This is a genomic window from Stenotrophomonas sp. 78350_Sma, from assembly GCF_056482105.1.
Map to the genome: position 1 here is coordinate 1,811,835 of NZ_CM151182.1, position 112,937 is coordinate 1,924,771.

The following is a 112,937-nucleotide window of genomic DNA, read 5'->3' on the forward strand; positions in this document are numbered from 1 at the left end:
CTACAAGGTCACCATCATCCCGCGCGGCCGTGCGCTGGGTGTGACCATGTACCTGCCGGAAGGCGACAAGTACTCGATGAACCGCGTGGCGATCAAGTCGCAGCTGTGCTCGCTGTACGGTGGTCGTGTGGCCGAGGAGCTGATCTTCGGTGCCGACAAGGTCACCACCGGTGCCTCCAACGACATCGAACGCGCTACCAAGATGGCCCGCAACATGGTCACCAAGTGGGGTCTGTCCGACCAGCTCGGCCCGATCGCCTATGGCGAAGAGGACGACGAGGTGTTCCTGGGCCGTTCGGTCACGCAGCACAAGAGCGTGTCCAACGACACCGCGCGCCGCATTGACGAGGAAGTTCGCAACATCCTCGACGAGGCCTATGCGCGTACCACCGAGCTGATGACCGCCAACCTGGACAAGCTGCACGCGATGTCCCAGCTGCTGCTGCAGTACGAGACCATCGACGCGCCGCAGATCGACGCCATCATGGAAGGTCGCGATCCGCCGCCGCCGGCCGGTTGGAACAAGTCGAACAAGGACGGTGGCGACGACAAGGGCGGCGACGCCCGTCCGCTGCCGCCGATCGCAGGCCCGGCCGAATCGCACTGACGGCCCGCTGTACGTGACACCAGACGAGGCCGGGGCAACCCGGCTTCGTCGTTTCCGGGCCACTGGCCCATTCCGAAGAACTGATCTGACGCTGGAGCCCGCATGTCCGCCCCGAAGCCCGAACCGATTTCCCACACCGTCGAAATGGTCATCGCCACCGTGGTCGGCGTGGGTGTAGGCCTGGGAGCCGACAACCTGCTGCTGGGCTGCGTGGTGGGTATCGGTGTCGGCATCGTGCTGAGCATCGCCAAGACCCTGTACGTGGACCGCAAGCGCCGCCGCCGTTGAGGGGTGTCGGCAGGGCTGCGCCCTGCACCCGTGGTAGTGCCGGCCGCTGGCCGGCAACCTCAGCAGCAGCAACAGCAACAGCGACACCGCCCCACCTCTGACAGATTCGTGCTGCTGTTGGTAGGTGTCGACCTTGGTCGACACGGTGGATCCACGCCATGCGTGGATGCATTTCGATTCCAATTCGAAATATTCGATTCCGATGGAGATTCATCCACGCATGGCGTGGATCTACTGCAGATCGCGGAGATCTGTCGAAGGCGGGGTGGGTCCGGTTGCGGGGGCGTGAGCCGCATGGATGCGGCGACCGAGCCTACATGGACGTATTTACGGCGTCCCCCGCAACTGGACCCACCCCGCCATCCCACAGAAAACCCGCTGTTGCTGTTGCTCTGGCCTCTGCGGGTGCAGGGCGCCGCCCTGCCGAACTAAACTACCCGCCGTTGTCCCTGCAGGATTGCCCATGTTCGATACCTCGCCCCAGCTCGATTGCGCCGGCCGCATCCTGCGCCTCGACCGTGCCCGGGTCATGGGCATCGTCAACGTCACCCCGGACTCGTTCTCCGATGGCGGCGCGCACGACACCACCGATGCGGCCGTCGCTCACGGCCTGAAGCTGGTGGAGGAGGGCGCCGACCTGCTCGATATCGGCGGCGAATCCACCCGCCCGGGCGCCGCGCCGGTATCGGTGGAGGATGAGCTGCGCCGGGTGATTCCGGTGATCGAGCAGCTGGCGGCCCGCACCCAGGTGCCGATCAGCATCGACACCTTCAAGCCGGAGGTGATGCGCGCGGCGGTGGACGCTGGCGCCGGCATGATCAACGACATCTTCGGCCTGCGTCAGGACGGGGCGTTGGACGCCGCCGCTGCAACCGGCGTGCCGGTGGTGCTGATGCACATGCAGGGCGAGCCGGGCCATATGCAGGCCGACCCGCACTACGACGACGTGGTTGCCGAGGTGCATGGCTTCCTGGTGCAGCGCCTTTTCGCCGCCGAGATGGCGGGCATTGCGAAGAAGAACCTGCTGATCGATCTCGGTTTCGGCTTCGGCAAGACCACCGCGCACAACATGACCCTGCTGGCGCGCTCCGAGCGCTTCCTGGAACTGGGCGTGCCGGTGCTGGCCGGCCTGTCGCGCAAGCGCAGCCTGGGCGAACTGACCGGCCGCGACACGCCGTCCGAGCGGGTCGCGGCTTCGGTGGCCGCACACCTGATCGCGGTCCAGCGCGGTGCGCGCATCGTGCGCGTGCATGACGTGGCGGCCACCGTCGATGCGCTGAAGATCTGGCAGGCGGTGGAAGCCGTGCCGACGCCGCGTGCCGACGCCACGCCGACGATCCGCTGGCCGGACGAAGACTGATGGGCATCGACCGGCGGCCACTGGCGATCGCCGTGATGGGGCCGACCGCCAGTGGCAAGACTGCCACCGCGATCGCCCTGGCACAGCAGCTGGATGGCGAAATCGTCAGCGTCGATTCCGCGCTGGTCTACCGCCACCTGGATATCGGTTCGGCCAAGCCTGATGCGGCCGAGCGTGCGCAGGCGCCGCACCATCTGCTGGACCTGCGCGATCCCTGGCAGACCTACTCGGCGGCTGAGTTCGCCGCCGATGCCGGCCGGGTCGTGGCGGAGATCGTGGCGCGTGGCAAAACGCCGATCTTCGCAGGTGGCACGGGGCTGTACTTCCGGGCCCTGCTGCAGGGCCTGTCGCCGATGCCGGAGGCCGATCCGGTGATGCGCGAAGCGCTCAGCGCCGAAGCCGCCGAACGCGGTTGGGCAGCACTGCATGCGGAGCTGGCGGAGGTCGATCCGGCTGCCGCGGCGCGGATCCATGCCACCGACCCGCAGCGCATCCAACGGGCCCTGGAGGTCTATCGCCTCACCGGCACCCCCATCTCTGAATGGCAGCGCCGGCCGGGTGTGGCGCCGTTGCCGGTGCGCACCCTGAAGCTGATCCTGGCCCCACGTGACCGCGCGGTGCTGCACCAGCGTATCGAAGCGCGCTTCGACGCCATGCTGGCGCAGGGCTTTCTCGACGAGGTGCGGGCGTTGCGCGCGATGCCGGAAATGGCCGCCGTGACGGCGCCGCTGGACCTGCCGGCGGTGCGCGCGGTCGGCTACCGCCAGGCCTGGGAGTACCTGGACGGGGAGGGCGATGCCGCCCGTTTCCGTGACAAGGCGATCTTCGCCACCCGCCAGCTTGCCAAGCGCCAGCTGACCTGGCTGCGCGGCGAGCTTGATGCGCGCTGGTTCGACCCCCATGTCGATGGGGAGCGCCTGGCCAGCGCGGTGTCGACCTTCGTCGCACGCTGAACCCCCGCCAGCCGTGTAACATCATCGGTCGGCGGGCGGCTCGGGGGCCGTGGCAACCGTCGGCAACCCAATAAGAACAATAATCAGGAGTGTGCAATGTCCAAGGGGCAATCGCTGCAGGATCCTTTCTTGAACGCACTGCGGCGCGAACGCGTGCCGGTTTCGGTGTACCTGGTGAACGGCATCAAGCTGCAGGGCACGATCGAGTCGTTCGACCAGTTCGTGGTCCTGCTGCGCAACACGGTCAGTCAGATGGTCTACAAGCACGCCATTTCCACGGTTGTTCCGGCACGCAACGTGAAGGTCGGTCCGGGCGGTGGTTACGTGCAGTCGGGTGAAGGTGGTCAGGCAGGTGATGAAGCAGACGAGTAAGACCGGAGCGGTGAATGTTTGACCGCTCGAAAAAGGGCGAACACGCCCTGTTGATCCAGCCCCATTTCGGCAAGCTGGAAGACGATGTGCTGGAAGAATTCGGTGATCTGGCCCGCTCGGCTGGGGCCAGCATCGCCGCGACGATCACCGCGCGCCTGGACCGTCCGAATCCGTCGACCCTGATCGGCAGCGGCAAGCTGGACGAGATCAAGGCCGCGGCCGACGCCAGCGGTGCCGACCTGATCCTGGTCAACCATGCGTTGAGCCCGGGCCAGGAGCGCAACCTGGAACGCTTCCTCGAGCGCCGGGTGATCGACCGCACCGGCCTGATCCTGGACATCTTTGCCCAGCGTGCGCACAGCCACGAAGGCAAGCTGCAGGTCGAGCTGGCGCAGCTGCGTCATCTGGCCACGCGGCTGGTGCGCGGCTGGACCCATCTGGAGCGCCAGCGCGGCGGTTCGATCGGCCTGCGCGGCCCGGGTGAAACCCAGCTGGAAACCGACCGCCGCCTGCTGCAGAAGCGCGTGGAGCAGCTGCAGAAACGCCTGGAAAAGGTCGAAGTGCAGCGCACCCAGATGCGCCGTGCGCGTGTGCGCAGCGAGCTGCCGCGCGTGGCCCTGGTGGGCTACACCAACGCTGGCAAGTCGACCCTGTTCAACGCCATGACCGGCGCCGAGGCCTATGCCGCCGACCAGCTGTTCGCAACGCTGGATCCGACCGTGCGCCGCATCGCGGTTCCGGGTGGCAACGTGGTGCTGGCCGATACCGTCGGCTTTGTCCGCGACCTGCCGCATGATCTGGTCGCCGCGTTCCGCTCGACCCTGTCCGAGGCGCGCGAGGCTGATTTCCTGCTGCACGTGGTCGACGCTGCTGATCCGCACCGCGAGGAGCGCATCGCCCAGGTGGACGAGGTGCTGACCGCGGTCGGTGCCGGTGACCTGCCGCAGCTGCTGGTGTTCAACAAGATCGACCGCATCGACGGCGCCGAGGTCCGCCATGATGGCCAGGACGGTATCCCGGACGAGTCGCGTCGCGAGCGGGTGTGGATTTCCGCGCGTGACGGGCAGGGCCTGGAGCTGCTGCAGGCGGTGCTGGGCAAGCGCCTGGGCCTGCAGCATGTCACCGGCGAACTGCGCCTGCCGCCGGATGCCGGCCGCCTGCGTGCGCGCCTGCACCAGCTGGAAGTGATCCGCAGCGAGCAGGCCGACGAAGACGGCTGGCTGCTGCAGGTCGACCTGCCGATTGCCGAAGCCGAAAAGCTGGCTGCCAGTGCTGACGGCGCGCCGATCCGGGCGCTGCTGCCGGAGAAACTGCCGGAGTGGTGAGGTAGCGGCCGATGCCTGGTAGTGCCGGCCGCTGGCCGGCAACGCAACCGCGCCGGAGGCCCGCGACATCCGCCTGTCATCTGCGGTACAACGTGCAGGTTCTTCACCCCACCGTCATGCCGATGTCCATTCCCACCGACGCTGAACTCAATACCCAGTCCGCCGCGCTCGGGCAGCGCCTGCAGCAGGCCTCGCTGCAGCTGGTGACCGCTGAAAGCTGCAGTGGCGGCTGGATTGCCAAATGCATGACCGACATCGCCGGTTCCTCGGCGTTCTTCGACTGCGGCATGGTGGTCTACAGCTACGAAGCCAAGCAGCGCCTGCTGGGCGTGCGTGCGCAGACGCTGGAGCAGTTTGGCGCGGTCAGCCGCGAAACCGTGCTGGAAATGGTGTCCGGTGCGCTGGTCAATTCCGGCGCCGGCATCGCCGTGGCGGTGACTGGGATCGCCGGCCCCGGTGGCGGCAGTCCGGACAAGCCGGTCGGCAGCGTCTGGATCGGCTGGAAGCGCCGTGGCGGCTATGCCCGCGCCGAGCTGTTCCAGTTCGATGGCGACCGCGAAGCCATCCGCCGGCAAACCGTGGCAGCGGCATTGCGCGGTATCGACGCCCAGCTGTGACATGCTGCTCCGGTAATCGTCCGGAGCACGCATGATGTGGGAAACGCTGGGCACGGTCCGTGACCTGGGCCGACTGCAGGAAATCGCCGTCGTGCTGATCCGCTATGGCTTCGGCGACGTGGTGCGGCGCATTGGCCTGGCCAGCACATTGGAGCGGGCAGGGCGCCTGCTGCACTGGAACGAGGAGCGGCAGGAACTGCTGCGGATGACCGCACCGGTGCGTGTGCGCAGCGCGATGCAGGATCTCGGCCCGACCTTCGTCAAGCTCGGCCAGGTGCTGGCGACGCGCGTCGACCTGCTGCCGCCGGAATGGATCGCCGAGCTCTCTGAGCTGCAGAATGCGGTGCCGGCGCTGCCATACGCGGATATCCGCGAGCAGCTCGAGGCCGATCTTGGTGCGTCTCCGCAGGACGTGTTCGCTTTCCTCGATGAAACCCCGATGGCCGCCGCCTCGCTGGCGCAGGCCCATCGCGCGCGCCTGCATGATGGTCGCGAGGTAGTGCTGAAGGTGCGCCGCCCCGGCATCCGCGATGTGGTCGAGGCCGACCTGCGGCTGCTGGCCCGCCTGGCCGAGATCGTCGAGGCCAGGCTGCCAGACCTGCGCCGCTATCGTCCGGCCGAGGTCGTGCAGCAGTTCACCGTATCGCTGCGCCGCGAGCTGGATTTCGCCGCCGAATGCCGCAATGCCGAGCGCATCGCGCGCAACTTCAAAGGCCGCGACGACATCCTGATTCCGAACGTGCACTGGCAGTGGACCTGCGAGAGCCTGAACGTGCAGGACTTCGTCGACGGCATTCCCGGCCGTGACCTCGCCGGCGTCGATGCGGCAGGACTGGACCGGCGCGAACTGGCACGGCGCGGTGCGGACATCGTGTTGAAGATGGTGCTGGAGGACGGCAGCTTCCACGCCGATCCGCATCCGGGCAACATCATCTACCTGCGCGACGGCCGTATCGGCGTGATCGATTTCGGCATGGTCGGCGCGCTGTCGGAAGTGCGCCGCTTCCAGGTCGCGCAACTGCTGCACGGGCTGGTCGAGCAGGACCCGCAGGGCGTGGCCGACGTGCTGCTGGACTGGGCCGGTGGCGTGGAAGTGGACGAGAACCGGCTGCAGCACGACATCAGCCAGTTCGTTGATCAGTATCGTGGCGTGCCGCTGAAGGACCTGCGCATCGGCCTGATGCTGGGCGATATCACCCAGCTGCTGCGCAGCTACAGCCTGACCCTGCCGGCCGACCTGGCGCTGATGATCAAGGCGTTCCTGACCCTGGAAGGCATGGGTCGGCAGCTCGACCCGGATTTCGACATGGCCAGTGCCGCGCGCCCGTTCCTGGAGCGGGTGGTGCTGCAGCGCTATGCGCCCAGGGCGCTGCTCAAGCGAGGTCGCCGCAGCCTGCTGGGCCTGGTCGACTTCGCTGGCGAGTTGCCGCGCGACCTGCGCAAGCTGGTCCAGGCGGCGCGCCGTGGGCGCCTGCAGCTGAAGGTGGAAACCAGCGCATTGCAGGGGTTCGGCGAGCAGGTCAACCGCGCCGCGAACCGGCTGGTGATGGGCATCGTCACCGCCGCGCTGATCATCGGCTCGTCGATCGTGATGCACAGCGTCGGCGGCGTCTCCAGTCGCTGGCTGCTGGCACTGGGCGTGTGCGGCTTCATCGGCGCCGGCTTCTGCGGCGTGTGGATCCTGTTCTCGATATGGAGAAGCGGTAAACACACGTGAGTGTGTTTACCGCAGCGGTTCCCAGCGGGAAGCGCGGAATCGCTCCGCGATTCCTGTAGAGCCGACCGCTGGTCGGCTGCTTTTGCTCCTGGTGCCGGGCCAAGCCCGGCGACGCTTGCCGAGCACGGGCTCGGCACTACAGAACCCGCCCCGGCACTTGCAGTCCCACATGTTAGTAGTAATACTACTAACCATGGACCTGACCGACACCCAGCAGGCGATCCTGCAGTTGATCGCCGAGCGTATCGAGAGCGAAGGCGCACCGCCGTCGCAGACTGAAATCGCACGTGCGTTCGGCTTCAAGGGCGTGCGCGCGGCCCAGTACCACCTGGAAGCCCTGGAGCAGGCCGGTGCGATCCGTCGCATCCCCGGCCAGGCCCGTGGCATCCGCCTGGTGCAGGCGCCGCCAGTGGAAACGCTGGCCGAGCCGGGCCTGCCCGACAGCGTGCTGCGCCTGCCGGTGCTCGGCCGGGTCGCGGCCGGCCTGCCGATCGGCGCCGACATCGGCTCGGACGATTTCGTGGTGCTGGACCGGGTGTTCTTCTCGCCGGCGCCGGACTACCTGCTGAAGGTGCAGGGCGATTCGATGATCGACGAGGGCATCTTCGACGGTGACCTGATCGGCGTGCACCGCACCCGCGACGCCCATTCCGGGCAGATCGTGGTGGCCCGCATCGATGACGAGATCACCGTCAAGCTGCTGAAGATCGCCAAGGATCGTATCCGCCTGCTGCCGCGCAATCCCGATTACAAGCCGATCGAGGTGCTGCCGGACCAGGACTTCGCGATCGAAGGCCTCTATTGCGGCCTGCTGCGGCCCAACCGTTGACCCGTTCCATAGCGCATTACCCCGCGGTCTTTTGTGGCGATTCTCTGGTTCCACTGAGGTTGGTACGGATGTCCGATAATTCTTTTCAGAGCGCCGGGCAGAATCTCAGCCTGTGCGATACGTCCGACTTAAAGTGAACCCATGGCAAAGAAGACCCCCAAAGACAGCACCTCCAACGACACGACCTCTGCAAGGACCAATCCGATGGACGAGAACAAGAAGCGCGCCCTCGCTGCAGCTCTGGGCCAGATCGAAAAGCAGTTCGGCAAGGGCTCGGTGATGCGCATGGGCGACCGCGTGGTCGAGCCCGTCGAAGCCATCCCGACCGGTTCGCTGATGCTCGACATCGCGCTGGGCATTGGTGGTCTGCCGAAGGGCCGTGTCGTTGAAATCTACGGGCCGGAATCCTCGGGCAAGACCACGCTGACCCTGCAGGCCATCGCCGAATGCCAGAAGCTGGGCGGCACCGCAGCCTTCATCGACGCCGAACACGCGCTGGACCCGATCTACGCCGCCAAGCTGGGCGTGAACGTGGACGACCTGCTGCTGTCGCAGCCGGATACCGGCGAGCAGGCGCTGGAAATCGCCGACATGCTGGTCCGTTCGGGTTCGGTCGACATCCTGGTGATCGACTCGGTCGCCGCGCTGACCCCGAAGGCCGAAATCGAAGGCGAGATGGGCGACCAGCTGCCGGGCCTGCAGGCCCGCCTGATGAGCCAGGCGCTGCGCAAGCTGACCGGCAACATCAAGCGCTCCAACACCCTGGTGATCTTCATCAACCAGCTGCGCATGAAGATCGGCGTGATGATGCCGGGCCAGAGCCCGGAAACCACCACCGGTGGCAACGCGCTGAAGTTCTACGCCTCGGTCCGCCTGGACATCCGCCGTATCGGCGCGATCAAGAAGGGTGACGAGATCATCGGTAACCAGACCAAGATCAAGGTCGTCAAGAACAAGCTGGCACCTCCGTTCAAGCAGGTCATCACCGAGATCCTGTATGGCGAAGGCATCAGCCGCGAAGGCGAACTGATCGACATGGGTGTTGATGCCAAGCTGGTCGAGAAGGCTGGCGCCTGGTACAGCTACGGTGAAGAACGCATTGGCCAGGGCAAGGACAACGCCCGCGGCTACCTGCGCGACAACCCGACCGTCGCCGCCAAGCTCGAGGCCGAGCTTCGCGAGAAATTCCAGCCGGCCGAAGCGGCCCGCGAGGAAGGCGACGACGAAGGCGACGACGAGTAAGGCTTGCTGTGGGGCAGGGCGGCGCCGTCAGTGACGTCGCCCTGTCCCGCAGGTTCGAATCGCCCAGGGATGGGCTGGGCGCCACGGATGGCGCCACCCTTGGAGTACCCATGTCCGACGCCGAAGACATTCCGACGGGCCGCAAACGCCGGCCGCGTGAGCAGACCCCCGTGCAACGCGCGCTGGGCCTGCTGGTCCGCCGCGAGCACTCGCGCAAGGAGCTCACCCGCAAGCTGACCGCCCGTGGCATCGAAGACGAAGCCGCGCAGGCCGCTGTCGCCAAGCTGACCGAGGCCGGTTGGCAGGACGACACCCGATTCGCCGAAAACCTGGTGCGGATGCGCGCCAATACCGGTTATGGGCCGATCCATGTCCGCGCCGAGCTGGGGACCCACGGCCTGGACAGTGCCGCGATTGCCGCCGCGATGGACAGCTACGAAGGCGACTGGCAGGAAAACGCCCGTGATCTGGTCCGCAGGCGCTTTGGCGAGGCCGGCCCGCAGGACCTGACCCAGCGGCGCAAGGCCGCCGATCTGCTGGCCCGACGCGGCTTCGACGGCGACAGCATCCGCCGTGCGACCCGCTACGACCCGGATGACTGAGACTGGCGGCGCCGGGCCTGATACCCTTTAGGTTTTCGGCGGTCCCTCGCGACCCTGGCCAATGCGGCCGGTGGTCCGGGCCCGCCGGCCCGCAGACTGCCAGCCCCCAATGAACGCATCCGCCAAATTCACGACTTCCCAGATCCGCAGCGACTTCCTTGAATTCTTCAAGGGCAAAGGCCACACCATCGTGCCGTCGGCGCCGCTGGTGCCGGGCAATGATCCGACCCTGCTGTTCACCAACTCCGGCATGGTGCAGTTCAAGGACGTGTTCCTTGGCGCGGAAAAGCGCAGCTACGTGCGCGCGGCCGACGTCCAGCGCTGCCTGCGCGCGGGCGGCAAGCACAACGACCTCGACCAGGTCGGCTACACCGCACGTCACCACACCTTCTTCGAAATGCTGGGCAACTGGTCGTTCGGCGACTACTTCAAGAAGGACGCGATCGCCTGGGCCTGGGAACTGCTGACCCAGGTCTGGAAGCTGCCGGCCGAGCGCCTGTTGGTCACCGTCTATCAGACCGATGACGAAGCGTACGCGCTGTGGCGGGACATGGTCGGCATCCCGGAAGAGCGCATCGTGCGCATCGGCGACAACAAGGGCGCACCGTTCGCCTCGGACAACTTCTGGCAGATGGCCGACACTGGCCCGTGTGGTCCGTGCACGGAAATCTTCTACGACCACGGTGACCATATCGCGGGCGGCCCCCCGGGCTCCCCGGATGAAGACGGCGACCGCTTCATCGAAATCTGGAACCTGGTGTTCATGCAGTTCGACCGCCAGCCCGACGGCACCCTGGTGCCGCTGCCGGCGCCGTGCGTGGACACCGGCATGGGCCTGGAGCGCCTGGCGGCGATCCTGCAGCACGTGCACACCAACTACGAGATCGACCTGTTCCAGGCACTGATCCGCAAGGCTTCCGAGCTGACCGGCACCGCCGACCTGGAAAACAAGTCGCTGCGCGTGATCGCTGATCACATCCGCGCCTGTTCGTTCCTGATCGTCGATGGCGTGCTGCCGTCCAACGAAGGCCGTGGCTACGTGCTGCGCCGTATCATCCGCCGCGCCCTGCGCCATGGCTGGATGCTGGGTGTGCGCCAGCCGTTCTTCAGCAAGCTGGTACCGACCCTGGTCGAGCAGATGGGCGAGGCCTATCCCGAACTGCCGGCAGCGGTGGACACCGTCACCCGTGCGCTGCAGGCCGAGGAAGAGCGTTTCGCGGAAACCCTCGATGCCGGCATGAAGATCTTCGAGGACGTGGCCGGCAAGGCCAGCAACGGCGTGATCCCGGGTGTTGACGCCTTCCGCCTGTACGACACCTATGGTTTCCCGCTCGACCTGACCCAGGACATCGCCCGCGAGCGCGATCTGACGGTCGACATCGCCGGCTTCGATGCCGCGATGGAGCAGCAGCGTGAGACCGCCCGTGCGGCGGGCAAGTTCGGTGGTGGCGTGACCCTGCCGGCTGAGCTGGTGGCGACCCTGAGCCCGACCCGGTTCCTTGGCTACGACCGCCTGCAGGCCGACGGCCTGACCGTGCTGGCCCTGCTCAAGGACGGACGTCCGGTGCAATCGGCCGATGCCGGTGACGCAGTCATCGTCATCACCAACCAGACCCCGTTCTACGCCGAGTCCGGCGGCCAGGTCGGCGACACCGGTGTGCTCACCAGCAGCGGCGTGCGCCTGGTGGTGGACGACACCCAGAAGTTCGCCGGCCAGTTCCATGGCCACGTCGGCACCTTGTCCGAAGGCGGACTGAAGGTCGGTGATGTGCTGTCAGGCCAGGTCGATGGCGAGCGCCGTGGCGCCACCATCCTCAACCACTCTGCCACCCACCTGCTGCACGCCGCCCTGCGCGAAGTGCTGGGCACCCACGTGCAGCAGAAGGGCTCGCTTGTCGCTCCGGACCGCCTGCGTTTCGACTTCTCGCACTTCCAGCCGATCAGCGCGGAAGAACTGGCCGTGATCGAGCGCAAGGTCAATGAGCAGGTGCGCGCCAACAACGCCGCCGAAGTGCACAACATGGGCATGCAGGAAGCGCTGGACTTCGGCGCGATGGCCCTGTTTGGCGAGAAGTACGGCGAGCACGTGCGCGTGCTGAAGATGGGTGACTACTCCACCGAACTGTGCGGTGGTACCCACGTCAACCGTACCGGCGACATCGGCCTGTTCAAGATCACCTCCGAGGGCGGTGTCTCCGCTGGCGTGCGCCGTATCGAAGCGGTCACCGGCCAGGGCGCCCTGGACTACGTGGACGCCGAAGAGGCCCGCCTGGCCGAGGCCGCTGAACTGCTCGGCGGCAGCGCCGCCGACGTGGTCGAGAAGATCCGTGCACTCGGCCAGCGCCAGAAGCAGCTGGAGCGGGAACTGGAAGCCGTGAAGGCCAAGATCGCCGCCGGTGCCACGGCCGACCTGTCCGGCCAGGCCGTCGAGGTTGCTGGCGTGAAGGTGCTGGCGGCCCGCCTGGAGGGCTTCGATGCCAAGGCCCTGCGTGACGCCATGGACCGCCTGAAGCAGCAGCTGGGCGACGCGGTGATCGTGCTGGCCGGTGCCCAGGACGGCAAGGCCGCCCTGGTCGCGGGTGTGAACGGCAGTGCAATGGGCAAGGTCAAGGCCGGGGAACTGTTGTCCCATATCGCCGGTCAGATCGGGGGCAAGGGCGGCGGACGCCCGGACCTCGCCCAGGGTGGTGGCGAGGACGGGCCCGCCCTTGCCACTGCGCTCGCTGCAGTCGTCGAATGGGTCAGCCCCCGCCTGTGATGAACCTGGCCGTCCCCCTCCTTGTAGGAGCGGGACGGCTGACGGTACCATTGCGAATCTTTTCCCTTTGTCGTGGTAGCGCTTCTTGACGGAGCGTCAAGCCGGTGGGGGATACCCTTCCACACGGTTCCATGGAGACTTACAAAAATGTTGATCCTGACTCGCCGCGTCGGCGAAACCCTGATGATCGGTGACTCGGTGAGCGTCACCGTGCTTGGCGTCAAGGGTAACCAGGTGCGTATCGGCATCACCGCGCCGAAGGACGTCGCTGTGCATCGCGAAGAGATCTATCAGCGCATCCAGCGCGGTGACGAAGCCGGTGGCACCGGTAGCGAAAATTCTGCCGAATAACGCTTTACCTTCGCACTCGATTAACGTTATGATTCACGCCCCGCTGAGGTGCAACGCACCAGACGCGGAGAAAACCCCGGAGTGATGCCCGAGTGGCCGAAGGGGCTCCCCTGCTAAGGGAGTATAGGGTCAAAAGCTCTATCGAGGGTTCGAATCCCTCTCACTCCGCCAGATACAAAGAAGCGCCTGCAGATCCTCGATCTGCAGGCGTTTTTCTTTATGGTGACACTCATTGCCGGTGCGCCATCCACTGATCAGAGATCAATGGATGGCGCTTCGGATGCCCCGGCTCAGAGCCTTACCGTCACACCCAACTGGAAACCACGCCCCGGCAACGGCGCGATGTATTTCAGCGGCGAGTTGTGCGGGCGTGCTTCTTCATTGAGCAGATTGCTGCCGTTGACGAACACCTCCATGCCGGCGATGTAGCTGTTGCGTACCGGCAGCTCACGACTGACCTGCAGGTCCACCAGGTTGAAGGCATCCAGTGGCACTTCCTCGCTGACATTGCGGCCGAGGTACTTCTGCGTGTCGTAGTAGGTGCTGGACAGCTGCGCCTTCCAGCCCTCCCGTTGCCACTGCAGGTTGGCGCCGTAGCGATTGGTCGGCATGTTCGGCAGGTACTCGCCGTCATTGTGGGCACGCAACGAGTCGGGGTGATCGGCCTTGTTCTTCACCAGGTCGGCGAAGGCGGACACGTTCAACGTGCCGTAGCGGCCCAGGTCCAATGCCTGCGAGGCATCGATCTCGAAGCCCTTCACCGTGGTGTCGGTCTGTTTCCAGTACTTCAGCGGCAGGCGGTTGGCGGTCTGCACTCCCGAGTAACCCAGGTATAGATAGTTCTCGTACTTCATCCGGTAGGCGGTGGCCGACAGTTCGAAACCACCGAGGTGGAACAGGCCGGTCAGTTCCAGGTTCTTCGCGCGTTCCGGCTCGAGGTTCTGGTTGCCTTCTTCCTGGGTCATCACCGAATAGTGAGCATTGCTCGCATACAACTCGTTGATCTCCGGTGCGCGCTGCGACGACGAGTAGCTCACCTTTGCGGCGAACAACGGACCGAGCTCGGCATACGATCCCAGGCTGTAGCTGTTGAGCCGGTAGTCGCGGTCCTGCAGTTTCGTGTTGGCGGCATTGCGTGCGGTCTTGAAGCGGCTTGGCTGCAGGTCATGGTCAACGCGCTCGTGGCGCACGCCAGCGTCGAAACTGGCCCAGCCGAAGTCCAGCGTCTCCTTCAGGAACACCGCGTTGCTGCGGGTGTCGACGTCAGGCAGGTAGCGCAGCGAGCCGCTGCCGGTGACATCACGCGACTGATGGCTGAAGCCCAGCAGGCCGCTGAGCGGACCGAGGCGCTGATGGCTGAGCAGCAGCGCGGCCTGGGTGCTCTCGAAATCGTAGTCGTTGGCCCGGGTGGCACCCAGCCGCTCGCCCGAGGTGTTGTCCAGCTTGGAGACTCGCAGTTCGGCGCGCTCGAACCACGGCAGCGGATCGCGCAGCAGGGCTTCCAGGGCGTAGCGTTCCTGCTTGATCACCACACCCACAGGCAGCCCGTTGGCATAGTTGGAACCGAACGACAGGTTCTGCATCGAGAACCCCGGCACGCCGTACTCGCTGTCCTTGGCATCGATGCTGACACCCACGTAACCCCGCTCGAAGAACAGGGTCGACCCGAACGCCACCTGCGAATTGCGCGCGTAGCTGTTGCCCAACCGGTGATGGTAATCGGGCGTCACGTCGTTGTTGATCTGCTTCTGCACGTACGACGGCGTGCCAGCGACATAGGCAGGATTGACCGGATTGATATAGGTACGGCGCTGCCAGACCGAGGTCGGGTTGTTGGTGAAGAACGAGAAATCACCATCGGCCCAGTCCGGATTCTCGGTCATGAACTGGTCGATGTAGGGCTGCGAGGCCTTGTTGTAGATCTGCTGCACGCGCGCTTCCTTCTGGCAGCTGTCGGCCAGCGCCGAGTTGACGCCGCCGGTAGGCGGGAACAGTCGGGTGTTGCAGGCACTGGCCTTGCTGTTGCCGGGGATGTCGTAGTGCGAGATGCGCTGTCGCGAGACCAGCAGGTTGGTCGAGAGGTTGCGCTGGTTGTTGAAGTTCATGCGGAAGCCCTGCGCGTCGGCGGCATTGAAGCCCTTGCGCAGGACCAGTTCCATCGACTGGTCCTTGTCTTCCATGCTGCGCGAGATCAGGCCCGGATCGATCTCCACGCTGCCGCCGATCGCGTTGCCGCCGTAGCGCACGGTGTCGGAAGACTTGTTGACGGTGACACTGCGTACGAACAGCGGATCGAACGGGATGTTGATGTCGCCGCTGATCGCGTTCATGCCGAGGATGGACTGGCCGTCCTGCAGGATCTGCACGCGGTTGCCGCTGAGGCTGCGGATGACCGGCGCGCCGGCATTCGGCCCGAACGCGCTGCTCTGCACGCCGGAGACGTGTTCGAGCAGGTTGCCCAGGGTGCGGTTCTGCGCCTGCGGGTTGTCGACGGTGACCCGGCTGTCGATGCGCGAGGGCTGGGTGGCCTCGACCCGGAGGGCGGGTAGGGTGGGTTCGTCCGCGGCCTGGGCGGAGTGGACGGCGAACAGAATGGCAGCAGTAAGCAGGTGGCGACGCATGGCACGATCCGTGAAAATGATGTGAAATGTTATAACGTAACTATTTGTATCGACAAGGGTGGAATGGGCCTTGCGGCAAGGGCTGGATATGAGAATGGTTCGCATATGAAAATGCAGGACGATCCCGCCTGGTCCCATCATGCTCAACCTCACCCTTGCCGACCTCGATCGCCTGGGCCGCAGCAGCGGCTTCCGCTATCGCCTGCCTGCGCTGGCCGCCGATCTGCCGGGTGAACAGTGCGTGGTGCAGGGCAGGGTGGAGCAGCGTCGCCTGCGCCCGGGCATGACCCTGGCGCTGTCGGACGTGATCGCCCATCAGCCGTTCGAGGCAAACGCGGAGTCGCCGCCGGCCTTCTCGGTGATCGTGATGCTGGAGGGACGTGCAGGGGCGCGGTTGGCCGGGCAGGCGGTGATCGGCATGAGCCCGGGTGCAGGCGCGATGGTGCTGGCCGAGGCGGCGCCGATGACCGCGATTCATCCCGCAGGGCAGCGGATGCGCAGCCTGAATGTCTCGTTGGACGCGCCCGACGGGATTGACGACCCGATGATCAGCGAGCTGCTGTCCACCGCCCACCGCACCGGTCACCCGCGGTTGCGTGGTTGGCAGGTCCCGGGGCACCTCGAGCACGCCGCCGACCAGCTGCTGTCGGGCAGCTGGCACGGGGCGATGCATGCACTGCTGTGCGAGAGTATCGGCCTGCAGATGCTGGCCCTGGCGCTGGGCGCACCTGCGCGGGAGGCATCGCCGGACCTGCGTGTTTCAGCGCGTGATCGCCGCATGCTGCAGCGGGTGATGGATTGCCTGGAGGCGGCTCCGGCCGCCGACCATTGCCTGGAGGATCTGGCGCGCCTGGCCTGCATGAGCCCAAGCAGCCTGCGCCTGAAGTTCCAGCAGGTGTACCAGTGCTCGGTGTTCGGCTGGCTGCGCGAGCACCGCCTGCAACTGGCCTGCGAGCAGCTGCGGCAGGGCTGCAGCGTGCAGCAGGCCGCGCATCTGGTCGGCTACCGGCATGCCACGAATTTCGCGACCGCATTCCGTGCGCGCTACGGCATCGCGCCCAGCCAGCTGCGCTGACCCCGGATCAGCGCCGGCAGCGCGCATACATCTGCTGCGTTAGGGCATACGTGTGCTCACGCTCAAATGACAATAATTCTCATCCAGCCTTTCCCTCCTGCTGGATCTCCCATGCCCGCCTGTATCCGCCCGCGCGCCCTGGCAACCGCCATCGGCACGACCCTGGCGCTGTTCAATACTGCCCACAGCGCCGAGCGCGCCCCTGCTGCGAAGACCTCGCAGCTGCCCACCGTGCAGGTCACGGCCGACCTCGATGGCAGCACCGAAACCTCGCGTTCCTACACCACCGATTCCATGGGCACGGCGACGGGGCTGTCGCTGACCTCGCGGCAGACGCCGCAGTCGGTCAGCGTCATCACCCGCCAGCAGATCGAGGATCGTGGCCTGCTCAGCACCGCCGATGCGCTGGCCACCGCTCCGGGCATTTCGGTCACGCGCAGTGATGCCAACCGTTACTCATTCTCGGCACGCGGCTTCGATATCGACAACTACCAGTTCGATGGCGTGGTGATGCCGGTGCTGTCGCCATGGAACTTCGGCGAGAACAATCTGGACATGGTGGTGTACGACCGCATCGAGATCGTGCGCGGTGCCAATGGCCTGATGACCGGTGCCGGTAATCCGTCGGCTGCGGTGAACCATGTGCGCAAGCGCCCGCTGCGTGATTTTGCTGCCAGTGGCGGCATCAGCCTCGGCAGCTGGGACGCGCGCCGCGCCTGGGTGGATGTGTCCAGCCCGTTGAGCCGGGAAGGGCGCGTGCGTGGTCGTGTGGTCGCCGCGCAGGCAGAGGGCGACAGCTACACCGCTGGCCTGGACAGCACCGCGAAGACGCTCTACGGCGTGGTCAGCGTGGACCTGGGCGAGGACACCGGATTGATCGCCGGTATCTCTTACCAGGCCAACGACAATCGTGGCTTCGGCAGCGGCTTCGCGCTGTTCAACGCCGATGGCACGCGTACCCGCTTCGACCGCTCGGTATCGGCCACCGCGCCGTGGGCACGGATGACCACCGACACCCGCAATGGCTTCTTCGATTTCAACCATCGCTTCGGCAACGACTGGCAGGCGCGCGTGTCCTACAGCCGCTCGCATACCGACATGGAGATGAAGCATCTCTACCGGGGCGGCTATCCCGATCCGGTTACCGGCGCCATGCCTGCAGGCAACAGCTTCACCCGCTACGACGGGCCGGTGCGCCGCGAGGCGGTCAGTGTCAGCCTGACCGGTCCCTTCCAGCTGTTCGGCCGCCATCACACGGCGTCCGTCGGCTGGTCGCGTTCACGCGACGAGATCGCACTGGGGCAGTACCGCGCACTGGCGCCGCTGCCGCCGTTGGCCAGCTACCTGGACTGGCACGGACCCGGTACGCCGGAGCCGGTGTGGGCCAGCAACAAGACCCAGGCCGATGATCTGGACAATCATCAGAGCGGTGCCTATGCGGTGGCGCGGTTGTCGCTGGCCGATCCGCTGCATGTGATCGTCGGTGGCCGCCTGAGCAACTGGGAGACCGACCAGGTCTACTTTGGCAGCAAGCGCAAATACCGCTACCGCAACGAGTTCGTGCCGTATGCCGGTGTGGTCTGGGACCTCAACGGCTACAGCAGCGTCTACGCCAGCTATACCGGTATCTTCAAGCCGCAGAACAACCGGAATGAGTCCGGGCAGATCCTCGACCCGGTCAGCGGCCGCAGCTATGAGCTGGGCCTCAAGGGCAGCTGGCTGCAGGAGCGCTTGAATGCGTCGGCGGCGCTGTTCCGCACCCAGCAGGACAACCTCGCCGAGGCCACCGGTGGCCTGGTCGAAGGCAGCACGCAGGCGGCCTACCGCGCGGTGAAGGGCGCAACCGTGGACGGCCTGGAACTGGAACTGGCCGGCGAACCATTGCCGGGTTGGAGCCTTGGCACCAGCTTCACCACCTTCATCGCGCAGGACGCGCAGGGCAGGGCGATCAACACCGCCAAGCCGCGCAGCCTGTTCAAGCTGTTCACTACCTGGCGGCTGCCGGGTACCTGGGACCGGCTGACCATCGGCGGTGGCGTGGACTGGCAGAACCGCATGTACCAGACCGCCACCGCGCCCGGAAATCGCCGGGTGCCGGTGCAGCAGCCCAGCTACGCACTGGTGAACCTGATGGCGCGCTACCAGTTCAGTTCCAATGTGTCGGCGGCGGTCAACATCAACAACCTGTTTGACCGCCACTACTACTCGCAGATCGGCTTCTACAACCAGGGCTGGTACGGGGCACCGCGAAACGTGATGTTCACGGTGAAGGTTGGCTATTGAGGATGCCGTCGCGCGGGTCAGGGATCCAGCGGATCCATCGGGTCGATGCGCAGCGATTCGGGAGCCGGCACAAACGGGATCGCGTAGGGCGAAACGCGTGAACCGACCTTGCCCGGAACGTAACCCAGTTCATGGCGGTTGCGCTCGCTGAAGGCGCTGCTGGCGACTGAGTCGATATGCGATGGACTGCTGACCACCAGTGCCGGTTGCCGCGGCGGTGCCTGCAGGGCCGTCAGCAACCGGGCTGCATTGCGCAGGTTGGTGGTGGTGTGGCGGGCATACGGCTCGATGATGATGGCATCTGCGGGAATGCCGAAGCGTGCCATCAGCGCCTCGCGCATCTGCACCGCTTCGACGCTGCGGGTGCCGCGCGGATGTACCGCACCACCCGAGACGATGAGGAAGGGCGCATCACCTGCCGCGTAGCGCTGCGCGGCCGCCTTCAGGCGCAGCTTGCTGCCGGCGCTGAGCGGGGTGGTCAGTTCATCCGGTCCCTGGCCAAGAACGATGATCGCGCTGTACGGATAAGCATTCCAATCGAGCTGCCGCGCACGCGCAAACGGCGCGGCGTTCGTCCCGGCGCTGATGGGCTCGAAGCGGATCGCATCGAGGCGGTCATTGGCATCGAGCAGGCCCACCGCCACCGCGATGCTGCGATCGAAGGCGGTGTAGGCCGCGCTGGCGTCCACCTCGCTCATCTGCATGGCAATGGCAACATCGCCGACCAGCCGCGTGCTGCCTGCCGCGCCGACCGGGCCGTCGATGGCGTCGTAGCGGGACGGCTGGCCCTGGCCATAGACGGAGAGAATATTGTTGAGGCCGGCCAGTTCCCGTTCGATGGCCTCGGCGTGCGCGGGAGCCGCGGCGGTCAACAGGCCTGCCTGCGCGGGCGTCCAGCGAGCGGACGCGAGCGTGCAGGTGGCGGTCCGGCAGCGGGCCAGCTGCTGCGTACGTTCGGCCAGGAGGGCGCGCGCATCATCGGGCAGCGTATCGGGCTTCAACTGCATGAGGGTCGGGAACAAGCGTGCGGCAAGCGCGGCGCTGTCGCGGTCGTCGGCCACCGCCGCAAGCGGCAGCGCTGCCGTGGCGAGCAGGACAAGGGACAAGGCAAGTCGTCGATGCATCACCAGCTCCTGCTGACCATCAGGCGGACGTTGCGGCCGAACAGCGGCCGCCCATAGATGGCCTCGGCCGAACCCTGTCCGGCGAGGGCATCGGTGCGGGTGTTGCCTTCGGTGAGTCCCTTTTCATTGGTGAGGTTGTCGCCCACCAGCTGTGCGCCCCAGTTGCCACGCTTCCATGAAATGCCCAGGCCGAGGGTCTGGTAGGCGGGCAGCGCTGTCTGGTTGAACAGATCAACATAGGATTTGCCGACCACGTCATAACGCAGCCAGGTCTCGAACTGGTCCTGGCCATGCTGGAAACTGAAGGTCGGGCGGAGGTTGCCGTAGAGCTTGGGCTCGCGAACGATCTGCTTGCCGTTGACGGCAGCCGGATCGGCGCCGGAATCGTTCTGCAGGCTGTCGTACTGCGGATCGCTGACCGTGATCGAGCCGGCGATGCTGAACCAGTCCAGCGGCCGGAACAGCCCATCCAGTTCGATGCCCTTGGAGACGGCGGTACCGATGAACGGCACCGACTGGTCATTGCGGCCGGTTGTCGGGTTGAAGGCCACGAACGAGGCGTTGAGCGGATCGAACTTCGTGTAGAACGCCGTCAGGTACAGGTAGGACCGGCCGAATCCGGCCTTCAGGCCCAGCTCGTACTGGTCCAGCTGGGTCTGCACGATGGTGGGATCGATCGAGCGTGCCACTGACGAGTTGGGAACGATCTCCATGTGCGAGACGCGGGCGTAAGCACCCACCGAAGGGGTGAAATCGAAGTTCGCACCCACGGTCCAATTGGTCGCGGACGGATCCAGGCGATGGTTCTGGACCACGCCGGTGAACCGGCGCGTGGTGTTGTCGGCCAGTGTGTTGCGGTCGCCGAGGTCGACCTGGGCGGTCTGCTCTGCGTAGCCTTCATAGCGATAGCGTTCATGGCGGATACCAGCGTCGAGCTTGAAGCGGTCCGTCAGTGCCCACGTGTCATTGGCATACACCGCGAACATGCGGGCATCGACCTTGCCGCGATTCAGGGTGGTGGTGTAACGCAGCGTGCCCTTGTCGGTCACATAGCCCAGCGGGGTGCCATCGTTGCCGTAGGCCACCAGATCCAGCAGGCGTGGCTTGCCGCGCATCTCCATCAGCATGTCCTGGTACAGGCTGAAGGCCGTGGTGCCGAAGAAGGCGGTGTACGCGCCGATGTTCAGATCGTGGCTGCCCCAGGCCGTTTCAAACAACCGCGTCGCACTGAAGTCCGCCTGGCCGGAGTAGAAGTCCGAATCTGCGGCCCGGTACTGGGCCGAGATTACCAGGCCGGAGTCGGCATAGGGATCGTAGGCACTCGTTCCGTTGCTGCCGGCCAGGGCGTAGCCCATCCGCGCGACGCCGGCACCGAAGGCGGAACGGGCCGCGCCCAGATAGCCGTTGGCGAAGGTGCGTGCGTCGACCGGGTTGGTGGTCGAGTACAGTGCGTCGAAGGTGTTGCGACCCTTGGTGTAGCCGGCTTTCAGCGAGATCGTCCAGTCGCTGGCGGTATTCTCGTACTGGAAGCCGATGTTGCCGAAGCGCATGTGCCGGCCATCAGCCAGGTCGCGGTTCATGCCCTGCAGGACGCCGCCGCCATCGAGGTACTTCAGGTTCACACTGCGCAGCGACGGCGAGTTCAGCGTACCGTCGAAGTAGTCGATATACGGGTCCAGCGGAACGCTGGGATTGCGCGGATCGGCGACCGGGATCGGCAGGTAGAACGTATTGTGGTCATCGACGAAGGTGCCGCTGACCTTGAACCAGCTGGTGTCATCGAAGTAGTGCTTGATGTTGCCCCTGATCTGCCCGCCCTTGTCGTTCGGGAAGCCATTGTCGCGGTAGCCATCGTGCTGGCGCAGGAATCCACCGACTGCATAGAAGGTGTCCTTGCCGAGGGCGCCGGACTGGTACATCTCGCCGCGGTACAGCCCGGTGTCACCGACGGTCAGCTGGGCCTTGCCGTGGGTCTCTTCCGAGCCCTCGGCCAGGATGTTGTTGACGATGGCGCCGCCACTGCTTGCATAGATCGGCGCCGGGCCACCACGTACGATCTCCACCCGCTGGTTCATCACGTCGAACCGGTTCATGCCGTCGCCGGAGTTGAAGAAGTGGCCATCCAGCTCCTGGTAGAGCGGCAGGCCGTCCTGCTGGAAGGCGATGAAGCCACGATCGGTGGGAATGCCGCGCAGCCGGGTGATGTTCTGCACCTCGCCGCCGGTGGCCTCGACATGGATGCCGGGCACGGACCCGAGCAGGTCGGCGTAGCTTTTCGGTGCGAGCTTCTGCACATCTTCGCGGCTGAGTGAATTGACCGCGAAGGACGCATCGAAACGACGCTGGGTGCGTGCTGCACCGGTGACCACCACCGCATCCAGCGTTGCGGCGTCGGCGCTGTCCTTGTTCTGGACCGGGGCGTCCTGCGCAGAAGCATTGCCGTGCAGGGATATCAAGGCCAGGGAGATTCCCAGGACCAGGGGGCTGATGTTCATCGGAGGGCGGCCATGCAGGGAAGGGGGACCGCTGCACGGTAGGTCCGGGCGATGACGGAATTGTTTACTTCGGCGGAAATAAACAATTAAACGCTGGCATCGGCGCCCAGCTGGTGGATCGGCAGCAGCGCCGCGCCCACCGATACTGCGGATCCTCCCAGCCGGGACACATGCACCTGCGGCAGGCGCAGGCTGTCCAGCGCACTGCTCCAGCGTGCTGGCTGCTGCAGGTGTTGCCCCAGGGCTTCCAGTACCTGGCGGGGCAGTGAACCGGACAGGATCACGGCGCCGGGATCGAGCCAGGCGACGCCGGTATTGGCCGCTGCGCCCAGCTGGTTGCCCGCGCGTTCGGCCCAGGCGCTGATGATGCCGGTATGGCTTTCCAGGCAGGCCTCCAGCTCGAACAGCGATGGAATTCCAGCGCCGGCCTCGCGCAACGTGGCCAGCAGGTCGATGCCCGAGGGGCGCGGCGCGTCCATGCGGAACAGGCGGCCGATGTCGCCGGCATTGCCGAATTCACCGCGCATCACATCACGCCGATGGATCACGCCACCGCCCACGCCATGGCCGACATACAGCAGCAGCGCCGAAGCGCAGTCGCGGATCAGCCCGCTGTCGTAGTACTCCGCCAGCGCCGCCAGGGTTGCATCGTTCTCCACCCAGACCGGAAAGCCAAAGTAGTCTTCAAAGAACTGGTCGTTGTCGATATCGCGCCAGCCATGCAGCCAGTCCACCGCGTGCCGGCGTGCCGGACCGGTTTCGACCACGGGCCCGGGGACCGCCACGCCGAGGCCGAGGAAACGGGCGCGCATGAGCCCGGTGCTGCTGGTGAGGCTGCGCAGGCGCTGGTCCACGCAATAGACGAAATCGTGGGGATCTGCGCTGTCGAACGCGGTGGCATCACGGGCGATGACCTGGCCGGCGAAGTCCACCAGTGCGATCTCCAGCCAACCGGGATGCACCGTGGCACCGGCGGCATAGCCGCCCCGACCGGACAGCGCCAGTGGCACCGACGGACGGCCACGCTGGCCATCGGACAGTTGTCCCTGTTCCTCGATCACTTCCAGCATCAGCAGTTCACGCGCCAGGCGGGTCAACGCGCCGTTGTGCATGCCCAGCTGGTGGGCGATGGTGATGCGGGGAACGGCGCCCATCGTGCGCAACAGCCAGATGATGCGCTTGTGGTCGGCATCCAGCGCGATCAGCGGCTTGCGGCGCAGCCGCGATGTCGGGGCCAGGTTCACGGGCGCAGGCCCTCGGTACGTGCTGGCGGGATGGGCCAGGCCAATGCGGCCAGCGAAAGCAGGCTGCCGATGGCGACCAGCGAGACCAGGGTGGCCGCGGTGCCCGGATCGCCCGCCTGTATACCGGGCAGCACTTCGCCCAGCAGCAAGGAAGAGGCCGCGATGGATAGCTTCATGGTTCCGGTGAGCAGTGCAAAACAGCTGAGGTCATCGTCGCGTCCGCTATGGGCGGCATGGCGATGGGCGATCAGCGCGGTGCGTCGCCACAGTACCAGGCCGACGCTGGCCACTGCCGTCCCATGGATGGCGGCACATGCAATCGCGACAGGCGTGGAGGGGATGGCCAGGTACCCGCCAACGGCGGCGACGGCAAGCACCGACATCAGCGCGAGCATCCCGGTCTCGCTGTGCAGCCTTGAACGCAGGCGCAGGCAGAGCCAGGGGGCAACCACCATGCCCGCCACCATCGCGAAGGTCAGTGCTGCCCCGTGTTCAGCGAAAGGGAACAGGCGCCCGGCCAGACCCACCAGCGCAGTCTCCGCCGCTGCGGCCAGCAGAACCGGCAGCAGTGCCGGCAGGGGCAGGGCAACAGCAGCGGGCATCCCGGTTGCGGAGGGCCGTGGCGGTGTTGCGACGCAGGCCAGGGGAAGCGCAGCGGCCGCGATCAGCACGCCGATGATCATGCAGATCAACAACGCGTTGCCACTGCCCTGGGACGCAGGAGGACCGACCACGCTGAACAACGCCGCGGCAATGCACAGCTTGGAAATGGGCACCACCACGGCGCGCGTGGAGACATAGCGCATGGCCTCGTCCTCGTCACGGGGCAGCAACGAAGTCAGTGCGTTCTGCGCCACGTCGTAGACCGCATAGCAGGTACGGAACAGCAACGATGCGACCAGCAATGGCAGGAAGGTGGGCCCGGCTGCGCTGTGCGGGCTGAATAGCAGGCAGGCGCTGGCGGCCGTGCCGAGCCCGCCGATGAGCTGCAGGCGCAGGGCGAGGCGCTGCTGGTTGCGCAGGCGGGTGAACACGGCGGCCAGCAGCAGATCGAGCAGGCTGCTGTAGGCCAATGAAATGGCCAGCAGCAGGCCGGTGTGGGCCGCCGGCAGCCCCAGGCGGGCGTGCAGGTAGTAGCCCAGCACCAGATCCACGAACGACCAGACCAGGGTGCGGGCAAAGTGGCCGGCGGCATAGAGGTGCCGTGGCGAGGGCTGCGTGTTCAACGCCGTGTAATGGGGGGAAGAGCCGGAGATGCTGGATCGTTCTACTACCCCTGTGTGACATGGCCCTGACATGGCGCGTGGCCGGGCGTTCAGCAAGTGGCTTGCACCCCCTGCCGCAGGCGCGCAGCATTCGCCCTGCTGCCCCCCATCACGCGTCACGCAGCGCTTTCTTCACTGGAACGGAGCAACGTATGAAACTGTTGTCCGCTGTGTTGTTGTCTGTGCTTTCGCTCTCCGCCGTTCCGGCGCTGGCAGTGGAAGCTTCGCCCTCACCGCTGCTGGGGCGCTGGTCGCTGGATATCGCCACGTCTGCGCTACCCGAAGCGCAGCGCCCAAAGCACGTGGTGCTGGAGTTCAAGGACGCCGGTGCGGGTCGTTGGAGTTCACACGTGGACATCGTCCTGCACGACGGCAAGACCATGAAGTCCGACGGCACGCTGGCGCTGGACGGCACGCCGGGGCCCTTGTCCGGCACCTACGGCGCGGACAAGGCCAACCTGAAACTGCCGGCGCCGAACACCCTGGTGATGCAGTTGGTGGACCATGGCACGCCAGCGTCCACCCGCATCTACACCGTAGCGGCCGACCGCACGACGATGACCGAGACCAAGGCGTTCTACAGCCATGACGGTACACCGATCCTGCAGACCAACCTGTTCAAGCGGATACCCTAGCGGTTCCGTCCGCACCACGCCCGCACAGCGGGCGTGGTGAACTCAGCAGCCTTACACCGCAGCCGGATCGCGCTTGCCGGTGTCGATGCCGTACCTGGCGATGGCCTCCTGCATCCGCGAACGCTCGACGCGACCTTCATCGGCCAGCGTCTTCAACGCTGCCAGCACGATGAAATGACGGTCCACTTCGAAGAACGTGCGCAGCGATTCACGCGTGTCGGAACGGCCGAAGCCATCGGTGCCGAGTGCGGTGAAGCGGCGGTCGTTGATGAAGGGGCGGATCTGGTCGCCGACGATCTTCATGTAGTCGGTGGCCACCACCACCGGGCCTTCATGGCCCTGCAGGCACTGCTGCACGTAGGGTACGCGCGGCTGCTCGGCCGGATGCAGCAGGTTCCAGCGTTCGGCGGCCAGGCCATCGCGGCGCAGTTCAGTCAGGCTGGTCGCGCTCCACACATCGCTGGCGATGCAGAAGTCCTGCTGCAGCAGTTCTGCCGCGGCTTCCACTTCGCGCAGGATCGAGCCGGCGCCCATCAGCTGCACGCGTGGCTGCGAGGCGGCATCGGCGGCTGCCGGGTGCAGCAGGTAGAGGCCCTTCAGGATGCCGGTCTCGGCGCCTTCGGGCAGTGCCGGCTGCGGGTAGTTCTCGTTGAGTACGGTGATGTAGTAGTAGATGTCATCCTGGTCGACATACATGCGGCGCAGGCCGTCATGGATGATCACCGCCAGCTCGTAGTTGTAGGTCGGGTCGTAGGACACGCAGCTGGGAATCACCGACGACAGCACGTGGCTGTGGCCGTCATCGTGCTGCAGGCCTTCGCCCATCAGCGTGGTGCGGCCCGACGTGGCACCGAGCAGGAAGCCGCGGGTACGCGCATCGGCAGCGGCCCAGGCCAGGTCACCGACGCGCTGCAGGCCGAACATCGAATAGAAGATGTAGAACGGAATCGTCGCCAGGCCGTGGTTGCTGTAGGCGGTGCCGGCGGCGATCCACGAACAGATCGCACCGGATTCATTGATGCCTTCCTGCAGGATCTGGCCGTCCTTGGCTTCCTTGTAATAGCTCAGCTGGCCGGCGTCCTGCGGGGTGTACAGCTGGCCCAGGTAAGAGTGGATGCCGATCTGGCGGAACAGGCCTTCCATGCCGAAGGTGCGCGATTCATCGGGCACGATCGGAATCACCAGCTTGCCCAGTTCCGGATCCTTCAACAGGCTGGTGAGGATGCGCACGAAGCCCATGGTGGTGGACTGGCCGCGATCACCACTGCCCTGCAGCTGGGTGTTGAAGATCGACAGTGGTGGCAGCGGCAGGGGATCGACCCTGGCCAGGCGCGCTGGCAACTGCCCACCCTGGATGCGGCGGCGCTCGGCGAAGTAGGCCGCCTCGGCGCTGCCCGGTTCCGGGCGCAGGTAGGGCATCTCCTCCAGCTGGTCGTCGCTGACCGGCAGGTTGAAGCGGTCACGGAAGGCACGCACCGCGTCGGCGCTCATCTTCTTCAGCTGGTGGTTGATGTTCTGGCCTTCGCCGGCTTCGCCCATGCCGAAACCCTTGACCGTCTTGGCCAGGATCACGGTGGGCCGGCCGCTGGTGTTCACTGCCTGCTGGTAGGCGGCGAAGACCTTCTGTGGATCATGGCCACCACGCGCCAGCGCCCAGATATCGTCGTCGCTCATGTGCGCGACCAGCTCCAGCAGCTCGGGGTAGCGACCGAAGAAGTGTTCGCGCACGTAGGCGCCGCTCTGCGACTTGAAGGTCTGGTAGTCGCCGTCCACGCACTCCATCATGCGCTGGCGCAGCAGGCCGCTGTGGTCGCGGGCCAGCAGGTCGTCCCAGCCGCTGCCCCAGATCAGCTTGATCACGTTCCAGCCGGCCGCGCGGAAGGTGCCTTCCAGTTCCTGAATGACCTTGGCGTTGCCGCGTACCGGCCCGTCCAGGCGTTGCAGGTTGCAGTTGACCACGAACACGATGTTGTCCAGCCGCTCGCGGCCGGCCAGGGAAATTGCCGCCAGCGATTCGGGCTGGTCCATTTCGCCGTCGCCGAGGAAGGCCCAGACCCTGCGGCCCTGGTGCTCTTTCAGGCCGCGGTATTCCAGGTAACGCATGTAGCGCGCCTGGTAGGCGGCGGTCAGCGGGCCCAGCCCCATCGACACGGTGGGGAACTGCCAGAACTCCGGCATCAGGCGTGGGTGCGGATACGAGGACAGGCCTTCGCGGCCGGCTTCGCGGCGGAAGTTGTCCATCCGTGCCGGATCGATGCGGCCTTCCACGTAGGCGCGGCCATAGATGCCCGGCGCCGAATGGCCCTGGATGTAGATCATGTCGCCGTCGAAGGTGTCGGTGCGGCCACGGAAGAAGTGATCGAAGCCCACGTCGTACAGCACCGCTGCCGACTGGTAGGTAGCGATGTGGCCGCCGACGTTGGAATGCTTGCCGGCACGCAGCACCATCACCATCGCGTTCCAGCGGATCATCGCGTTCAGGCGGCGCTCGATGGCCAGGTCGCCCGGGTAGGCCGGCTGGCGCTCGGGCGGGATGGTGTTGACGTAGGCGGTCCAGGCACGGGTATGCAGGTCGCCGTGCTGCTGCGCGTCCAGATCGCTCAGCTGGTCGATCAGGTAGTGCGCGCGCGGCCGGCCGCCGGCCTGCATCACCGCCTCCAGCGATTCACGCCATTCCTGGGTTTCCAGTGGATCGGTATCGAAGGGAATGAGGGCTTGGTTCATGACTGTCTCCAGAGGGCGCCGGTCGGACTTCTGCCTGGGCGACAACACCGGCAGGGCGCACAGCACTGGAGCGGGGTCGCAACGGCGGGGGCCGTGACGCGAAGGGCGACCGTGGCGGCCACCGAGAAGACAAGCGTAGGCCTGCCCCCCACGCTTCGGTAGGCGTGCAGGGCTTGGGTCTCTGGCAAGCAAGGGTTGGTGCCGCGCGTCGTATCAAGGGCGGATGCGCTGGGCGCGGCCGCCGATCAGGCCGGGGACAGCCCAGGCAGGAACACCGGGATGATCGCCACGCCGACGCCCAGCAGGCACCAGGCGACGATGGGCAACCAGCGCGCCAGGCGTTGGGCGGGTTCCGATGCACGGCGGCCGCCGATCCACAGCAGCAGCGTGAGCACACCTAGCGCATAGGCGAGGACGACGATCACCGGATGCACATGGATGACCCGGCTGGGCGGCCACATCTGCTGCTGGTAGGCGGTGGTGTGGGCGACCAGCAGCAGGAACAGCAGGCTGCTGAGGGTGTTGATGGCGGTGCGTGCGTTGATGGGAGCACTCCTTGTGCGGGCTGCCGGGACATCGCAGGGGCCGCATTCTAGCGGCTGCCTGCTGGCTGTTGAAACGCCACTGTCATCGATGGCGGTCACCCTGCGGGGCTTTCCAGCCTCGGGGTGGTTGGCCGGCCGTGAACAGCGTGAGGATCTGGGAGAAGAGCTACGAACTGCGGCGCCGGCTGCTGCGTGGCTTCTTCCTGCGTCGCGGTTCGGCCAGCGAGGATGCCGAAGACCTGGCGCAGGAGGTCTATCTTCGCCTGCTGCGCAGCACCGGCGAAGATGCCGATGCGGTCGAGAACCCGGAAGCCTACCTGTTCACCGTGGCGGCCAATCTGGCGCGCGAGCACGCGCGCGCGCGGTCGTCGCTGCCGCCGCTGGAAGACGTCGACCTGCTGGCCGAAGTGCTGAAAAGCGAAGAAGACATCGAAGGCGAATTCGAGCGTGCGCAGCGCTGGAACGATATCCGCAGCACCATCGCACGACTGCCGGCAACCACGCGGCGGGTGATGGAGCTGCACTACCGCGACGGGCTGGACTGCCCGGGAATCAGCCAGCAGCTGCAGGTGTCGGTGCACATGGTGCGCAAGCACATCGGCAAGGGTCTGGAGGCCTGCAGGAAGGCGCTGGGCGCCAGGGAGCTCACATGAACCGGAATTCATCGCCCGTGGCCGACGACACGATCGCCTGCGAGGCCATGGACTGGTTCCTGCGCAATCGCGAGGGGCCGTTGGATGAGGCCGGGCGCGTCGCGTTCCTGGACTGGATGAAGCGCTCGCCGGAGCATGTGCGCGCCTACATGCGCGCCCTCGCGCTTCACCGGCAGGTCGGTGAGGCGCTGCAATCGCCGTTGGCTGACGAGGCGGCGGTTCCACCGCGGCAGATCGCCGCCAAGGTGGTGCCGCTGTTCGGTAGCGTGCACGCGCCGCCGCGCGCTGTGCCGCGTCGCGGTCGTGCGCGCTGGTGGGTGGCGGCTGCCGCAGCCTGTATCACCCTGCTCGGCGTGGGCCTGGTTCCGCAGGTGGCGCCCACCGAGCAGCTTTACAGTGCCGGACAGGGTGAACTTCGCGACCTGGTGCTGCCCGACCAGACCCAGGTGCGGCTCAACGCGGACAGCCGCCTGCGGGTACGCATGGGCTGGTTCAGCCGCAAGGTGGAGCTGCTGCAGGGGGAGGCCACGTTCGACATCGCCCGCGACCGCCGTCCGTTCGAGGTGCAGGTGAACGGCCTGGAGATCCGGGACATCGGCACGGTATTCGATGTGTCGCGACGGCTGCAGAGCACGCGCATCGGCGTGGTCTCCGGCGAGGTGGAGGTATGGAGCCAGGGTGCGGACGCCCGGCGTCTTGCGCAGCTGGGCGAAGGCCGGGTGGTGCAGGTCGACGCGCGCAGCCATGCGGTCGAGTCATTGGACCTGCCATTGTCGATGCTGCTGGATTGGCAGCAGCGCAAAGTGTCCTTCCTCGACGAGCGGCTGGACGAGGTGGCCGCTGCCTTCAACCGGCACAACCAGGTGCAGGTGCGCGTGCTGGACGAAGGCGCGGCATCGGCACGGTTGTCGGGCAGTCTCGATGCGCATCGCATCGGTGCGCTGCAGGCCTTCCTCGAACGCGACCCGCGTTTCGTGGTGAAGCGCGAAGGCGGCACCGTGCGGGTTGGCAGTCGCTGAAGCCGACGTGGCCGTTGACTGTCAGAAAAAATTCATCGAATCCGCGTTCTCCACTTCGGTGGATGCGGGCTCTTACTTGGGAGAAGCCGCTGCCGAGCCACGCAGCGGCGCCTGCTGCCTTCTCTCTTCCAAGGACCCGTGATGCGCAACACGCTCTACCTGTCGATCATTCTCGCCCTGTCTCCCTGCAGCGTGCCGCTGGCCTTCGCCGCCGGTGCCGATGGCCTGGAGGCGCGTGTATCCACGCCGATCGCGGCGCAGCCGTTGGCGCGTGCGCTGGAGCAGTTGTCGCGCAGTTCCGGGGTGCAGTTCCTGTACTCGGCCGGCGGTGATGCCCGCATGGCCGGTGCGGTGCCGCGCGGTGCCACCGTCAGGCAGGCGCTGGACGCGCTGCTGGCAGGGACCGGCCTGGGTTACACCGTGGTCGATGGCAATGTCATCGCCATCGATCCGGCACCCGTAAGCAACGCGCCGAAGCCGGCCGCGCCGAAGCCGCGCGAGGCCGAGGCGGTGGTGGCGCCGACCCTGGATACGGTGAAGGTGATTGCTGCACATGAGGTCATCGACCAGAAGAAGTCGTCGCCGGTGATCAAGGATTCGGTGGTCTACGACGAAATGGACAGCTACGGCGACGAGACACTGGCCGAGAGCCTGATGGCCGCTCCAGGCCTGAGTGCGGTAGAGGATGCCGGCGAGCCACGTTACGTGACCGTGCGCGGCGTGCAGGCCAACCTCAACTACACCACCATCGATGGCATCGCGATTGCCAGCGTGGGAGGCAGTGGCTCCGGTGAGCGCATGAACAACCTGCAGCTGATTCCCAGCGACATCGGCACCCGTACCGACATCTACAAGAGCTTCAGTGCGGAGCAGGCACCGGATGCGATCGGCGGCGTGATCGACATCATCAGCCGCAGTGCCTTCGACCGGTCGGGCAAGTACGTGTTTGCCGATGTGGCAGGCATCTATTCCACCGCCGAGACCAACGTCGAGCGCAGCGCAGGCGGCAACCACGAGACCCGGGGCCACTTCGGCAAGAGCGCCAAGATGGTGTTCTCCAACCAGTTCGGCGTCGACCAGGAGTTCGGCATCGTTGCGGTGGCACGCTATGAGCAGCGTTCACGCAACAGCGTCAAGCGCTGGGTGGAGTCGAACTACTACTACAACGACGCTGGCAAATACCTCACCGACGGTACCACCGGTCCGGACGAGGCCAAGGGCTGGAACGGGCTGCGTGCGCCTGGCAACTTCAGCACCGGCACCTATACCAACTTCATCACCAACTTCGGTGGCTCCGCCAAGCTTGAGTGGAAGCCCTCGGATGATCCGTTCTACGCATCGCTGCTGCTGTACTCGTACCGGTTCTACGAGAACTCGACGATGAACAAGACTGATCTGTACGGCAACGCCAAGTTTCCGATCCGCAACCAGACCGAGGACAGCGGCACGACCCAGATCAACAGCATCTACATCAAGAACCGCCACGACCGCTGGGACCGCAGCAACCGTGGCGCCATCGCCAGCTTCAACTGGGACATGGGCGACCGTTCGCGGCTGACCCTGCGTGGCGGCCATACCGAAGAAACCTTCCACAACAACCAGGTCTACTGGGGCGTGCGCGCCTACCCAAGCAATCTGTTCGTCGACTACGAGAACGACAGTCACGGGTTCCCCAACGCGGTGGCGGTTTCCGATTCCAGCCTGCTGACCAGCTCGGCGTTCAAGCTCAACCCCGCGCAGGCCTATGTCTCCCCGCGCGATGCCAAGGAGAGCATCGACAACCTGCGCGCCGACTTCAGCTACAACATCGACGCCGATGCGCGTGGCTTTGGCCTGGCCACCGGTGCCGAATACCGCCACCTGAAGATCTGGCAGGACATCGACTTCGATTACTTCAAGAGCAGTGCCACGCTCAACGATTACCTGTATCCGGGTTCGACGCTGCTGGGCAGCGTGCCGGGCTTCCCGCTGATCGACAACCGCAAGTGGAACGAGGAACTGCTGCCGAAACTGGGCAGCAACAATGCGGCGTATCCAAATGCCAACTTCACCAGCGACTACAAGTACGTGGAGGACATCACCAATGCCTATGTATCCGCGCACTATGCCTGGGACCGGCTGCTGCTGATCGGCGGCCTGCGCTACGACCACACCCGCTTCGATGCCTACAGCCCATTCAGCGATGATGGCGGCACTACCTATACCTCCGCCTTCCGCAACACGAGCGGTGGCTACAACAACCTGCTGCCTTCGTTGAATGCGACGTTCAAGCTGAGCGAGGACCAGCGCCTGCGCTTCTCCGCCAGCCGCACGCTGGGCCGGCCGACGCCGAGCAACATCGCCCAGGCCACCAGCACCAGCTGTGGCGATGACGAGGAGGGCAGGGGCTTCTGCACCATCAAGCAGGGCAATGCCGACCTGCAGCCACGCCGTTCCACCAACATCGACCTGGCGTGGGACCTGTATTTCAACGGCAACAACGGCCTGGTCTCGGTGGCGCTGTTCGACAAGGTGATCAAGGACGACATCTACACCCTGACCACCTTCGAGAACGTGGGCGATACCCGCTACCGGGTGACCCAGCCGATGAACACCGATGAGTCCACGCTGCGCGGCGTCGAGTTCGCGGTGGCCAACCGCAACCTGCAGTGGGGCCGCCAGCGTTTCGACATGTACTTCAACGCCACGCGGCTGGAAGGCCAGACCAACTACCGCATCACTGATGGCACCGAGCGCCGCCTGGACCGCCTGCTGTACCAGCCGGACTGGTCGCTCAACGGCTCGGTGATCTGGCGCATGCCGTGGAAGAGCGCGCAGCTGCGCCTGTCCGGCACTTACCGCAGCCGGATGCTGGTCGACTTCGGCGACACCCAGTGGCTGGATTCGTACTACGACCCGTACATGACCTTCAACATGGGCTTCAGCCACAAGGTCAGCAAGCACGTGACGCTGAAGTACGAGGCCAAGAACCTGTTCAATACCCAGCCGACCTACAGCACCGGCCCGAACGGGCGCTTCCGTACCGAGATCGACGACTACGGCCGCTTCTTCTACTTCCACATCATCTACAACTGAGGGCACAGCCGTGGATACGATCAATCGCAGGCGATTCCTGGCCCTGGCCGGCCTGTCCGCTGCCGGTGCCTGGATGGGCACGGCACACGCGCTGGCCGCGCAGGCCGATGCCACCGCGCTGAACCCGCGCAACCTGCTGGCCAAGCCGCGTTTTGCCAGCACACCCTTCACCCTGGGCGTGGCCTCGGGTGATCCATCGGCCGATGGCATGGTGCTGTGGACGCGCCTGGCGACCGAGCCGCTGGTGTTCGGCGGTGGCATGCCGGCCCGGCCGATGCGGGTCGAGTGGCAGCTGGCAGCAGACGAAGGCATGCGCAAGGTGGTACGCCAGGGGGCGGCGATGGCGCATCCCGAACTCGGCCACGCCGTGCACGTGGAACTGTACGGGTTGGCGCCCGGACGGCCCTACTGGTACCGCTTCACCGTCGGTGGCCACGCCAGTGCGGTCGGCTGCACCCGTACGCTGCCCGCAGCCACGGCCGTGGTGGACCGTGTGCGCTTTGCGGTGGCCGGTTGCCAGCACTACGAAGAAGGCCACTACACCGCGTGGCGGCGCATTGCCGAGGAGCCGCTCGATTTCGTCTTCCACTACGGTGATTACATCTACGAAGGCGAAAGCCAGCCGGGCCTGCGGAAGATGAACGGCCAGCCGTTCACCAACCTGCGCAACCACGTGGGGCCGCAGACCTACACGCTGGACGATTACCGCCGCCGCTACGCCCAGTACAAGAGCGATGCCGACCTGCAGGCCGCGCATGCGGCGGCACCGTGGTTCGTCACCTTTGACGACCATGAAGTGGACAACAACTGGGCCGGTGCCGGAGACCAGGATGACACGCCCAGCGAAGTGTTCCTGCTGCGTCGCGCACAGGCGTTCCAGGCCTACTACGAGAACATGCCGCTGCGCCGCTCGGCATTCCCGCGCGACGGCCACATGCAGATGTACCGGCGCGCGCGCTACGGCACGCTGATGGATCTGCACCTGCTCGACACCCGCCAGTACCGCAGCAAGCAGGTGAACATGGCGCTGCGTGAGGAGGTGGAATCGGCGGAGCGCAGCATTGTGGGGGCGAAGCAGGAACGCTGGCTGTTCGACGGCCTGGGCGATGCCGCACCGCGCTGGCATACCGTCGCCCACCAGGTAGCGCTGGGCAACTACATGCGCGAGAAGGACGGGGTGGTGCAGTCGTCCGACGACCAGTGGTCAGGCTATCTGGACAGCCGCCGGCGCCTGCTTGACCACATCCAGAAGGTGGGCTTCGGCAACGTGGTGACCGCCTGCGGCGACGCGCATCGCCACTATGCCAGCGATCTGGTGCAGGACCACCGTGACTCGGGTGTGATCTCCAGCGAGTTCCTCGCCACGTCGATCACTTCCGGCGCCGATGGCCAGGGTGTGGACGCGTATGCCAGGAACCAGCTTGCGCACAGCCCCTATCTGAAGGCGACCACCGACAAGCGTGGCTACGTGCTGTGCGATGTCACCCGCGATGCGTGGATCGGCGACATGAAGACGCTGGATACCGTGATGCAGCCGAATGGCGCGGTGCAGAGCTGGAAGCGCTATGCGGTGGAGCATGGCCGGCCAGGGTTGCAGGAGGCCTGAATCTATCGGTCAACCCTGTAGAGCCGAGCCCATGCTCGGCTGCTCTTTGATAACTGACCGGAAAAGCAGCCGAGCATGGGCTCGGCTCTACAGAGATCCTTCAATCGTGCTCGAACCGCAGTGGTTCGCTGCCCATCGCCGGGTCACTGGTGCCGGGGCGCCCGTCCTCGGCACGGCCGGCCAGGCGCAGGACATTTTCACCTGCGCTGACCTGTAGGTCATACCAGCCGGCGGTAGGCGTTGCATCCCACGCCAACGAAGTCTCTGCATGCGCCGGCAGCGCCACCGTCTGCTCCGGCATGTGTCCGGCATAGGCGCCAGCCTGCACACGCACCTGCTGCGCGCTGTCATCCAGGTTGCGCAGGTGCAGCCGCAGTTGGCCATCCGTGCGATCAATTGAAGCCTGCACGGCAGGATCCTTGGCCGCCCCCTGGAAGTGGCGGTGGAAGCCGTTTGGGCCCAGCAGCCACAGGTCATAGCGGCCCTGGGCATCGAGCGGCCAGCGCTCGCGCAGCGGCATGTCCGGCAGCAGCGTGTAGCGGCGTGGCACCGCATCCAGCCGCAGCCGGTCGTAGACATGCAGCACCGCCGCCGCACCTTCGCAGGCCAGCGCCAGATCCACGCCCGAGGCGTCGACCGCAGCAATCGCTGCCTGCGGCCGATAGGGCAGGGCGCGTGCAGGGCGTACGCCGCTTTCCTGCTTCGCTGGCTTCAGCCCCTCCGGCAGCGCCGGCACGGTACGCCCTGGCAGCGCCGCCGCTCGTGCCGCCACCGCGCTTACATCGGGCAGGCCGCGCACGAACGGGCGGATATCGCGCTGGGCGAAGTCGAAGGCGCCCGTCAGGTCACCGCAGACCGCTCGGCGCCACGGCGAGATGTCCGGCGCGGCGACACCAAAGCGACGTTCAATCAACCGTATGACCGAGGTGTGGTCGTACACCTGTGAATCGACCCAGCCACCACGGCTCCACGGCGAGATGACGTACAGCGGCACGCGCGGGCCGAGACCATACGGGCGTCCGCGCAGCTCGGCAGCATCGTACTTTTCATCGCCCGGCGCGGGATGACGGTGATACTCGCCCTCGGTGCTGACCGACGAGGCACCTGCCCATCCACCGTTCACCGGTGAGGGAGGGGCAGGTGGTGGCATGTGGTCGAAGAAGCCGTCGTTCTCGTCGAACATCAGCAGCAGGGCGGTGCGGCTCCACACCTCCGGATCGGCGGTCAGCGCGTCCAGCACGCGTGCGGTATAGGCCGCACCCTGTGCCGGGCTGGAAGGGCCAGGATGCTCGCTGCCCGCGGCATCGGCGATGATGAAACTGACCTGCGGCAGGTGCCCACCGATCACGTCCTGGCGCAGCTGCGCCAGGCCACGCGTGCTGACCCCGCGTGCGCGCAGCTGCGGGTCATGCCCCGGCGCAGCGCGATGGGCCTGGCGGAATGCCTCGAAGCCGGCCAGCGGGTTGTCCGTGAAGTTGTCGGCCATGTCCTGGTAGATCTGCCAGGACACGCCGGCGTTCTGGAGGCGCTCGACATAGCTGGTCCAGCGGTAGGACGCCGGGTGCCCGCCCTGTTCGGGGAAGTTGTCGTGCGAGTTGGCGATCACCGGGCCGCCAGCACGCGCGTGTGCATCATTGTGGCCGGTCCACAGGAATACCCGGTTCGGGTTGGTGCCGGCCTGCATCGCGCAGTGGTACGCATCGCAGAGGGTAAAGGCATCGGCCAGCGCGAACTGGAACGGCAGGTCGCTGCGCTGGAAGTAGCCCATCGAGTGGTTCTGCTTGGCCTTCGGCCAGTGCCCCATGCGCCCGTGGTCCCAGGCGCGCTGCGCATCGGGCCAGGTGTGTGGCGTGCCTTCCACCCGCATGTAGCCGAAGTGCGCGGCGGTATCCAGCGGGAAGGGCGCGATCGCACGCTTGCCGCTGGCATCGGGCTGCAGCCACAGGCTGCGCACGCGGCCACCGGCCTGCAGCGCGGCAGCCGGGGCCACGAAGCGGTCGCCGAAACCACGTACACCCGGCAGCGTGCCGAAGTAGTGGTCGAACGAACGGTTCTCCTGCATGAGCACCACGATGTGCTGCAGGTCTTCGAGGCTGCGCGTCTGCGCGGCGGGGGCGATCGCTGCGGCCCGGGCGATGCTGGGCAGCAGCGGGGAAAGGCCGGCGGCAACGCCGGCCTGCAACAACCGGCGTCGGCCGATATCGGTCACTGGCTCACTCACAGGTCCACGCGGAAGGAGATGCCGACGGTGCGCGGAGCGCCGATGAAGGCGTTGTCACGGCCGTCCACCCCTGCAAGATACCGCTTATCGGTGAGGTTGCTCACCACCAGGTTGGCACCCATGCCCTTCAGGCGCGGCGACAGGCCCTGCAGGTCGAAGCCGATGTTGGCGTTGAACACGGTGGCCGAGGGCAGCTTGTTGACGTTGGCGGCATCGAGATAGCGCGTGCCGAGGTAACGGCCGGAGAGGCCGAAGTTCCAGTTGGCGCCCTGCCAGTCGGCCGACAGCACCAGGGTGTTCTCCGGCTGGCCGATCACCTTGGCACCGTCGACGATGCCCAGCTGGGTATCGCGCGCGGCGTTGCCGCTGCCGAGGTACTTGGAGCGGTTGTAGGTGTAAGCCGCGTTGATCCGCCAGCCATTGTCCCAACCATAGCCGAACGCCGCTTCCAGGCCGTTGCTTTCCACGCCACCGAAGTTCTCGTAGACGCCGTCGGTCTCGCCCAGGTAGTCGATGCCGCTGACGAAGCCCGCGGGCAGGTAGACGATGCGGTTGTCGAACTTGATGTTGTAAAGCGTGACCGAGGCGGTCAGCGGCCAGCGGCTGATGCGCATGCCCACTTCGATGTTGTCGGCGGTTTCGGGCTCGACGTTGCGGAAGCGCTGCGGGTCGGTCTCGCCAAGCACGCCGGACGGAATCGCGGCGAAGTTCTGCGAGAAGCCGGCGAACAACTCCATGCCTTCCACGCCGGGTGCCCAGGTGAAGCCGGTGGACAGCAGTGGATCGGACTTGGAATCGGAGGTGACGTGCTCGCTGGCACCGATCACGCGGCGGCGCGACTGGTCGACGAAGAACTGCTTGACGCCCAGGCGCGCGCTGAACGGACCGAAGCGGGCCACGTCCTCGACGTAGTACATCTGCTCGTCGACCTTGTATTTGTCCTCGAACTGCACCCAGTACGGCTGATGGTCGAAGTCGATGCTCTGGCCGACATTGAGTAGGCGATGCCAGTCGCGGCGTGCCGAACGGTCCAGCTTCTCCACCCACAGGCCGCCACGGATCGTGTTGTCGACCGCGCCGAAGGTCTGTCGCCACTCGACATCGGCGGTCACGCCCATGCGGTCGTTGTCGTAGTGCGTGTGGCGATACGACTGCGCGCCCAGCACGTTGCCGGCGTAGCAGTTCGGATCATATTCGGCGGTGAAGCCCAGCCGTGGCGTGCAGCTGGCCAGGCGCTGCGCGGCGCTGCCGTCGGGATTGACGAAGAAGATCTGGCCACGGTTGCTGCCGCCGTACACGGTCTTTCCACCGATGTACTCCGACTCGGGGCGGCCCGCACCGTCATCGCTGACCTGCGCCAGGTAGGGTGGCAACCAGTCGCCACGGCCCTGCATGCGGTGCCCGTAGGCGGCCACCGAGGTCTTGAATCCATTGCCGCCGTCAAAGGCTGCGCGAAGGTAGCCGAAGGTGTTCTCGCGCAAGGCGCGCGAACCGGAGCGGTAGTTCTGGTCCAGGTACGGAATGCCGGTGAGGGTGCCGACCAGGTTGTCGCGCTCGGGATTGGTCGCGAACCCCTTCGGTGAGACGCTGGTGTATTCCGGCTCGTCGGCATCGTTGTAGGACAGGTAGCCGGTCAGGGTCCAGCGGTCCAGTTCGGTGATGAACTTGCCGGCGATGTGGTCGTTGCTGGCGTGGCCGGTGCCGTCGATCCAGTCGTGCACCTTCGAGGAGGAGGCGCTGACCCAGGCGCGGGTGTGGCCGCCGAGCAGGCCGGTGTCGTAGCGTACGTAATACTTGCGCGCATCGTTGTCACCGGCACCGACCACGAAGCGCAGGCGACTGTCCTGCAGCGGGTCGCTGGTGAGGAAGTTGAGCGTGCCGCCCAGCGCTTCGTTCGAGCGCGAGGAGATATCAGCGGTGCCCTGGCTGACTTCCACCGTCTCCAGGTCGAGGGTGTCGATGTAGCGGTTGGCCAGTGAGCCGCCACCGTAACCTGAGCCGCCATTGGGCAGGCCGTCGATGGTGGTGCCGATCTGCTGCGTATCGCGGTTGGTGACGAAGCCGCGCATGCTGATCTGCGTGCCCCACACCGACGAGCCGGTGGCATCGGCCTCGCTGACCACCACGCCCGGCACTTCATTGAGCGCGTCGTTGACGCTGCTCATCACCGTCTGCCGGTTCAGCGTTTCCGCGCGCACCGAGGTCTTGGCGTAGCTGGTGGCCTGGCCGATCACCTGTACCTGGTCCAGGGTACGGGCGTCAGTGCTGCGCGCTTCGGCCGCGTCGCCCTGCGGTGCTTCGGCCAGGGCGTCCAGGGCGGGGGCGATCAGCAGGGCCAGCAGCGAGACACGGGGAAAGCGCGCAATCGTTCGCATCGAAACCGGACCTTCAGAGGGAGGAAACCCCGGAGTGTCGGCAGCGCCAATGACATCGGCATGACGTGACGATGCAGGAATCGTGTTATGCGACGGCCGGCACCTGCTGCCTGCTTCAGTACCGCGCGTCCTTGGGTTTCGGGTCGCGCGGCCAGTCCTTGGCCTTGTTGGCGAAGTCCGGCCGGGGCTGGTTGATGAAGTAGCTGGCGATGTCCACCGCATCCTGGTCGGGCATCGCCTGCTGGCCCAGTGGTGGCTCGCGGGTCACCGCCGGTGGCATGTTGTGCTTGACGAAGCCGGCGGCCTTGTACAGGCGCGCCATGCCGGCGCCGATGTTGAAGCTGTGGTCGCCCCATAGCGGCGGGAAAGCGATGTCACCGCTGGCGTCGCGCCGTCCTTCGCCGTTGTCGCCATGGCAGGCGGCGCACTGCACGGCGTACAGCGCCCGGCCGCGGACCGGGTCCGGGGTCAGCGTGCTGTCGATGGGCCCCTCACTGGGGGCGGCCACCTTTGCACCGTCCGGCACAGGACTGCTCAACCACGCCATGTAATCGAGCATCGCGCGCATCTGCGGTGAGTCCTTCGGCAGCGGCTTGCCGTTCATTGAGCGCTGCAGGCAGCCATTGATGCGCTCGGTCAGCCCGATCACCTTGCCCGGACGCGGCATGTAGCGCGGATAGGCGCCGCCGCCGGTATTGAAGTAGTGATTGCCGAAAGGCCGCTTGCCCTCGGCCATGTGGCACGAGTTGCAGTTCAGATCGTTGCCGACATTGTCCGGCAGCAGCCGTGCGGTCTCGTTGAGGATGCGGCGGCCGAGCATCACGGATTCGGCATTGCCGAGCCCAGCGATTTCTTCGGCGCTGGGCGCATGGTAGTGGCCGACCACCTTGCCCTGCGCATCGAGGATATCGATCGTGCTGGCCACGGCGGCATCCAGATCCGGGTACAGATGACGGTAGGCGAGGGTACCGGCGCCGGCCAGCACTACGAGGGTGATCGCACTGCCAATCAGCAGGCGGGAACGCGTGCGCGAACGCTTCATTGTGCGGCCTCCTGCGGAACGTAGTGCACCGGCTTGTCGCGCACCACCCGGCGCATGCGCGCCACGTCGACCTCGCTCACCGCGCTGGCCTGGTTGCCCCAGCTGCTGCGGATGAAGGTCAGGATCTGTGCCAGCTGCGCATTCGGTAGCTGCTCGAAGCCGGGCATGGTGAAGGCCATGCGGTCGTGCGGGGTATGCGGCGTGCGGCCGCCGATCAGGGTTACCTGTACCAGCGAGCTGGGATCGTCAGCGAACACGATCGAGTTGCCGGCCAGGGCCGGATAGACGCGCGGCATGCCGCGCCCGTCGGCACGGTGGCAGGCCTGGCAGTGCTCGGCATAGGCCAGCGAACCGGCCACGCGGTAGTTACCGCTGCGCAGTGCGGCGGTGGTGGTGTCGGTACCGGGCGACCACTGCGCACTGCGGCCCTCACGCGCCGGCAGCTGTTTCAGGTAGCGGGCCATGGCCAGCAGGTCGGTGTCGGACAGGTACTGCGTGCTGTGCTCGACCACGTCGGCCATGCCACCGAAGGCTGCCGATCGATCGGTGCGGCCGGTGCGCAGGAAGTCGACGATCTCGTCCTCGCTCCAGCTGGCCAGGCCGGTCGATTCATTGCGCAGGTTCTTCGCATACCAGCCTTCCAGCACCGAGCCGGACAGGAACTGGCGGCTGCCATCATCGGCCATCGCCTTTTCCTGGAACGCCAACCCGCGTGGCGTGTGGCAGGCGCCGCAGTGGGCCAGGCCTTCCACCAGTTCGGCGCCGCGCTGTTGGCTGGCATCCAGCGACGGATCCGGGTTGAACGTGCGCGGGCGTGCGAACAGCAGCTGCCACCAGGCCAGTGGCCAGCGCATGTTGGCCGGCCACGGGATCGTGCTGTCGGCGTTGTCCTGCTTCACCGGCTGCACCGAGCCCATGAAGTAGGCGTACAGCGCCTTGATTTCGGCGTCGCTGGCGATCACGTACGAGGCGTACGGCATGGCCGGATACAACGGCTGCCCATCGTGACGGATGCCGCGACGTACCGCGCGTTCAAAGTCGGCGTAGTCGTAGGCACCGATGCCGGTCTGCGGATCGGGCGTGATGTTGGTCGAGTAGATCGTGCCCATCGGCGTCTGCATGCCAAGGCCACCGGCGAACGGCTTGCCGCCGGGCGCGGTGTGGCAGGCGGCGCAGTCCGCGGCGCGCGACAGGTACTGTCCCTGCGTGATCAGCGTCGGATCGTGGATGTCGACCTGCGCCGTCTGTCGCGGTGCGAACCAGTAGGGCGTGGTGCGGGCGATGCCGTAGGCGGCGGCCAGCGTGGCGGCCAGGGCAATGGCGAGCTTGAACGAGGTGCGCATGGCAGCACTGTGGGCAATCCCGCGCGCGCGTTCATTGATCCGGATCAATGACTGAACGGATACAGCTTGTACACCAAGCTGAATCGTTCCTGCGTTGTCATCAAGCCGTCATCCGCGCGCGATAGATGGCCCACGCCCGCGTCGCTAACCTGCCACGCTGTCGCACCTTTTCCCCGATTGCCCATGAAGCGCCTGCTGCTGTTGTTGCTGGCGTGCGCCGGCCTGTGGCTGGCTGCATGCTCGTCCTCGATCAATGCCTCGTCCACCTCGCTCGCCGATCGGCTGATCGCGCCGGGTGGCGTATCGACCCTGCTCGATCGTCCGCGCATTGCCGCGGCCATTGCCGAACTGCCCAATCGCCACGGCTTCGCGCCGGGCCGCGATGGCGTGCCGATCTTCTGGCGTGTGTTCGATCCTGGCGATTACGGCGCGCGTTACCACTACCTGCCGCAGCGCCACGAGAACGGCCTGCCGCTGGATACCGGGCTGAGCCTGGCGGTACCGCAGCCGTTCCGCGCACAGGCGCCGCGCGGCACCGTGGTGCTGCTGCACGGCTGGATGATGAACGGTGATTCGATGCTGCCGTGGTCGCTGCAGCTGGCCGAATCCGGCTACCGCGTGGTCACGCTCGACTTGCGCAATCATGGCCAGTCCGGTGCGGGGCCGTCCGGCTATGGCACCTACGAATCGGACGATGTGGTCGATGTGATCAACGAGCTGCGTGCGCGCGGCGAAGTGACCGGCCCGCTGTATCTGTTCGGCGTGTCGTATGGCGCGGCCACGGCGGTGTTCACTGCCGACAAGCTGGGGGACCAGGTGGAAGGCGTGGTGGCGATGGAATCGTTCGCCAACGCCGGCGTGGCCATCCGCACGATGATTCCGCACCTGATGGGGCTGCAGCCGGAAGGCTTGAAGGCGCAGGCGGTGGCCTCCTACGCGCGCTGGCGCTATGGCGGCCAGGACATCAACCAGGTGATCGCCGCCGCCAGCCGGCGTATCGACGTTGATCTGGACCGTGTGGACGTGGCCCGCGCGCTGGCCGATACCCGCGCCTGCGTGCTGCTGCTGCACGGGCAGGGCGACCAGCACATTCCGGTCAGCCAGGGCCGCGAACTGGCCCAGGCCAACCCGCGCGCGCACTACATCGAGATGCGCGGCGAGGATCACATCACCCTGCCGCTGCGGCTGGACCTGCTGGCCGGCGTGGTCGACGACTGGATGGCGCGCGACGAGCACCATCCGCAGAGTGCCTGCCCGGCACCCCAGCTGCCGGCCCAGGCCGAGTGGCTGACGCGCAGCTGAGAAAAGGGGACGGAGGGGATTAAGTCGTTTCCCGCACTCCTGGGTTGGAAACGACTTAATCCCCTCCGTCCCCTTTTTCTGTCAGGCCACCCGTCTTGCCAGCGAGCGGGCAGACGCCGCGACGCCGAGCAGCAGCGCGGCCACGCACAGGAAGGCGAAACCGAGGCTGGTGGCATGTGCCAGTGCGCCGATCGCCGCCGGACCGGCGAGGATGCCGGCATAGCCCAGCGTGGTGACCGCGGTGATGGCGATGCTCTCCGGCATCACCCGCTGCTGGCCCGCCATCGAGAACAGCGCCGGCACGATGTTGGCGCAACCCAGCCCGACCAGCACGTAGCCGGCCAGCGCCACCGGGAACGAGGGCACCAGCGTGGCTAGGGTGAAGCCTGCTGCTGCAGTGATGCCGCCGATGACCAGGGTGCGGGTGCGGCCGAGGCGCTCGACGATACCGTCGCCGAACAGGCGCATCGCGGTCATCGCCAGGGTGAACAACGCGAAGCCGGCCCCGGCCTGGTCGCGTGGTACCTGCCGCACTTCAGCCAGGAACACCGCACTCCAGTCCAGCATCGAGCCCTCGGCAAGGAACACCACGAAGGCCAGCACGCCGATGAACAGGACCACGCCATGCGGCAGCGCCAGCAGAGGTCCTTCGTGCAGGATCCGTTGCGGACGCCAGTGCGGCGCCGACAGCACGGCCACCAGCAGCAGAGCGGCCACCGAAACCAGCGCGGCCAGCCACAGCGGCGTGCCGAGGATCAGCAGCCCGGTCATGCAGCCGGCGCCGACGAATCCACCGATGCTGTAGAAGGCGTGGAAGCCGGACATCATTGCGCGCCCGGCGTCGCGCTCGACCGCCACCGCCTGCATGTTCATCGCACAATCCAGTGCACCGACGCCGGCGCCGAACACGAACAGTGCCGCCCCCAGTGCCAGTGGCGTCGGTGCCAGTACCAGCAGGGGCAGGGCGCACAGCATCATCGCGCAGGTGATCACCATCACCCGGCGGCAGCCCAGCCGCCCGGTCAGCGCACCTGCCAGTGGCATCGCCAGCAGCGAACCCAGCCCGAGGCACAGCAGCACGGCGCCGAGACTGGCGTCGGACAGCCCGGCCTTGGCTTTGGCGTAGGGCACCATCGGCGCCCACGCGGCGGTGGCGAATCCGGGGATGAAGAAGGCGGCACGGGTGGCGTGCTGCTGGGCACGCGGGGATGAAGGCGTCATGCGCGATGCGAAGCTCCAGGGGATGCTCATGAAAACGTTTTCAAGTCGGATCGGCAAGTGCCATGCATGACATCGGGCGACGCATACGATTGCAATGACCCGATTGCGTCACCAGTGATTAACGCCATGCGCGGACAGTGGCTGCACGGTCGGCATCCCGCCGGCCGCTGCCGGAGACCTGTTCATGAGCACGACACCGACCATCCTCCTCGTCCATGGATTCTGGGGCGGGGCCGCACACTGGGCCAAGGTGATCCTGGAACTGCATCGCAACGGCCATGACCGCGTGCAGGCGGTGGAACTGCCACTCACCTCGCTGGCAGACGACGCAGGACGTACCCAGAAAATGATCCGGCAGATCGACGGGCCGGTGCTGCTGGTCGGCCACTCCTACGGTGGCGCGGTGATCAGCCAGGCCGGTAACGAGCCCAACGTGAAGGGCCTGGTCTACATCGCCGCCTTTGCTCCCGATGCCGGCGAGAGCCCCGGCGGAATCACCCAGCAGCATCTTCCGGAAGCGGCGCCGAACCTGGCCCCGGACAGCGATGGCTACCTGTGGCTGCGTGCCGACAAGTTCCATGAGAGCTTCTGCCAGGACCTGAGCGACGACGAAGGCCGGGTGATGGCAGTGACCCAGAAGGCGCCGTTGGCCAGCACGTTCGGCGATACGGTCAGCGATCCGGCGTGGAAGCACAGGCCGAGCTGGTACCAGCTGTCCCGCCACGACCGCATGATCGCACCAGAAAACCAGAAGGCCATGGCCGCAAGGATGCAGCCCAAGCGCCTGCTGGAGCTGGATGCCAGCCATGCCTCACTGGCCTCGAAGCCCAAGGAAGTAACCGCGTTGATCCTGGAGGCCTGCGCCGCCATCGGCGGTTGAGCCCCAGCAGCACAGCGCGACAGAACACAGCACGACAGCCGGGGCGCAGGGGAGTACACTCCTGCGCCTGCGGCCGCCCGGCCGCGTTCCCATCCTGCCTCCAGCCGCCGCCAGAGGATCCCACCCTATTGTGGAGGTCCTGCCGTGCTGTCTGTGCCCGTTGTCCGTCTTCCGTCCTCATTGCCGCGTCGCCGCCTGCTGCCGCAGGTACTCGCGCAGAGCCTGCTGATCGCATTGTTGGGCAGCAGCGCAATGGCTGCCGCGCAGTCCGTCACTGAAGCGGACAAGGATCGCCAGGCGCCAGCCTCGCAGACCCTGCAGACCGTGCAGGTCACCGCCAACCAGCTGGGCACCATCACCGAAGGCAGCGGCGCCTACACGCCGGGCACCATCGCCACCGCCACCCGCCTGGTGCTGACCCCGCGGCAGACCCCGCAGACCATCAGCGTGATCACCCGCGCCGAGATGGATGACTTCGGCCTGCACGGCATCGATGACGTGATGCGGGTGACCCCGGGCATCAGCATCGTCACCTACGACAGCGAGCGCACCGAGTACTACGCACGCGGCTTCGCCGTGCAGAACTTCCAGTACGACGGCATTCCGATGTCGCGTGACTCGGCCTACTCGGCGGGCAACACGCTCAGTGATACCGCCATCTATGACCGCATCGAGGTGCTCAAGGGCGCCACCGGTCTGTTGACCGGCATGGGAGATCCCGGCGCGACCATCAACCTGGTGCGCAAGAAGCCGGGCAAGGACTTCGCCGGCAGCGCGACGCTGGGCGTGGGGCGCTGGGATGACTACCGTGCCGAGATCGATGTCGGCGGCCCGTTGACCGCCGATGGACGCGTGCGCGGTCGTGCAGTGGGCGCCTGGCAGGACAAGCATTCCAATCTCGATTACTACCAGCGCACCAGCAAGGTCGGCTACGCGGTGCTGGAAGCCGATCTGGGCGAGCGCACGCTGCTGACCGTGGGTGGCGATGCGATGGACAGCGACCCGAAGGGCTCGACCTGGGGCGGCATTCCGCTGCTGGACAGTGCCGGCAACTTCAATGACATGCCGCGTTCGTTCAACAACGGCACCCGCTGGAGTGGCTGGCGCCAGTATGTTCGCACCGGTTTTGCCACGCTCGAGCACACCTTCGCCAACGACTGGGTGGCCAAGCTGCAGCTCAACCACCAGGTCAACGGCTATGACGCGGCGCTGGCGGGAGCGGCCGCTGGCAATCCCGATCCGGTCACCGGCGAAGGCGTGTCGTTGTGGCTGGGCAAGTACGTTGGCAAGACTGTCAGCAACGCGGCCGACTTCTACCTGAGCGGTCATTTCGGCCTGTTCGGCCGCGAGCATGAGCTGGTGGTCGGTGGCAGCGCCTCGCGCAAGCGCTGGACCAATACCGGTTACTCGCCGCAGCCAGGCTATCCGACCGAGGTGCCCGATTACCGCGCATGGCAGGGCGACATTGCGGAGCCGCAATGGCAGCGCAGCTACGACAACAATGAAGTGACGCGCGAGAATGGCGTCTATGTGGTCGGTCGTTTCGACGTGGCCGATCCACTGAAGGTGATCGTGGGTAGCCGCCTGGCCAGCTATCGCTCGCCGGGCACGCGCGAGAGCGGCGTGTTCGTGCCGTATGCCGGTGTGGTCTATGACCTTGGCGAGCACTATTCGGTGTATGCCAGTTACAGCACCATCTTCAAGCCGCACAGCGAACGCGACGAGCAGGGCAAGGCGCTGGATCCGCTGGAAGGCCGTAGTTACGAGATGGGCCTGAAGGCCGAGTTCCTCGATGGGCGCTTCAACGCCAGTGCGGCGCTGTTCCAGCTCGACCAGGACAACTTCGCCCAGCCCACCGGCGGCAAGACACCGGACGGGCAGGATGCGTATCGCGCCCTGATGGGCGTGCGTACCAAGGGCTACGAGCTTGAGATGTCGGGCCAGCTGGCGGAAGGCTGGCAGGTGCAGGGTGGGTACTCGCACAAGATCGCCCGCCAGGCCGGAGCCAAGGTCACCACGCTGGAACCGGAAAACCAGTTCAGCCTGCACACCAGCTATCGCCTGCGTGGCGACTGGCAGGGGCTGACACTGGGTGGTGGCGCGCGCTGGCAGGATTCCACTTTCGGCGAGATCACCAACCCGGCGACCAGTGCGCAGGTCGTGCATCGCACGCAGCCGTACTGGCTGCTCGATGCGATGGCGCGCTACCAGTTCAACGATCGCCTGTCGGCCACGGTCAACGTCAACAACCTGCTCGACAAGCGTTACTACACGATCTTCAACTGGTACAGCACCTACACCTGGGGTGAGCCGCGCAATGTACGGCTCACCTTGAACTACAAGTTCTGACGCGGGTCTTGTAGAGCCGAGCCCACGCTCGGCTGGCTGTCAAACCGCAGCCGAGCATGGGCTCGGCTCTACACATACGCCCGCGATGCTCTGCAGCATCGCGGGCGTTGTGGTTACAGCGGCAGGTCGAACACCAGCACTTCGGCGTCGTTGCCGTTTTCCAGGGTCAGCTGCGCTTCGTCGCTGACCTGCAGCGCATCACCGGCTTCCAGGGTGATGCCGTTGACCTGCAGCTGCCCACGGGCCACCTGCACATAGGCGCCACGACCATTGCCGAGCGCATGGTGCAGCTTCTGGCCGCCGTCGAGGATGGTGGCGAAGATGCGAGCATCCTGGTGGATGCGCAGCGAACCGTCGGCGCCGTCCGGCGAAGCGATCAGGCGCAGCTGGCCGCGCTTGCTGTCCGGCGTGAAGTGGGTCTCCTCGTAGGACGGCGCGATGTTCTCCGCATCCGGGAAGATCCAGATCTGCAGGAAGTGCACGGTCTCGTCGGCCGAGTGGTTGAACTCGCTGTGGGTGACGCCGCTGCCGGCGCTCATGCGCTGCACGTCGCCGTAGCGCAGCACCGAACCGGTGCCCATCGAGTCCTTGTGTTCCAGCGCACCGCCCAGCACGTAGGAGATGATCTCCATGTTGCTGTGGCCGTGGGTGCCGAAGCCCTGGCCGCCGATCACCTTGTCTTCGTTGATCACCCGCAGCGGGCCGAAGCTGACGTAGCGCGGGTCGTAGTAGTTGGCAAAGGAGAAGGTATGGAGCGAGGACAGCCAGCCATGCTCGGCCAGGCCACGGGTAGCGCTCTTGCGGATCTGCAGCATGATGGAATCTCCTTGTTCGATGGTTTCGATGGGGCGGGGTGGGCCGGTAGCCGCTGTGTTTCCCCGTTGGAGAGAAGTATCCGCTTGCGCCCGGGGTTTGAAAAACGGATAGTTTTGACAGCCATCATCGAAAAATTCGAATGCTCAAGCTCAGCCTCGATGCCCTGCAGATCCTGGATGCCATCGACCGCCGCGGCTCGTTCGCCGGCGCCGGCAAGGCCCTGCACAAAGTGCCCTCGACCATCTCCTACACCGTGGCCAAGCTGGAGGAGGACCTGGGCGTTCAGCTGTTCGACCGGGTCGGCCCGCGCGCCGAGCCGACCGAGGCTGGCCGCGCGCTGCTGGACGAAGGCCGGCACCTGCTGCGCGCCGCCCGCGAGCTGGAGCTGCGGGTGCGCCGGGTGGCATCGGGCTGGGAGACCGAACTGACCCTGGCGGTGGACTCGGTGTTCCCGACCTGGCTGCTGGGCCCGGACATCGCCGCGTTTCGTGAGGCCGAGGCACCAACCCGGCTGCGTCTGATCGGTGAGGCACTGTCAGGCACCTGGGAGGCCTTGCTGGACCGGCGTGCCGATCTGCTGGTCGGCGCGCCGGGTGAGGGCCCCAGTGGCGGTGGTTATGTGGTCGAGCCGCTGGGCACGGTGGAGTTCGTGTTCGCGGTCGCGCCCGATCATCCGTTGGCCGCAGTGCCAGGCGTGCTCGGTCGCGAGCAGCTGGTCGAGCACTGCGCGATCGCGGTCTCCGATTCGGCGCGACGGCTGCTGCCGCGCACGGTCGGCCTGTTGATGGGGCAGGAGATGCTGACGGTGCCGGACATGGCCAGCAAGCTGAAGCTGCAATGCGAAGGCGTGGGCTTTGGTTTCCTGCCCGAGCCATGCGCGCGCGCTGCGGTGGCGCGTGGCCAGCTGGTGATCCGCGAGGTGGAGGAGCACAAGCCGGAAGAGACCTTCTGGCTGGCCTGGCGCACCGGTGAGGATGGTGCGGCATTGCGCTGGTGGCGCGAACGCCTGCGCAGGCCGGAGCTGCTGTCGCAGTGGTGGCAGGCAATGGCCGGGGTGTAGGGTTTTGGCAGGGCTGCGCCCTGCACCCGCTAGGGGCTGGAGCAACAGCAACTGCAACAACAACGGAAGCTGGTTTCCTGAGGGATGGCGGGGTGGGTCCGGTTGCGGGGGCCGCTGCAAGTACGTCCATGTAAGCTCGGTCGCCGCATCCATGCGGCTCACGCCCCCGCAACCGGACCCACCCCGCCTTCGACAGAGTCCCGCTGCTGTTGGTAGGTGTCGACCTTGGTCGACACGGTAGATCCACGCCATGCGTGGATGCTCTTCGATCAATTATCGAAATACTCGAACTCGATGGAGATTCATCCACGCATGGCGTGGATCCATCAGATCGCGGAAATCTGTCAGAGGTGGGGCGGTGTCGGAGTGCGGGGTGTCAGCCGCATGGATGCGGCTGCCAAGGCTACATGGATGTACTTGCGCCGTCCCCGCACTCCGACACCGCCCCGCCAAACCACGGAATGCGTGCTGTTGCTGTTGCTCCGGCTGTGGCCTCTGCAGGTGCAGGGCGCAGCCCTGCCGGAAAACACACATAAAAAAACAGCAGGCCGAGGCCTGCTGTTTCGGTGTAATGGTGCGCCCGGAGAGATTCGAACTCCCGACCGCCTGGTTCGTAGCCAGGTACTCTATCCAACTGAGCTACGGGCGCCAATTACATAAACTTGTTGTGCTGACTGTGTATGGTGCGCCCGGAGAGATTCGAACTCCCGACCGCCTGGTTCGTAGCCAGGTACTCTATCCAACTGAGCTACGGGCGCGCGGTACACAATCAATCTACTGCTTAATTTTACTTCATTTCCAGCGGCGGATGCTGGAAACCTGTCGAGTGGTGCGCCCGGAGAGATTCGAACTCCCGACCGCCTGGTTCGTAGCCAGGTACTCTATCCAACTGAGCTACGGGCGCCCTGCGACAGGAGCGGAATTATGCGGATGTCGGCGCGCACCGTCAACAGTTTTGTGAAAATTTTCATCCAACTGAATGAAAAAGCTGTCAGCCACGGCGTCCGGGGCCTTCAGCCAGGCGAAGTGATCGGCGTGCGTGCCCAATTCCTGCGCGGACAGCACGCGCAGCTGCGCGACCACATTCGGCAGTTTCGCCAGCAACGTCTGCATCGATCCGGTCGGTGCCAGCCAGTCATGTTCCATCAGCACAGCCTGCGCGCTGCCATGCACGCGCGCCATCTGCGTGTCGAGGTCTTCGTCCATGCCGGCGGCGGCGTAATGGTTGTTCAGGCCGACGCGCGCCCAGTCGGCGATCAGGCCACGTGCCTCGGTACCGCCGAAGCCAAGGCGTCGCCCATGCAGGACGCCCTGGCGTTGCGCGATCCACGGCAGGAAGCGGTAGACCAGCGGCAGCAGCCAACCCCGCGGTGGCGGGAAGCCGCGCCAGAAGGGTGAGCCACTGGCGGCCAGCCACAGCCGGTTGAAGTGCTGCGGATTGCGCCCGGCATGCACGCATGCCAGCTGTCCGCCGAGGCTGTGGCCGCCGATGATCCAGGGCAGGGCGCCAGCCTCGTCATCCGCTGCGGCAAGGACCGCTTGGCTGGTCGGTAGATCCCGCTCGAGCACCTCGCGATAGCCCCAGTCCTGCGTGCGCGATGGCCGCAGTGAACTGCTGCCGTTGCCGCGCCACTCATGCAGGTAGACCGCCACGCCCTTCGCAGCCAGGGCCTGCGCCAGCGGAAGATAGTGGCGCGCAGCCACGCCCAGCGCGGGCAGCCACAGCAGGCGCGCGATGGGCTGTGCGGGCACGCAGGCGATCACTTCGTAGCGATGGCCGTCGATGCACTGCACGGCGAGGATGCGCGGTGTCAGGCTCATGCGTGCGGAGCCGCGCCAAAATGGTCGAGCACCAGTACTTCGCTGCGGCCCGGCGCATAGCCTTGCTGCAGCCCACGTGCAACGTAGTCGATGCCGGCTTCGCAGGCATTGGCCAGGCTCAGGCCGTTGCACAGCTGCGCAGCAATGGCCGAAGCCAACGTGCAGCCGGTACCGTGCGCATCCAGTGGCAGGCGCGCATGGATGAATTCTTCGCTGCTGACGCCGTCGAAATAGCGGTCGATCACGCGATTGCCTTCCTGCAGGTGGCCGCCTTTCAGCAGCACTGCGCCAGCACCGAGGTCGAGCAGGGCCGAAGCGGCCTGTTCTGCGTCTTCGCCGTTGCTGATCTTCCGGCCGACCAGCAGTTCTGCTTCCGGCGTATTGGGGGTGATCAGCGTGGCCAGCGGGATCAGGCGCTCACGCATGGCCTGCAATGCGCTGTCTTCCAGCAGGCGTGCGCCGCTGGTGGCGACCATCACCGGGTCCAGCACCACGTGGGGCGGACGATGCTTCTCCAGTGCGTCGGCGACGGCGTTGATCACTTCGGCGTTGGCCAGCATGCCGAGCTTCACCGCGTGGATGTCGAAGTCGTCGAAGCAGGCGTCCAGCTGTGCACGCAGGAAGTCGATCGGTGGCACATGCACGGCGGTCACGCCGCGGGTGTTCTGTGCGGTCAGCGCGGCGATCGCCGAAAGACCATGCACGCGATGCGCGGCGAAGGCCTTCAGGTCGGCCTGGATGCCGGCGCCGCCACCGGAGTCGGAGCCGGCGATGGTAAGGACGGAGACGGGAGTGGTCGGGCTCATCGGTTGATTGTGCCGTGGTCCAGCAGGGGAAGGTAGATCCACGCCATGCGTGGATGCCTTTGATTCAATGCCGCCAGCGCGCCCACTGCTGGTACATCACATAGCCCAGCCCGGTCAGGCCGGTCAGCAGGGCAGGGGCGAGCAGGGCGTCGTACTGCCAGCGTACGAACAGCCAGGCGCCGATGATGCCTCCAGCGAGGAAGCCGCTGATGATCAGGCCGCTGAGGGTCAGGCGTCGTACCTGCAGCGGCAACCCGCGCAGCAGGTGACCGAGGCCGATGCCCAGGTCGGTGAACATGCCGCTGAGGTGGGTGGTGCGCACCACCGCGCCACTGAAGGTGGTGGCCATCGCGTTCTGCAGGCCGCAGGCCATGGCGGCCGCCAGTGCGCCCCAGATCTGGTGTTGTTCAAAGAGCGGAATGGCGATCAGCAGCAGCGCCGATTCCAGCGCCAGTGCCACGCCGTAGCGCCGGCCCAGTTGCAGGGCGCTGTCCTGGATCAACAGGCCGCTGAGCATCGCGCCCAGCGAGAACGCGATCAGCAGCCCCCACAGGTGCCCGACGGCGCGCCAGTCCCCCTGTGCCAGTGCCATGCCGAGCTGGCTGGTGCTGCCGGTCATGTGGCTGACCGCCTGGTGCTCGAAACCGAGGAAGCCGACCACGTTGACCATGCCGGCCACGCACGAGAGCGCGACCGCGCCAATCCAGACCCAGGTGGGCAGGCGTATTCCCATCGACGGGGCCCTCAGGGCCCGCCGAAGCCGCCGTTGAACTGCAGCTCGCTGAAGGTGTTGCTGGCCGGATCGAACACTGCGCCCCAGAACTGCGTACCGCCGTCGCAGACGCGGATTGCTTCCCGTGCCGGATTGATGCCGCTGTCGTCGGGCAGGTGGAAGGCGTTGACGTAGATCAGCCGCTTGCCGGCGCTTTCGATGCCGACGTACTGGCGGTCGAAGTCCAGCACCTTCGGCACCTGCGCTTCAAGCGATGACAGCTGGGCTTCCAATTGATCGATCTGCTGCCGGCTGGGCGCCCAGTAGCCGCTGACCCGCCCGGCCTCGCGGCCGGGACTGGGTCGCGAACAGGTGTCGAGCACCTGCGCGGCGATGATCGGGCGGGTGACCACCCAGGACTGGCCGGTGCGCTCGGCGGTCGGCACGCTGGCCGGGCCGCGCGTAGTGGTGCAGGCGCCCAGGGTGGCTGCGAGGGCGATCGCAGCCGTGGGCAGCAGCAGGCGGGTGCAGCGGTTCACAACACCTCCGAAGCGTAATCGGCCAGGCGCGAACGCTCGCCCCGGCGCAGGGTGATGTGTGCACTATGCGGCCAGTTCTTGAAGCGATCCACCGCGTAGGTCAGGCCCGAAGTGGTTTCGGTCAGGTACGGGGTGTCGATCTGCTCGACGTTGCCCAGGCAGACGATCTTGGTGCCGGGACCGGCACGGGTGATCAGCGTCTTCATCTGCTTCGGGGTGAGGTTCTGCGCCTCGTCCAGGATCAGGTAGCGCGACAGGAAGGTGCGGCCGCGCATGAAGTTCATCGAGCGGATCTTGATGCGGCTGGCGAGCAGGTCGTTGGTGGCCTGGCGGCCCCAGGTGCCGCCTTCCTGGTTGTGCGTGAGCACTTCCAGGTTGTCGGTCAGCGCGCCCATCCACGGCGTCATCTTCTCCTCCTCGGTGCCTGGCAGGAAACCGATGTCTTCGCCGACGCTGACCGTGGCGCGGGTCATGATGATCTCGCGGTAGCGCTGCTGGTCCATCGTCTGCGCCAGGCCGGCGGCCAGCGCCAGCAGGGTCTTGCCGGTACCGGCGGTACCCAGCAGGGTGACGAAGTCGATTTCCGGGTCCATCAGTGCGTTGAGCGCGAAGTTCTGCTCGCGGTTGCGCGCGCTGATGCCCCACACGGCGTGGCTGCCATGGCGGAAATCATCGACCAGCGACAGCACCACCTTGCCGTCGCCGACCACGCGGCTGACACGCAGTTCGACTTCGTCTTCGCCGGGCAGGTAGACGTACTGGTTCGGGTACCACTCCTCGCCATCCTGCGCCTGGATTTCGTAATGCGTGCGGCCCTTGTCGCTCCAGCTGCGCAGGTCGTCGCCGTGACGCTTCCAGAAGTCTTCCGGCAGCTCGGTGGCGCCGGTGTAGAGCAGGCTGAAATCGTCCAGCGCGCGGTCGTTCTCGTAGTCCTCGGACACGATGCCGGCGATGGCGGCCTTGATCCGCAGGTTGATGTCCTTGGAAACGAACACCACCGGCAGGTCCGGGGTTTCTTCCTTCAGCGCCAGGATCGCGCCGAGGATGGCATTGTCCGGAATGACCTTGCCAAAGCTCTTGCCCGCGTCGAAATGGCTGGTCTGGAAGCGCAGCTTGCCCGCGCTCTGCTTGCCGCGCAGCTGCAGGCCATTGGGGCGCTGCAGCGGAATGCCGTCGGCCAGGTTGTCCAGGCCCGATGCCTGCACCAGTTCGTTGAGGAAGCGGCTCACCTGGCGGGCGTTGCGGCTCGCTTCGGAGGTGCCCTTCTTGCCGTTGTCCAGCTCCTCGATCACCTGCATCGGCAGGTAGACGTCGTGCTCCTCGAATTTGAACAGCGCGGTGGGATCGTGCATCAGCACGTTGGTATCCAGCACGTAGATGCGCTTGCCTCGGGTCATCGTCGATTCCTGGTTACGGACAGGGAAAAACCACCACGGCCTGCTGCAGGGCAGGGTGATGGCAGACACAGTAGGCAGTGGGACTCACTTGGACTGGGAGGCCTTCAGTTCGGCGAGAACGGCATCGGCATGGCCGGCAACCTTGACCTTGCGCCAGGACTGCACGATGCGGCTGTCGGGGGAAATCAGGAAGGTGCTGCGTTCGATGCCACGTACCTGCTTGCCGTACATGTTCTTCATCTTGATCACGTCGAAGGCGGTGCACAGCGCTTCGTCGCCATCGCTGACCAGCGGGAAGCTGAAGCCCTGCTTGGCACAGAAGTTGTCGTGCGACTTCACCGAGTCGCGAGAGACGCCGAGCACGACCGCACCAGCCTTCTTGAACTTCGGAAGCAGGGCGTTGAAGTCGATGCCTTCGGTGGTACAGCCTGGGGTGCTGTCCTTGGGATAGAAGTACAGCACCAGCCACTGGCCGGCATAGTCGCCGAGGGTGGCCTGGTCGCCACCGGACAGTGCCAGCGGCAGGGAGAGGGTGGTGCTGTCCAGGGTATCGCCGTTGTTCATGAGGTCCTTCTGTCGAGCCTGGGGTGTTTCTACGACAATTGCATGAAACGCCACGCGCCCGTGAGAGGCGCGCGAAAATCCGCACATCCGATCAGAATTTCATCGGGTCCATGATCGCGTCCAGGTTCAGGTGGTCGCAGAACTCGAGGAAATCGTCGCGCAGCGCGGCGATGTGCATGTTGGCCGGCACGCCGATGGTGACCTGCGCGCTGAACATCTCCGCACCGGTCTGCATGGCGCGGTAGCGCGTGCTCTGCAGGTTCTCGATGGTGATGCCCTGGCGGTCGAAGAAATCGGCCAGCTGGAACAGGATGCCCGGCTTGTCGGCGGCGATCACCTCGACGATGTACGGCAGCAGGTTGGACTGCGCCTGCTTGGCGGCGGTGCGGTACCAGACCAGCTTCAGGCCTTCCTCGCGCTCGAGCCGGGTCAGCATCGCTTCCAGCTTGGCCACCGAGTCCCACGAGCCGGTGGCCAGGGCGGTGACCGAGACATCGCGACCGACCGTGGCCAGGCGTGCGTCCACCAGATTGCAGCCGCTGTCGGCAATGCGGCGGGTGACGGACAGCAGGGGGGACTCCGGATGCGTCGTATAGGCGTTGATCAGGAGGTGGTTTTCGCTCGGCGCGGGGCGCGGGGTGGTGTCGGTCAAGGCGATTCCGGGTAATGCATGCGTTAGTCTGAATGCCCGCCAGAGGCGGGGATCCACCGGTGTCCAGCATACTTGCCCGTGCTTTCGCGCCGCAAGTAACATTCAGGTCGCCCCCGGCCTTTCGTGGCGGGCGTTTTCCCTTTCCAGCCAAGAGCAGCACGTCCTTGTCCCTTTCCGGCCTCATCACCGCGCTGGCGACCCCGTTCCGGGCCGACGGCGCCCTCGATCCCGACGGTTGGCAGCGCCTGCTGCACCTGCAACTGGAAGGTCGCGTCCATGGCGTTGTCGTTGCCGGCTCGACCGGCGAGGCGGCAACGCTCACCGATGCCGAGTACGACCTGCTGCTCGCCAGCGCGGTCGAGCGCATCGGCGGCCGCATCCCGGTCATGGCCGGTACCGGCCTGTCGGGCACCGCCAAGACCATCGAACAGACCCGCCGTGCCGCCGCGCTCGGCGCCAGCCATGCGCTGGTGGTCACCCCGCCTTACGTGCGGCCGACCCAGGCTGGCCTGATCGCGCACTACCGCGCGGTCGCCGACCAGGGCGGGCTGCCTGTCGTGCTGTACAACGTGCCAGGCCGCACCGGTTGCGACATGCAGCCGGAGACCGTGGCCGAGCTGGCCAGCCATCCCAACATCGTCGGCATCAAGGAGGCGGTGGGCGACACCGGCCGGGTGCAGGCGCTGCTGGCCCTGCGCAGCCCGCAGTTCGCCGTGCTCAGCGGCGACGACGGCACGGCGGCACGGTCGATCCAGGCCGGCGTCGATGGTCTGATCTCGGTCGGATCCAATGTGCTTCCGGGCGCCTACCGCCGGATGTGTGAGCTGGCCGTCGCCCACGACCATGAAGCCACCGGGTCCTGGGACGCGCGCCTGCAACCGTTCCATGACTTCTGCGGTGTCGAGCCGAACCCGATTCCGGTCAAGGCGCTGCTGCGCCGCATCGGCATCGGCCACGACCTGCGCCTGCCGCTGCTGCCGCTGTCGGCGCCGCACCATGCGGCCGCCGACCATCTTGCCGGCGACATCGCCGCCCTCGAAGCCCTTTCCAGCCACTGACCTTTCGTCTTGGTCTGACCCAGGAGATTCACATGCGTCAATCCGTTTCCACTGTCCGCGTGCTGTCCTACGCCCTGCTTGCTGTAGCTGTTGCGGCCGGCACCACCGGTTGCTTCAAGCGTGGCGTCAAGGGCGACTACGCCCTGGCCCCGGAAATGCGCCCGCTGGAAGTGCCGCCGGACCTGAACCTGCCGGCCACGACCGGTGACAACAAGGTGCCGGCGCTGGTTTCGGCCACCAAGCCGGCAGCACCGGCAGCCGCGGCTCCGGCCGTTGGCAACACCGGTTTCACCATTGCCGGCGGCAAGGATGAAGCCTTCGCCAAGGTCGGTACCGCGCTGGAAGGCGTGGAGGGCGTGACCATCGCCAGCCGCGCCCAGCTGCTCGGTTCGTACGACGTGGCCTACGAAGGCAGCAACTTCCTGGTCCGCGTGGTGGCCGTCGATGCTGGCGCCTACATCTCCGCGGTCGACCCGCGTGGCCTGCCGGCCACCGCCGAAGCGCCGGTGAAGCTGATCGCCGCGCTGAAGGCGAAGCTGGCCCAGTAAGGCCGGTCGGGTGGGCGTGGGCCCAGACCCGCACCTGCCCGGGTAGAGGCCGACCTTGGTCGGCACTTCTGTGCCAACCAAGGTTGGCACCTACCGAGAACAGAAAAGGGCGCCATGGGCGCCCTTTTCCGTTGTCGCAGCGGGCGCTTCTCAGCGCTCCAGCAGCTTCAGCTTGTCCGGCTTGCCATCCCACTCGCCGGCGTCGGCGGGCGGGTCCTTGCGCACGGTCAGCACCGGCCACTCCTTCGCCAGTTCGGCGTTGAGCACGACGAAGCCTTCCTGGCCGGCGGGGACATCGTCCTCCGGGAAGATCGCATTGACCGGGCACTCCGGCTCGCAGAGGGTGCAGTCGATGCATTCATCCGGGTCGATCACCAGGAAGTTCGGGCCTTCGTGGAAGCAATCCACGGGGCATACTTCCACGCAATCGGTGTGTTTGCACTTGATGCAGTTTTCGGTGACGACAAAGGGCATGGGCTGGGGGTGGATCGATTCCTGAACCCGCCAATTCTAGAACAGGTTGGCCTCCGGTGTCGGCGCAGAGCGGAAATCGGGCGTCTGGCAGGCGCGGCCGTGGCGGTCATTGGCGGCAGGGCAGGGCCTGTGCGACGCTGCGGGGCGATCGGTCACCCGCCGTGGCCGGACTCCCTTCCCAGCAGGATCGTCCATGTCCCAAGCCCAGCCCAGCACCGCGCCCCACGGCGGTGAGAACACTGCATTCATCGTCCTGATCAGCTGCGTGGCCACCCTCGGTGGATTCCTGTTCGGCTTCGACAGTGGTGTCATCAATGGCACGGTCGACGGCCTTCGCCAGGCCTTCAACTCCAGCGAGGCGGCGCTCGGTTTCGAAGTCGCTTCGATGCTGCTGGGGTGCGCCATCGGTGCCTTCCTGGCCGGCTGGCTGGGGGATCGCCTGGGCCGTCGTGGCGTGCTGATCGTGTCGGCGCTGATGTTCCTGGTTTCGGCGCTGGGCGCCGGTGCCGCCCACGCCTCCTGGCTGTTCATTGCTGCACGCGTGCTTGGCGGCTTCGCGGTGGGGGCGGCGAGCGTGATGTCGCCGGCCTACATCGCTGAAGTGGCCTCGGCGCGCTATCGCGGGCGTCTGGCCACCGTGCAGCAGATGGCGATCATCTGCGGCCTGTTCGCGGCGTTCCTCAGCAACTACCTGCTGGCCCGCGCCGCCGGGGCCTCGACCGAGCCGTTGTGGCTGGGCCAGGAGGCCTGGCGCTGGATGTTCTGGATGCAGGCGCTGCCCTCGGGGCTGTTCCTGCTGCTGTTGCTGGTGATTCCCGAAAGCCCGCGCTTCCTGGTCGTGAAGGGGCGCCCGGAGCAGGCGAGGGCGGTGCTGTCGCGCCTGTATGGTGAGGGCACGGCTGCGACCAAGCTGGCCGAGATCGAGGCCAGCCTGGCCCAGGACCAGCACAAGCCACGCTTCGCCGACCTGCGCGACAAGGTCACCGGCAAGCTGCGCCCGATCCTCTGGGTCGGCATCGGCCTGGCGATGTTCCAGCAGCTGGTCGGCATCAACGTGGTGTTCTACTACGGCGCAGTGCTGTGGCAGGCGGTCGGCTTCTCGGAAAGTGACGCGCTGCTGATCAACGTGCTGTCCGGTGCATTGAGCATCGGCGCCTGCCTGCTGACGGTGCTGTTGATCGACCGCATCGGGCGCAGGCCGCTGCTGTGGATCGGTTCGGTCGGCATGTCGGTGGCGCTGGTGCTGATGGTGGTCGCTTTCGCCAGTGGCAGTCTTGCCGACGGTCGCCTGCAGCTGTCCGATGGCATGGGCCGGCTGGCGCTGGTCGCGGCCAATGTCTACGTGGTGTTCTTCAACATGTCCTGGGGCCCGGTGATGTGGGTGATGCTGGGCGAGATGTTCCCCAACCAGATCCGCGGCCCGGCGCTGGCCGTTGCCGGTGCGGCGCAGTGGACCTCGAATTTCGCGATCACCGTTACCTTCCCGATGCTGCTGGCCGGCATCGGCCTGGCCGGTGCCTATGGCATCTATACGGTGGCGGCCATCCTTTCGATCTTCTTCGTGGTCCGCTACGTGCGCGAGACCAAGGGCAAGGAGCTGGAGCAGATGGAAGGCTGACGGCCGGCCTGTGTTTCAGCGCCTCCCTGTTCTGCGGGGAGGTGGCAGGCCAGCCGATCCAGGACACGCCGTAAACCCATCCATGGGGGCTCGATGGCGCCATCCATGGCGCCAACGGTCCTGGATCGGCGGGCCTGCCACCTCTGGTCAGATCATGGGTTGCGCGGACGCAACGCAGCACGTCGGGGTCGAGTTTGCCGTGAGTACGGAAACTGTGAAGAGCGCGGGCAAGGCCATCCAGGGCAGGGCCGTGAGCGCCATGGATGGCGCGACCGAGCCCCCAGGGATGGGTTTACGGCGTGTCCTGCCCTGGATGGCCTTGCCCGAACTCGTTTCGGGAGGGTTGGCGCTACAGCGATCAAGCAGGCGGGGTGCGCCAAATCCGGAAAACAGAAAAGCCCGCACAAGGCGGGCTTTTTCGGTTCCTGCTGCGGCGACTGGCGCTCCCTAGGGGACTCGAACCCCTGTTTTAGCCTTGAGAGGGCCACGTCCTAACCACTAGACGAAGGGAGCGTAACTGTGTCGCTGCCGAGGCAGGAGCGCTAGTATATGCACCTCGATGCCATTGGGCAATCCCGAAACTTCAACCGGAAGCGCCAACATCATTTCCTCTGCTCCATCACCGTTCAGCCTGCGCGTCATCCCGCGCGACCAGCACACGATCTCCCGCAAGGACATCAGCCCGAACGCCCTGCGCGTGCTTTATCGCCTGCGCGATGCCGGCTTCGGCGCCTACCTTGTCGGCGGCGCGGTGCGCGACCTGCTGGTCAATGGCCAACCCAAGGATTTCGACGTGGCCACCGACGCCACGCCCGAACAGGTCAAGCAGCTGTTCCGCAACTGCCGCCTGATCGGCCGCCGCTTCCGCCTCGCCCACGTTGTGTTCGGCCGCGAGATCATCGAAGTCGCCACCTTCCGCGCCAACAGCGATGACGGCAGCGGCGACCGCGAGATGGAAAACGGCATGCTCGTGCGCGACAACGTGTACGGCACCATCGAAGACGACGCCGTCCGCCGCGACTTCACCTGCAACGCCCTGTACTACGCCATCGAGGATTTCTCGGTGCGTGACTACACCGGTGGCTTCGAAGACGTGCAGGCGCGCCTGATGAAGCTCATCGGCGACCCGGTGCAGCGCTACCAGGAAGACCCGGTGCGCATGCTGCGCGCCGTGCGCCTGGCGGCCAAGCTCGGCTTCCAGATCGAAGAGGGCACCGCCGCGCCGATCCCGCAGCTGGCCGGCCTGCTCAACGAAGCCGCACCGGCACGCCTGTTCGAGGAAGTGCTGAAGCTGTTCCTGTCCGGGCACGGCGTGGCCAGCTTCGAAGGCCTGGAGCGTTACGGTCTGCTGGACGTATTGTTCCCGGAAAGCGCAAAGGCGCTGAAGTCCAACCGCACCGGCGCGCTGCGCCGCATGCTGGTCGAGGGCCTGGCCAACACCGATGCACGCGTGGCCAACGACGAGCCGGTCTCGCCGGCGTTCCTGTTCGCGCTGCTGCTGTGGCCTGCGTTCTGCCGCGCGCAGGCGACCCTGCTCAAGCAGGGCGTGGCGCCGGAGGAGGCACAGCGTCGTGCTGCCGACCGTGTGACCGTGCAGCAGCTGAGCACCATCGCATTGCCGCGCCGCTTCTCGCTGCCGATGCAGGAAATCTGGCTGCTGCAGTCGCGCTTCGGCTCTCGCCAGCGCAAGCGCGTGTTCCGTACGCTCACCCACCCGCGCTTCCGCGCGGCGTTCGACTTCCTCAGCCTGCGCCAGGTGGCCTCGGCCGAGCACGCTGCCGATGTTGAATTCTGGCGTGAGGCACAGGCCCAGTCCGGCCGCGAGTTGGAATCGTCGCTGGATGCGATGCACAGCGAAGAGGGCGATGACGAGAACGGAGCACCGCGCAAGCGTCGCCGTCGTCGTCGCCGCCCGGGTGCCTCGGCCGGTGCGGCTGGCGAATAAGCCATGACGCCTGCGTGGATCGGCCTCGGCGCCAATCTCGGCGATGCGGCCACGACTGTCGGCGCGGCGATCACCGCGCTGGACGGCCTGCCCGGGACGCGTGTGCTGCAGGCCTCGCGCCTGTACGCAACGCCGGCCTGGGGCAATGAAGACCAGCCACCGTTCGTCAACGCGGTGGCCGCGGTCGAAACCTCACTGGCTGCCGATGGACTGCTGCAGGCGATGCTGGCGCTGGAGCAGCGCTTTGGGCGCGTACGTGATGCGGCGGTGCACTGGGGGCCGCGCGCGCTGGACCTGGACCTGCTGCTGTATGGCGCTCAGGTGCTTGACCTGCCCGGCCTGCAGGTGCCGCATCCCTACATGCACGAGCGCGCCTTCGTGTTGGTGCCGCTGGCCGAAATCGCGCCGGATCTGGCCATTCCCGGGCATGGCCGCGTGCGGGATGCAGTGATGCGGGTGGATGCCTGCGGGATCGCGCCGATAGGGTGATAATGCCCGGGTTATCTCCCCCGGTTATCAGCACATGAGCACCCACGCAGACAGCAAGCCCTGGACCGTTCCCGCCCTGGCCGAGGCCAAGCGCAATGGCCAGAAGCTGGTCATGTTGACCGCCTACGACGCTGGCTTCGCCCGCACCTTCGATGCCAATGGCATCGACCTGATCCTGATAGGCGATTCGCTGGGCATGGTCGTGCAGGGCCATGATTCGACCCTGCCGGTGACCGTGGCCGACATGGTCTACCACACCCGCGCCGTGGCCCGCGTGCTGCAGCGTGCACTGCTGGTGGCCGACCTGCCGTTCGGCGCCGATGCCACCCCGGAACGCGCGCTGGATGCCTCGCTGCAGCTGCTGCAGGCCGGTGCCGAGATGGTCAAGATCGAAGGTGCCGGTTTCAAGGTCGACATCATCCGCTACCTGGTCGAGCGCGAGATTCCGGTCTGCGCGCATCTGGGCCTGACCCCGCAGTCGGTGCTGCGCCTGGGCGGCTTCAAGATCCAGGGGCGTGGCGATGCCGCGCGCCAGCTGGTGGAGGATGCCAAGGCCGTGGCGGCCGCAGGCGCCAGCATCATGGTGCTCGAATGCGTGCCGACCCCGGTCGCTGCGGAAGTGACCGCGGCGGTGGATGTGCCGACCATCGGCATCGGTGCCGGCCCCCGGTGCGATGGCCAGGTGCTTGTGCTGCACGATTTCCTCGGCCTGGACAGTGGCCATCGCCGTCCCAAGTTCGTCAAGGATTTCCTTGCCGAGGGCGGTTCGGTGGCCGGTGCCACCCGCGCCTATGCCGACGCTGTGCGCGACGGCAGCTTCCCCGACGAACAGCACGCCTACGCCCAATGATCCAGACCTTCAACGAGCTCGGCGCACTGCGCGGGCAGATCGCCCAGTGGAAGCGCGAGGGCCTGCGCGTGGCGCTGGTGCCGACCATGGGCAACCTGCATGGCGGCCACCATTCGCTGGTGACCCTGGCCCGCCAGTACGCCGACAGGGTGGTGGCCAGCATCTTCGTCAACCCGACCCAGTTCGGGCCGAACGAGGACTTCAGCCGCTACCCGCGCACGCCCGAGGCCGACGTGGCCGGGCTGGAGCAGGCCGGCTGCGATGCGGTGTGGCTGCCCAGCGTCGAGGCGATGTATCCGCTGGGCGTGGACAAGACCACGCAGATGCACGCGCCCGGCGTCAGTGAAGTGCTGGAAGGCGCCAGCCGACCGGGACACTTCGATGGCGTCTGCACGGTGGTGGCGCGCCTGTTCCTGCAGGTGCAGCCGGACGTGGCCGTGTTCGGCCGCAAGGACTACCAGCAGCTGGCGGTGATCCGGCAGATGGTGGCCGAGCTGTCGTTCCCGATCCAGATCGTCGGTGCTGACATCGTGCGCGACGAGGATGGCCTGGCCAAGAGTTCGCGCAACCAGTACCTGAGTGCCGATCAGCGCCCGGTCGCGACCAGCATCCACCGCACTCTGCTGGGCATGCGCGAAGGCTACGTGGCCGGGCAGGCACGTGATCGCATCGAGGCCGACGCCACGGCGGCATTGCAGGCGGCCGGTTTCCAGGTCGATTACGCGGTGCTGCGCACCCCTGAGCTGGCCGAACCGACCTTCGACGGCGGCGGCCGCGTGGCGCTGATCGCCGCGCGCCTGGGCACGACACGCCTGATCGACAACCTGGAATTCTGAGCCGCACCTGGCTCCCGGGCGCCCCCACGGGGCGCCTCTCGCCATCCCACGGACGGGAGACTGGAAATGAAAGAACCGAACACTGGGGCGGGTCGCCTCGCTCAGGCCTCGATCCTGGCGGTGCTGGCGGCAGGCATGTTGCCGGCCCAGCTGTTCGGCGGCCTGTTGTTCGCACTCGAGTTCACGCGCACGCCGGTACCTGCGCTCACCGGCGGGGGGCTGATGTTCGTGCTGGCGGCCTGCAACGCGATTGCCGTGCTGCTGCCGATGGCGTTGATCCAGCAGTCTCAGCAACGCCTGCGCCGGGTGGGTTTCCTGCTGGTCGGTTTCGGGCTGGGCGCGCTGGCCATGGCCACCTGCGCCTGGCCGGGCGCGGACAATGGTCCACTGCTGCAGCGCCTGCGCTATGTCGACACCTTCGACGTGATCAGCTACGCCCTGCAGGTGCTGGCTGCGGGGGGCTTCGGCCTGGTCGCCGGGCTGGCCTTCCATACGGTGTTCCGGCTGTCACTGGAGGGCAGTTCCGGGCATGCCGCGCCGCCGCCGCCGGGCGAGGGCGCCTGAACGGCCTTCAGCGTCCTGCAGCCGCCCCCTGACGATGGCCAAGCGGGTGCTAGAATCCGCTCTTTCCTTTGCCGTTGCAGCGCCCCCATGCACCTGTCCCTGCTCAAGACCAAGATCCACCGCGCCACCGTCACCCATTCCGAGCTGAACTACGAAGGCTCGATCGCCATCGATGACAACCTGCTGGCTGCCACCGGCATCCGCGAGTTCGAGCAGGTGCACATCTGGGACGTGACCAATGGTGCGCGCTTCTCGACCTATGCCATCCGCGCCGAAGCCGGCAGCGGCGTTGTCTCGCTCAACGGTGGCGCTGCGCGCCACGTGCAGGTTGGTGACATCATCATCATTGCCGCGTTCGCCAGCATGACCGAGCAGGAAGCCGACAGCTTCAAGCCGAAGCTGGTGTACGTTGATGGCAAGAACCAGATCACCCACACCAACGACACGATCCCGACCCAGGCCGCATGACAACGAACAACGGATTCGACTCGCTGCATTCCCACGCCCAGCGCCTGAAGGGCGCAAGCATCCCCAGCCTTTTCGCCGCCGAGCCCGGCCGCGTGCAGGACCTGGCGCTGCGGGTCGGTCCGTTGTACGTCAACTTCGCCCGGCAGAAATACGATGCCGCGGCGTTGCAGGCATTGCTGGCTTTGGCCGCCGAACGTGATGTCGGCGGTGCCATCACGCGCCTGTTCCGTGGTGAGCAGGTCAATCTGACCGAAGGTCGCGCCGCACTGCACACCGCACTGCGCGGCGACGTGGTTGATGCGCCGGTTGCCGCCGAGGCCTATGCCACCGCGCGCGAAATCCGCCAGCGCATGGGCGTGCTGGTGCGCGCGCTGGAAGACAGCGGCGTCACCGACGTGGTCAGCGTCGGCATCGGCGGTTCCGATCTCGGTCCGCGCCTGGTCGCCGATGCGCTGCGCCCGGTCAGCGGTGCGCGCCTGCGTGTGCATTTCGTGTCGAATGTGGACGGCGCCGCCATGCAGCGCACGCTGGCTGCGCTGGATCCGGCCAGGACCGCTGGCATCCTGATCTCCAAGACCTTCGGCACCCAGGAAACCCTTCTCAACGGCCAGATCCTGCACGACTGGCTGGGTGGCAGCGAGCGCCTGTACGCGGTCAGCGCCAATCCGGAACGTGCGGCCAAGGCGTTCGCCATTGCCGCCGATCGCGTGCTGCCGATGTGGGACTGGGTGGGGGGCCGTTATTCGCTGTGGTCGGCGGTTGGTTTCCCGATCGCGCTGGCCATTGGTTTCGAGCGTTTCGAGCAGCTGCTGGAAGGTGCTGCGCAGATGGATGCGCATGCACTGGATGCGCCGCTGGAGCGCAATCTGCCGGTGCTGCACGGCCTGACCGACATCTGGAACCGCAACCTGCTGGGTCATGCCACGCATGCGGTGATGACCTACGACCAGCGCCTGGCGCTGTTGCCGGCCTACCTGCAGCAGCTGGTGATGGAAAGCCTGGGCAAGCGCGTGCAGCGTGACGGCCAGCCGGTCACCACCGATACCGTGCCGGTGTGGTGGGGCGGGGCAGGTACCGACGTGCAGCACAGTTTCTTCCAGGCGCTGCACCAGGGCACCAGCATCGTTCCGGCCGATTTCATCGGCTGCGTGCACAACGATGATCCGTACACGATCAATCACCAGGCGCTGCTGGCCAACCTGCTGGCGCAGACCGAAGCGCTGGCCAATGGCCAGAGCAGCGATGATCCGCACCGCGATTATCCGGGGGGGCGCCCGAGTACGCTGATCCTGCTCGACGCGCTGACCCCGCAGGCGCTGGGCGCGTTGATCGCCATGTACGAACACGCGGTGTACGTGCAGTCGGTGATCTGGAACATCAATGCCTTCGACCAGTTCGGTGTTGAACTGGGCAAGCAGCTGGCCAGTGGCCTGTTGCCGGCGCTGCAGGGCGAGGACGTGGCGGTTGCCGATCCGATGACCCGCGAGATCCTGGCGCAGTTGAAGCGCTGATGCCCTGGTAGTGCCGGCCGCTGGCCGGCATTCCGGCGATGCGCCCGCCGTTCATGGGGTTGCCGGCCAGCGGCCGGCACTACCGGTGGACGGCGTGGCGTCTCACCGGCTCGGGTCGCGTTCCGGGCTCGGCCGCTTGGCCAGCTTGCGCTGCAGCGAACGCCGGTGCATGCCGAGCAGGCGTGCGGCCGCCGAGACATTGCCGCCGGTTTCGTGCATCGCCTGCTGGATGTGTTCCCACTGCAGGCGGCTGATCGGCGTCATCGCGTCGGGCACTTCCATTTCGCCATCGTCGGCCGGGCCGTCATCCTCCTCGCCCAGGGCGCGCAGGATCATCGGGACCGTGGCCGGCTTTGGCAGATAGTCGTCGGCCCCGAGCTTGATCGCTTCCACCGCGGTGGCGATGCTGGCGTAGCCGGTGACCAGCAGGATCCGCATGTCCGCGCGCAGGGCACGTAACGGCTGGATCAGCGCCAGGCCGGAGTCGCTGCCCAGCTTCAGGTCGATCAGGGCGAACGCCGGCGGGTGCTGGCGGGCCAATGCCAGCGCGCTGGCCGCATCCTGCGCGGTCTGCGTTTCAAGCCCCTTGCGGGCCAGGCTGCGCTGCAGGGTGCGCAGATACAGTTCGTCGTCGTCGACCAGCAGGCCGAGGGTTGAGGCGCTCATGGGGTTTCCTCGCGTGGGGCCAGCGGCAGGCGGAAGCCGACGCGGCTGCCGGCCCCCTGGGCCGGGCGCATCCACATCTCGCCGTCGAGGCGTTCGATCGTGGCATGGGACAGGGCCAGGCCGACGCCCATGCCTTCACTCTTGCTGCTGCCGAACAGCTTGCCCGGCAGTACCGCGGCGCGGGCATTGAAGCCGTGGCCGTAGTCGCGGACTTCGCCGATCAGGTCGTCGCCTTCGATGCGCAGGTCCAGGTCCACGCGCGGCCGGCCGGCCTGTTCGCCGGCATCGGCGGCATTGTTGAGCAGGACCATCAGCAGGTGGCCCACGCCCGGATCAAGCGGCAGCCGCAGCGGTGCATCGTCGTTGCGGTGCAGATCGATGGTCGGACGCACCAGGCGCCACTGCTCGAGCACCTGCTGGGCGCTGGAATGGCTGCGTCCGGGCGCATCGGCCGAGGCAGGTGCAGCCAGCGCCAGCACGCGCTCGCGGCACTGCACCAGCAGCTCGCGCAGCGTTTCCATGTCCTCGCGTACTTCCGGTTCTTCACTGCGCTCGGCCACGTCGTCGGCGAGCAGGGTCATGGTCGCCAGCGGTGTGTTCAGTTCATGCGCCACCGAAGCGGCATGGGTGGCCAGGGCGACGATGCCTTCGTTGCGGGCGAAGCGTTCGCGCAGTGCCGACAGCTCCAGTTCGCGCTGGCGCAGCGCCAGCGCCAGCCGGGTGGAGAAGGCCAACACCACTGCGGCAGAAATCAGGAAGTTGGCGACCACGCCCCAGCGGTTGAGGTCCTGTGCGCGGAAGTAGCCGTCCGGCAGGGGCTGGCCGAAGATGCCGCTGCTGGCGTAGCCGAGCAGGCAGGCCAGTGCCACCGCCAGCGCCCAGCGCAGGGGCAGGGCGAATGCGGCCAGTGCGATCAGGATCAGGAACAGCGAACTGAACGGATTGGCCATGCCGCCACTCCAGCCCACCATCCAGGTCAGGATGATCACGTCCACCAGGATGTGGCCGAACGCGGTCAGCGGCGCGGTGTCGGCTGCTTCCGGACGCAGCTGGGTGTAGATGTTGAACAGGGCCAGCACCGCCACGCCGGCCCACAGTGGAAGCTGCGGCAACGGCAGCCCCAACACCCAGGTGGCGACCAGGATGGTGGCGGCCTGGCCGCCTACGGCAAGCCAGCGCAGGCTGCACAGGGTACGGAGAAACGGGGCGTCGGGACCGGTCATGCACGCTCATCGTATGCGTTCACGCGTGCACGTGCCTGCGACAATCGGCCGCAGCCGTGCCGCCGGCTGAATGCGAGTCACCCCGAATGCTGGGCCGGGCGGTAGAATGCGCCCATGCACGACGCCGTCACCCGCCCGACTCCGCCCTCCGATGCCACTGCCTGGCCGCGCCGCCAGACCCATGCCGTCCAGATCGGCGGGGTCACCGTGGGTGGAGGCAAGCCGGTGGTGGTGCAGTCGATGACCAATACCGACACCTCCGACGTCGCCTCCAGCGTGAAGCAGGTGGCTGAGCTGTGGCGTGCCGGTTCGGAGATGGTGCGATTGACCGTCAACACCGTTGAGGCCGCCGCCGCCATTCCGCGCATCGTCGACAAGCTGGCGATGATGGGCATCGACGTGCCGCTGATCGGTGATTTCCACTACAACGGCCATCAGCTGCTGACCGCCGAACCCGCGTGTGCCGAAGCACTGGCCAAGTACCGCATCAACCCGGGCAACGTCGGCTTCGGCAAGAAGAAGGACCTGCAGTTCGCCCAACTGATCGAGTTCGCGATCCGCTACAACAAGCCGGTGCGCATCGGCGCCAACTGGGGCTCGCTGGACCAGGCCCTGGCGGCGAAGCTGATGGACGAGAACAACCTGCGCGAACAGCCCTGGGACGCCGGCCGCGTGCTGCGCGAGGCGCTGATCCGCTCGGCGCTGGATTCGGCCGAGCAGGCGGTGGAACTGGGCCTGCCGCGCGATCGCATCGTGCTGTCGGCCAAGGTCAGTGGCGTGCAGGAGCTGATCGCGGTGTACCGCGACCTGGCGCAGCGCTCCGACTTCGCCCTGCACCTGGGCCTGACCGAAGCGGGTATCGGCAGCAAGGGCATCGTGGCATCGTCCGCGGCGCTGAGCGTGCTGCTGCAGGAAGGCATCGGTGACACCATCCGCATCTCGCTGACCCCGGAACCGGGCCAGTCGCGCACGCAGGAAGTGATCGTCGCCCAGGAACTGCTGCAGACCACGGGCCAGCGTGCCTTCACGCCGCTGGTCACGGCCTGCCCGGGTTGCGGCCGCACCACCTCCGAGTTCTTCCAGGAGCTGGCCAAGGTGGTGCAGAACCACGTGCGCGAGAAGATGCCGCTGTGGAAGATCCACCACCCGGGTGCGGAAAACATGACCCTGGCGGTGATGGGCTGCATCGTCAACGGGCCGGGCGAGTCGCGTCATGCCAACATCGGCATCTCGCTGCCGGGCACGGGTGAAACGCCTGCGGCGCCGGTATTCGTCGATGGCGAGAAGAAGGTGACCCTGCGTGGCGACAACATCGCCCAGGAGTTCGTCGCCCTGATCGACGATTACGTCGAACACACGTATGTCCGAAGCGCCGGATAAGCCTGCGATCCTCGCTGCACCGGAGTCCGCCTCCGGTTTCCGCCACTGGATGGCGCGCAACGCCTGGCGCCTGGTCCTGCTGTTCGGTGGCGTGCTGCTGCCGCTGGCGGGCTTTGTTGCCCTGGCCGACGAAGTGCACGAATTTGAATCGTTCCATTTCGACGCACCCCTGCTGTGGCAGATGCATGGCCTGCATTCGCCGTGGCTAGACCGCTTCTTCGTGCTCATTTCGAAACTGGGCTATGAGTGGTTCCTGATCCCGGCAGACGTGCTGATCATCGGCGCGCTGCTGGGCTACCGGCGCTGGCGTGAGGCGACCTTCGTCGCGGTCAGCTTCGTGGGGTCGGCGCTGCTGAACATGGGCAGCAAGCAGTTCTTCCAGCGCCAGCGCCCCAGCCTGTGGGAATCGATCGCGCCGGAATCGACATTCAGTTTCCCCAGTGGGCATGCGATGGGTTCGATGACCCTGGCGGTCACCCTGGTGCTGCTGGCCTGGAACACCCGCTGGCGCTGGCCGGTACTGATGCTGGCGCCCGCGTTCAGCCTGTTGGTCAGCGTGTCGCGGGTCTACCTGGGGGTGCACTACCCCTCCGACATCCTGGCCGGATGGTGTGCGGCGCTGGTTTGGGTGGTAGGGTGCTATCTGGTCATGTTCAGTCGCCGGCACCCATGGCGACGTCACGGCTCGCCGCCAGCGAAGGCCAGCGAAGCATCATCACAGGGGGATTGACGTGGATGGCCCTTCCGGGACGTCTACGTGATAGATCAGTTGTTTCGTTGCAGCAGGTTCTGCAAGACAGGGGGCAAGCACAACGCGCGGTACTGTGATGCGCAAGGCAGATTGCCGGGGTCGCATTCCGAACGCGCTTGCAGGGGTATCGGCACCCTGCCTAGCTTGACCTGCAATGGCCGCATTCGAAGAGGTACGTGAATGACGATTCGAGTCTACCTGGTGGATGACCACGCGCTGGTCCGCACCGGTATGAAGATGATTCTGTCGGGGGAAACCGACATCGAGGTGGTGGGCGAAGCCGAGACCGGCGAGGACGCGCTGCGCGAGGTCCGCCAGCTGTTGCCGGACGTGGTGCTGTGCGATCTGCATCTGCCGGGCGTGAGCGGCATGGAAGTGACCGAGCGCATCGTCCGCAGCCACCGCAATACCCGCGTGGTGATCGTGTCGGTACTGGAAGACGGCCCGCTGCCCAAGCGCCTGCTCGAAGCCGGCGCGGCCGGCTACATCGGCAAGGGCTGCGATGCGCAGGAACTGCTGGGTGCGGTGCGTGATGTGGCGGCCGGTCGGCGCTACCTGGGCACCAGCATCGCGCAGAATCTGGCGCTGTCGACGGTGGAGGGCAATGGTTCGCCGTTCGACAGCCTGTCGCCGCGCGAGCTGGAGGTGGCGCTGCTGCTGACCCAGGGCCTGCGCCAGGAAGACATCGCGCGGCGCCTGAGCCTGAGTGCGAAGACGGTGAACACGCACAAGGCGCGGCTGTTCGAGAAGATGGGGATCCACGACAACATCGCGTTGGCGCGGATGGCCAGCCAGTACGGGCTGGTGGATCCGGCACGGCCGCTGTAAGGGGTTCGGCCAACGGCGAAGCCCCTCGCGATGCGCGGCAGGATTCGTGGGGTTGGCCCTGCGGAGGGATTGCGCAGGGGACGCCGTGAATCCATCCCTGGAGGCTCGGGCGCGCCATCCATGGCGCTTACGCCCCTGCGCAATCCCTCCGCAGGGCCACGGACAGGTTCCGTGCGCCGCTACCGCGGAATGAAGAAGGAAGAGCAGGAGCGGGTCGCGCGCTTTGCGCGCTCGTTGCCCGGGGGCGGATCACTTTCCCGGTGGGAAAGGCTCTGACCCCTGATGATGCCGGAGCCGAGCATGGGCTCGGCTCTACACCTTTGTCGGGCTCAGTGGCCGCGCACGCGCTGGATGATCCTGGCGGCGTCTGCGGCGCTGGCGCGCACCTTGTCCCATTCGCCGTTGGCGATCCAGTTGCCCGGCACCATCCACGAACCGCCGATGCAGACCACGTTCTTCTGCTCGAGGTATTCGGCGGCGGTGTTTTCGGTGATGCCGCCGGTCGGGCACAGCTTCAGGTCCGCCACCGGCCCGGCCAGTCCCTTGATCATCGCCAGCCCGCCCACGGCCGTGGCCGGGAACAGCTTGCACACGCGGAAGCCGCGGGCGTAGAGCGACAGCAGCTCGGTCGGCGTCGCCGCACCCGGCACCACCGGCAGCGGTGCGGCGGCCAGTGCGTCGGCCAGTACCGGCGGCGTACCCGGGGTCACCAGGAAGTCCGCGCCCGCATCGATCGACTGCTGCATCTGCTCCACGGTCAGCACCGTACCAGCACCCACCACCACATCCGGCAGCTCACGCTTGAGCATCGCCAGCGCTTCCATCGCCACCGGCGTACGCAGCGTCAGCTCGATGGCCGGCAGTCCGCCTTCCAGCAGCGCCGCACTGACCGCACGCGCCTGGTCCACCGTATGAATCGTCACCACCGGCAGGATGCCCGCCGCATGCAACAGCTCCGCCGCCTTCACCTGATGTTGTTCGATACCCATGCTTTTGCCCTTGCCTTTGCTCTTCTTGATTCAGTGGCCGCAGCGCAAATGACGCGCCGGGAATTGTCCAAGGGCAGTAGAGCGCCCTGGCCGGGACCGTGAGCGGCATGGATGCCGCGATCGAGCCCTCATGGATGGGTTTACGGCGTGTCCCGGCCAGGGCGCTCTACTGCCCAAGCCGGGAAGCCTGCCGCGGCTTTTCGCTTCAGGCGTCCTTCGCCTCGTGCGGCGCCGCCGCCGCCGCGGCATCGTGCCCCAGCTCGTATTCCGCGTCGTACTCCCACGGCCCGCCATCGGCCGCCGCCGGCCCGCACGAAATCGAAATCGCGCCCTGGTCGGCCGGACCCACCACGCGACGGTTGATCGCGAACAGATTGCGGCCCAGGTCATGCGCGGCCGGTGCGGTGTTCGGTGCCAGCGGACGTGCGGCCCATTCCGCCGCATCGACCAGCACTTCCAGCGTGCCGGCTTCGCCATCCAGGCGGATCATGTCGCCCTCGCGGACCTTGGCAAGCGGGCCACCGCGCGCCGCTTCCGGCGTCACGTGGATCGCCGCTGGGATCTTGCCCGAGGCACCGGACAGGCGCCCGTCGGTGACCAGCGCCACGCGCCGGCCCTGGTTCTGCAGCAGGCCCAGCAGCGGCGCCAGCGAATGCAGTTCCGGCATGCCGTTCGCACGCGGGCCCTGGTAACGCACCACCGCCACGAAATGCTCGGGCAGCAGGCCACCGGCGTGCAGCTTGTTCAACACCTGCGGTGCATCGACCACCACCGCCGGTGCTTCGATCGTGCGGTACTGCGGCTTCACCGCCGACAGCTTGATCAGCGACTTGCCGAGGTTGCCGCGCAGCAGGCGCAGGCCACCCTGGTGCTCGAACGGGTTGTCGACGCCGCGCACCACTTCGTCATCGGCGCTGCGTTCCAGGCCCGGCAGATAGACCAGCTGGCCATCGCGCAGCTGCGGTTCGCGTGCGTAGTCGGCCATGCCGCCGCGCGCCACGCTGACCAGATCGCCGTGCATCAGGCCGGCCTTGATCAGCTCGCCGAACACGAACGCCGGGCCACCGGCAGCCGCGAAGCGGTTCACGTCGGCCTCGCCGTTCGGATAGACGCGGGCCAGCAGCGGGATCAGCTGTGATAGTTCGTCGAAGTCGTCCCAGGTCAGCACGATGCCGGCCGCACGCGCCACCGCGATCCAGTGGATGGTGTGGTTGGTGGAACCGCCGGTGGCCATCAGCGCGATGACTGCGTTGATGATCGCGCGCTCGTCGATGATCCGGCCCAGCGGACGGAAGTCGTCAGCGAGCGCGGTGATGTCCAGTGCACGTTCGGTCGCTTCGCGGGTCAGCGCGTCGCGCAGCGGCGTGCCCGGATTGACGAACGACGCGCCCGGCAGCTGCACGCCCATTGCTTCCAGCAGCACCTGGTTGGAGTTGGCCGTGCCGTAGAAGGTGCAGGTGCCGGCGCCGTGGTACGACGCGGACTCGGCTTCCAGCAGTTCTTCGCGGGTGGCTTCGCCGGCGGCGTAGCGCTCGCGCACTTCGGCTTTCTGCTTGTTGGGGATGCCCGGGGTCATCGGGCCGGCCGGTACGAACACCGCCGGCAGATGGCCGAACGCCAGCGCACCGATCAGCAGGCCGGGCACGATCTTGTCGCAGACGCCGAGGTAGACGGTGGTATCGAACATGTCATGGCTGAGGCCGATCGCCGTGGCCTGGGCAATGACATCGCGCGAGAACAGCGACAGCTCCATGCCGCCGCGGCCCTGGGTGACGCCGTCGCACATCGCCGGAACGGCGCCGGCCACCTGTGCAGTGGCGCCCAGCTCGCGGGCGATCTCGCGGATCTGCTCGGGATAGGTCTCGAACGGCTGGTGCGCCGACAGCATGTCGTTGTAGGCGGTGATGATGCCCAGGTTGGGCGTCATGCCGCCGCGCAGGCGGCTCTTGTCGGTGCCGCCGCAGGCGGCGAACCCGTGCGCGAGGTTGCCGCAGCTCAGGCGGCTGCGGAACGGGCCCTCGCGCAGGGAGGCGTCGATCGCGGCCAGATAGGCGGCACGCGAGGCGGCGCTGCGGCGGATGACGCGCTCAGTGATGGCTTGCAGTTGCGGATGGAGGCTCATTGGCTACCGGCGTTCGTGGTGGCGAGAGGCAAGCGGCGGCATGCGCCACCGCCAACATCAATCAGCCCAGTGGACGCGCAGGCGCGCGCCGTCCAGGTTGATCGCATTGAGGATCGGGTACTGCTGGGCGTCATTGCTGTCCAGCGCCTGGCGCAGTACCTGCAGCTTCTGCTTGCCGCGCAGCAGCAGCAGGCGCTGGCGGCACTGGCGCAGGCCATGCGGGGTCAGCGTGATGCGCAGCGGCCACTGGTTCGCACCCGGGCAGCCGGTGGCATCCAGCGCGGCATAGGGCAGGGTGCTTTCCAGTGCGCGGGCCAGGTCCTTCGAGCCCGGGAACAGCGAGGCCGTGTGGCCGTCGTTGCCCATGCCAAGTGCCACCAGGCTCGGCGGCTGGCTGTGCTGGGCCTGCAGGTTGGCGGTATAGACGCATTCCGGCAGCGGCTTGCCGATGCGTACCAGCGGATCGAAGTGGGCGCCTTCGGCGCGCTTGAGCAGGTGCTCGCGCACCAGCCAGGCATTGCTGTCGCGATCCTGCGGCGACAGCCAGCGCTCGTCGGCCAGGCTCACCTCCACGCGGTCCCAGTGCACGTCCAGTTCGGCCAGTGCCTGGTACACCGGCGCCGGCGTGGTGCCGCCTGACAGCAGGATGCGCGCGCGGCCCACTTCATTGATGTCGTGGTTGAGGGTCTGCGCCATCTCGGCGGCCACCGCTTCGATCCAGCCATCGGCATCGCCGTGGTGGATGAACTCGATGCGGTCGTCGTGGAAGGTGGGGCTCATGCGGCAACTCCTGGTGCGTCACGTTCGGCGTCGGCGGCATAGGCGGCGGCGCCCAGCAGCCCGGCGTGGGGGTGCATCACAGCCAGCGACGGTACCCGCGCCATGATCGAAGAGAACCGCCCCTTGTGTTCGAAGCGCTGGCGGAACCCGGAGTGCTGCAGCGAATCGAGCATCTTCGGGGTCAGTCCGCCGGTGAGGAACACGCCGTCCCAGGCGCCCTGGGTCAGTACCAGGTCGCCGGCGATGGCGCCGAACACGGCGCAGAACACATCGACCGTGCGCATCGCTTGCGGATCACCGTGCAGGGCACGGGCGGTCACGTCCACCGGCTGCAGCTGGCCCGGGTCGATGCCGGCCATCTCGCACACGGCGCGATGGATGTTGACCAGGCCGGGGCCGCAGATCAGCCGCTCGTTGGAGACGCGGCCGAACTGCTCGGACAGGATCTCCAGGATGCGGATCTCCTCCGGGGTTCCCGGCGGGAAGCTGACATGGCCGCCTTCGGTTTCCAGCGGGTAGCAGCGCCCATGGCGCAGGATCAGGCCGCCGACACCCAGGCCGGTACCCGGACCGATCACCGCGTAGTTGCGCGGTTGGCCCGGCTTGCCCGGAACCCAGGCGGCGCCGCCGACCTGGACCACGTCATCGGGTTGCAGCAGCGAGATCGCCATCGCCTGCGCGGCGAAGTCATTGATCAGGTGCAGTTCGTTGAAACCCAGCATTGCGGCAGTGCGGCTGCGCGAGATCACCCACGGATGGTTGGTGATGCGGGCTTCATCGCCATCGACACGGCCGGCCACCGCGAACACGCCGCGGCTGGCAGCAGCGCCGATCTGCTCAAGGTGGTGGCGGGCCGCATCGCCAAGCGACGGGAACTCCGCCACGGCGTATTCGCGGATGCTCTCCTTCAGCAATGGCGCGTCCAGCGAGGTGTCGGCCAGGGCGAAGCGGGCGTTGGTGCCACCGATGTCGGCGACCAGCACCGGCTGCGAGCTTGCACTCATGCCGACGCTCCGCTGTCCGGTGCGTCCACGCCCTGCGGCAGGAACTCGCCGGCATTGCTCGGACCCCATTGGCCGGCCGGGTAGGGGTCCAGCGGCAGCTTGGCGTCCTTCCATGCGTCAGCGACGCTGTCGATCCAGGCCCACGCTGCGCGCACTTCGTCATCGCGCACGAACAGGGTGTGGTTGCCGTTGAACGCATCCAGGAACAGGCGTTCGTACGCGATGCGGCGATGCAGGCCGGTCGGCACCGACAGTTCCAGTTCCAGCGGATGCAGTTCCAGTGCCCCCCATTCCGGGCCGGCCAGGCTGCTCATCAGGCCCAGTTCGATGTTCTCCTGCGGCTGCAGCTGGAACACCAGGCGGTTCGGTGCTGCCTGTGCGCGCTGCGGGCGCTCGAACAGCCAGTGGGTGACCGGCTTCAGCGTGACCACCACGCGGGTGGTGCGTTCGGGCAGGCGCTTGCCGGTGACCAGGTGGAACGGCACGCCGCTCCAGCGCCAGTTGTCGATATGCGCGGTGACGCCGGCGAAGGTTTCCACGTCGCTGCCTTCCGGCGGCTGGTAGGCCTGCGCCGGCTGGCCGTTGATGGTGCCGGCGGTGTAACGGCCACGGATGCTGTCACGCGCGGCGTGCTTGGCATCGAGCGGGCGCAGCGCCCGCAGCACCTTGACCTTCTCGTCGCGGATGCGGTCGGCTTCCAGCGACGCCGGCGGCTCCATCGCCACCATGCACAGCAGCTGCAGGATGTGGCTCTGGACCATGTCGCGCAGCGCGCCGGAGCGGGCGTAGTAGGCGTCGCGGCCGTCCACGCCTTCGCTCTCGGCCACCAGGATGTGCACCGATTCGATGTAGTTGCGGTTCCACACCGCTTCCAGCAGCGTGTTGCCGAAGCGCAGCGCGATCAGGTTCTGCACCGCCGCCTTGCCCAGGTAGTGGTCGAGGCGGAATACGCGGTCCTCGTCGATCCACTGGCCGATGGTGCTGATGATTTCCTCGGCACTCTCGCTGTCGCTGCCGATCGGCTTCTCCAGCATCAGGCGTGCCGGCGCGGCGAGGGCGCCGCCCTTGGCCAGGCCTTCGCAGGTGGAGATGTACAGGCCCGGCGGAATGGCCAGGTAGCTGACGCACTTGCGGTGCACCAGGTCGGAGACCGCGGCGGCGACCGAGTCGACGTCGCGCAGGTCCACCGAACGGTAGTCGATGCGGCGCAGCAGGCCGTTGATGTCCTCCTGCGAGGCCATCGGCATGGCCTGCTGCAGGCGCGGCCGCAGGATGTCATGGAAGGCTTCGGTGTCATGCCCGGACAGGGCCAGCGCACGGATGCGGAAGTCCTCCGGCAGCAGGCCGTCGCCAAGCAGGCGAAGCAGCGAAGGGAACAGGTAGCGCTGGGCCAGATCACCTGTGGCACCGAACAGGAAGAGGGTGTCGTGCATCGCTCGAGTTTCAGATCCGGGTGACATCGTTGTCAATCGCTTCATGGCTGGGTTCGGGGGACATCCGCGCAACTGCCTGTCCGAGGTTCGTCGGGGGCGTTCTACCGGGCACCGGAAGACCGTTCCATTCGAAACCACTGCCTCGGCGGAAGCTTCGTTCCACCGCCGACGCAGATCGGTGCGCACCGATCATCGGATAGTGCCACGTGAAAACGTTTACATGGCAGAATGGGCAACTGTATTCGATTGCAGTGCTCGCCGTCATGCGGCAAGCGCGCAATCATCACTGCCATCGGGAGGGCCGAGGCAGTCCCAAAAGACAGCCCGGCTTCGGGCGGACCGGATAGGTGATATGGCAAAAGTGCAGTTGCAGGGTGTGCGCAAGGTCTATGACAACGGCCAGGTCGCGGTGAAGGACGCCACCTTCGAGGTCGCCGACGGCGAGCTGATGGTGCTGGTCGGCCCGTCCGGCTGTGGCAAGTCGACCCTGCTGCGGATGGTGGCTGGCCTGGAGGAGATCAGCGGCGGCACGCTGAGCATCGGCGACCGCGTGGTCAACGACGTGGCACCGAAGGACCGCGACATCGCCATGGTGTTCCAGAGCTACGCGCTGTACCCGCACATGACCGTTGCCGAGAACCTGGCCTTCGGCCTGAAGCTGCGCGGCCATGACAAGGCCACCATCGACAAGCGCATCGCCGAGGCGGCGCAGACGCTGGGCCTGACCGAGATGATGGACAAGCTGCCCAAGGCGATGTCCGGTGGCCAGCGCCAGCGTGTTGCGCTGGGCCGTGCGCTGGTGCGCGAGCCGGCGGTGTTCCTGCTTGACGAGCCGCTGTCCAATCTGGATGCCAAGCTGCGCCACAGCGTGCGTACCGAAATCGCGCAGCTGCACCGCAAGCTGGGCACCACCATGATCTACGTGACGCACGATCAGGTGGAAGCGATGACCCTGGGCCAGCGCATCGTGGTGCTGAAGGACGGCATCATCCAGCAGATCGATACGCCGATGGCGCTGTACGACCGGCCGGCCAACCTGTTCGTGGCCGGCTTCCTCGGCAGCCCGGCGATGAACGTGCTGCGCGGGACGCTGCAGGGCGATGCCAGTGGCGTGACCGTGGTCGACGGCGACTGGCGTGCACCGCTGGGCCAGGCCACGATCGATCCGGCGTGGTTGCAGAAGCCGATCGCGGTGGGTGTGCGACCGGAGCACCTGCAGCCGGCGGCTGCCGATGATGCGCATGCGTTCAGCGCGCGCATCGAAGGCATTGAGCCGGTCGGCAACGAAATCTTCGTCAATCTGAGCAGCGGCCAGCATGCGCTGACCATGCGCGTGGCGCCGCAGACGCTGCCGGCGGTGGGCGAGCAGATCCGCGTGGCGATCCACCCGCAGGGTCTGCATTTCTTCAGCCCGGAAACCGGCGAGCGCCTGTAATTTGTAGTGCCGGCCGCTGGCCGGCAACCTCAATCATGCGTGGTTGCCGGCCAGCGGCCGGCACTACCCCTCCTTCACAGAAGGCGTGCGGATCCACGGTCCGCAACCACCGCGTGGGTGAGAGCCCTTCAGATTCAGCGTGCCAGTCCGTCCAGCAACGGCACGCGCTGCGCCACGGCATCACCCACCTGCAGGTCAGCATCACCGGCCTCCAGCGGCAGCACCGCCAGTGCCAGGTCGCCGGCCACGCTGGCGATCGTGCCCAGCGCGGCGCCGTCCTGCTGCACGCCATCGCCGGCCTGTGCCGGTGCTGCGGTATGCAGCAGCTGCACCGCACGCTTGGCCTTGCCGAGGAAGTGGGTGCGGGCAACGATTTCCTGGCCCGGGTAGCAGCCCTTCTTCACGCTGTAGCCGTTCAGGCGGTCCAGGCCCAGCTGCTGCGGGGTCCAGACTTCACGCTGGCTTTCTTCCAGCCGCGGCAGGCCGTAGCGCAGGTCGGCCTGGCGCCAGGCCAGGGCGAAAGCGGCCTCATCGGTTTCGCTGCCGGCGGCAAACGCTTCGGCGCCGCCAATGCGCAGGGTGCGCGGCAGGGCATCGCTGCCCAGGTCCAGCTCCCAGCCATCACCGGCAGCGTGCGCAATCGCGGCGTCGCTGGCGGCCTCGGGCGCAGTGAAGGCGCCGGCCACCGCCAGATCGTTGCGCACCTGCACCTTCACCTTGCGGCGGAACACGAAGCGCTGCAGTTGCGACGCAATCGCATCGGCATCGCCGTCGGCCAGTACCAGCATCACGTGCTCTTCGGCCAGCCGAAGCAGCTGGAACACTGCCAGGGTGCGGCCCTTGGCACTCAGCCAGGCACTCCACTGCCAGTGCAGCAGGGGCAGCGCGGTGACGTCGCTGCTGAACTGGGCGTGGGCGAAAACGGCCGCATCCGCACCCTGCAGGCTCAGCAGCTGGTGGCCGGGCAGGCGCGGATATCCGACGAAAGCAGGGGGCAGGTTGTCAGGCACGTGAACGAGGTCTAAAATTTGTGCGTTGCGAGACCGAACATGATAGGCCAAACAACCCCCACTCCCGACGACGAATCTGAAGCTCCGCTGGTCCCCGCGGCACCCGTGCCCGTGGAACAGGAAAAAGCAGAGGAATTCGGCGGCCGCGGCGGACTTGATCCGGTGCGGTACGGCGATTGGGAGAAAAACGGACGCTGCATCGATTTCTGATCAGCATTGAGCCAACGCGGCCGTGTGCCGCCCAGCCGAGACAACGAGCCCAGCGAATGGCGACCAGACAACGCCCACTTTCCCCGCACCTTCAGGTGTATCGCTGGCAGATTCAGATGGCCACCTCGATTCTGCATCGAGCCACTGGCGTCTTTCTGTCTGTTGGTGCCCTCATCATCGCCGCCGGCCTGCTGGCCCTGATGATGGGGCCCGAGTCCTGGAACTGCTTCACCGGCCATGCCGGGGCCTGGTATGGCCGCGTGTTCCTGTTCGCGTGGACATGGTCGTTCGCCTACCACCTGTGCAATGGCATCCGCCACATCGTGCAGGACTTCGCCATCGGCTTCCGCATCGCGACGTTCATCCGCAGCAGCTGGATGTCGGTCATCGGCAGCCTGGCGATCACCCTGGCCGTGTGGGCCTATGTGATGTTCGGAGGTGCCGCATGAGCAAGTTCCGTACCCCGCTGAAGAGCGTGCGTGGCCTGGGTTCGGCCAAGACCGGCACCGAGCACTTCGTGCATCAGCGTCTGACCGCTGCCGCGCTGGTGGTGCTTGGCATCTGGTTCCTGGTGTTCGTGCTGGGCCTGCTGGGCTCGGATTACGCGACCGCCACCGCTGCGATCGCCAAGCCGTGGAACGCGGTGCCGCTGATCGGTCTGCTGATCGCCATGTTCTGGCACGCGCAGCTCGGCCTGCAGGTCGTGCTGGAAGACTACATCCACGAATCGCTGCTGGCCCTGGTGCTGCAGACCGCGGTGAAGTTCGTCGCCGTGCTCGGCATGATCGTCAGTGTGTTTGCGGTGGGCCGCATCGCCCTCGGCGTTGCCTGAGCCCAGGCGCCAAGACAGGAATCCAGACTAGATGTCCGCTTACAAGATTACCGAACACAAGTACGACATGGTCGTGGTCGGCGCCGGCGGCGCCGGCCTGCGCGCCACGTTCGGCCTGGCCGCCAAGGGCCTGCAGACCGTGTGCCTGACCAAGGTCTTCCCGACCCGTTCGCACACCGTTGCCGCCCAGGGCGGTATCTCGGCCGCACTCGCCAACATGGGCGAGGACGACTGGCGTTACCACTTCTTCGACACCATCAAGGGTTCGGATTGGCTGGGCGACCAGGACGCCATCGAATACATGTGCCGTGAGGCCATTCCGGCCATCATCGAGCTCGAACACTACGGCGTGCCGTTCTCGCGCACCGCCGAGGGCAAGATCTACCAGCGTCCGTTCGGTGGCATGACCACCAAGTACGGTGAAGGCCCGGCGGCGCAGCGTACCTGCGCGGCGGCTGACCGTACCGGTCACGCGATGCTGCACACGCTGTACCAGCAGTCGCTCAAGCACGATGCGCGCTTCATGATCGAGTACTTCGCACTCGACCTGATCTTCGATGACGAAGGCGCCTGCCGCGGCGTGCTGGCCCTGGACATGTCCGACGGCACCCTGCATCTGTTCCGCGCCCAGGGCGTGGTGCTGGCCACCGGCGGTTACGGCCGTGCCTACTTCAGCGCCACCTCGGCGCATACCTGCACCGGTGACGGTGGCGGCCTGGCGATGCGTGCCGGCCTGGCCATGCAGGACATGGAGTTCGTGCAGTTCCATCCGACCGGCATCTACGGCGCCGGCTGCCTGATCACCGAGGGTGTACGCGGTGAAGGTGGCATCCTGCGCAACAGCAGTGGCGAGCGCTTCATGGAACGCTACGCACCGCATTACAAGGACCTGGCCTCGCGCGACGTGGTCAGCCGTTCGATGACCATCGAGATCCGCGAAGGCCGCGGCGTCGGCGAGCACAAGGATCACATCCTGCTCGACCTGACCCACCTCGGCCCGGGCGTGATCGACGACAAGCTGCCGGGCATCGCCGAGAGCGCCCGCATCTTCGCTGGCGTCGACGTGCACAAGCAGCCGATTCCGGTCATTCCGACCGTGCACTACAACATGGGCGGCATCCCGACCAACTACCACGGTGAAGTGGTGCAGCGGGTCGGCGACAACGACAATGCCGTGGTGCCGGGCCTGTACGCCATCGGCGAAGCGGCCTGCGTGTCCGTGCATGGCGCCAACCGCCTGGGCTCGAACTCGCTGCTGGACCTGGTAGTGTTCGGTCGCGCGGTGGCCAACCGCTGCGCCGAGACCATCAAGCCGGGCGCGGCGCACAAGCCGCTGCCGGCCGATGCCTGCGACAAGGCGCTGGGGCTGCTGGACAAGCTGCGCCACGCCAACGGCGATACCCCGACCTCGGTCATCCGTGATCGCATGCAGCGCACCATGCAGGCCGACGCCGCCGTCTTCCGCACCAGCCAGACGCTGAAGGAAGGCTGCGAGAAGATGGACAAGATTTTCGACTCGTTCCAGGACGTGAAGGTCTCCGACCGTTCGCTGGTCTGGAACTCGGACCTGATCGAGACCTACGAGCTGAACAACCTGCTGCTCAACGCGGTGGCGACGATCAACTCGGCCGAACAGCGCAAGGAAAGCCGCGGCGCGCATGCGCACGAGGATTTCCCGGACCGCGACGACGTCAACTGGCAGAAGCACACCCTGGTCAGCGTCGACGAGAAGGGCAAGTGCAGCTTCGACTACCGTCCGGTGCACATGTACACGTTGACCGACGACGTGTCCGTGGTGCCGCCGAAGCCGCGCGTGTACTGATCCGACCCCGCCTACCATGCAATCCGCGCCCAAGGGCGCGGGCCGCCTGAGCCAACGAGAGCAGCCATGGCCGAGTTTTCACTCCCCAAGAATTCCAAGATCACGAAGGGCAAGCACTTCCCCGTCAAGAACGGCGGCAAGAACGTGCGCACCTTCAAGATCTACCGCTGGAGTCCGGACGACGACAGCAACCCGCGCACCGATACCTATGAGGTCGATCTGGACGCCTGTGGCCCGATGGTCCTGGACGCCCTGATCAAGATCAAGAACGAGATCGACCCGACCCTGACCTTCCGCCGCTCCTGCCGCGAAGGTATCTGTGGTTCGTGCGCGATGAACATCGATGGCACCAATACCCTGGCCTGCACCCGAGCCATCTCGGACTGCGGCAAGAAGGAAGTGCCGATCTACCCGCTGCCGCACATGAACGTGGTGAAGGATCTGGTTCCGGACCTGACCCACTTCTACGCGCAGTACGCGTCGATCAAGCCGTGGATCCGCACCCAGACCCCGGCGCCGCCGGACCGTGAGCGCCTGCAGTCGCCGGAAGACCGCAAGAAGCTCGACGGCCTGTACGAGTGCATCCTGTGCGCCTGCTGCTCGACCAGCTGCCCGAGCTACTGGTGGAACGGCGAGCGTTACCTGGGCCCGGCGATCCTGCTGCAGGCCTATCGCTGGATCATCGACTCGCGCGATGAGGACACCGGTGCGCGCCTGGACGATCTGGAAGATCCGTTCAAGCTGTACCGCTGCCACACCATCATGAACTGCGCCCGGACCTGCCCGAAGGGCCTGAACCCGGCGCTGGCGATCGCCGAGATCAAGAAGCTGATGATGGAACGCCGCGCCTGATACGGTCCGGCTGTACCCGGTAGAGCCACGCCATGCGTGGCTGCACCTCCCAGCAGAGCCACGCCATGCGTGGCTTTGCTGCATCTGGAGAAACACGATGGAAGAAGACGTTCTGCTGAAGAAGCTGCGCTGGCGCTGCCGCCGCGGCATGCGCGAGCTGGACCAGCTGTTCGGCCGTTACCTCGACCACGAATGGAGCACTGCGCCGACCGAAGAGCGCGAGGTTTTCCTGTTCCTGCTCGACTGCGAGGACGATAAATTGTGGCGCTGGTTCATGGGCTACGAGGCCTGCCCGCATGCGCACGCAGTCCCCCTCATGCAGAAGATCCTCGCCCTCAAGCCTTGAGTGGCGGCCCTCACGGCTGCAGGCCGCCGCCCAGCTGGCGGTGCTGCTGGCCGCGCCCTGGCTGCTGCGCGCATCGGACCTGCCGCCGCGCCTGCTGATGCCCGCGGTGCTGCTGGCCTGGGCCATCGGCGTGACCGAACTGGCCTGGCGCCAACGCAGGCCACGCGTGCAGGTGCGTCTGCCGGCGCCACCCGAGTCGCTGCAGGTGGCGGGGAAGGAGGTGGAGGCGCCGCAGCTGGTGGTGCGTGGCCCATGGCTGTTGTTGGTCTGGCGTGAGGATCGTCGCCGTCGGCGCCTGCTGTTCTGGCCGGATGTGCTCGATTCCGGGCAGCGACGTGAACTGCGACTGGCCGTCGCCGCACGCGGCGTTTCCCGTCGGCCCCGGTCGATGGCACCATAAGCTGAATTGACCGGCGTGCCTGCATGTTCAAACCCATCCCCGTGGCCATTGGCCTGCGCTACCTGCGCGCCAAGCGCCGCAACGGCTTCATCTCCTTCATCTCGATGGCATCGATCCTGGGCATCGCGCTCGGCGTGACGGTGCTGATCACCACCCTGGCGGTGATGAGCGGTTTCCAGAAGGAAATCCGCAGCCGCCTGCTGCAGATGACCGCGCACACCACCATCAGCCGCGACGGCGAGCCGATGCCGGACTGGATGCGCGTGGTCGACGTGGCCAGCAAGGACCCGCGCGTGGCCGGTGCCGCGCCGTACATCGAGATCCAGTCGATGATCAGCGGCCCGCGCGTGCAGGGCGCGATCATCCAGGGCATCGATCCGGCGCTTGAGCCGAAGGTGTCGGTGATCGACAAGAAGGTCACCAAGGGCAGCTACGACAGCCTCACGCCGGGCAGCTTCAACCTGTTGCTGGGCAAGGAACTGGCGATCTGGCTGGGCGTGGACGTCGGCGACCAGGTGCTGGTGACCTTTGCAGAAGTGCAGGGCACGCCTGCCGGCGCGGTGCCGCGGATGAAACGCTTCACCGTCAGCGGCATCTTCGAGGCCGGTTACAACGAAGTCGACCGTGGCGTGGGCTTCGCCAACATGCAGGACCTGGAGCGCGTGCTGCGGTCCGATGGCGCTACCGGCGTGCGGCTGAAACTGCACGACATGGATCGCTCGCTGGAAGTGGGCGTGGACCTGGCGCAGAACCTCGGTGGTGCGTACCGGGTGAGTGACTGGACCCAGCAGAACGCCAACCTCTACCACTCGCTGCGCATGGAGAAGGTGGTGATGGGCATCCTGCTGTCGCTGATCATCGCCATGGGCGCCTTCAACCTGGTCTCCTCGCAGGTGATGCTGGTGACCGACAAGCAGGCCGACATCGCCATCCTGCGCACCCTCGGCCTGACTCCAGGCGGCGTGATGCAGGTGTTCATGGTGCAGGGTTCGCTGATCGGCATCTTCGGCACGCTGGCTGGCCTGATCGGTGGCATCACCCTCACACTCAACCTGGAGCGCATCCTCGGCGCCATCGAGAGCGTGTTCAACGTCAAGCTGATGCCGGAGGATGTCTACTACATCACCGGCCTGCCGACCGACATGCAGACCGGCGACGTGGTAGCGATCACCGTGGTCGCACTGCTGATGAGCTTCCTGGCCACCCTGTACCCCGCCTGGCGGGCAGCACGCACCCAGCCGGCGGAGGCCCTGCGCTATGAATAAGGTCTTCAACCGCGGCGATGAAGTGATCCGCGCCGAAGCACTGGGCAAGACCTACGCTGAAGGGCGCATGCAGACCCCGGTGTTCGATGGCCTGGACCTGACCGTGACCGCCGGTGAGACGGTGGCAATCATCGGTGCCTCCGGCGCCGGCAAGAGTACGCTGCTGCACCTGCTGGGCGGGTTGGACATTCCGACCGCTGGCGAGGTCTACGTGACTGGCCAGCGCATGTCGGCGCTGTCGGACACCGCGCGTGGGCTGCTGCGCAACCAGGCGCTGGGGTTCGTCTATCAGTTCCATCATCTGCTGCCGGAGTTCACCGCGCTGGAAAACGTGATGATGCCGGTGCTGCTTGCCGGTACCGCCGTGGCCGAGGCGAGCAGTAGGGCCACCACGCTGCTGGAAGCGGTCGGCCTGGGCCATCGCCTGGATCACAAGCCGGGTGAACTGTCCGGTGGTGAGCGCCAGCGTGCCGCGGTGGCCCGTGCGCTGGTCAATCACCCAGCCTGCGTGCTGGGTGACGAGCCGACCGGCAACCTGGATGACCGCACCGCCGGCACCGTGTTCGAGCTGATGCTGGAGCTCAACCGCGCACGTCACACCAGCCTGGTGCTGGTCACCCATGATCGCAGCCTGGCGCGCCGCCTGGACCGGGTGCTGGAGCTGCGCGAAGGGCGCCTGCACGCACTGGCCCACGCCGACGTCTGAGGCGCCCGGCCCGCTTTGGTAGAAGCCGACCCTGGTCGGCTGCTCCTGCAGGGCAAGCGCCAACCAAGGTTGGCGACTACCGGAATCCGGAGCCTTGGGTCTGCTTTGGTAGAGGTCGACCTTGGTCGACCGCCGACCGGCGCCTGAATGGGGCTGCCGGTCGTCGCGCCGGCATTGCCGGCCCAGGCGCATGATGGCGACAGTTCCCCGAGGAGATCGCCATGAAGACCCCGATCCTGATGGCCGGACTCTGCCTGGCTCTGGCCGCCTGCGCGACCACCGGCCGGCTCAGCAGCGCCGAGAAGCTTGACCTTTACCGTGCCCACGCCGGCGCGCCACAGAACGACATGCAGTTCTTCGGCACCCTCAATGGCTGGACCGAACTGGGCGACAGCGCGCTTGCGGTATGGACGCGTCCCAGCGAGGCCTATCTGCTGGAATTGAGAGGCGCGTGCCAGGACCTGCCATATGCCACAGCCATCGGCCTGACCAGCCAGATGAACCGTGTTTCGGCGCGCTTCGACAAGGTGCTGGTGCGCGACCCCACCGGCGGCCCGCGCATGCCATGCTTCATCGACAGCATCCGCAAGCTGGACGTGAAGGCGCTGCGCACGTCGGAGCAGGAGCTGCGCCAGGCGCAGGTGCAGGAGCGCGAGGAAAACACCGCACCGGCGAAATGATCAAAAAAGGGGACGGAGGGGATTAAGTCGTTTGTGCCACAAACGACTTAATCCCCTCCGTCCCCTTTTTGTTGTCAGGCTTCCGGGGTGAAGCCAGCCGGCTTTTCCGCGTCCTTCTCGAACAGGAACTTGACCAGTTCGCCTTCAAGGAACGCGCGATGCTCCGGCGTGCGCGGCGACAGGCGGTTTTCGTTGATCAGCATGGTCTGGTGCGCCAGCCATGCGGCCCAGGCCTGCTTGCCGATGTTGTTGAAGATGCGCTGGCCCAGCTCGCCGGGGTAGGGCACGAAGTCCAAACCTTCGGCATCGCGTTGTTCGTACTGGCAGAAGACGGTTCGGGGCATGGCACTCACTCGTGGTTGCGGGGTTTCTTGGAATTTCGTTTCGACGCCTTGATCGTGGCACCGTCGAGCAGTTTGCGGATCGGCGCCGGCAGGCCCAGCGCGGGCAGTTCGTCGCTGGCGACCCAGCGTAGCGTCGGTTCTTCCACCCGCAGGCCGTTCACCTGCCGCGACAGTACCTGCAGATGCAGCCTGTAGTGGCTGAAGGTGTGCTGCAGTACCGGCAGCTCCTCGGCGTCTTCCAGCGAGCCGTCGACATGGGCATCGAACCAGTCCTGAAGCACGCTGCCGGCGTCGGCCTGCGGCAGCGTCCACAGCTGCGCCCAGATGCCGGTGTCGGGCCGCTTCTGCAGCAGCACGCGCTGCTGGGCGTCGCGCAGCAGCAGGGCCACTGCTTCGCGCTCGGGCAGGGTCTTGCTGGGCTTGGGCGTGGGTAGTTCAGCGGTGCGGCCTTCGCGGCGCGCTACGCACGCGTCCTGCAGCGGGCAGATCACGCAGGCGGGTTTGGCGCGGCTGCACACGGTCGCACCCAGGTCCATCTGCGCCTGGGTGTAATCGGCCATGCGCCCGGCCGGCACCTGTGCCACGTGCGCCTCGGCGATGGCCCACAGTTGCTTCTCGATGGCAGGCAGGCCGGGGAAGCCGTCGATGCCGTGATAACGGCTGAGCACGCGCTTGACGTTGCCATCGAGGATCGCGAACGGGTCGTTCCAGGCCTGGCTGAGGATCGCACCGGCGGTGCTGCGGCCGATGCCGGGCAGGGCATGCAGCGCGTCGAAGTCACGCGGCAGGTCGCCATCGTGCAGTTCGACGCAGCGCTTGGCTGCCGCGTGCAGGTTGCGTGCGCGGGCGTAGTAGCCGAGCCCCGCCCACTGCGCCATCACCGCGTCGTTGCTCGCGGCGGCGAGGTCGGGCAGGGTCGGGAAGTGCTGCAGGAATCGCTGGAAGTACGGGATGACCGTGGTCACCTGGGTCTGCTGCAGCATGATTTCCGACAACCAGACCCGATAGGGGCTGCGCGGATGCTGCCAGGGCAGATCGTGGCGGCCGTGGTCGTCGAACCAGTGCAGCAGGCGGGCGACGAAGTCGTCGGTCTGCGTGGTTCCGGCGCTGGCGTGCGGCTGGCGGGGCATCGGTGTACCGGAGGTGGGCAGCCACCCATGGGGTGGCTCTACTGTGGTGGGTGTCGCCGCGATGAACCCCGCGCGGCCCGGAGCGCAGTAGAGCCACGCCATGCGTGGCTGCACGGTGTATCAGCCGCCCAGTGCTTCGGGCAGCAGGGCGTCGACGAAGGCTTCCGGATCGAACACGCGCAGGTCTTCCGGGCGCTCACCGATGCCGGCGAAGCGGATCGGAATGCCGAACTCGCGGGCCAGTGCGAACACCACGCCACCCTTGGCGGTGCCGTCCAGCTTGGTCACCACCAGGCCGGTCACATTCACCGCGGCATTGAACTGGCGCAGCTGCGACAGCGCGTTCTGGCCGGTGGTGCCGTCGATCACCATCAGCACTTCGTGCGGCGCGGTGGCGTCGATCTTGCCGAGCACACGGCGGATCTTGCCCAGCTCGTTCATCAGGCCGGACTGGGTGTGCAGGCGGCCGGCGGTGTCGGCGATCAGCACTGAAGTGCCGCGCGCCTTGCCTGCCTGCAGCGCATCGAATGCCACCGACGCGGCATCGGCGTTCTGGCCCTGCGCGACCACGGCCACGCCGTTGCGTTCGCCCCAGGCCTGCAACTGGGCCACGGCGGCGGCACGGAAGGTATCGCCGGCGGCCAGCATCAGGCTGTGGCCTTCGTCCTTGAAGCGCTTGGCCAGCTTGCCGATGGTGGTGGTCTTGCCGACGCCGTTGACGCCGACGGTCAGCACCACGAAGGGCTTGGCAGTGCGGTCGATCACCAGCGGCTTGGCGACCGGCTGCAGGATCGCGATCAGCTCAGCGCGCAGCGCGGCCAGCAGTGCAGTGGCATCGGCGAACTCGCGCGCCTTCATGCGCTTGCGCAGGCCCTCGACCAGATCGGTGGTGGCACCTACGCCGACATCGGCGGTGATCAATGCGGTTTCCAGCTCGTCCAGCAGGTCGTCGTCGAGCTTGGGGTTGCGCGAGAACAGGCCGCCAAAGCTGCGCGCGATGACGCTGTTGCGCAGGCGCTCGCGCCAGCCGGGCTTGCCGGCAGTTGCGGGCACGGCATCGACCGAGGCGGCGGCCGGCAGATCGTCGGTGGCCGGTACCGGTGCCGGGGTCGGCTCAGGCAGCGGTGCGGGTGCCGGTTCGATGGCCGGGGTCGCGATCGGGGCGACGTCGATCTGCGCCGTCGGCGCAGGAGCTGCCGGAACCGGTGCGGCTGGGGCCGGAATCACCGGGGTGGGCTCGACAGCGACCGGAACGGTGGCTGCCGGTGGCGGCTCGACCGGTGCAGGCTCGGCCGGTACGGCTACCGGTGCCGGTTCCTTCTCCTTGTCCTCGACCGGCGCGGCCGACGGGAACGCCGCCGCCAGCTCTTCAGCCGAGTAGTGCTGGGTCTTGGGAGCCTCCGTTGCGGGGGCATCCTGGGGCTTCTTGCGGCGGAAAAAACTGAGCATTGGCAAAAGGCGCTGAAATCAGAGGGATATGCTACCACTCGGGCCTGTCGGGCCGATGTGGACTCAAGGTCGCGGCCCGCCGGCCGTTAACCGGTCCGGAGGGCTGCGCGGAGCGGCCCGGAGACCGCCATGAACAACGTGCTGGGAATCGCCCTCAGCGGGATGCGTGCTGCCCAGCAGGACGTGCAGGTGGCCGCGCACAACGTGGCCAACCTGGCGACTCCCGATGCCCAGCGCCTGCAGCTGCAGCGCAGTGCGGTGGCGCAGGGCGGAGTGGAAACGGCGGTAGCCACTACCGGCCCCGATCCGGGGGCGCCACTGGGTGATCTGCTGGCGGCCAAGGCCGAGGTGGTGGCTTTCGCTGCAAATGCCGCGGTGATCCGGCGGCAGGACCAGATGCTGGGCTCGCTGCTGGATCGCGAAGCCTGAGCAGCCCGCCTCGGCAAGCGCCAACCGCCGCCCCTGGTAGGTGCCAACCTTGGTTGGCACGCTTTTGGGGCGCCAACCAAGGTTGGCCTCTACCACGGCGGGAGTCGCCAACCAAGGTTGGCCTCTACCAGAGCGTCGCCGGGCATCGCCGGGCCATGCCCGGCGATCACCGCCTCGATCAGGCCGACAGCTCCAGCAGCAGCTTGTTCAGGCGCGCCACGTAGGCGCCCGGGTCCTTCAGGCTGTCACCGGCGGCCAGCGCGGCCTGGTCGAACAGCACCCGGCCCAGATCGTCGAAACGCGCGCCATCGGCCTCGGCATCGAGCTTGGCGATCAGCGGGTGGCCCGGGTTGATCTCCAGCACCGGCTTGCTGTCGGGCACCTTCTGCCCGCTGGCTTCCAGGATCTGGCGCATCTGCAGGCCCAGGTCCTGTTCGCCGATGGCCAGCACCGCCGGCGAATCGGTCAGGCGGTGCGAGACGCGCACTTCGGCCACATCATCGCCCAGCACCGTCTTCAGGCGCTCGACCAGGCCCTGCTTGTCCTTGGCGGCCGCTTCCTGTTCCTGCTTGTCGGCTTCGCTTTCCAGCGCGCCCAGGTCGAGGTCGCCGCGGGCGATGTCGACGAAGCCCTTGCCGTCGAAATCGGTCAGGTAGCCCATCAGCCACTCGTCGATGCGGTCGGTCAGCAGCAGCACTTCCACGCCCTTCTTGCGGAACACTTCCAGGTGCGGGCTGTTGCGCACCTGGCTGTAGCTCTCGCCGGTCAGGTAGTAGATCTTGTCCTGGCCTTCGGTCATGCGGCCGAGGTAATCGGCCAGCGACACGGTCTGCGCATCGCCGTCGCCACGGGTGGAGGCGAAGCGCAGCAGGCCGGCCACCTTCTCGCGGTTGTTGTAGTCCTCCGCCGGGCCTTCCTTCAGCACCTGGCCGAATTCCTTCCAGAACGTGGCGTACTGTTCCGGCTTGTCGGCGGCCAGTTTTTCCAGCATGTCCAGCGAGCGCTTGGTCAGCGCCGCCTTCATCGAATCGATGACCGGGCCGGACTGCAGGATCTCACGCGAGACGTTCAGCGACAGATCGTTGGAATCGACCACGCCCTTGATGAAGCGCAGGTACAGCGGCAGGAACTGCTCGGCCTGGTCCATCACGAACACGCGCTGCACGTACAGCTTCAGGCCCTTGGGCGCATCGCGATGGTACAGATCGAACGGCGCGCGGCCGGGCACGTACAACAGCGAGGTGTACTCCAGCTTGCCTTCAACCTTGTTGTGGCTCCAGGCCAGCGGGTCGCTGTGGTCGTGCGCCACGTGCTTGTAGAACTCGGTGTACTCGGCGTCGCTGATCTCGGTGCGCGGGCGGGTCCACAGTGCGCTGGCGCGGTTGACGGTTTCCCATTCGACCGCGGCGCCTTCTTCGCCACCTTCCTTCGGCATCTGGATCGGAAGGCCGATATGGTCGGAGTACTTCTTGAGGATGCTGCGCAGGCGCCAGCCATCGGCGAAGTCGTGCTCGCCATCCTTCAGGTGCAGGACGATGCGGGTGCCGCGTTCGGCCTTGTCGACAGTGGCCACTTCGAAATCGCCTTCGCCGCGCGAGGTCCAGCGCACGCCTTCGCCTGCAGCCAGGCCGGCGCGGCGCGAGGTCACTTCCACTTCGTCGGCGACGATGAAGGCGCTGTAGAAGCCGACGCCGAACTGGCCGATCAGCTGCGAATCCTTCTTCTGGTCGCCGGACAGCTGGCGCAGGAAATCGCCGGTGCCGGACTTGGCGATGGTGCCGAGATGGGCGATGGCTTCGGCGCGGCTCATGCCGATGCCGTTGTCTTCGATGGTGATGGTGTGGGCGGCGGGGTCGAAGCTGACTCGCACGCGCAGTTCGCTGTCGCCTTCCAGCAGGGCCGGCTGGGTCAGGGCTTCGAAGCGCAGCTTGTCGGCGGCGTCGGCGGCATTGGAGACCAGCTCGCGGAGGAAGATTTCCTTGTTGGAGTACAGCGAGTGGATCATCAGCTGCAGCAGCTGCTTGACTTCGGTCTGGAAGCCAAGGGTTTCGGTCTGGGTGGTCTCGGTCATCGATAAGGCTCCATGTGCAATGCCGCGCCAGCGCGTGCGGCCTCGCCAAGGGGTATGGCTGATTGTCCCGAAATCAAGGGGTTGGTCTGGCAGGGCTGCGCCCTGCACCCGCCGAGGCCAGAGCAACAGCAACAGCAACAGCGGCATTCCGTGGGATGGCGGGGCACTGTGGGTTCGCGGGGACGCCGTGAACCCATCCATGGGGGCTTGGTCGCCGCATCCATGCGGCTCACACCCCGCGAACCCACAGTGCCCCGCCTCTGACAGGTTCACTCGGCTGTTGGTAGGTGTCGACCTTGGTCGACACATCTGTCGGATATCGAAATAAATCTGGGGTCAGATCCGTTTTCCTGCGGAAAACGGATCTGACCCTGCCTGTATGTCGGGCATCGGATCGCGTCTGGGGTAGAGCCCCCTGAGTCAGGGGGCGGCCGCGAAGCGGCGGGGGTGTGGAAGCTGGTAAGTGGGGCCCGCGTTTCGCGCAGCGAAGCGTGGGAGCGACAGCGCGCATGCGTTGGCGCGTCCCCGGGCGCCGCCCGGACGACTACAATCCCGCTCATGCTGAAAATCTCGAATGAACCCCGCCGGGGTCGCCTGTGAGCGGCCGTGGCGGCAATGATGGCCAGGTCCGCATCATCGGTGGGCGCTGGCGCAATACCCGCCTGCCGGTGCCTACCCTGCCAGGCCTGCGGCCGAGCAGCGACCGCGTGCGCGAGACCCTTTTCAACTGGTTGATGCCCAGACTGGGCGGCGCGCGGGTGCTGGACCTGTTCGCCGGCAGCGGCGCGCTGGGGCTGGAGGCGGTCTCACGCGGTGCCGCCCACGCCACCCTGGTCGAGCGCGATGCGCAGCTGGGACGCAACCTGGCCGCCGCCGTCGCCAAGCTGCAGGCCAGCGACCAGATCACCGTCGTGCAGGCCGATGCCCTGCGCTGGCTGCAGGGTGCTCCGGCACAGCAGGCCGACCTGGTCTTCATCGATCCGCCGTTTGCCGATGGCCTGTGGCAGGACGTGCTGGCCCAGCTGCCGCGGCACCTGGCCGCCGACGCCTGGCTGTACCTGGAATCGCCGGCCGGCCACGTGCCGGTGCTGCCGCCGGACTGGCTGCTGCACCGCGAGGGCGGCACCCGTGAGGTGCGCTTTGCCCTGTACCGCCGTGCCACTGCTACACTTTGACCTCATCTGAACATCTGCATCCGCCCATGACCGTGGCCAACCGCCGCATTGCCGTCTACCCCGGCACGTTCGACCCGATCACCAACGGTCATATCGACCTTGTGAGCCGGGCCGCGCCGCTGTTCGAAAAGGTCGTGGTCGGCGTGGCGCAGAGCCCGTCCAAGGGCCCGGCGCTGCCGCTGGAGCAGCGCGTGCAGCTGGCACGTGGCGCACTGGGCCACCACAGCAACGTCGAGGTCATCGGCTTCGATACCCTGCTGGCCCATTTCGTACGTTCGGTCCAGGGCGGGGTGCTGCTGCGCGGCCTGCGCGCGGTGTCCGACTTCGAGTACGAGTTCCAGATGGCCAGCATGAACCGCCACCTGATCCCCGAGGTCGAGACCCTGTTCCTGACCCCGGCCGAGCAGCACAGCTTCATTTCGTCCTCGCTGGTCCGCGAGATCGCGCGCCTGGGCGGTGACGTGTCCGGCTTCGTGCCGGCCGCAGTGCTCGAAGCCCTGCGCAAGGTCCGCGAAGCGAAGGCGGCGCAGTCGTAAGCCCTGCTGTACCCGCACCCCATTACGTACAACACCACGCACCATTCCGGGAGGAAACCCATGAACACCACCATGCGCGCGATGCTGATCGCTTCGTTGGCCCTGGCCTTCACCGCCTGCAAGAAGGAAGAGGCCGCTCCGGTCGACGAGGCCAAGCAGGCCCTGGTCGCCCCGTCCAAGGACGACGATGCAGGCTGGAAGAAGTACCTGCAGGAAGTGGCGATCCAGAACATGGGCAACATCACCAACAGCCCGTTCCTGTACTACCTCTCGCCGGAATCGGATCCGGACTTCCAGGCCAAGTACGAGCGCCAGACCGAGAGCGCGACCCAGGCCGTGGCCCGTGGCGTGCAGCCGGGCAACATGCTGGCCTTCGGTTCGTCGGCCTCGGGCAAGATGGCTGACATGATCCAGGCCGTGTTCAAGGATGTGTCGCCGGATTCGATGAAGGGCGTGCGCGTCGTCTTCATCGGCCAGTCGGCCGACAACGCCCGCGTGCAGGCTGCGATCCAGCCGACCGGTGCCGAGTACATTTTCGTCGAAGCCAAGTAATACCGAGCCATGGCGGCCATGCTCCGGCATGGCCCGGGCGGCGTCCTGCAAGGGCGCCGCTGATGACCTGACCGGCCCGCGCGCCCGCGCTGGCCGGTCCTTTGTCCCAGGGCGCGGGCGAGGAGTATCGCCGTGTCGCTGAAAATCAACGAGCTCTGCGTCAACTGCGACGTATGCGAGCCGGCCTGCCCGAACCAGGCCATTGCGATGGGTGAAACCATCTACGTGATCGACCCTGCGCGCTGCACCGAATGCGTGGGTCATTTCGACGAGCCACAGTGCGTGGTCGTCTGCCCGGTCGAGTGCATCGATCCGGACCCGGAGATCGTGGAAACGGAAGACCAGCTGCTGGCCAAGCTGCGCCAGCTGCAGCACGATCACCCCGAACTCTACGCGGAGCCCCCATCCGAATGAAGACGCTGATCGTCCGCCCCCTGTTGCTGCTCGGCCTGCTGCTGAGCCCGATGGCCTGGGCCGACAGCCCGGCCCGTGCAGAGCGCCCCGATGGCGCGGCCATTGCCAGTGGCCACACGCTGGCCACCCAGGCCGGCATCGACATCCTGGCGCAGGGTGGCAACGCCTTCGATGCCGCGGTGGCGGTGTCGTCCACGCTGGCGGTGGTCGAGCCGATCAGCTCCGGCCTGGGCGGTGGCGGTTTCTTCCTGCTGCATGACGCGGCCACCGGCAAGGACATGATGCTGGACGCGCGCGAGACCGCACCGGCGGCGGCCACGCCGCAGGCCTTCCTCGACAAGCAGGGCAACCTGGACCGCGACCGCTCGGTCAACGGTGCCTGGTCGGCCGGTATTCCGGGCCTGCCTGCGGCGCTGGTCGAACTGTCGGCCAAGCACGGCAAGCTGCCGCTGTCTGCATCGCTGCAGCCGGCCATCCGCATCGCGCGCGAAGGCTTCCCGGTCTACGACCGCATGGCCAAGGGCTATGCCTCGCGCCGCGAAGTGATGGAGCGCTACCCCGGCACCCGTGAGGTCTACCTGCGCAACGGCAAGCCGATCGCCAGCGGTGACCTGTTCAAGCAGCCGGAACTGGCGCAGACGCTGGAGCGCCTGGCGGCCGGCGGCTTCGACGGCTTCTACAAGGGCCAGACCGGCAAACTGCTGCTGGCCGGCGTGAAGCAGGCCGGCGGCAAGTGGACCGCTGAAGAGCTGGCCGGCTACCGGGTGAAGCAACGCGAGCCGATCGTGTTCAATTACAACGGCTGGAAAATCACCACCGCGCCGCCGCCGTCGTCCGGTGGCATCGCGCTGGCCAGCATGCTGCAGATCCTGGAAGGCTGGGACATCAACAAGATGGACCCGGCGCACCGCACCCATCTGGTGGTGGAGTCGATGCGCCGTGCCTACCGCGACCGCACCTTCTTCCTCGGCGATCCGGACTTCGTGCAGATCCCGCAGAAGGTGCTGACCAGCAAGGATTACGCACAGGGCCTGCGTGCCACGATCCATCCGGAGAAGGCCACGCCCAGCGACCTGCTGTCGGGCAACCCGACGCCGCTGGAGGACGACGAGACCACGCACTTCTCGATCATCGACCGTGACGGCAACCGTGTTGGCGCCACCCAGACCGTCAACCTGCTGTACGGCTCGGGGCTTATTCCGAAGGGCACCGGCGTGCTGCTGAACAACGAGATGGACGACTTCGCGCTGAAGCCGGGCACGCCCAATGCGTTCGGTGTGATGGGCTACGAGGCCAATGCGCCGAAGCCGGGCAAGCGCATGCTCAGCTCGATGACGCCGACCTTCATGGAGAACGCCGACAAGGTGGTGGTGCTGGGTACCCCGGGTGGCAGCCGCATCATCACCATGGTGCTGCTGGGCATCCTCGGCTACGACGCCGGGCTGGATGCGCAGCAGGTTGCCGCGCTGCCGCGTTACCACCACCAGTGGCTGCCGGACCTGGTCGAAGCCGAGGACGATGCGTTCGACGCGGCGACGGTGAAGCAGCTGCAGGCGATGGGTCACAAGATCGACCTGCCGGGCGACGTTGCCGCAGGCGGCCGCGGGTCCAGCCACGTGTGGGGCAACCTGCAGACCGTGGAATGGGACCGCAAGGCGAACAAGCTGTTCGGCGGCAGCGACCCGCGCAATCCGGTTGGCAGCGCCCAGGTCGTGCCGGCACGTTGACCCGGTAGTGCCGGCCGCTGGCCGGCAACCAGGTGAATCACCAATACCCCAGGACCCCGCCGGCCGGCGGGGTTCTGCATTCTGTGGCTAGCGATTATTTAACGAGCCGGCGCCGATAATCGGCGCATGAAACTCTGGTCTATTCGTGGAAACTCGCAACGCCTCGATGGCGGCGCGATGTTCGGCAACGCGCCGCGTGCGTTGTGGGAAAAATGGGCGGCACCGGACGAGCTCAATCGCATCGAGCTGGCCTGCCGTGCGCTGCTTGCCAGCCCGCTGGAAGGCAAGACAGTGCTGTTTGAAACCGGTATCGGGGCGTTCTTCGATCCGCGCATGCGCGAGCGTTACGGTGTGCAGGAAAGCCAGCACGTGCTGATCGATTCGCTGCGCGAGGCCGGTTTCGAGCACGAGGATATCGACGTGGTGGTGCTCAGCCACCTGCACTTCGATCACGCCGGAGGCCTGCTGGCTGCGTGGAGCGAAGGGCGTGAGCCGGAACTGCTGTTCCCCAATGCGACCTATGTGGTCGGTGCGCAGCATTGGCTGCGCGCCATGCAGCCGCATCCGCGCGACCGGGCCAGCTTCATTCCAGAGCTGCCTGGCCTGCTGCAGGCCAGCGGCCGCCTGGAAGTGGTGGACGGCGAGTATTCGAAGGTACTGGGTCGCAGCGTTCGCTTCAGCTACAGCGACGGCCATACGCCGGGGTTGATGCTGGCTGAGATCGTCGGCCATGCGCACGCCGGCGAGGATGCACACGGTGGGGTGGTGTTCTGTGCCGACCTGATTCCCGGCCGCTCATGGGTGCATGTACCGATCACCATGGGCTACGACCGCAACGCCGAACTGCTGATCGACGAGAAGCGGCAGTTCCTTGAGGACAAGCTGGCGCGCAACGTGCATCTGTTTTTCACCCACGACCCGCAGGTGGCGTTGGCGCAGCTGGGCAGGGATGACAAGGGTCGTTTCGTGACCCTGCACGAACAGGGCGAGCTGAAGGCACGCGCCCTGGGGTAATGAAAAGGCCGGGCAATGCCCGGCCTTTCACAGACGGCGGTAGATCCACGCCATGCGTGGATGGCGTTTTGTCCGGACACGACGATTACGACGCCTTCAGGCAGCTGCTCATGAAGGTCTTGCGCGCATCACCGGCCAGCTTCTTCGTACCGGCATCGGCGTTGCATTTGCGCATGCGTTCCTGCGGAGTTGTCGCGGCCTTGGTCTCGGCGGCATGGCCGCTGAGGCAGGAGCTCTGTGCAGTCTTGTAGGCATCACCCTTCAAGCCCTTGTTCTTGGCCGAGCAGTCGGCCATGCGCTGCTGCTGCGGAGTGGTGGCATTGGCAGCCAGGGGCAGGCCGACCAGCAGGACGGCGGCCAGCAGGAAAGAGGCTTTCATCGGGAGCTCCAAGGGTGGCGGGTGCGCGGAGCATTCGCTTCCAGCCTGCAAGGCCACGTGAAGAATCACGCCACTGTCGCGCCTGCTTGCGGCAACGTTCAGATCGGCGTATTACTTAGCCATATGGGTAAGTATGATCCAGCCATTCAAGAGGTCTTCCAGGCGCTGGCCGATCCGACCCGGTGCGCGATCGTGTCCGCGTTGGGGCAGGGGCCGCGCACGGTATCGATGCTGGCCGAGCCCTTCGAAATGGCCTTGCCCTCGCTGATGAAACATCTGGCCGTACTGGAGCGCAGTGGCGTGGTGCGCAGCCGCAAGCAGGGGCGTGTACGCACCTGCGAACTGGTGCCGGAACGGTTGGGCCAGGCCGAGCAATGGCTGGCCGCGCAGCGCGCCGTCTGGGAAGCGCGCGCCGACCGCATGGTCGAGTTTGTCGAAACCCTTCACCGACAGGAGCAGGCCCATGGCCGTAGACGCAGGCAACAACCCTGACACCGATCTGGTCATCAGCCGCGTGCTGAACGCACCGCGTGCCGCCTTGTGGCGGGCGTGGACCCATCCGGAACTGCTGCGCCAGTGGTGGTGCCCGACGCCGTGGACCACCGAAGTGCGTGCCTTCGACCTGCGCCCCGGCGGGGCCTTCCACACCTTCATGCAGGGCCCCGACGGCGGCAGCAGTGACAACCCGGGCAGCTTCCTGGAGATCGTGCCGGAGCAGCGCCTGGTGTTCACCTCGATGCTCGGCCCGGGCTGGCGGCCGCAGTCACCGTGGCTGGGCTTCACCGCCATCATCACGATGGAGGACGAAGGGCAGGGCTGCCGTTATACCGCGCGGGTGATGCACCCGGACAAGGCCCTGCGTGACCAGCATGAACAGATGGGTTTTTTCGATGGCTGGAACATGGCCATCGACCAGCTGCAGGCGCTGGCGACCGGTCTGTGAATATTTGGGGTCAGAGCTCTTTCTGCGAAAGGGATCCGACCCCGGGGTCAGATCCCTTTGCGCAGGCAAAGGGCTCTGACCCCTTCAACCAGATCACACCACGCGGGTGCCGAAGATGCGATCACCGGCATCGCCCAGGCCCGGCAGGATGTAGCCCTTGTCGTTGAGCTGGGCATCGATGGCCGCGGTGTAGATTTCCACGTCCGGGTGCACGGCCTTGACCGCGTCGATGCCTTCCGGCGCGGCCACTAGGAAGATGCCCTTGATGCGGCGGGCACCGGCACGCTTGAGCATGTCGATGGTGGCGATCAGGGTGCCGCCGGTGGCCAGCATCGGGTCCAGGATCAGCGCGTCGCGCTCTTCCAGGCGGCCGGTCAGGCGCTCGAAGTAGGGCACCGGCTGCAGGGTTTCCTCATCGCGCTGCAGGCCGACCACGCTGACGCGCGCGGCCGGGATCAGCGACAGTACGCCGCTGAGCATGCCCAGGCCGGCACGCAGGATCGGCACCACGGTGATCTTGGCGCCGGCGATGCGCTGCACGGTGACCGGGCCGGCCCAGCCGGGCAGGGTGTGCGGTTCGGTGTCCAGGTCGGCGGTGGCCTCGTAGGCCAGCAGCGTGCCCAGTTCATTGGCCAGCTCGCGGAAATCCTTGGTGCTGAGCGCGGCATTGCGCATCAGGCCGATCTTGTGCTGCACCAGCGGGTGGCGCACTTCGACGATCTTCATGGTCGGGAAGGGGAAAAGGAGAGAGGACGCCATTTTGCCGGATTGGACGCCCAACCCCAAACCGGGCCGGAGACGGCCTGCATGAAATGTGCAGATCCATGTCACGGCCATGCAACCTTGCGGACATACCGTGCAGACCCATTCTTAACAGGAATGGGGATTCCCAGTGCATATCAAGACTCCGTTGGCCGTTGCCATCACCCTGACCCTGGCGATGGGGGTTGCCGCACCACTGCAGGCCGCCGGGCAGCAGGCGGTCGCCGCCACCGGCGCCGTGGCTGCCGATGCGGTCGACCTGGACCGCATCGAAGTGCGCGCCCAGCTTGAATCGCAGATCCGCGCGGTCGACCTCAAGCGCAGCAGCGACGCGATCGAAGACGCGGTGTCCTCCGATGCGCTGGGACAGTACCCGGACAAGAACGTGGCCGAGTCGCTGCAGCGGCTGCCGGGCATCAGCGTGACCCGCGACCAGGGCGAGGGCCGCTTCGTGGTGATCCGTGGCCTGGATGCCAATCTCAACAGCGTCAGCGTGGATGGCATCGCCGTGGGCACGCCGGAAGATTCCAGTCGCGCCGCGCCGCTGGATGTGATCCCGTCCGATTCCACCGAGCGCCTGCGCGTGGTGAAGTCGCCTACCCCGGACATGCCTGGCGACGCCATCGGTGGCGCGGTGCTGGTGGAATCGGCCTCGGCCTTCGACCGTGACGGCCGCAGCCTGCGTGGCAAGATCGAAGGCAGCCACCAGCAGCTGTCCGGTGAAACCAGCCCGAAGGCGGCCTTCAACTACAGCGAAGTGTTCAACGACACCTTCGGCGTGGCACTGGGCGTGAACTACCAGAAGCGCACGTTCGAGTCGGACAACACCGAAGTGGAGTACGACGGCGAGGATGACGCCGCACCTGGCGACGTCACCGCGATCAACCTGCAGCACCGCAAGTACGAGATCGAGCGCAAGCGCATCGGTGCCAACCTCAACCTCGACTGGCGCCCGAATGAAGACAGCAAGTACTACCTGCGCACGCTGTACAGCCAGTTCGACGATGCCGAAACCCGCCAGCGTGTGATCTTCAACTTCGACGACGCCAGGATGGTCAAGACCGGTACCGACCAGTACCGCCTGGACGGCATGCCGAAGGATTCCATCGACAAGCGCATGCGCTATCGCACCAAGAAGGAAAACACCTTCGCGGCCAGCCTCGGCGGCGAGAACAAGCTGACCAATGCCGTGGTCGACTACAAGGTTGGCTACACCCGTACCGAAGAGCGGGTGAATGACGAGATGGAAGCGCGCTTCAAGCTCAACGGCAAGGCCTTCAATGGCACGCTTGACCAGAGTAGTCGCCTGCCCAGCTACAGCTTCGACAATCCGCAGTGGCTGGACAACAGCAACTACGCCTTCGACCGCTTCGTGCTCTCGCCCAAGCAGGTCAATGACAAGGAGCACAGCGCGCAGGTCAACGTGCGTTTCGACGGCGACAGCGGCAGCATCAAGATCGGCCTGCTGGGCCGCTGGCGCGACCGCGACGTCAATGTCGACGAGAACGAACTGCGGGTCGGCCCGAAGGTCGCGCTGTCGAGCTGGAGCACCTCCTCGCCCGAACACCGCCACGGAAACCTCGGTGACGGCATGGACTCAGCTGCGATGCGCGCGTTCTGGGCGGCCAATGGCAGCCAGTACAGCGCCCGCCCGCAGGACATTGGCGGCAACGCGATGACCTCGCTGGAAGAAGACTACGTGGCCAGCGAGGATATCTTCGCCAGCTACGCGATGGGCACCTGGGATATCGGTGCACTGCGCATCATCGGCGGCGTGCGCGTGGAGAACACCCAGTTCAAGGCAACCGGCAACCAGGTGGACGTGGCGGCCAACGGCCGCAGTTTCACCGTCACCCCGCGCGTGGCCAACAGCAGCTATACCAATGTGTTGCCGGGCCTGCACCTGCGCTACGACGCCGCAGACGACTGGGTGCTGCGTGCCTCGGCCAACAAGACCGTATCGCGCCCCTCGTTCGGTGACATTTCACCGCGCGTGGGCTACAGCCGTGGTGACGAGGAAGTACGACTGGGCAATCCGGAACTGGACCCGTACGAATCGAAGAACATCGACCTGTCGGTGGAGAAGTACATCGGCAGCAGCGGCATCGTCTCGCTGGGCCTGTTCCACAAGTCGATCGACGGCTACATCGTGGAAACCGTGCGCACCAACGATCCGGCCTACGGCGGTTTCGACGTGACCCAGCCGATCAACGGCCGCAAGGCCACCGTGCGTGGTGCCGAGTTCAACTGGCAGCAGCAGCTGGCCTTCCTGCCTTCCGGCCTGGATGGCCTGCTGGTCGGTGCCAGTGGCACCTGGCTGGACACCACGTTCGACGCCGGCATCAAGGACCGTGCGGGCGAGGACTTCACCCTGCCGCGCGCCTCCAAGCACGTCTACAGCGCTCACATCGGCTATGAGAAGTACGGTCTGAGTACGCGGCTGGCGGCGGTGTACCGCAGCGAGTACCTGGACAGCATCGGCAAGGGCCGTGCCTTCGATATCTACGTTGCGCCGAACACCCAGCTCGACTTCTCGCTGGACTACAAGTTCACACCGCGCGTGAGCATGTACCTCGAAGCGCAGAACCTGCTGGACAAGCCGCTTGAGCTGTACCAGGGCACGCGCTCGCGCACGCTGCAGATGGAAGAGTATGGCCGTACCTACGCGCTGGGCCTGAAGGTGGCCCTGTGATGGGGCGTCGCATCACCGTCATGGCCGCGGCGCTGGCGGCTACCCTGCTGGCTGGCTGCACGGCGGCCACCGGCAACGATCCGTCCGTGGCCAAGCCCGAGGTGAAGGCCACGGCCGAACGTGCGGTGACCACCATCGCCGAGGCATTCCTTTCGCCGATGACGCCGGCCGACAACATCGATTCGCCAGCCGCCTGGCGTGCACCTGACGGAAAGCTGTGGCTGATCGCCACTGCCAAGGCCACCGACAAGCTGGTGGTCTATGACGGCAGCAGCGGCCAGCACCTGCGCGACGTAGGCAGCAGCGGCACCGCGCCAGGGCAGTTCGACCGCCCAAACGGCATCGCGGTGACCGACGATCTGCTGTGGATCGTGGAGCGCGACAATCACCGCGTACAGGTGCTGAGCCTGCCGGACTTCACCCCGCTGGCGACCTTCGCTGCGGACGACCTGCGCAAGCCGTACGGGCTGTGGGTCGACCGCCGTGCCGATGGCTACAGCGTCTACGTCACCGACTCCTGGGACAACGGCGAGGATGCACAGGGCCGTGACATCCTGCCGCCGCTGGCCGAGCTGGACAAGCGCGTACGCCAGTACCAGGTGACCCGCGACGGTGCGAAGGTCGAAGCGAAGCTTGTGGCCAGCATTGGTGACACCACTGAGGCGGGTGCCCTGCGCGTGGTCGAATCGATCTGGGGCGACCCCGAGAACGATCGCCTGCTGATCGCCGAAGAGGACGAGAGCTACGCCAGCGAGTTCAAGGTCTACACGCTGGCCGGGCGTTTCACCGGCACCACCTTCGGTCGCGATGTGTTCAAGGCGCAGGCCGAAGGCGTGACCCTGCGCACCTGCGGCAAGGACGGCTGGTGGATCACCACCGAACAGGGCAAGCAGCGCAGCGTGTTCCACCTGTTCGACCGGCACACGCTGAAGCCGGTTGGTGCGTTCCAGGGCAATACCGTGGCCAACACCGACGGCATCTGGATGATGCAGCAACCCAGCGCGCGCTTCCCACACGGTGCGCTGTATGCAGTGCATGACGACCAGGGCGTGGTGGCGTTCGACTGGGAGAGCATCGCCAAGCAGTTGGCGCTGCCGCTGGAGTGTGGCGCATGAGCCGTCGCTGCCTGATGCGCATGCTGGCGCTGGGCCTGCTGCTGGCGTTGCCGTCGCTGTCGTTCGCAGCGGCCGAACCGAATACCCAGGTGCCGGCGGGCAGCCGCCACTACGCAGCGACGACGGTCCCGGACCGCATCGTCGCCTCGCCGGCGGTCGATTCCAGCCATGGGTTCGCCGTGGCCTGGCGTACCGACGGCAGCGTACAGGCACCGCTGCTGGAGATTGCCCCCGCCGGGGATTCGCCGGCCATCGAGGGCATCCGCCAGGTGCGCGCAACGACACGCGCGCTGCAGACCGAGAACGGGCTGTCGCACCACCACCGCGCCGAAATCAGCGGTCTGCAGCCCGATACCCTGTACGTCTACCGCGTGCAGGGCAATGGCAGCTGGAGCGCCTGGAACCAGTTGCGCACGCTGGCCGCGGCCGACCAGCCGCTGACCCTGCTGTACTTCGGTGATACCCAGAACAAGAACGTCAGCCATGTCAGCCGCGTGGTGCGTGCCGCGCAGAAGGCCGCACCGCAGGCACGCATGAGCCTGTTTGCCGGCGACCTGGTCAGCGGCGGCGACAACATGGATGACAGCGAGTGGGGCGAGTGGTTTGCTGCGACCAGCTGGCTCGCGCAGGAAACCCTGGTGGCCCCGGCGATCGGCAACCACGAGTATTTCGAGGAATTCGAGGACACCCCGCAGGAACGCCGCGTGCTGGGCAGGCATTGGCCGGTGACGTTTGCGCTGCCGGGCAATGGTGCTGCCGCCGCGCAGCAGACCAGCTACTGGTTCGATGCGCAGGGCGTGCGCGTGGCCGTGGTCGATGGCACTTCGGCACTCGACCTCGGCACCGCCAAGGCACAGGCACAGTGGCTGGACAAGGTGCTGACCGGCAATCCGCAGCCGTGGACCATCGTGCTGCTGCACCAACCGTTCTACTCGCCGCGTGAAGGCCGCGAGAACGCCGCACTGCGTGACGTGCTGTTGCCGGTGGTACGCCACCACAACGTCGATCTGGTGCTGCAGGGCCACGATCACACCTATGGCCGCCGTGGCGAAGGGCAGGCCGCGACGCCACAGTACGTGGTGACCGTGGCGGGGCCGAAGCAGTATCGCCTTTCCGACGAAGCGCGCAGGACGATGGACCCGGTGGCCGAGGACACCCAGCTGTTCCAGGTGTTGCACATCGACCCGCAGCACCTGCGCTATGAAGCACGCACCGTGACCGGCCGGCTCTACGATGCCTTCGAGCTGCGCCGCGACGCCAAGGGTGGCAAGCAGCGCACGGAGCTGGCCGAAGGCCGCATCACGCCACGCGACTGCCCGCGCGCGCAGACCGCCAAGGGTCGTGCCGACCGCTGCTGGGAATGAGGACGCACCGATGACCACGCCCCGTCGTATCGTTCCTCTCGCTGCCATCGGTGCCGCCCTGCTGTTGCTGACCAGTGCGGTGACCGCTGCCGATGCCGTGCTGCATCCGTTCCTGGTGGCGCAGCCGAAGCAGGCGCCGCAGGAGGTGAATCTGGCCGTGGAGATTCCGGCCGGCAGCTTCACCAAGTACGAGATCAAGGAAGACGGCCTGGTCCATGTGGACCGCTTCCAGTCGATGCCGGTCGCCTATCCGGCGAACTATGGTTCGATGCCGCGCACCCTGGCCGGTGACAACGATCCGCTGGATGCGCTGGTGCTGACCCGCGAACCGCTGCATCCGGGCGTGATCGTGCGCTTCCGGCCGATCGGCTACCTGAAGATGATCGATGGCGGCGAGCACGACGAGAAGATCATCGGCGTGCCGACCGACAAGGTCGACCCGACCTACGCCAATATTCGCGATCTGAAGGATCTGCCTGAGATCGAACGGCAGCGCATCGAGGCGTTCTTCCGGGTCTACAAGGACCTGCCGGCCGGCCGTAATCCGGTGCAGCTCAATGGCTGGGGCAATGCCGCCGAAGCCCGCGCGCTGATCAGTGAAGCGATGGAGCGGTTCAAGCGGTAGATCCACGCCATGCGTGGATGGCCGGGCGCGCGCATCTCCTTCACCGCGGCTGGCTATCATGTCCGCCTTTCACAACGAAGGCGGTGTCTGTGTCGGTAGCGTTGGTATGGTTCCGCCGTGATCTGCGCCTGCAGGACAATCCGGCCCTGCAGGCCGCGCTGGATGCCGGTCACGACATGGTGCCGGTCTATATCCATGCGTCGCACGAAGAAGGTGAGTGGGCGCCGGGTGCCGCCTCCGATGCGTGGCGCCACCGGTCACTGGATGCACTGGATGCCGATCTGCGCGTGCGCGGTTCGTCGCTGGTGCTGCGCAGCGGTGACAGCCTGCCGACCCTACAGCTGCTGATCGAGCAGACCGGCGCCGAGGCCGTTTACTGGAACCGCAAGTACGAGCCGGCCACGCAGCCACGCGATGCCACCATCAAGCGCATGCTGCGTGAGCAGGGCATCGACGCGCAGAGCTGCAATGGCAGCCTGCTGTTCGAGCCCTGGGATATCGCCACCCAGCAGGGGCAGCCGTACAAGGTGTTCACCCCGTACTGGCGCAACGTGCTCAGCCACTGGCGCCTGCCGGCGCTGCAGGCCGCACCGAAGGCGCTGGCGGCGCACGCGGTCGACAGCCTCGCACTGGATGATCTCCAGCTGGCACCGACGCTGGACTGGGACAGCGGCTTCTGGGAGCACTGGCAGCCTGGCGAGGCCGGCGCGCTGGAGGCGTTGTCCGTGTTTGAGGACGGTGCGTTGCGCGGGTACCGCGAGCAACGCGACCTGCCGGACCGGGTCGGCACCTCGCGACTGTCGCCGCACCTGCATTTCGGCGAAATCGCACCCTGGCGCATCGCCCATGCGCTGGAAGGCCTGCGCAGTGCCGGCACCGATGCCGATATCGACGGCTACCTGCGCCAGCTCGGCTGGCGCGATTTCGCCTATCACCTGCTGCACCACTTCCCGAAGACGCCGACCGACAATCTCAACCCGCGCTTTGACCGTTTCCCGTGGGCCACACCGAGTGCGGCGCAGCTGCATGACTGGCAGCGCGGCAACACCGGCGTGCCAATCGTCGATGCCGGCCTGCGCGAGCTGTGGCACACCGGCTACATGCACAACCGGGTGCGGATGATCGTGGCCAGCTATCTGTGCAAGCACCTGCGCGCGCACTGGCTGCATGGCGCACGCTGGTTCTGGGACACCCTGGTCGATGCCGACCTGGCCAACAACACGATGGGCTGGCAATGGGTGGCCGGGACCGGTGCCGATGCCGCGCCGTACTTCCGCGTGTTCAACCCGGTCACCCAGGCCGAGAAATTCGATCCGCAGGCCCGCTACATCAGTCGCTGGGTGCCCGAACTGGCCGCGCTGCCGGTGAAGGCACGATTCGCGCCCTGGCAGCATCCGTTGCTGCTGGCGGCGCACGCACCGGACTATCCACGCACGCCGCTGGTGGATCTGGCCTCAGGTCGCGATGCCGCGTTGGCGGCTTACCGCCAGTCGGGGGCGGGGTAAAGGGCGACCTGAGCGATCCGGTCAGTTAGCTGAACGCGGCCCTGTCGACGTGCCCGATCATCATTCCGGCATCGCATCGGGCTGTTTATTCTCTTTGCGCCCGCAGGCCGCCGGCCGACCGGAAACCAAGGAGAACCTCATGATCCGCAACACCACCCGCAACGTCGCACTGGCCCTGATGAGTGCGGCCGTCCTGTCGGCCTGCGCCACCGGCGGCTCCTACGTACAGAGTGACCAGTACGGCAACCCGACCGAGCAGCAGAACCGCACCGGCCGCAACGCGCTGATCGGTACCGCCATCGGCGTGGCAGCCGGCCTGCTGACCGGCGACAGCGCCACCGAGCGTCGTCAGCATGCCCTGATCGGTGCCGGTATCGGCGCGCTCAGCGGCGCCGCCGTCGGCCAGTACCAGGATCGCCAGGAACGCGCGCTGCGCGAGCGCACTGCCAACACCGGCATTGATGTGCAGCGCCAGGGCGACAACATCATGCTGAACCTGCCGGACGGCATCACCTTCGACTTCGGCAAGTCGACCCTGAAGCCGCAGTTCTACGGTTCGCTCAACGGCGTGGCGGGCACCCTGCGTGATTACAACCAGACCATGATCGAAGTGGTCGGCCATACCGACAGCATCGGCAGCGATGCGGTCAACAATCGCCTGTCGAAGGAACGTGCCGACTCGGTCGCGCAGTACCTGATCGGGCAGGGCGTGCAGAGCGTGCGTATCGAAACGCTGGGCGCCGGCAAGTCGTACCCGATTGCCGACAACAGCACCGACGCCGGCCGCGCCAAGAACCGTCGCGTCGAGATTCGGGTGATTCCGCTCAAGCAATAACGCGTAGCGTTACTGCTTGAGCCGGTCCGGCCATCGGCCGGAGCGAAAATGCCGCCCTTGCAGGCGGCATTTTTGTGGGTGCCGAGCGTTGCTCGGCACGCCGATAGCGCCTGTAGAGCCGAGCCACGCTGGAAAGCGGCATCGCGCGCCCGGGTAGATCCACGCCATGCGTGGATACCCTCGGTCATGCCGCCGAAGCGGCCACCTTCTCCAGGATGCGCTTGCCGCTGCTTTCCAGTGCCGCGTCTTCCTTTTCCTTCTGCTGCTGCGCCAGCTTCGCACCCGGGCATTGCGCCAGCATGTAGTTGGCGTCGAAGTTGAGCTTCTCGACCAGGAAGTCGACGAACGCCCGCACCTTCGGCGAAACCAGACGGCCGCCGGCGAACACAGCGTTGAAGTCCACTTCCGGGCCGGTCCAGCCGGCCAGCACGCGGCGCACCATGCCCGATTCAACGAACGGCTTGGCCATCACGTCGCCGGTCAGCAGCAGGCCTTCACCACACACCAATGCCCCATTCAACGCAGACATGTCGTTGGCGGTCATCAGCGGGGTGACCGGGAAGTCGCGCAGTTCACCGCCGTTCTCGCCCAGCTGCCAGGTGAAGCGCGGGGAATTGCCCGTGTGGTACGGCTTGCGCATCGCCAGGATGCGATGGAACTGCAGTTCTTCCGGGTGCAGCGGCTCACCATAACGTTCGATGTAGGCCGGGCTGGCGAACACCTGGGTGCGCAGGCTGCCGAGCTTGCGCGCGACCAGATTGGAATCGGGCAGGGCACCCACGCGCAGCGCCAGATCAGCTTCGCCGGCGATCAGGTCCAGCTTCTCGTTGCCCATATGCATGTCCAGGCGGATCTCTGGATACTGCGCATGGAACTGGCCCAGCAGCGGCGCAATCCAGGTGATGCCGATCGAATAAGGCACAGTGAAGCGCAGCCAGCCACGCGGGCCGGACTGCAGCTGGCTCACCGCGCTCTCGGCTTCTTCCAGTTCGCGCGCGATGCGCTGGCAATGCTCGTGGTAGATCGAACCGGCTTCGGTCAGGCCGAGGCGGCGCGTGGTCCGGTGCAGCAGGCGCGCGCCCAGGCGCGTTTCCAGCTCCTGCACTTTGCGGCTGACCGTGGTCTTGGGCAGGCCGAGCGATTTGGCAGCGGCAATGAAGCTGCCTTGCTCGACCACTTTGACGAAGATCAGCGTCTCGTTGAGATCGTGGGACATGGTCTGGGATCCTGGACGTCGGGGATGGGACAATCGTGACAGAACGATTGGACCGGGAGCGGGATGATTATTCCCCTTAATCAGGACTAATCAAGTAAAGGTTTGAGGTCTATCGTGGCGCCATTCGTTATTTGGAGCCCGTCCGCCATGAGCCTGCGCAACATTCTTGCCCGTCTCCGGAACGCCGGCCAGAGCACCCTGGACCTGGCAATGACCGTTGAAGTCCGCCCGAGTTCCTTGGTACACAAGGACTTCCGTGAGTTTACCGCGCCCATGCGTCAGCAGCGTGGCGGTGCCATCCGCCTGGTCCCGCACAAGGGTGACCGCCTGCGTCGAATCGGGACTATCCCGGATTTGGGAGGAAATGTCCCGTGAATGGGATGCTGACGCCCGAAGTCCTGGTTCTCGGCGGCACCGGTGCCGTCGGCCAGGGCGTGGTCGGCGCATTGCTGGAAGCCGGCAGCCCGGTGCTGGTGGTCGGTCGCGATCCGGGCCGGCTGGCAGCGCTGCATGAGCAGTTCGCCGACGAGCCGGGCCTGGAGACGCTGCTGGGTTCGCTCAGCGATGGCGGCTCGGCGCGCGCACTGGCCGAACGCATCGCGCATCGCCCGCGTCCGCTGGCCGCGGTGATCGCCGCAATGGGCGGCCCTTACCGTCGCGGTCGGGTGACCGACCGCAACGGCGATGAACTGCTGGGTGCGATGCAGGCCGACCTGATGCCGCACGTGCACGCAGTGCGTCATCTGCTGCCGCTGCTGCAGGACAACGTGCATGCGCGCCGCTACGTGATGATCGGCAGCCCGGCCAACGCCAAGCCATGGGCAGGCTACGGCGAGACCTCGATCACCACCGCCGCGCTGCGCATGTATGCGCAGGTAGTACACCAGGAAGCGCAGGCGCTGGGCGTGCGCGCGCAGATGCTGGAAGTCTGCAGCCCGGTGTGCACCCCGGCCAACGCGGCCAATGCCTGCATCGAGTGGCCCAGCTCGCTGCTGGTCGGCCGCCGCGTGGTCTCCCTGCTGGATGGCTGCCGTGACAACCGCGCCATCGTCCGCTGCGACAGCAGTGATGCCGAGCTGCCGCGCGGCCTGCTGCACCTGGACGTTCCTCCCCTGTGGCGCGATACCGCAGGCGTCGCTTGACCTCGACCATGGTTGAGGTCGCAGGATACGCCGCCTGTTTTTGCAACACGTTCTCATCTAGCTGTACCACCCCTCCGTACGGATGCATGCCATGACTTCCCCCAATTCCACCCCACATCGTTTCGGCCATCGCATTGCGATGGCCGGCGTGTCGATCCTCGCCGCGGCCGTGCTTGCGGCCTGCAGCGGCGGCCATGCCGAAGAAGCCGGTGCACCGCCGCCGCCGCAGGTCAGCGCCGCGCCGGTGCTGGTCAAGCAGGTCAGCCAGTGGGACGAGTTCAGCGGCCGCGTCGAAGCGGTGCAGAGCGTTGAACTGCGCCCGCGCGTGTCCGGCTACATCGACAAGGTCAACTACGTCGAAGGCCAGGAAGTGAAGAAGGGCGAAGTGCTCTTCACCATCGACGCGCGCAGTTACCAGGCCGAGTACGATCGCGCCGCTGCCGAACTGGCCCGCGCCCGCACCCAGGCCACGCTGGCCCGCAGTGAATCCGAGCGTGCCAAGCGCCTGTCCGAGCAGCAGGCCATTTCCACCGAGACCGCCGAGCAGCGTCGCGCTGCGGCTGACCAGTCCGGTGCCGCCGTGCAGGCGGCGCAGGCTGCGCTGGATGCGGCCCGCCTCAACCTGGAGTTCACCAAGGTGCGTGCGCCGATCGACGGCCGTGCCGGCCGCGCGATGGTCACCGCCGGCAACCTGGTCACCGCCGGCGACAGCGCCAGCGTGCTGACCACGCTGGTCTCGCTGGATACCGTCTTCGTCTACTTCGATGCCGACGAAAGCACTTTCCTGCGCTACGCCCAGATGGCACGCAAGGGCGAGCGCCCGAGCGAGCGTGACAGCGAGCTGCCGGTGAAGGTCGGCCTGTCCGGTGAGGAGGGCTATCCGCACTCGGGCAAGGTTGACTTCCTCGACAACCAGGTTGCCCGCAGCACCGGCACCATCCGCGTCCGCGCACTGCTGGACAACGCCGATCGTCAGTTCACCCCGGGCCTGTTCGCCCGCGTGCAGCTGCTCGGCAGCGGCCAGTTCCAGGCCCTGCTGATCGACGACAAGGCCGTACTGACCGACCAGGACCGCAAGTACGTCTACGTGGTCGACAAGGATGGCAAGGCCCAGCGCCGCGACATCCAGCTCGGCCGCACCGCCGACGGCCTGCGTATCGTCGAGCACGGCCTGGCCGCCGGCGACAAGGTGATCATCGACGGCGTGCAGAAGGTCTTCATGCCGGGCATGCCAGTGCAGGCCAAGGCCGTGGCGATGCAGCCGCAGGCTGCGCCGCCGGCACCGGGCCGTGATGCGACTGCCGCACTGAACCACTGATCCGCGTCCCCGCTTAGCTGCCGGCGCCAGCGGCAGCCGTTCCTGCCTTCGTCAACGTGACGAGGGGCAGGGCGGCTGTTGCCCGCCGAACGCCTTTCCCAGGAATTCCTCCATGGACTTTTCCCGCTTCTTCATCGACAGGCCGATCTTCGCGGCGGTGCTGTCGATCGTGATCTTCGCCGCAGGCCTGATCACGATTCCAATCCTGCCGATCAGTGAGTACCCGGAAGTGGTGCCGCCGTCGGTGGTGGTGCGTACCGTGTATCCGGGCGCCAACCCCAAGGTCATTGCCGAGACCGTCGCCACGCCGCTTGAAGAGGCGATCAACGGCGTCGAAGGCATGATGTACCTGAAGTCGGTTGCCGGCTCGGACGGCGTGCTGCAGATGACCGTCACCTTCCGCCCGGGCACCGACCCGGACGCGGCGGCGGTGAAGGTGCAGAACCGCGTGGCGCAGGCGCAGGCGCGCCTGCCCGAGGACGTACGCCGGCAGGGCGTGACCACGCAGAAGCAGTCGCCGACCTTCCTGATGGTGGTGCACCTGACGTCGCCACAAGGCAAGTACGACACCCTGTACCTGCGCAACTACGCCCGCCTGCACGTCAAGGATGCGCTGGCGC

Annotated in this window: 103 protein-coding genes and 5 tRNA genes (2 of these 108 cut by a window edge); 68 read left to right on the forward strand and 40 right to left on the reverse strand. The window is 66.5% G+C overall.

Going from position 1 to position 112,937, the window contains the following annotated elements; genetic code table 11:
- From ftsH to ACZK4H_RS08610, 14 genes are all read left to right on the forward strand, one after another.
- Window positions 1-607 carry the 3' portion of an ATP-dependent zinc metalloprotease FtsH gene (gene ftsH, locus ACZK4H_RS08545; protein WP_049427664.1) on the forward strand. Its footprint begins 1,328 nt before the window's first position, so 607 of the gene's 1,935 nt are visible here — the last part of the coding sequence; the start codon falls outside the window, past its left edge; the stop codon is at window positions 605-607.
- A gap of 102 nt (window positions 608-709) precedes the next feature.
- On the forward strand, window positions 710-895 hold the full coding sequence (locus tag ACZK4H_RS08550) for a hypothetical protein (protein ID WP_043034328.1): 186 nt from the start codon (window positions 710-712) through the stop codon (window positions 893-895).
- A gap of 463 nt (window positions 896-1,358) precedes the next feature.
- Window positions 1,359-2,255, forward strand: coding sequence for a dihydropteroate synthase (folP, locus tag ACZK4H_RS08555; protein ID WP_099551444.1), 897 nt, complete (start codon window positions 1,359-1,361; stop codon window positions 2,253-2,255).
- Entirely contained in the window at window positions 2,255-3,208 is a 954-nt protein-coding gene (gene miaA, locus ACZK4H_RS08560) for a tRNA (adenosine(37)-N6)-dimethylallyltransferase MiaA (RefSeq protein WP_099551443.1), read from the forward strand. Before folP ends, miaA begins: the two co-directional genes overlap by 1 nt.
- 96 nt (window positions 3,209-3,304) lie before the next feature.
- Window positions 3,305-3,580: an RNA chaperone Hfq gene (gene hfq / locus ACZK4H_RS08565; protein ID WP_004152891.1), complete on the forward strand. Its 276-nt coding sequence runs from the start codon at window positions 3,305-3,307 to the stop codon at window positions 3,578-3,580.
- Window positions 3,581-3,594: 14 nt separating this feature from the next.
- Window positions 3,595-4,905, forward strand: coding sequence for a ribosome rescue GTPase HflX (gene hflX, locus ACZK4H_RS08570; protein WP_099551442.1), 1,311 nt, complete (start codon window positions 3,595-3,597; stop codon window positions 4,903-4,905).
- A 122-nt stretch (window positions 4,906-5,027) separates the two neighbouring features.
- Complete coding sequence (locus tag ACZK4H_RS08575; protein ID WP_099551459.1) at window positions 5,028-5,522, forward strand: CinA family protein; 495 nt, start codon at window positions 5,028-5,030, stop codon at window positions 5,520-5,522.
- Between the two features lie 34 nt (window positions 5,523-5,556).
- Window positions 5,557-7,239 carry a 2-polyprenylphenol 6-hydroxylase gene (gene ubiB, locus ACZK4H_RS08580; protein ID WP_099551458.1) on the forward strand — a complete coding sequence of 561 codons (1,683 nt, stop codon included), beginning with the start codon at window positions 5,557-5,559 and terminating at the stop codon, window positions 7,237-7,239.
- A gap of 193 nt (window positions 7,240-7,432) precedes the next feature.
- The gene (lexA, locus tag ACZK4H_RS08585; protein WP_099551441.1) at window positions 7,433-8,068 is read left to right on the forward strand and encodes a transcriptional repressor LexA; all 636 of its coding nucleotides are present in this window, start codon (window positions 7,433-7,435) and stop codon (window positions 8,066-8,068) included.
- Window positions 8,069-8,272: 204 nt separating this feature from the next.
- Window positions 8,273-9,310 (forward strand): recombinase RecA, encoded by a 1,038-nt coding sequence (gene recA / locus ACZK4H_RS08590; RefSeq protein ID WP_049428133.1) that lies wholly within the window; start codon window positions 8,273-8,275, stop codon window positions 9,308-9,310.
- Window positions 9,311-9,420: 110 nt separating this feature from the next.
- Window positions 9,421-9,912, forward strand: coding sequence for a recombination regulator RecX (recX, locus tag ACZK4H_RS08595; protein ID WP_005409024.1), 492 nt, complete (start codon window positions 9,421-9,423; stop codon window positions 9,910-9,912).
- 109 nt (window positions 9,913-10,021) lie between these two features.
- Entirely contained in the window at window positions 10,022-12,670 is a 2,649-nt protein-coding gene (gene alaS / locus ACZK4H_RS08600) for an alanine--tRNA ligase (protein ID WP_099551440.1), read from the forward strand.
- A gap of 147 nt (window positions 12,671-12,817) precedes the next feature.
- Window positions 12,818-13,021 (forward strand): carbon storage regulator CsrA, encoded by a 204-nt coding sequence (gene csrA / locus ACZK4H_RS08605; protein WP_004152909.1) that lies wholly within the window; start codon window positions 12,818-12,820, stop codon window positions 13,019-13,021.
- A gap of 78 nt (window positions 13,022-13,099) precedes the next feature.
- Window positions 13,100-13,192 (forward strand) — tRNA-Ser (locus ACZK4H_RS08610).
- Between the two features lie 119 nt (window positions 13,193-13,311).
- On the opposite strand, the gene ACZK4H_RS08615 is transcribed toward ACZK4H_RS08610, so the two are convergent.
- Complete coding sequence (locus ACZK4H_RS08615) at window positions 13,312-15,642, reverse strand: TonB-dependent receptor (RefSeq protein ID WP_197577832.1); 2,331 nt, start codon at window positions 15,640-15,642, stop codon at window positions 13,312-13,314.
- A gap of 139 nt (window positions 15,643-15,781) precedes the next feature.
- On the opposite strand from ACZK4H_RS08615, the gene ACZK4H_RS08620 reads away from it, so the two are divergent.
- The gene (locus tag ACZK4H_RS08620; protein WP_099554319.1) at window positions 15,782-16,717 is read left to right on the forward strand and encodes a helix-turn-helix transcriptional regulator; all 936 of its coding nucleotides are present in this window, start codon (window positions 15,782-15,784) and stop codon (window positions 16,715-16,717) included.
- Window positions 16,718-16,828: 111 nt separating this feature from the next.
- Window positions 16,829-19,000 (forward strand): TonB-dependent alcaligin siderophore receptor FauA, encoded by a 2,172-nt coding sequence (fauA, locus tag ACZK4H_RS08625; protein ID WP_099554317.1) that lies wholly within the window; start codon window positions 16,829-16,831, stop codon window positions 18,998-19,000.
- 17 nt (window positions 19,001-19,017) lie between these two features.
- Here the strand turns inward: fauA and ACZK4H_RS08630 are convergent, their stop codons facing one another.
- The 4 genes from ACZK4H_RS08630 to ACZK4H_RS08645 form a co-directional block, all read right to left on the reverse strand.
- Window positions 19,018-20,124, reverse strand: coding sequence for a YdcF family protein (locus ACZK4H_RS08630; RefSeq protein ID WP_099554314.1), 1,107 nt, complete (start codon window positions 20,122-20,124; stop codon window positions 19,018-19,020).
- Entirely contained in the window at window positions 20,124-22,619 is a 2,496-nt protein-coding gene (locus ACZK4H_RS08635) for a TonB-dependent receptor (protein WP_099554312.1), read from the reverse strand. The genes ACZK4H_RS08630 and ACZK4H_RS08635 overlap by 1 nt, the downstream gene beginning before the upstream one ends.
- Window positions 22,620-22,705: 86 nt before the next feature.
- Window positions 22,706-23,863, reverse strand: a complete 1,158-nt coding sequence (locus tag ACZK4H_RS08640) for an ROK family protein (RefSeq protein ID WP_099554310.1) — start codon at window positions 23,861-23,863, stop codon at window positions 22,706-22,708.
- Window positions 23,860-25,089 (reverse strand): MFS transporter, encoded by a 1,230-nt coding sequence (locus ACZK4H_RS08645; protein WP_099554308.1) that lies wholly within the window; start codon window positions 25,087-25,089, stop codon window positions 23,860-23,862. Before ACZK4H_RS08645 ends, ACZK4H_RS08640 begins: the two co-directional genes overlap by 4 nt.
- A gap of 191 nt (window positions 25,090-25,280) precedes the next feature.
- On the opposite strand from ACZK4H_RS08645, the gene ACZK4H_RS08650 reads away from it, so the two are divergent.
- Window positions 25,281-25,763 carry a LuxR family transcriptional regulator gene (locus tag ACZK4H_RS08650; RefSeq protein WP_099554306.1) on the forward strand — a complete coding sequence of 161 codons (483 nt, stop codon included), beginning with the start codon at window positions 25,281-25,283 and terminating at the stop codon, window positions 25,761-25,763.
- A 51-nt stretch (window positions 25,764-25,814) separates the two neighbouring features.
- Here the strand turns inward: ACZK4H_RS08650 and aceE are convergent, their stop codons facing one another.
- Complete coding sequence (aceE, locus tag ACZK4H_RS08655) at window positions 25,815-28,487, reverse strand: pyruvate dehydrogenase (acetyl-transferring), homodimeric type (RefSeq protein WP_099554304.1); 2,673 nt, start codon at window positions 28,485-28,487, stop codon at window positions 25,815-25,817.
- Between the two features lie 245 nt (window positions 28,488-28,732).
- Window positions 28,733-29,131: a hypothetical protein gene (locus ACZK4H_RS08660; protein WP_099554302.1), complete on the reverse strand. Its 399-nt coding sequence runs from the start codon at window positions 29,129-29,131 to the stop codon at window positions 28,733-28,735.
- Between the two features lie 38 nt (window positions 29,132-29,169).
- Here ACZK4H_RS08660 and ACZK4H_RS08665 point away from each other — a divergent pair, with 38 nt between their 5' ends.
- The 4 genes from ACZK4H_RS08665 (at window position 29,170) to ACZK4H_RS08680 (ending at window position 35,385) form a co-directional block, all read left to right on the forward strand.
- Window positions 29,170-29,685, forward strand: a complete 516-nt coding sequence (locus ACZK4H_RS08665; RefSeq protein ID WP_072166673.1) for an RNA polymerase sigma factor — start codon at window positions 29,170-29,172, stop codon at window positions 29,683-29,685.
- Window positions 29,682-30,704, forward strand: coding sequence for a FecR family protein (locus ACZK4H_RS08670; RefSeq protein WP_099554300.1), 1,023 nt, complete (start codon window positions 29,682-29,684; stop codon window positions 30,702-30,704). Before ACZK4H_RS08665 ends, ACZK4H_RS08670 begins: the two co-directional genes overlap by 4 nt.
- A 141-nt stretch (window positions 30,705-30,845) precedes the next feature.
- The gene (locus ACZK4H_RS08675) at window positions 30,846-33,779 is read left to right on the forward strand and encodes a TonB-dependent receptor (RefSeq protein ID WP_099554298.1); all 2,934 of its coding nucleotides are present in this window, start codon (window positions 30,846-30,848) and stop codon (window positions 33,777-33,779) included.
- A gap of 10 nt (window positions 33,780-33,789) precedes the next feature.
- On the forward strand, window positions 33,790-35,385 hold the full coding sequence (locus ACZK4H_RS08680) for an alkaline phosphatase D family protein (RefSeq protein ID WP_099554296.1): 1,596 nt from the start codon (window positions 33,790-33,792) through the stop codon (window positions 35,383-35,385).
- Window positions 35,386-35,485: 100 nt separating this feature from the next.
- Here ACZK4H_RS08680 and ACZK4H_RS08685 read toward each other — a convergent pair whose 3' ends face one another.
- The 4 genes from ACZK4H_RS08685 to ACZK4H_RS08700 form a co-directional block, all read right to left on the reverse strand.
- Complete coding sequence (locus ACZK4H_RS08685) at window positions 35,486-37,594, reverse strand: phosphocholine-specific phospholipase C (RefSeq protein WP_099554294.1); 2,109 nt, start codon at window positions 37,592-37,594, stop codon at window positions 35,486-35,488.
- A gap of 8 nt (window positions 37,595-37,602) precedes the next feature.
- Window positions 37,603-39,981, reverse strand: a complete 2,379-nt coding sequence (locus ACZK4H_RS08690) for a TonB-dependent receptor (protein WP_099554292.1) — start codon at window positions 39,979-39,981, stop codon at window positions 37,603-37,605.
- A gap of 115 nt (window positions 39,982-40,096) precedes the next feature.
- Complete coding sequence (locus ACZK4H_RS08695; RefSeq protein ID WP_099554290.1) at window positions 40,097-41,023, reverse strand: c-type cytochrome; 927 nt, start codon at window positions 41,021-41,023, stop codon at window positions 40,097-40,099.
- Entirely contained in the window at window positions 41,020-42,366 is a 1,347-nt protein-coding gene (locus ACZK4H_RS08700; protein ID WP_099554288.1) for a c-type cytochrome, read from the reverse strand. The genes ACZK4H_RS08695 and ACZK4H_RS08700 overlap by 4 nt, the downstream gene beginning before the upstream one ends.
- 183 nt (window positions 42,367-42,549) lie before the next feature.
- Between ACZK4H_RS08700 and ACZK4H_RS08705 the strand changes: the two genes are divergently transcribed.
- Window positions 42,550-43,668, forward strand: coding sequence for an alpha/beta fold hydrolase (locus ACZK4H_RS08705; RefSeq protein WP_049412666.1), 1,119 nt, complete (start codon window positions 42,550-42,552; stop codon window positions 43,666-43,668).
- 81 nt (window positions 43,669-43,749) lie between these two features.
- On the opposite strand, the gene ACZK4H_RS08710 is transcribed toward ACZK4H_RS08705, so the two are convergent.
- Window positions 43,750-44,889: an MFS transporter gene (locus ACZK4H_RS08710; RefSeq protein WP_099554323.1), complete on the reverse strand. Its 1,140-nt coding sequence runs from the start codon at window positions 44,887-44,889 to the stop codon at window positions 43,750-43,752.
- 184 nt (window positions 44,890-45,073) lie between these two features.
- Between ACZK4H_RS08710 and ACZK4H_RS08715 the strand changes: the two genes are divergently transcribed.
- Both ACZK4H_RS08715 and ACZK4H_RS08720 read left to right on the forward strand, forming a co-directional pair.
- Complete coding sequence (locus tag ACZK4H_RS08715; RefSeq protein ID WP_099554286.1) at window positions 45,074-45,769, forward strand: alpha/beta hydrolase; 696 nt, start codon at window positions 45,074-45,076, stop codon at window positions 45,767-45,769.
- A gap of 144 nt (window positions 45,770-45,913) precedes the next feature.
- The gene (locus tag ACZK4H_RS08720; protein ID WP_099554284.1) at window positions 45,914-48,118 is read left to right on the forward strand and encodes a TonB-dependent siderophore receptor; all 2,205 of its coding nucleotides are present in this window, start codon (window positions 45,914-45,916) and stop codon (window positions 48,116-48,118) included.
- 113 nt (window positions 48,119-48,231) lie between these two features.
- On the opposite strand, the gene ACZK4H_RS08725 is transcribed toward ACZK4H_RS08720, so the two are convergent.
- The gene (locus tag ACZK4H_RS08725; RefSeq protein WP_099554282.1) at window positions 48,232-48,933 is read right to left on the reverse strand and encodes a pirin family protein; all 702 of its coding nucleotides are present in this window, start codon (window positions 48,931-48,933) and stop codon (window positions 48,232-48,234) included.
- A 140-nt stretch (window positions 48,934-49,073) separates the two neighbouring features.
- Between ACZK4H_RS08725 and ACZK4H_RS08730 the strand changes: the two genes are divergently transcribed.
- On the forward strand, window positions 49,074-49,994 hold the full coding sequence (locus tag ACZK4H_RS08730) for a LysR family transcriptional regulator (RefSeq protein WP_099554280.1): 921 nt from the start codon (window positions 49,074-49,076) through the stop codon (window positions 49,992-49,994).
- A gap of 572 nt (window positions 49,995-50,566) precedes the next feature.
- Here ACZK4H_RS08730 and ACZK4H_RS08735 read toward each other — a convergent pair.
- From ACZK4H_RS08735 to ACZK4H_RS08780, 10 genes are all read right to left on the reverse strand, one after another.
- Window positions 50,567-50,643 (reverse strand) — tRNA-Arg (locus tag ACZK4H_RS08735).
- 32 nt (window positions 50,644-50,675) lie between these two features.
- Window positions 50,676-50,752 (reverse strand) — tRNA-Arg (locus tag ACZK4H_RS08740).
- A gap of 69 nt (window positions 50,753-50,821) precedes the next feature.
- Window positions 50,822-50,898: transfer RNA gene (locus tag ACZK4H_RS08745), tRNA-Arg, on the reverse strand.
- The gene (locus ACZK4H_RS08750) at window positions 50,889-51,815 is read right to left on the reverse strand and encodes an alpha/beta hydrolase family protein (RefSeq protein WP_099554278.1); all 927 of its coding nucleotides are present in this window, start codon (window positions 51,813-51,815) and stop codon (window positions 50,889-50,891) included. The genes ACZK4H_RS08745 and ACZK4H_RS08750 overlap by 10 nt, the downstream gene beginning before the upstream one ends.
- The gene (thiD, locus tag ACZK4H_RS08755) at window positions 51,812-52,621 is read right to left on the reverse strand and encodes a bifunctional hydroxymethylpyrimidine kinase/phosphomethylpyrimidine kinase (protein WP_099554275.1); all 810 of its coding nucleotides are present in this window, start codon (window positions 52,619-52,621) and stop codon (window positions 51,812-51,814) included. The genes ACZK4H_RS08750 and thiD overlap by 4 nt, the downstream gene beginning before the upstream one ends.
- Before the next feature lie 64 nt (window positions 52,622-52,685).
- Window positions 52,686-53,354, reverse strand: coding sequence for a YoaK family protein (locus tag ACZK4H_RS08760; protein WP_099554273.1), 669 nt, complete (start codon window positions 53,352-53,354; stop codon window positions 52,686-52,688).
- A gap of 11 nt (window positions 53,355-53,365) precedes the next feature.
- Window positions 53,366-53,872 carry a hypothetical protein gene (locus ACZK4H_RS08765; RefSeq protein ID WP_099554271.1) on the reverse strand — a complete coding sequence of 169 codons (507 nt, stop codon included), beginning with the start codon at window positions 53,870-53,872 and terminating at the stop codon, window positions 53,366-53,368.
- Window positions 53,869-55,269, reverse strand: coding sequence for a PhoH family protein (locus ACZK4H_RS08770; RefSeq protein WP_014646742.1), 1,401 nt, complete (start codon window positions 55,267-55,269; stop codon window positions 53,869-53,871). Before ACZK4H_RS08770 ends, ACZK4H_RS08765 begins: the two co-directional genes overlap by 4 nt.
- A gap of 84 nt (window positions 55,270-55,353) precedes the next feature.
- Window positions 55,354-55,833: a peroxiredoxin gene (locus tag ACZK4H_RS08775; protein WP_099554269.1), complete on the reverse strand. Its 480-nt coding sequence runs from the start codon at window positions 55,831-55,833 to the stop codon at window positions 55,354-55,356.
- Window positions 55,834-55,924: 91 nt separating this feature from the next.
- Window positions 55,925-56,485 carry a glycine cleavage system transcriptional repressor gene (locus ACZK4H_RS08780; protein ID WP_005409051.1) on the reverse strand — a complete coding sequence of 187 codons (561 nt, stop codon included), beginning with the start codon at window positions 56,483-56,485 and terminating at the stop codon, window positions 55,925-55,927.
- A gap of 164 nt (window positions 56,486-56,649) precedes the next feature.
- Between ACZK4H_RS08780 and dapA the strand changes: the two genes are divergently transcribed.
- Both dapA and ACZK4H_RS08790 read left to right on the forward strand, forming a co-directional pair.
- Entirely contained in the window at window positions 56,650-57,543 is an 894-nt protein-coding gene (gene dapA / locus ACZK4H_RS08785) for a 4-hydroxy-tetrahydrodipicolinate synthase (protein ID WP_099554267.1), read from the forward strand.
- Between the two features lie 32 nt (window positions 57,544-57,575).
- Window positions 57,576-58,091 carry a hypothetical protein gene (locus ACZK4H_RS08790; protein ID WP_005409053.1) on the forward strand — a complete coding sequence of 172 codons (516 nt, stop codon included), beginning with the start codon at window positions 57,576-57,578 and terminating at the stop codon, window positions 58,089-58,091.
- Window positions 58,092-58,241: 150 nt separating this feature from the next.
- Here the strand turns inward: ACZK4H_RS08790 and fdxA are convergent, their stop codons facing one another.
- On the reverse strand, window positions 58,242-58,565 hold the full coding sequence (fdxA, locus tag ACZK4H_RS08795) for a ferredoxin FdxA (RefSeq protein ID WP_099554265.1): 324 nt from the start codon (window positions 58,563-58,565) through the stop codon (window positions 58,242-58,244).
- Between the two features lie 193 nt (window positions 58,566-58,758).
- Here fdxA and ACZK4H_RS08800 point away from each other — a divergent pair, with 193 nt between their 5' ends.
- Window positions 58,759-60,183, forward strand: a complete 1,425-nt coding sequence (locus ACZK4H_RS08800) for a sugar porter family MFS transporter (RefSeq protein WP_099554263.1) — start codon at window positions 58,759-58,761, stop codon at window positions 60,181-60,183.
- 438 nt (window positions 60,184-60,621) lie between these two features.
- Here ACZK4H_RS08800 and ACZK4H_RS08805 read toward each other — a convergent pair.
- Window positions 60,622-60,696, reverse strand: a tRNA-Glu gene (locus ACZK4H_RS08805).
- Between the two features lie 52 nt (window positions 60,697-60,748).
- Between ACZK4H_RS08805 and pcnB the strand changes: the two genes are divergently transcribed.
- The 7 genes from pcnB (at window position 60,749) to pgi (ending at window position 66,846) form a co-directional block, all read left to right on the forward strand.
- Window positions 60,749-62,128 (forward strand): polynucleotide adenylyltransferase PcnB, encoded by a 1,380-nt coding sequence (gene pcnB, locus ACZK4H_RS08810; protein ID WP_099554321.1) that lies wholly within the window; start codon window positions 60,749-60,751, stop codon window positions 62,126-62,128.
- A gap of 3 nt (window positions 62,129-62,131) precedes the next feature.
- Window positions 62,132-62,617 carry a 2-amino-4-hydroxy-6-hydroxymethyldihydropteridine diphosphokinase gene (gene folK / locus ACZK4H_RS08815; protein ID WP_099554261.1) on the forward strand — a complete coding sequence of 162 codons (486 nt, stop codon included), beginning with the start codon at window positions 62,132-62,134 and terminating at the stop codon, window positions 62,615-62,617.
- A gap of 34 nt (window positions 62,618-62,651) precedes the next feature.
- On the forward strand, window positions 62,652-63,467 hold the full coding sequence (panB, locus tag ACZK4H_RS08820; RefSeq protein ID WP_099554258.1) for a 3-methyl-2-oxobutanoate hydroxymethyltransferase: 816 nt from the start codon (window positions 62,652-62,654) through the stop codon (window positions 63,465-63,467).
- Window positions 63,464-64,303 carry a pantoate--beta-alanine ligase gene (gene panC / locus ACZK4H_RS08825; protein ID WP_099554257.1) on the forward strand — a complete coding sequence of 280 codons (840 nt, stop codon included), beginning with the start codon at window positions 63,464-63,466 and terminating at the stop codon, window positions 64,301-64,303. Before panB ends, panC begins: the two co-directional genes overlap by 4 nt.
- Window positions 64,304-64,369: 66 nt before the next feature.
- Window positions 64,370-64,867 (forward strand): hypothetical protein, encoded by a 498-nt coding sequence (locus ACZK4H_RS08830; protein WP_099554254.1) that lies wholly within the window; start codon window positions 64,370-64,372, stop codon window positions 64,865-64,867.
- Between the two features lie 87 nt (window positions 64,868-64,954).
- Window positions 64,955-65,335 carry an aspartate 1-decarboxylase gene (gene panD / locus ACZK4H_RS08835; protein ID WP_005409061.1) on the forward strand — a complete coding sequence of 127 codons (381 nt, stop codon included), beginning with the start codon at window positions 64,955-64,957 and terminating at the stop codon, window positions 65,333-65,335.
- The gene (pgi, locus tag ACZK4H_RS08840; RefSeq protein ID WP_099554252.1) at window positions 65,332-66,846 is read left to right on the forward strand and encodes a glucose-6-phosphate isomerase; all 1,515 of its coding nucleotides are present in this window, start codon (window positions 65,332-65,334) and stop codon (window positions 66,844-66,846) included. The genes panD and pgi overlap by 4 nt, the downstream gene beginning before the upstream one ends.
- A 102-nt stretch (window positions 66,847-66,948) precedes the next feature.
- On the opposite strand, the gene ACZK4H_RS08845 is transcribed toward pgi, so the two are convergent.
- Window positions 66,949-67,512 carry a response regulator transcription factor gene (locus tag ACZK4H_RS08845; protein WP_005409063.1) on the reverse strand — a complete coding sequence of 188 codons (564 nt, stop codon included), beginning with the start codon at window positions 67,510-67,512 and terminating at the stop codon, window positions 66,949-66,951.
- Window positions 67,509-68,735: an ATP-binding protein gene (locus ACZK4H_RS08850; protein ID WP_099554250.1), complete on the reverse strand. Its 1,227-nt coding sequence runs from the start codon at window positions 68,733-68,735 to the stop codon at window positions 67,509-67,511. The genes ACZK4H_RS08845 and ACZK4H_RS08850 overlap by 4 nt, the downstream gene beginning before the upstream one ends.
- 114 nt (window positions 68,736-68,849) lie before the next feature.
- On the opposite strand from ACZK4H_RS08850, the gene ispG reads away from it, so the two are divergent.
- From ispG to ACZK4H_RS08865, 3 genes are all read left to right on the forward strand, one after another.
- Window positions 68,850-70,115, forward strand: a complete 1,266-nt coding sequence (gene ispG, locus ACZK4H_RS08855; protein WP_099554248.1) for a flavodoxin-dependent (E)-4-hydroxy-3-methylbut-2-enyl-diphosphate synthase — start codon at window positions 68,850-68,852, stop codon at window positions 70,113-70,115.
- Window positions 70,096-70,845 carry a phosphatase PAP2 family protein gene (locus ACZK4H_RS08860; RefSeq protein WP_099554246.1) on the forward strand — a complete coding sequence of 250 codons (750 nt, stop codon included), beginning with the start codon at window positions 70,096-70,098 and terminating at the stop codon, window positions 70,843-70,845. The genes ispG and ACZK4H_RS08860 overlap by 20 nt, the downstream gene beginning before the upstream one ends.
- Before the next feature lie 201 nt (window positions 70,846-71,046).
- Window positions 71,047-71,694 (forward strand): response regulator, encoded by a 648-nt coding sequence (locus tag ACZK4H_RS08865; RefSeq protein ID WP_099554244.1) that lies wholly within the window; start codon window positions 71,047-71,049, stop codon window positions 71,692-71,694.
- A gap of 329 nt (window positions 71,695-72,023) precedes the next feature.
- Here ACZK4H_RS08865 and eda read toward each other — a convergent pair whose 3' ends face one another.
- From eda to zwf, 5 genes are all read right to left on the reverse strand, one after another.
- On the reverse strand, window positions 72,024-72,683 hold the full coding sequence (gene eda, locus ACZK4H_RS08870; RefSeq protein WP_478473071.1) for a bifunctional 4-hydroxy-2-oxoglutarate aldolase/2-dehydro-3-deoxy-phosphogluconate aldolase: 660 nt from the start codon (window positions 72,681-72,683) through the stop codon (window positions 72,024-72,026).
- Between the two features lie 205 nt (window positions 72,684-72,888).
- Window positions 72,889-74,805, reverse strand: a complete 1,917-nt coding sequence (gene edd / locus ACZK4H_RS08875) for a phosphogluconate dehydratase (protein WP_099554240.1) — start codon at window positions 74,803-74,805, stop codon at window positions 72,889-72,891.
- A 57-nt stretch (window positions 74,806-74,862) separates the two neighbouring features.
- Window positions 74,863-75,585 (reverse strand): 6-phosphogluconolactonase, encoded by a 723-nt coding sequence (gene pgl, locus ACZK4H_RS08880; protein WP_099554238.1) that lies wholly within the window; start codon window positions 75,583-75,585, stop codon window positions 74,863-74,865.
- On the reverse strand, window positions 75,582-76,589 hold the full coding sequence (gene glk / locus ACZK4H_RS08885; protein ID WP_099554236.1) for a glucokinase: 1,008 nt from the start codon (window positions 76,587-76,589) through the stop codon (window positions 75,582-75,584). The genes pgl and glk overlap by 4 nt, the downstream gene beginning before the upstream one ends.
- The gene (zwf, locus tag ACZK4H_RS08890) at window positions 76,586-78,022 is read right to left on the reverse strand and encodes a glucose-6-phosphate dehydrogenase (RefSeq protein WP_099554234.1); all 1,437 of its coding nucleotides are present in this window, start codon (window positions 78,020-78,022) and stop codon (window positions 76,586-76,588) included. Before zwf ends, glk begins: the two co-directional genes overlap by 4 nt.
- A 352-nt stretch (window positions 78,023-78,374) precedes the next feature.
- On the opposite strand from zwf, the gene ACZK4H_RS08895 reads away from it, so the two are divergent.
- The gene (locus ACZK4H_RS08895; RefSeq protein ID WP_099554232.1) at window positions 78,375-79,457 is read left to right on the forward strand and encodes an ABC transporter ATP-binding protein; all 1,083 of its coding nucleotides are present in this window, start codon (window positions 78,375-78,377) and stop codon (window positions 79,455-79,457) included.
- Between the two features lie 134 nt (window positions 79,458-79,591).
- On the opposite strand, the gene ygfZ is transcribed toward ACZK4H_RS08895, so the two are convergent.
- Window positions 79,592-80,467 (reverse strand): CAF17-like 4Fe-4S cluster assembly/insertion protein YgfZ, encoded by an 876-nt coding sequence (ygfZ, locus tag ACZK4H_RS08900; RefSeq protein ID WP_099554230.1) that lies wholly within the window; start codon window positions 80,465-80,467, stop codon window positions 79,592-79,594.
- Window positions 80,468-80,506: 39 nt separating this feature from the next.
- On the opposite strand from ygfZ, the gene ACZK4H_RS08905 reads away from it, so the two are divergent.
- From ACZK4H_RS08905 to ACZK4H_RS08950, 10 genes are all read left to right on the forward strand, one after another.
- Window positions 80,507-80,677 carry a DUF1674 domain-containing protein gene (locus tag ACZK4H_RS08905; RefSeq protein ID WP_005409075.1) on the forward strand — a complete coding sequence of 57 codons (171 nt, stop codon included), beginning with the start codon at window positions 80,507-80,509 and terminating at the stop codon, window positions 80,675-80,677.
- 56 nt (window positions 80,678-80,733) lie between these two features.
- Complete coding sequence (gene sdhC / locus ACZK4H_RS08910; RefSeq protein WP_099554228.1) at window positions 80,734-81,126, forward strand: succinate dehydrogenase, cytochrome b556 subunit; 393 nt, start codon at window positions 80,734-80,736, stop codon at window positions 81,124-81,126.
- Window positions 81,123-81,509 carry a succinate dehydrogenase, hydrophobic membrane anchor protein gene (gene sdhD / locus ACZK4H_RS08915; protein WP_099554226.1) on the forward strand — a complete coding sequence of 129 codons (387 nt, stop codon included), beginning with the start codon at window positions 81,123-81,125 and terminating at the stop codon, window positions 81,507-81,509. The genes sdhC and sdhD overlap by 4 nt, the downstream gene beginning before the upstream one ends.
- Window positions 81,510-81,540: 31 nt before the next feature.
- A complete protein-coding gene (gene sdhA, locus ACZK4H_RS08920; RefSeq protein WP_099554224.1) occupies window positions 81,541-83,331 on the forward strand; it encodes a succinate dehydrogenase flavoprotein subunit in 1,791 nt (596 codons plus the stop codon).
- A 66-nt stretch (window positions 83,332-83,397) separates the two neighbouring features.
- Complete coding sequence (locus ACZK4H_RS08925; RefSeq protein WP_005409079.1) at window positions 83,398-84,183, forward strand: succinate dehydrogenase iron-sulfur subunit; 786 nt, start codon at window positions 83,398-83,400, stop codon at window positions 84,181-84,183.
- Window positions 84,184-84,280: 97 nt separating this feature from the next.
- Complete coding sequence (locus tag ACZK4H_RS08930; protein ID WP_049406791.1) at window positions 84,281-84,529, forward strand: FAD assembly factor SdhE; 249 nt, start codon at window positions 84,281-84,283, stop codon at window positions 84,527-84,529.
- Window positions 84,480-84,929 carry a hypothetical protein gene (locus ACZK4H_RS08935; RefSeq protein WP_099554222.1) on the forward strand — a complete coding sequence of 150 codons (450 nt, stop codon included), beginning with the start codon at window positions 84,480-84,482 and terminating at the stop codon, window positions 84,927-84,929. Before ACZK4H_RS08930 ends, ACZK4H_RS08935 begins: the two co-directional genes overlap by 50 nt.
- 23 nt (window positions 84,930-84,952) lie before the next feature.
- Entirely contained in the window at window positions 84,953-86,194 is a 1,242-nt protein-coding gene (locus tag ACZK4H_RS08940; protein ID WP_099554219.1) for a lipoprotein-releasing ABC transporter permease subunit, read from the forward strand.
- Window positions 86,187-86,900 (forward strand): lipoprotein-releasing ABC transporter ATP-binding protein LolD, encoded by a 714-nt coding sequence (gene lolD / locus ACZK4H_RS08945; RefSeq protein ID WP_014036806.1) that lies wholly within the window; start codon window positions 86,187-86,189, stop codon window positions 86,898-86,900. The genes ACZK4H_RS08940 and lolD overlap by 8 nt, the downstream gene beginning before the upstream one ends.
- A gap of 221 nt (window positions 86,901-87,121) precedes the next feature.
- Window positions 87,122-87,580, forward strand: a complete 459-nt coding sequence (locus ACZK4H_RS08950; RefSeq protein ID WP_099554217.1) for a DUF6491 family protein — start codon at window positions 87,122-87,124, stop codon at window positions 87,578-87,580.
- 74 nt (window positions 87,581-87,654) lie between these two features.
- On the opposite strand, the gene ACZK4H_RS08955 is transcribed toward ACZK4H_RS08950, so the two are convergent.
- From ACZK4H_RS08955 to ftsY, 3 genes are all read right to left on the reverse strand, one after another.
- The gene (locus ACZK4H_RS08955) at window positions 87,655-87,924 is read right to left on the reverse strand and encodes an oxidative damage protection protein (protein ID WP_014036808.1); all 270 of its coding nucleotides are present in this window, start codon (window positions 87,922-87,924) and stop codon (window positions 87,655-87,657) included.
- Window positions 87,925-87,929: 5 nt separating this feature from the next.
- Entirely contained in the window at window positions 87,930-89,054 is a 1,125-nt protein-coding gene (gene mutY, locus ACZK4H_RS08960) for an A/G-specific adenine glycosylase (protein WP_099554215.1), read from the reverse strand.
- A gap of 120 nt (window positions 89,055-89,174) precedes the next feature.
- On the reverse strand, window positions 89,175-90,503 hold the full coding sequence (ftsY, locus tag ACZK4H_RS08965; RefSeq protein WP_099554212.1) for a signal recognition particle-docking protein FtsY: 1,329 nt from the start codon (window positions 90,501-90,503) through the stop codon (window positions 89,175-89,177).
- A 129-nt stretch (window positions 90,504-90,632) separates the two neighbouring features.
- On the opposite strand from ftsY, the gene ACZK4H_RS08970 reads away from it, so the two are divergent.
- Window positions 90,633-90,932, forward strand: coding sequence for a flagellar basal body protein (locus ACZK4H_RS08970; protein ID WP_099554210.1), 300 nt, complete (start codon window positions 90,633-90,635; stop codon window positions 90,930-90,932).
- Between the two features lie 178 nt (window positions 90,933-91,110).
- On the opposite strand, the gene htpG is transcribed toward ACZK4H_RS08970, so the two are convergent.
- A complete protein-coding gene (htpG, locus tag ACZK4H_RS08975) occupies window positions 91,111-93,003 on the reverse strand; it encodes a molecular chaperone HtpG (protein ID WP_099554207.1) in 1,893 nt (630 codons plus the stop codon).
- A 596-nt stretch (window positions 93,004-93,599) separates the two neighbouring features.
- Between htpG and rsmD the strand changes: the two genes are divergently transcribed.
- The 6 genes from rsmD (at window position 93,600) to ACZK4H_RS09005 (ending at window position 98,421) form a co-directional block, all read left to right on the forward strand.
- Complete coding sequence (rsmD, locus tag ACZK4H_RS08980) at window positions 93,600-94,178, forward strand: 16S rRNA (guanine(966)-N(2))-methyltransferase RsmD (RefSeq protein ID WP_099551213.1); 579 nt, start codon at window positions 93,600-93,602, stop codon at window positions 94,176-94,178.
- A 26-nt stretch (window positions 94,179-94,204) separates the two neighbouring features.
- Window positions 94,205-94,714 (forward strand): pantetheine-phosphate adenylyltransferase, encoded by a 510-nt coding sequence (coaD, locus tag ACZK4H_RS08985; RefSeq protein ID WP_010484372.1) that lies wholly within the window; start codon window positions 94,205-94,207, stop codon window positions 94,712-94,714.
- Window positions 94,715-94,774: 60 nt separating this feature from the next.
- Window positions 94,775-95,266, forward strand: coding sequence for a hypothetical protein (locus tag ACZK4H_RS08990; RefSeq protein WP_004153167.1), 492 nt, complete (start codon window positions 94,775-94,777; stop codon window positions 95,264-95,266).
- A 132-nt stretch (window positions 95,267-95,398) separates the two neighbouring features.
- Window positions 95,399-95,680: a YfhL family 4Fe-4S dicluster ferredoxin gene (locus tag ACZK4H_RS08995; protein WP_004153175.1), complete on the forward strand. Its 282-nt coding sequence runs from the start codon at window positions 95,399-95,401 to the stop codon at window positions 95,678-95,680.
- The gene (gene ggt, locus ACZK4H_RS09000; protein WP_099551212.1) at window positions 95,677-97,407 is read left to right on the forward strand and encodes a gamma-glutamyltransferase; all 1,731 of its coding nucleotides are present in this window, start codon (window positions 95,677-95,679) and stop codon (window positions 97,405-97,407) included. The genes ACZK4H_RS08995 and ggt overlap by 4 nt, the downstream gene beginning before the upstream one ends.
- Before the next feature lie 126 nt (window positions 97,408-97,533).
- Complete coding sequence (locus ACZK4H_RS09005) at window positions 97,534-98,421, forward strand: MBL fold metallo-hydrolase (protein WP_099551211.1); 888 nt, start codon at window positions 97,534-97,536, stop codon at window positions 98,419-98,421.
- An 85-nt stretch (window positions 98,422-98,506) separates the two neighbouring features.
- On the opposite strand, the gene ACZK4H_RS09010 is transcribed toward ACZK4H_RS09005, so the two are convergent.
- Window positions 98,507-98,800: a PsiF family protein gene (locus tag ACZK4H_RS09010; protein ID WP_099551210.1), complete on the reverse strand. Its 294-nt coding sequence runs from the start codon at window positions 98,798-98,800 to the stop codon at window positions 98,507-98,509.
- Window positions 98,801-98,857: 57 nt separating this feature from the next.
- Between ACZK4H_RS09010 and ACZK4H_RS09015 the strand changes: the two genes are divergently transcribed.
- Window positions 98,858-99,292: an ArsR/SmtB family transcription factor gene (locus ACZK4H_RS09015; RefSeq protein ID WP_239503814.1), complete on the forward strand. Its 435-nt coding sequence runs from the start codon at window positions 98,858-98,860 to the stop codon at window positions 99,290-99,292.
- Window positions 99,264-99,743: an SRPBCC family protein gene (locus ACZK4H_RS09020; protein WP_099551209.1), complete on the forward strand. Its 480-nt coding sequence runs from the start codon at window positions 99,264-99,266 to the stop codon at window positions 99,741-99,743. The genes ACZK4H_RS09015 and ACZK4H_RS09020 overlap by 29 nt, the downstream gene beginning before the upstream one ends.
- A 93-nt stretch (window positions 99,744-99,836) precedes the next feature.
- On the opposite strand, the gene upp is transcribed toward ACZK4H_RS09020, so the two are convergent.
- Complete coding sequence (upp, locus tag ACZK4H_RS09025; protein ID WP_099551208.1) at window positions 99,837-100,469, reverse strand: uracil phosphoribosyltransferase; 633 nt, start codon at window positions 100,467-100,469, stop codon at window positions 99,837-99,839.
- A gap of 214 nt (window positions 100,470-100,683) precedes the next feature.
- On the opposite strand from upp, the gene ACZK4H_RS09030 reads away from it, so the two are divergent.
- The 6 genes from ACZK4H_RS09030 (at window position 100,684) to ACZK4H_RS09055 (ending at window position 108,641) form a co-directional block, all read left to right on the forward strand.
- A complete protein-coding gene (locus ACZK4H_RS09030) occupies window positions 100,684-103,197 on the forward strand; it encodes a TonB-dependent receptor (protein ID WP_278252851.1) in 2,514 nt (837 codons plus the stop codon).
- On the forward strand, window positions 103,197-104,312 hold the full coding sequence (locus ACZK4H_RS09035) for an NHL repeat-containing protein (protein WP_099551206.1): 1,116 nt from the start codon (window positions 103,197-103,199) through the stop codon (window positions 104,310-104,312). Before ACZK4H_RS09030 ends, ACZK4H_RS09035 begins: the two co-directional genes overlap by 1 nt.
- 14 nt (window positions 104,313-104,326) lie before the next feature.
- The gene (locus ACZK4H_RS09040; RefSeq protein ID WP_239503815.1) at window positions 104,327-105,676 is read left to right on the forward strand and encodes a purple acid phosphatase family protein; all 1,350 of its coding nucleotides are present in this window, start codon (window positions 104,327-104,329) and stop codon (window positions 105,674-105,676) included.
- 10 nt (window positions 105,677-105,686) lie between these two features.
- Entirely contained in the window at window positions 105,687-106,301 is a 615-nt protein-coding gene (locus ACZK4H_RS09045) for an inorganic diphosphatase (RefSeq protein ID WP_099551204.1), read from the forward strand.
- A gap of 89 nt (window positions 106,302-106,390) precedes the next feature.
- Entirely contained in the window at window positions 106,391-107,806 is a 1,416-nt protein-coding gene (locus ACZK4H_RS09050) for a cryptochrome/photolyase family protein (protein ID WP_099551203.1), read from the forward strand.
- Window positions 107,807-107,945: 139 nt separating this feature from the next.
- On the forward strand, window positions 107,946-108,641 hold the full coding sequence (locus ACZK4H_RS09055; RefSeq protein WP_010484399.1) for a YiaD family glycine zipper/OmpA-like lipoprotein: 696 nt from the start codon (window positions 107,946-107,948) through the stop codon (window positions 108,639-108,641).
- Between the two features lie 184 nt (window positions 108,642-108,825).
- On the opposite strand, the gene ACZK4H_RS09060 is transcribed toward ACZK4H_RS09055, so the two are convergent.
- Window positions 108,826-109,857 (reverse strand): LysR family transcriptional regulator, encoded by a 1,032-nt coding sequence (locus ACZK4H_RS09060; protein WP_005409107.1) that lies wholly within the window; start codon window positions 109,855-109,857, stop codon window positions 108,826-108,828.
- 147 nt (window positions 109,858-110,004) lie between these two features.
- Between ACZK4H_RS09060 and ACZK4H_RS09065 the strand changes: the two genes are divergently transcribed.
- The 4 genes from ACZK4H_RS09065 to ACZK4H_RS09080 form a co-directional block, all read left to right on the forward strand.
- Window positions 110,005-110,232 carry a hypothetical protein gene (locus ACZK4H_RS09065; protein WP_012510726.1) on the forward strand — a complete coding sequence of 76 codons (228 nt, stop codon included), beginning with the start codon at window positions 110,005-110,007 and terminating at the stop codon, window positions 110,230-110,232.
- A complete protein-coding gene (locus tag ACZK4H_RS09070; RefSeq protein ID WP_099551202.1) occupies window positions 110,229-110,999 on the forward strand; it encodes an SDR family NAD(P)-dependent oxidoreductase in 771 nt (256 codons plus the stop codon). The genes ACZK4H_RS09065 and ACZK4H_RS09070 overlap by 4 nt, the downstream gene beginning before the upstream one ends.
- Window positions 111,000-111,090: 91 nt before the next feature.
- On the forward strand, window positions 111,091-112,317 hold the full coding sequence (locus ACZK4H_RS09075) for an efflux RND transporter periplasmic adaptor subunit (RefSeq protein ID WP_099551201.1): 1,227 nt from the start codon (window positions 111,091-111,093) through the stop codon (window positions 112,315-112,317).
- Between the two features lie 112 nt (window positions 112,318-112,429).
- On the forward strand, window positions 112,430-112,937 hold the 5' portion of the coding sequence (locus tag ACZK4H_RS09080) for an efflux RND transporter permease subunit (protein WP_099551200.1). The gene runs 2,663 nt beyond the window's last position; the window shows 508 of its 3,171 coding nt (coding positions 1-508); its start codon is at window positions 112,430-112,432; its stop codon lies off the right edge, out of view.

Bases quoted from the DNA above. Each gene is read 5' to 3' on its own strand.
- ACZK4H_RS08970 (WP_099554210.1), top strand. From the start codon at position 90,633: ATGAACAACGTGCTGGGAATCGCCCTCAGCGGGATGCGTGCTGCCCAG.
- hfq (WP_004152891.1), top strand. From the start codon at position 3,305: ATGTCCAAGGGGCAATCGCTGCAGGATCCTTTCTTGAACGCACTGCGG.
- ACZK4H_RS08715 (WP_099554286.1), top strand. From the start codon at position 45,074: ATGAGCACGACACCGACCATCCTCCTCGTCCATGGATTCTGGGGCGGG.
- ACZK4H_RS08990 (WP_004153167.1), top strand. From the start codon at position 94,775: ATGAACACCACCATGCGCGCGATGCTGATCGCTTCGTTGGCCCTGGCC.
- ACZK4H_RS08845 (WP_005409063.1), bottom strand. From the start codon at position 67,512: ATGAGCGCCTCAACCCTCGGCCTGCTGGTCGACGACGACGAACTGTAT.
- upp (WP_099551208.1), bottom strand. From the start codon at position 100,469: ATGAAGATCGTCGAAGTGCGCCACCCGCTGGTGCAGCACAAGATCGGC.
- ubiB (WP_099551458.1), top strand. From the start codon at position 5,557: ATGTGGGAAACGCTGGGCACGGTCCGTGACCTGGGCCGACTGCAGGAA.
- miaA (WP_099551443.1), top strand. From the start codon at position 2,255: ATGGGCATCGACCGGCGGCCACTGGCGATCGCCGTGATGGGGCCGACC.
- ACZK4H_RS09065 (WP_012510726.1), top strand. From the start codon at position 110,005: ATGAGCCTGCGCAACATTCTTGCCCGTCTCCGGAACGCCGGCCAGAGC.
- ACZK4H_RS09060 (WP_005409107.1), bottom strand. From the start codon at position 109,857: ATGTCCCACGATCTCAACGAGACGCTGATCTTCGTCAAAGTGGTCGAG.
- thiD (WP_099554275.1), bottom strand. From the start codon at position 52,621: ATGAGCCCGACCACTCCCGTCTCCGTCCTTACCATCGCCGGCTCCGAC.
- ACZK4H_RS08705 (WP_049412666.1), top strand. From the start codon at position 42,550: ATGAAGCGCCTGCTGCTGTTGTTGCTGGCGTGCGCCGGCCTGTGGCTG.
- ggt (WP_099551212.1), top strand. From the start codon at position 95,677: ATGAAGACGCTGATCGTCCGCCCCCTGTTGCTGCTCGGCCTGCTGCTG.
- coaD (WP_010484372.1), top strand. From the start codon at position 94,205: ATGACCGTGGCCAACCGCCGCATTGCCGTCTACCCCGGCACGTTCGAC.
- pgi (WP_099554252.1), top strand. From the start codon at position 65,332: ATGACAACGAACAACGGATTCGACTCGCTGCATTCCCACGCCCAGCGC.
- ACZK4H_RS08775 (WP_099554269.1), bottom strand. From the start codon at position 55,833: ATGAACAACGGCGATACCCTGGACAGCACCACCCTCTCCCTGCCGCTG.
- ACZK4H_RS08895 (WP_099554232.1), top strand. From the start codon at position 78,375: ATGGCAAAAGTGCAGTTGCAGGGTGTGCGCAAGGTCTATGACAACGGC.
- ACZK4H_RS08575 (WP_099551459.1), top strand. From the start codon at position 5,028: ATGTCCATTCCCACCGACGCTGAACTCAATACCCAGTCCGCCGCGCTC.
- hflX (WP_099551442.1), top strand. From the start codon at position 3,595: ATGTTTGACCGCTCGAAAAAGGGCGAACACGCCCTGTTGATCCAGCCC.
- ACZK4H_RS09040 (WP_239503815.1), top strand. From the start codon at position 104,327: ATGCGCATGCTGGCGCTGGGCCTGCTGCTGGCGTTGCCGTCGCTGTCG.
- ACZK4H_RS09045 (WP_099551204.1), top strand. From the start codon at position 105,687: ATGACCACGCCCCGTCGTATCGTTCCTCTCGCTGCCATCGGTGCCGCC.
- ispG (WP_099554248.1), top strand. From the start codon at position 68,850: ATGCACGACGCCGTCACCCGCCCGACTCCGCCCTCCGATGCCACTGCC.
- glk (WP_099554236.1), bottom strand. From the start codon at position 76,589: ATGAGTGCAAGCTCGCAGCCGGTGCTGGTCGCCGACATCGGTGGCACC.
- mutY (WP_099554215.1), bottom strand. From the start codon at position 89,054: ATGCCCCGCCAGCCGCACGCCAGCGCCGGAACCACGCAGACCGACGAC.
- panC (WP_099554257.1), top strand. From the start codon at position 63,464: ATGATCCAGACCTTCAACGAGCTCGGCGCACTGCGCGGGCAGATCGCC.
- ACZK4H_RS09020 (WP_099551209.1), top strand. From the start codon at position 99,264: ATGGCCGTAGACGCAGGCAACAACCCTGACACCGATCTGGTCATCAGC.
- ACZK4H_RS08800 (WP_099554263.1), top strand. From the start codon at position 58,759: ATGTCCCAAGCCCAGCCCAGCACCGCGCCCCACGGCGGTGAGAACACT.
- ACZK4H_RS08670 (WP_099554300.1), top strand. From the start codon at position 29,682: ATGAACCGGAATTCATCGCCCGTGGCCGACGACACGATCGCCTGCGAG.
- ACZK4H_RS08635 (WP_099554312.1), bottom strand. From the start codon at position 22,619: ATGAACATCAGCCCCCTGGTCCTGGGAATCTCCCTGGCCTTGATATCC.
- ACZK4H_RS09075 (WP_099551201.1), top strand. From the start codon at position 111,091: ATGACTTCCCCCAATTCCACCCCACATCGTTTCGGCCATCGCATTGCG.
- sdhA (WP_099554224.1), top strand. From the start codon at position 81,541: ATGTCCGCTTACAAGATTACCGAACACAAGTACGACATGGTCGTGGTC.
- sdhD (WP_099554226.1), top strand. From the start codon at position 81,123: ATGAGCAAGTTCCGTACCCCGCTGAAGAGCGTGCGTGGCCTGGGTTCG.
- zwf (WP_099554234.1), bottom strand. From the start codon at position 78,022: ATGCACGACACCCTCTTCCTGTTCGGTGCCACAGGTGATCTGGCCCAG.
- ACZK4H_RS08955 (WP_014036808.1), bottom strand. From the start codon at position 87,924: ATGCCCCGAACCGTCTTCTGCCAGTACGAACAACGCGATGCCGAAGGT.
- csrA (WP_004152909.1), top strand. From the start codon at position 12,818: ATGTTGATCCTGACTCGCCGCGTCGGCGAAACCCTGATGATCGGTGAC.
- ACZK4H_RS08750 (WP_099554278.1), bottom strand. From the start codon at position 51,815: ATGAGCCTGACACCGCGCATCCTCGCCGTGCAGTGCATCGACGGCCAT.
- ACZK4H_RS08700 (WP_099554288.1), bottom strand. From the start codon at position 42,366: ATGCGCACCTCGTTCAAGCTCGCCATTGCCCTGGCCGCCACGCTGGCC.
- alaS (WP_099551440.1), top strand. From the start codon at position 10,022: ATGAACGCATCCGCCAAATTCACGACTTCCCAGATCCGCAGCGACTTC.
- ACZK4H_RS08550 (WP_043034328.1), top strand. From the start codon at position 710: ATGTCCGCCCCGAAGCCCGAACCGATTTCCCACACCGTCGAAATGGTC.
- panD (WP_005409061.1), top strand. From the start codon at position 64,955: ATGCACCTGTCCCTGCTCAAGACCAAGATCCACCGCGCCACCGTCACC.
- ACZK4H_RS08865 (WP_099554244.1), top strand. From the start codon at position 71,047: ATGACGATTCGAGTCTACCTGGTGGATGACCACGCGCTGGTCCGCACC.
- ACZK4H_RS09035 (WP_099551206.1), top strand. From the start codon at position 103,197: ATGGGGCGTCGCATCACCGTCATGGCCGCGGCGCTGGCGGCTACCCTG.
- ACZK4H_RS08940 (WP_099554219.1), top strand. From the start codon at position 84,953: ATGTTCAAACCCATCCCCGTGGCCATTGGCCTGCGCTACCTGCGCGCC.
- ACZK4H_RS08690 (WP_099554292.1), bottom strand. From the start codon at position 39,981: ATGCGAACGATTGCGCGCTTTCCCCGTGTCTCGCTGCTGGCCCTGCTG.
- ACZK4H_RS08930 (WP_049406791.1), top strand. From the start codon at position 84,281: ATGGAAGAAGACGTTCTGCTGAAGAAGCTGCGCTGGCGCTGCCGCCGC.
- ACZK4H_RS09005 (WP_099551211.1), top strand. From the start codon at position 97,534: ATGAAACTCTGGTCTATTCGTGGAAACTCGCAACGCCTCGATGGCGGC.
- lolD (WP_014036806.1), top strand. From the start codon at position 86,187: ATGAATAAGGTCTTCAACCGCGGCGATGAAGTGATCCGCGCCGAAGCA.
- fdxA (WP_099554265.1), bottom strand. From the start codon at position 58,565: ATGCCCTTTGTCGTCACCGAAAACTGCATCAAGTGCAAACACACCGAT.
- ACZK4H_RS08615 (WP_197577832.1), bottom strand. From the start codon at position 15,642: ATGCGTCGCCACCTGCTTACTGCTGCCATTCTGTTCGCCGTCCACTCC.
- edd (WP_099554240.1), bottom strand. From the start codon at position 74,805: ATGAGCCTCCATCCGCAACTGCAAGCCATCACTGAGCGCGTCATCCGC.
- ACZK4H_RS09010 (WP_099551210.1), bottom strand. From the start codon at position 98,800: ATGAAAGCCTCTTTCCTGCTGGCCGCCGTCCTGCTGGTCGGCCTGCCC.
- htpG (WP_099554207.1), bottom strand. From the start codon at position 93,003: ATGACCGAGACCACCCAGACCGAAACCCTTGGCTTCCAGACCGAAGTC.
- ACZK4H_RS08760 (WP_099554273.1), bottom strand. From the start codon at position 53,354: ATGGGAATACGCCTGCCCACCTGGGTCTGGATTGGCGCGGTCGCGCTC.
- recX (WP_005409024.1), top strand. From the start codon at position 9,421: ATGTCCGACGCCGAAGACATTCCGACGGGCCGCAAACGCCGGCCGCGT.
- ACZK4H_RS09055 (WP_010484399.1), top strand. From the start codon at position 107,946: ATGATCCGCAACACCACCCGCAACGTCGCACTGGCCCTGATGAGTGCG.
- fauA (WP_099554317.1), top strand. From the start codon at position 16,829: ATGCCCGCCTGTATCCGCCCGCGCGCCCTGGCAACCGCCATCGGCACG.
- aceE (WP_099554304.1), bottom strand. From the start codon at position 28,487: ATGAACCAAGCCCTCATTCCCTTCGATACCGATCCACTGGAAACCCAG.
- ACZK4H_RS08695 (WP_099554290.1), bottom strand. From the start codon at position 41,023: ATGAAGCGTTCGCGCACGCGTTCCCGCCTGCTGATTGGCAGTGCGATC.
- ftsY (WP_099554212.1), bottom strand. From the start codon at position 90,503: ATGCTCAGTTTTTTCCGCCGCAAGAAGCCCCAGGATGCCCCCGCAACG.
- folK (WP_099554261.1), top strand. From the start codon at position 62,132: ATGACGCCTGCGTGGATCGGCCTCGGCGCCAATCTCGGCGATGCGGCC.
- ACZK4H_RS08710 (WP_099554323.1), bottom strand. From the start codon at position 44,889: ATGACGCCTTCATCCCCGCGTGCCCAGCAGCACGCCACCCGTGCCGCC.
- ACZK4H_RS08905 (WP_005409075.1), top strand. From the start codon at position 80,507: ATGATAGGCCAAACAACCCCCACTCCCGACGACGAATCTGAAGCTCCG.
- ACZK4H_RS08630 (WP_099554314.1), bottom strand. From the start codon at position 20,124: ATGCATCGACGACTTGCCTTGTCCCTTGTCCTGCTCGCCACGGCAGCG.
- folP (WP_099551444.1), top strand. From the start codon at position 1,359: ATGTTCGATACCTCGCCCCAGCTCGATTGCGCCGGCCGCATCCTGCGC.
- pgl (WP_099554238.1), bottom strand. From the start codon at position 75,585: ATGAGCCCCACCTTCCACGACGACCGCATCGAGTTCATCCACCACGGC.
- ACZK4H_RS08830 (WP_099554254.1), top strand. From the start codon at position 64,370: ATGAAAGAACCGAACACTGGGGCGGGTCGCCTCGCTCAGGCCTCGATC.
- ACZK4H_RS08725 (WP_099554282.1), bottom strand. From the start codon at position 48,933: ATGCTGCAGATCCGCAAGAGCGCTACCCGTGGCCTGGCCGAGCATGGC.
- ACZK4H_RS08925 (WP_005409079.1), top strand. From the start codon at position 83,398: ATGGCCGAGTTTTCACTCCCCAAGAATTCCAAGATCACGAAGGGCAAG.
- eda (WP_478473071.1), bottom strand. From the start codon at position 72,683: ATGGGTATCGAACAACATCAGGTGAAGGCGGCGGAGCTGTTGCATGCG.
- ACZK4H_RS08650 (WP_099554306.1), top strand. From the start codon at position 25,281: ATGAAACTGTTGTCCGCTGTGTTGTTGTCTGTGCTTTCGCTCTCCGCC.
- ACZK4H_RS08730 (WP_099554280.1), top strand. From the start codon at position 49,074: ATGCTCAAGCTCAGCCTCGATGCCCTGCAGATCCTGGATGCCATCGAC.
- ACZK4H_RS08935 (WP_099554222.1), top strand. From the start codon at position 84,480: ATGCGCACGCAGTCCCCCTCATGCAGAAGATCCTCGCCCTCAAGCCTT.
- ACZK4H_RS09030 (WP_278252851.1), top strand. From the start codon at position 100,684: ATGGGGGTTGCCGCACCACTGCAGGCCGCCGGGCAGCAGGCGGTCGCC.
- sdhC (WP_099554228.1), top strand. From the start codon at position 80,734: ATGGCGACCAGACAACGCCCACTTTCCCCGCACCTTCAGGTGTATCGC.
- lexA (WP_099551441.1), top strand. From the start codon at position 7,433: ATGGACCTGACCGACACCCAGCAGGCGATCCTGCAGTTGATCGCCGAG.
- ACZK4H_RS08850 (WP_099554250.1), bottom strand. From the start codon at position 68,735: ATGACCGGTCCCGACGCCCCGTTTCTCCGTACCCTGTGCAGCCTGCGC.
- ACZK4H_RS08620 (WP_099554319.1), top strand. From the start codon at position 15,782: ATGCTCAACCTCACCCTTGCCGACCTCGATCGCCTGGGCCGCAGCAGC.
- ACZK4H_RS08675 (WP_099554298.1), top strand. From the start codon at position 30,846: ATGCGCAACACGCTCTACCTGTCGATCATTCTCGCCCTGTCTCCCTGC.
- panB (WP_099554258.1), top strand. From the start codon at position 62,652: ATGAGCACCCACGCAGACAGCAAGCCCTGGACCGTTCCCGCCCTGGCC.
- ACZK4H_RS08950 (WP_099554217.1), top strand. From the start codon at position 87,122: ATGAAGACCCCGATCCTGATGGCCGGACTCTGCCTGGCTCTGGCCGCC.
- ACZK4H_RS08860 (WP_099554246.1), top strand. From the start codon at position 70,096: ATGTCCGAAGCGCCGGATAAGCCTGCGATCCTCGCTGCACCGGAGTCC.
- recA (WP_049428133.1), top strand. From the start codon at position 8,273: ATGGACGAGAACAAGAAGCGCGCCCTCGCTGCAGCTCTGGGCCAGATC.
- ACZK4H_RS08770 (WP_014646742.1), bottom strand. From the start codon at position 55,269: ATGACCCGAGGCAAGCGCATCTACGTGCTGGATACCAACGTGCTGATG.
- ACZK4H_RS08790 (WP_005409053.1), top strand. From the start codon at position 57,576: ATGCGTCAATCCGTTTCCACTGTCCGCGTGCTGTCCTACGCCCTGCTT.